The organism is Rhizobium sp. CNPSo 3670 (genome assembly GCF_057784555.1).
In genome coordinates this window covers 1-112,088 of record NZ_JBXSOL010000010.1, presented here as the reverse complement: position 1 = coordinate 112,088, position 112,088 = coordinate 1, and the positions used below count along the sequence as shown (strand labels likewise).

Genomic DNA, 112,088 nt, shown 5'->3' with positions numbered 1-112,088 from the left:
GCGCCCGACTGGCCACCCCTTCGAGCGGTACGTACGCGTCACACCGGCTCTTTCCGAGCGGATTCTCGCCGACCATCGCACCGATTTTGCCATCGTCGATGAGGGGCCGGGGCTATCGGGGAGCTCGTTCGGCTGCGTTGCGGACTGGTTGCAGGCCAACGGCGTGGCGTCTGATCGGCTTCATTATTTCCCGAGCCACACGGGTGAACTAGGCCCGCATGCAAGCAAGCCGCATCGGACCCGTTGGCGGGATCGGCCACGCCATGTCGTCAGCTTCGACGAGCTGACCCTCAAGACCCAAGATCCAAAACATCGTCTGCAGACATGGGCGTCCGATGTTGTCGGCGTTGCACGTTCGTCCTGGCGGGACCTCTCCGGTGGCGCATGGCGCGCGGTTCGGTATCGTGATCCTTCACATTGGCCGCCGAGCTATATGCAGATGGAAAAACGCAAATTCCTGATGGAAGCCGAAGGAGGGGCGTGGCTTGTCAAGTTTGCCGGGCTTGGCGGGAGCGACTCGGACAAGGCCAGAAGAGGCTCCTTGCTAAGCGAAGCCGGTTTTATTCCGAAGATTGCCGGTACCTGTTACGGATTTGTCATCGACGAATGGCTGGATGGAACGCCCCTCGACCATAGTGGTGCAAGCAGGCGCGACATCGCGGATCACCTCGGACGTTATCTCGGTTTTCGTGCCCGTCACCTCCCGGCGCAAAACGGCGGCGCGTCGATCCAGAAATTGTGTGAGATGGCGATTTTCAATATTGCGGAAGCGGCAGGATCGGATACGGCAGAAACATTGAGGTGCGTGATAAGCACGCCCGAGCGGCTAGCCGGACGATTGCGACGGGTCGATACGGACAACCGGCTTCACCCATGGGAATGGCTGACGACCACCAGCGGGCGCATCGTGAAGACGGATGCGCTCGATCACAACGCGGCCCACGATCTGATCGGGTGCCAGGACATTGCCTGGGATGTCGTGGGCGCCTGCGTGGAATTCGAACTCTCGAGTAAGGAGCGTTATCGTCTTGCCGATCTCGTCGCTCAGGAGGCGGACTGCGATTTGCGCGATGATGTGCTCAAGCTTTTCGAGGCATGTTATCTCGGTTTCCAGATAGGTTTGTGGTCGCAGGCGAGGGCGAGCGTCGATGACGCCGAGAGGGAGCGGATTGAAAGCACCATCAAACGCTACCTGGACCGCCTGCCGCAGTTGATCGGAGCCTGACTGCGGAAGCGGTCTGGATCCGAAGTTTTTCAGCAAAGTGACGGAGGCGGTTCCGCCATCGGGTGGCGGCTTCCATGTTCCACCAGATAAACTTCCCGTTCCGGATTGGCACGAATGACAAACCCGGCGCTTCTCAGCATCGCTTCGACCGCCGCCTTGTTCGGAATGAACCAATTTGTGGGGTCGCCAGCGTAACGTTCTTCCAAGAAATACACTTTGGGAAAGCCGCGCTGCTCAAATATTGTCGTGTTGAAGAAGTCGTAATTTTCGCTGAGTGCCGCGACTTCCTCTCCCCCCCGCTGCATGCATTGAAACAGCATCTGGCCGCCGACGACATGCTCATGCAGAAGGTCGAGTGCCAGCAGCGGATGCCGCAGGTGATAAAGGACACCCATGAAAAGGACCAGGTCAAATCTCTCCTTCAGTTTTTCCACCTCGTACACCGACATCAGCTTGAACTCGATATCCTCACCTGTCTGTCTGGCTACGAACTCGGCTTGCCTGAGATAATGCGGGTCGGAGTCGATTCCGACGACCCGTCCGGCATTTCTTCTTTTCATTTCAAGTGCATAGAATCCGGCGTTGCAGCCGATGTCGAGCACGCTGCACCCCCGGAGATCTTCAGGCACAACCTGGTGAAAGTGGGCCCATTTGAAGGACGGGTAGTCACCAAGAAAATGATCAGGCGCGGTCTGTACGCCGCTAATTCGCAGGTTGTGAAACCATGGCCTCAGGGCTGCGATGTCCCTTTCCAGTCGAGCCTGCTCGTTCATTCCGTACTCCGATCCGCAGCGTCGATCATTGCTTCGACTGCGCCGCCGAGACGTGTGTCCGGTTACGTTTGAATTTTCTGATCGCCGACCGTATCTGCTCGACGGACCGGGGGCCGATCCCCGCGAGCTTGAGGAGTTCGGCATTCTTCATATCTGCCAATTGGCTCATTCGGTGAATTCCGCTTCTGGCGAGCGAACGGGCGATCCATCCAGGGAGACAGGTGGTCAATAAGGGATCTTCGGTATCTCCCCCTCCAGTCTTCGTCCGCTTTTGAGATACCTGCGGCATGTTCAGCTTGAGCCGGCTTCGTCAGATGTGGTCGAACCCTCTTGATGGTTTTCGGTTCCCGCTGAAGAAGAAAAACCCGCCAATTGTGTGCGAGATGGTCCTTCTCGGCCGACAAACAGATCTCTGGACGGTGAATTTAGTCATCAGAATTGTGCGACGGATTGGTGTTGGGCGGCATATCTCCCGGACGGATGATGCGCGAATTACCGGTGTCGGGCGCCGGTTCCACCATTTCGGTGTCGCCGATGGGAGGAGGCCTGAGTTCGCCGTTGCAGTCATCCAGTTTCTTGGAGAGATCTTGATGGTCATCCGCTGAATCGCGATCCTGGTTTGACTGTGACGGGGCGACGCATTTGTCAGGCGGCGCCTGTGCGTTCGCCTGGAGCGATAGGGGGAGGATCGCCACGGTGAGCGATAGCGCGCTTAGGAGTCGTTTGAACTTCCGGGATGTGGTCGGCATGCCAAACCTCCGTTGGCGTTTATCCGGATGTCATTTCAGTCCTTCTTCCGAATTGGGCCTCCACCAAGTCCTTAGGGGCCGGCCGCAGGGGCAATCTGCATCTGCACAGGCTGAAACTTGTCCGGCGGTCCGGAAAGTGGTTTCTGGCCCGTCAAGCGCTCGTCGGCCGAGGCTCGATGTCCCTCGGTTTGGGTGGTGGAATTCGTCGTTTCCGTTCCGATGCCGGGGTTCGAATCGAAAGTCCGCGCCGTGTTCGAATTCGTCGAGCTTTGCGGATTCCCGGAAAGCTGGTCGGTGCCAATTGGCTGCGGCGTAACTTTGCCGTCGGATGAAGCGACGCGCCAAACGGTATTGCCGGCATCATCGGCAACAAGCAACGCTCCCGTCCCATCGATCCCCACTCCGACCGGTCGCCCTTTTGCCTGATCGCCCTGGATAAAGCCTGTGACGACGTCCTGCGCCTTGCCAGATGGCTTGCCATTCTGGAACGGTACGAAGACAACTTTGTAACCATTGAAGCTATTCCGGTTCCAGCTGCCGTGCTCGCCGATGAAGGCGCCGTTGGCGTATGCGGCTGGAAGCGCGGAATTCATCGAGAAGGTCAATCCGAGCGCGGCAACATGGCTGGACAGGGCGTAGTCCGGTCGGATTGCCTTTTCGACCATGTCGGTTCGTGGCGGATGAACGCGAGCGTCGACGTGGTTGCCGTAGTAGCTCCAAGGCCAGCCGTAGAAGCCGCCGTCCTCCACAGAGGTCATATAGTCGGGAACGAGGTTTGGGCCGAGCTCGTCACGCTCATTGACGACAACCCAGAGCGCACCCGTTTCGGGGTTGAAGGCAAGGCCGTTCGGGTTGCGCAGACCGGAGGCGAAAACGCGGGCCGCGCCGGTCTGCCGGTCGACCTGCCAGACCGCTGCACGACCTTTTTCTGCTTCGAGCCCGTTCTCAACGATATTGGAATTCGATCCGACCGAGACATAGAGCGTCAGGCCGTCGGGGCTGAGGGCCAGATCCTTTGTCCAATGATGATTAATCGGGCCGCCGGGAAGCGGCGTCAGGATTTTCGGCTGCGCGGCGACCTCGTTCCGTCCGAGTTCGTAAGGGTAGGCCAGGATGGCGCTCGTCGTGGCGACGTAAAGCGTATTGTCTATCCAGGCAAGGCCGAAGGGAGAATCGAGCTTCTTCAGCAGGTCATGGCGTTCATCGACGGTGCCGTCGCGATTGGTGTCACGCAGCAGCGTAATGATATTGCTCTCTTTCTGTTCACCGCTGCCACCGTGGGCGATCGACATGATCCAGCCGCGGATGAGATCCTTCGGCCGCGAGGTCGGTTCGCCGGTCGGGCCGCGGGACTGGACGACGAGCACGTCGCCGTTTGGCAGGGTATGGACCGTGCGTGGATTGGCAAGGCCCTTCGCATAGGCACTGATCTTCAAGCCGTCGGGAACGGCAGGAGTCTCTCCTTCCTTCCAGCCGACCACTTCCGCGACCTTCACATCAAATATCAGGGAGGAAGATGGCTCAGGCAGAACCGGATCCGGGCCGATCTGCTGCGACAAATCGAATTCGGCCTCCCGCGCCGACGTACCGAATCCGAGGAAAAGCGATAGAACCGAGGTGGCGAGAATGAGGGATCTCATCATCATACCCTCCAGGCCAATCTGGCATATTTGCGGGCGGAAACAGCGGCTGCCACCAGGCAAAGCGCTGAAGTAACGGCCGAGAGCGCCAGTCCATAAGGCACGACGGCAGTCCATCCGTCGCCGGCATGGACAAGGCTGTTCAGGAAGGCAAGGGCGAGGATGATCAGGTAGAGAAGCACAGACGGGAAAGCCGACCGCAACGGACGGGTCCGGGGCCGCGCGAGGTCAATCAAACCAGCCAGGATCGCAATCACACCGAACACGAGGCCGGCGCACAACAGCCAGGCGGAGAAGTTTTGCCACATGAGGTTGTTGCTCTGCCAGAAGGCGATATCGGTCGCGAGCGCAAGCGTGAAGCAGACGAAAGGGAACGGGACGAAGAGCGACTGTATCGGATAGGCGGCCGCGTCTCTATCGTCGGGTGAAAGTACAGCCATGGCATGCTCCGAGAGGCAAGTGCGCAGATATACGATTCAACCGTGGAGGCAGCGGATGGTTCCGTTGCAGCGGGACTGGCTTACGAACCGCCTCCTCGACCAATAGCGGCTGCTGCCTTTCGCGCGTACCGCCGGAGTGACAATGTAGGGAGGCAGTTAAATTCCGTCCATCATTCCCGTGACATGCGCGGGAGGAGTACGATGTTGTCGCCTGAACGCGCGGCGGGCGCCAAGACTGCCGCCAAACACGGGGCGAAGCTCCGACCTTTATCGTTGCGCACTCACGATGAGCCAGCGGGTCGGCCTGCCGTCATATCCGCCGCCATCGCTTTCCTCGACGGCGAGGTTGCGCCAGCCGCCTGCCGTCAGAAGCGCCGAAAGCCAATGGGCGGATGGATAGTTGTAATAGCGCCCGAAGCCATCATGCCCTTCGGCTTCTCCCGACTTGAAGCTTGCGTGGAGGATGCCGCCGGTTCTGAGCGCGCGGTGAATGCGGGCGAAGACGTCGTCCAGGGTCGTTCTCGGGACATGAAGGAGGCTCGCTTCGGCCCAGACGCCGTCGAACGCGGCCTCGGCGTTGAGATCCTCAAACAGCATGACCCTGACCTCCCTGCCGATTCGCGCCTCGGCTTGTGCCGCGAGTTCGGGTGAACCGTCGGTTGGCGTCACGTCGAAGCCTTGAGAGAGCATGTAGGCACTGTCCTGTCCGCCGCCGCAGCCAAGTTCGAGGATTGCGGCCCCCGGCGCAAGTCGGGCAAGAAAAGTGTCGAGCTTCTGTTTCGGCAGGCTGCGCGCGCGATTGGCGTATATCGCTGCGTTATTGTCGTAGAAGGCGGAGGTGCTGTCATGGGGCATGGGGAGCGGCCGGTCCGGATCGTCGGTTGGATTGGAGATGCCTTTCGGCAAGCCGGTCGGCGCCGATGATGTCGATGACGAGGATGCCGTCGGGTATTTGCCGGTAGAAGGCGACATGACGCATGTGGAGGAGGCGGCGCAGGCCGGCGCCAAGTGCGTCGCACTCATCGCCCATGGAGGGCACGCGCGACAGAAGTATTAAAATCCGATCCCAGTCAAGAAGATAGGCATCCGCCTGCGCCTCGCCGAAATGTAGATTGGCATATTCGTCGATGCCTGACAGTACGGCGTCGGCCGTTCGGGTCAGCCTATAGGTTGATGTCACGCAGCTTCACCTTCGTTTCCAACAAAATGTCGGGAATGCGCCGGTCGCTGATACCAGTCTCCTCGGCCTGCCTCAGGATCTCGCGCAGTTCGTCGTCCTCGAGCTTACGATGGTCCTGGTCCTTCGCGATCAGCTCCGCCAGGAATGCGTCGGCGCTGTCGTATCTGCCGCTTGCGACACGGCGCGAGATGTAATCCGCCAGATTATCCGGAAGCGAGATCGTCATTTTCGCCATTGAATTTCCTGCCGTCCGTGCGTGCCGGTTCAGCTGTCCCTGATGCCTGTTACGATTCCCCACCCCGTGATAGAAGCGTTGCCGCCCGCCGTCGAGCGCTTGGGTCACATGAGGGTCAGTCTTCTTTAATGATTGCATCGGCGTCGGCGAGTTCGAGAACTGTCGTCAGCCCGGCCGCTTTGAAGGCGAGGCCGAGAGCGGCGCCCACCATGTCAGTGCTGGCGCCGCCGTTCGCGTGAAAGGTCTGAAGGTCAGGCCGGGATCAGGCGCGTCCAGCCGTGCTCATCGTTCGTTACGCCCTTCTGCAGACTGACGAGCTGCTGTCGCAGTTCGCTGGTCAGCTTGCCAGTCTGTCCGTCTCCGACCAGAAACTCGCCGCCGGCATGTCGAACCAGGCCGATGCCCGCCAGGACTGCGGCAGTGCCGCAAGCGAACGCTTCGACAAGCCTGCCGCTGGCGGCATCCTCCTGCCATTCCGCGAAGGAATAGGGACGCTGCTCCACGCGCAAGCCCCTTTCTTCTGCGAGCACGATGACGGAAGCCCGAGTGATGCCCGGCAGGATCGTGCCGCCAAGGGGCGGGGTCACCATCGATCCATCATTCATCACGAAGAAGACGTTCATGCCGCCGAGTTCTTCGACCCAGCGATGCTCCGCGGCATCCAGGAAGACGACCTGATCGCAACCCCTCTTCGCGGCTTCCGCTTGCGCCACGAGGCTGGCTGCGTAGTTTCCGCCGCATTTTGCAGCGCCGGTGCCGCCGCTGGCTGCACGGGTGTATTCCGTTTCGACCCAAAGAGAGACGGCCTTCGCGCCGCCCTTGAAGTAGGCGCCGACCGGTGAGGCGATGATGCAGAAGATATATTCCTGAGCCGGACGAACGCCGAGAAACGCCTCGTTGGCGAACATGAAGGGGCGAAGGTAGAGGCTGGCGTCGCCAGCCGGAATCCAGGCCTTGTCGACGCGGACCAGTGCTTCGACCGCCTTCAAAAAGAGTTCTTCGGGCACGGGAGGCATCGCCATGCGGGTTGCCGATTGCGCGAAGCGGCGTGCGTTCTCTTCAGGCCGAAAGAGCAGAATCCGGCCATCGTCAGCCTTGTAGGCTTTCATGCCTTCGAAGATTTCCTGAGCGTAATGCAGCACGGCGCTCGCAGGATCGAGCTCCAAGGGTCGCCTGGGCGTAACCTTCGTATCATGCCAGCCCTTGTCGGCCGTCCATCGCGCCAGGACCATGTGATCCGTGAAGATCTTGCCGAAGCCGGGCGTCTCAAGTGCCTGGATGCGGTCGGCGTCCGAGACGGGGGTCTTGTGGAGTTCGATTTTGATTTCGGGAGAGGCCGACATCACGGTCATTGCTGGCACCTTGATAGTAAATTGAATAGTGGCGGCGACACTACCGCCGCCGAGCCGGTTTTGGAAAGGTCTGAAGCAGCCGGTTTCGGCTTGATCAGCGTAATAATCGCTTGAGGTGGCTGACGTCGAGCAACAAATTCGGAATCGAGCGCCTGCGATCGAGGATGGCGTCACCATCGGTCGATTCGGGAACTTCATTCTTATCGGGAATGACGTTCGCGAATTTCATACCCAGGCTTTGGAATATGTGATCTCCAACTTATCGTTATGACAAAGAAAATAGGTCAGCATTATTGACATAATTTCCGCCGCATGATTTGTCGGCGGTACAGAAAATACGAGGAAACCTCCATGCTGAACTGGGACACCATGTTTGCGTCGCGCTCATCGCGCATGCGCGCATCCGAAATCCGCGAGCTCCTGAAGCTTCTCGACCAGCCCGACATTATTTCCTTTGCCGGCGGCATTCCGGATCCGGCGCTGTTTCCGGCCGAGGAATTCCAGCGGGCCTATGCCGATATCTTCGCAGGTGCCGCCGTCAATTCGGCGCTGCAATATTCGGTCAGCGAAGGCTACAAGCCGCTGCGCGAATGGCTGGTCAAGCAGATGGCCGCCCTCGGCATTCCCTGCGAGCTCGACAATGTCTTCATTGTCTCCGGCTCACAGCAGGGGCTCGATTATCTCGGAAAGCTCTTTCTTTCGCCCAATGATACCGCGCTCGTGACCTGGCCGACCTATCTTGGCGCGCTGCAGGCCTTCAATGCCTATGAGCCGGCCTATGACCAACTGACGCCGAGCGGCAACCGGACGCCCGAGTCCTACCGCGTGGCGGCTGCGGCTGCCGGCGGCAAGGTGAAATTCGCCTATCTCTCCGCAGATTTCTCCAATCCGACCGGCGAAACCGTCGATCTCGCCGGCCGCAAGCGGGTGCTGGCGCTCGCCGAAGAGCTCGACATTGCCGTCATCGAGGATGCCGCCTACCAGTCGCTGCGTTACGACGGCGAGCCGATCCCGCCGATCCTGGCGTTGGAGATCGCCGAGAAGGGCCATATCAACGACACGCGCACGATCTATTGCGGCAGCTTTTCCAAGACGCTGGCGCCCGGCCTTCGCGTCGGCTTCATCGTCGCCAATGCGCCTGTCATCCGCAAGCTGGTGCTGATGAAGCAGGCGGCTGACCTGCATTCCTCAACGATCAATCAAATGGCGATATCCGATGTCGCCGTGCGCGGTCTCGACAAGCAGGTTGCCAAGATTAAAGCGGCCTACAGCCATCGCCGCGACTGCATGCTGGCGGCGCTCGAGAAGTACATGCCCAAGGGCACGAGCTGGACGAAGCCGGAAGGCGGCATGTTCATCTGGATCACGCTGCCGGAAGGCATGGACGGCGCCAAGCTGCTGGCGAAATCGCTCGAGACCGCCAAGGTCGCCTTCGTGCCCGGCAAAGCCTTCTTCGCCGACGGCTCCGGCGCCAACACCTTCCGCGTCAGCTTCTCCTGCGCGAATGAGCAGATGATCGAGGATGGCATTGGTCGGTTAGGTAAGTTGATCACTGAGATTGGTGGGTGAGTGTTGGGAGTGGGGTGCAACAAAACTGTTGTGCCGTATGGCCCTATCCGACCCCTCGGGCCATCGACTGGGGTTGAGCCACGGGTCTCAACCCGTCCTTCGGACCCCCGCTGGGGAGAAGATGGAGCAAGCCGCTCGCTTCAATTTCCACTGCAGACGTTTCTAGGAAACGAGACCATTCCGCTTCTCCCCATCGGGGAGAAGATGCCTGAAGGCAGATGAGGGGCTGCATGGCACGCCCTCTCATCCCTCATTCCTGTGCTCGTCACAGGAATCCAGCCACGGCGCGTCCGCGCCGTGATTGAACTCCTATTCGTGAAAGACTCTCTCGTGCCCAAGGACTTGGGCACGCTGGATTCCTGTGACGAGCACAGGAATGAGGGAGGGGAGGGAACTGCTTCCGCCTTCTTCTCTGAGGAAAGGACGCTGTCTTTCACCGTGTCATGCCTGATCTTCTCTCGCTATTGCTGGAGATGCGGGCCGAAAAGCTCGAGGTCGGCTTCGCCGAGCCGGTCGCTCGCCGTATTCAGCTGGTGCCAATAGGGATAGATCACCGGCGGCAGGCTGACGGCGTCGAGACGCTTGCGCTCCTCATCCATGAGTTTCAGCTCGGCAGCGGCGATGTTGTCACGGAACTGGGCTTCGGTGCGCCCGCCGATGATGACCGAGGTGACCGCCTTGCGGCCGATCAACCAGGCAAGCGCCACCTGGGCCGCCGAGACGCCGCGCTCTTCGCCGATTGCCACCAGCGTCTCGACGATGTTCCAGAGGCGGTTTTCGTCGCGGATCGGCGGCTCGGTCCAGCCGGCGAACTGGCGCGTTCCCTCGGGAGCGGCCTGGTTGCGGCGGTGTTTGCCGGAAAGCAGCCCGCCGGCAAGCGGGCTCCAGACCAGCACGCCCAGGCCCTGGTCGATCGAAATCGGCAGCAGCTCGTATTCGGCATCGCGCGCTTCGAGCGTGTAATGGATCTGCTGGCTGACGAAGCGCTGGTAGCGATGCTCATTGGCGATGCCGAGCGCCTTCATAATGTGCCAGCCGGAGTAGTTCGAGCAGCCGACATAGCGCACCTTTCCCTGCTTGATCAGCGTGTCGAGCGCTTCAATCGTCTCTTCGAGCGGCGTCTGGCCGTCCCATTCATGCACCTGGTAGAGGTCGATGACGTCGGTCTTCAGGCGCTTGAGGCTCGCCTCGCATTCGCGGATCAGGTGGTAGCGCGACAGGCCGCGGTCGTTCGGACCGTCGCCCATGCCGAAGCGCGCCTTGGTAGCGAGCAGTACGCCCTGCGGCCGCTTGCCGGCGAGCGCATCGCCGATGATGTTTTCGCATTCGCCTGACGAATAGACGTTGGCGGTATCGATCAGATTGATGCCGGCATCGATGCACATATCTATCATCTTTTTCGCCTCGGAGACGCCGAGATCGCCGACCATCTTCGCCCAGCCGACCCCGCCGAAGGTCATGGTGCCCATAGTCAAAGTCGAAACCTTCAGGCCGGAGCGGCCGAGCAGACGATATTCCATCGAAACTCCTCCTTCATCAAACGCGATTGACGTACCTCAACGCGGTAGAATGGCAATGGCGGCAGGTTCACGCCTGCGTGAGGGCCGGCGAGATTGCCGCCCAGAGACTGCGATCGATCGTGGGGGGCGTGAGCCGCGCGGCAGATCGTACAATATGTGATTGGCTTGTCGACGGGAATCATCCTGAACGGAGCGATCAGGCGGCGGGTCCAGGCCGCGTCAGGTCTCGTCCTTGTTTTTCCTCTGAATGTTGTCGCGAAGCGAAGCGATCGTATCGCGAATCCTGCCGACGGTTTCGACGTCGAGACCGACGGCTTTGGCGATGCAGTCGAACACATGGGTGGCGCGGCTCTTGAGGGCCTGTCCCTTCTGTGTCAGGCGGAGAAGCACCTGGCGCTCGTCGGCGGGGTTGCGATTGCGGGTGACGAGGCCGACATTTTCCAGCCGCTTCAAGAGCGGGGTGAGGGTGCTGGAGTCAAGGAAAAGTGTCTCGCCGAGATCCTTCACCGTGCGGTCATCACGCGCCCACAGGGCCGTCATCACTAGGAATTGTGGATAGGTCAGGTCCAGCTCATCGAGCAGCGGGCGGTAAAGCTGGTTGAAGGCATGGCCTGCCGAATAGATTGAAAAGCAAAGCATTTCATCGATTTTCGGCACGTCGGCGAGATCATTCGTTCGGGTGTTTTTCATCACGCTCTCCTCTGATTTCAATGTAATTTGTGCACGATCTATTTGCAAGCTATTGACGTCCGGCATGCCGTCCCTTATTTAGATTGTGTACAAGTAAATCGCTTACAAATAACAAGCCGAAGGGAATGCAGCTGGTGGCTCCCGGTTCGGCTCCCATTGAATCTCAACGACGAAAGGATATGACCCATGTTCAAGTTCGCTGCTGTCGCCGCCCTGGCGGCCGCTCTTCTGCCCGGTGCTGCCGTCGCTCAGCCGGCCAAGCCGACCGTCGTCCTCGTTCACGGCGCCTTTGCCGATTCCTCCAGCTGGAACGGCGTTGTCGAGATCCTGCGCAAGGACGGCTTCCCGGTCGTCGCTGCCGCCAATCCGCTGCGTAGCGTTTCGGGCGACGCCGCCTATGTTTCCGACGTCCTCGGCAGCATTGCCGGCCCCGTCGTCCTCGTCGGCCATTCCTATGGCGGGCAGGTGATCTCGACCGCCGCGAATGGCCACGACAACGTCAAGTCGCTGGTCTATGTCGCGGCCTTCGCGCCGGAGGCCGGGGAATCGGTTGCCGACCTCGCTGGCAAATTTCCCGGCGGCACCCTGGGCGCAGCGCTTGCAGCCCCGGTGAAGCTCAGCGCAGGCGGCGTCGACCTCTCTATCGACCAGGCCAAATTCCGTGATCAGTTCGCCAGCGACGTGCCGGCTGAACAGGCGGCCCTGATGGCGGCGGCCCAGCGGCCAATCACCGAAGCGGCCCTGACCGAAAAATCCGGTGAGCCTGCCTGGAAGAAGCTGCCGTCGTGGTTCGTCTACGGCACCGGCGACAAGAATATCCCGGCCGCAGCCCTTGCCTTCATGGCCGAGCGGGCAGGCTCCAAGCGGACCGTCGTGGTCGAGGGCGCGTCCCACGTCGTTATGGTTTCGCAGCCGCAGAAGGTGGCGGAAGTCGTCGAAGAGGCCGCGAAGTAGCGTCTATCGGAGAGGCGACGGCAACGCAGTGGTTTCAGGGCGCAGCGCAGCTGCTGCCTCCTGTCACATCTCTGTCAACGACCACTAATAAGGGAGGGGTGACGCAATTCCCGAGGACCCCTCCCATGAAGACGATCGTTTCCGCCGCTGCTCTTCTCGCCGCGAGCCTCCTTGCCGTTCCGGCTTCGGCCGCAAGCCTCGTTCTCTACACCAGCCAGCCTAACGAAGACGCGCAGGCGACGGTCGACGGCTTCATGGCCGCCAATCCTGACATCAAGGTCGACTGGGTGCGCGACGGCACGCCGAAGATCATCGCCAAGCTTCAGGCCGAGATCCAGGCCGGCAATCCGGTCGCCGACGTCCTCCTCATCGCCGACATGGTGACGCTGGAGCGCCTCAAGGAAGACGGCAAGCTGCTCGCTTACAAGTCGCCGGAAGCCGCAGGATACGACGCCAGCCTCTATGACGCCGACGGCTATTATTACTCGACCAAGCTGATCACGACAGGCATCATGTACAACACCTCGGCCGCGATGAAGCCGACGAGCTGGAAGGACCTGACGAAGCCTGAGACCAAGGGCTTCGTTACCATGCCGAGCCCGCTCGCTTCGGGTGCTGCGCTGATCCACGCCCAGACGCTGGCCGCAGTTCCCGGCCTCGGCTGGGATTATTACAAGGCGCTTGCCGAAAACGGCGCGATCGCTGCCGGCGGCAATGGCGCCGTCCTGAAGTCGGTCGCCTCCGGCGAGAAGGCCTACGGCATGGTCGTCGACTATCTGCCGATCCGCGAGAAGGCCAAGGGCGCACCCGTCGAATTTGTCTTCCCGAGCGAAGGCGTTTCGGCCGTCACCGAGCCGGTCGGCATCCTTGCCAGCACCAAGAATGCAGAGGCTGCCAAGAAGTTCGTCGATTACGTGCTCTCGGAAAAGGGCCAGGAAGGCTTCCTGAAGCTCGGCTATATCCCGGCCCGCAACGGCATGAAGCTGCCGGAAGGTTTCCCGGCGCGCGATACCATTAAGGTCCTGCCGATCAAGGCAGCGGAAGCGTTGAAAAATACCGATCAGGATCTGAAGACCTTCTCCGGTATTTACGGCTCGAACTGATCCAGCCATGCAAGGATATGTGAGACCGGGAAACAGCCAGCCCGCCTGGCTGTTTCCTTTTATCGTCATATCAGTCCTGATCTTCAGCGTGCTGCCGCTCGCCCGCCTCGCCATGGTCGGGATCGTGGCCTTCGCCAGCGGCGGCGTCATCGATGTGCTGAGCGAACCGTCACTCTGGCAGGCCACCTATTACACCATCGTCACCGCGGTCCTGGGCACGATCATTTCCCTTGCCATCGGCTGCCTCTTCGCCTTCGTGCTGACGCTGACCGATATCAGCGGCAAGGGGTTGCTCAGCTTCTTCTTCGTGCTGCCGATGATGATCCCGCCGCAGGTGACGGCACTTGCCTGGGTGCAGATGTCGGGGCCGTCGAGCCCGCTGTTGAAGGCGCTCTCGCTTGCGCCGCCGCTGGGTTCGCCGCAGCCGCTCTATTCGGTGGGCGGCATTGCGCTGCTCTATGGCGTGCAGCATGCGCCGCTGGTCTATCTGGCGCTGCGCGCCGGGCTGATGACGCTGCCGCGCGACGGCGTCGAGGCCGCGCGGCTTTCCGGCGCCTTGAGCCTCAGGGTGTTCCGCGACATCATCCTGCCGCTGTCTCTGCCCGGCATCATCGCCGGCGCGGCGATCTCCTTCGTCTCCTGCACCGGCAATTTCGGCATTCCCGCCATTCTCGGCATCCCGGCCTCGATCTACACGCTGCCGACGCTCATCTTCACCAAATTCTCTGCCTTCACCAGCCGCACCTTCGGTGATGTCGCCGTGCTCTCCGGCATCATCGCCATGATCTCGGTCGCAGGCTTGATGATCCAGGACCGGGCGCTCAGAGGCCGCGACTATCGCGTCATCGGCCTGTCGGGGGCAAGTGCCGTCTTCGAGTTCGGCCCCTGGCGCTTCGCCTTCCCGCCGCTCCTCTGGGCGATCCTGTTCTTCATGCTGGCCGCCCCCTTCTTCGCGCTTGTTGCCGGTGCGCTGGTGCCGGCTTATGGCGTACCACTCACCTTCAAGACTATGTCGCTGCATGCCTTTCAGGAGATCCTATTCCGGCAGGCGGTGACACGCACGGCCTTCGTTAATTCGCTGTCGCTTGCCGGCGCGACCGCACTTGGTCTGCTTGTGGTGACAGTGCTTGCGGCCTATGCACTGACGCGACGCAGAGACATGGCGTCGCGGATCGTTTCCAGCCTGATCGAGATACCCTATTCGCTGCCGGGCATCGTCATGGCGGTCTCCTTCATTCTCGTCTTCGCGGCACCGATCCCCGTCCTGCACGTCTCGCTCTACGGGACGATCTGGATCACCCTTATTGCCTATTTTTCCTCCTTCTTCGCCGCCAGCCTGAAGCCTGTCGTCAGCGCCTTCCACCAGCTCGATCCGGCGCTGGAAGAGGCCGCGCGGCTTTCCGGCGCCGGCTTCTTCCGCAGGCTTTCCGATATCATCGTGCCGCTGATCGCGCCGGCCGCCGGCGCTTCCGTCATCCTCGTCTTTCTCATCGCCTGCAACGAGCTGACGATCTCGGCGCTGCTCTGGTCGGCCGGCACCCAGACGCTCGGCGTCGCGATCTACAATCTCGACGACAGCGGCAGTTCCGACCTTGCCTCGGCACTGTCAGTACTCGTCGTGCTGATGGTCGTCGTCCTAATGCTGCTCTTGGAACTCCTGTCCAAACGCCTGCCGAAAGGGGTGGTCCCGTGGCGCAACTGATCCTCAACCAGGTGGCCAAGGATTTCGGCACCGGGCGGGCGGCCGTCAGCGGCTTTTCGCTCGATGTGCGCGACGGCGGCTTTCTGGCGCTGCTCGGGCCTTCCGGCTGCGGCAAGACGACGGTGCTGCGAATGATCGCTGGTTTCGAGACGCCCTCCGACGGCTCGATTCATCTCGGTGAGCGGCTGCTGGCAGATGCCGCCCAGTCGCTGCCGCCCGAGAAGCGCAACATGGCGATGGTCTTCCAGTCCTATGCGCTCTGGCCGCATATGAGCGTCGCCGACAATGTCGGCTATCCCCTGAAGGTGCGCGGTGTCTTGGGCGAGGCATACCGGGCGAAGGTCGGCGAGGCGCTTTCCGCGGTGCGGCTTGCCGATCATGCCGGGCGGCGGCCGGCCGATCTCTCCGGCGGCCAGCGCCAGCGCGTGGCGCTCGCCCGCTGCCTGGTGACGTCGCCCGATGTCGTGCTGCTTGACGAACCGCTCGCCAATCTCGACCGGCACCTGAAGCAGGAGATGGAGGAGACTTTTCGCGACTTCCACCAGCGCTCGGGCGCAACGATGATCTACGTCACCCACGATCAGAGCGAGGCAATGGCGCTGGCGACCGACGTCGCCGTCATGTCCGAAGGACGCTTGCTACAGGTGGCGCCGCCGGCCGAAATCTATGCCCGCCCGGAAGGACGAATCGTCGGCGGGCTGATCGGGCGCGGCGCAATCCTGACGCTGCCTATCATGGGCGGCGAGCGCCATCTGGAGTGGGACGAGCTGCAGGATGCGCTGCAGGCGGCCAATACCGATGGCGCCGATATTCTGGTGCGGCCGGAGGATGTGATCATCGGCGGCGAGGGCGCTCCCGCGACCGTCGAATCCGTGCTGTTCGAGGGCGAGCGCTACGCCGTCAAACTGACGCTCGGAAACGGCCAGACGTTGCGCGCCTTCAGCCGCGCCGTTGTCGGGGCCGGCGAGAAGATACGCGTCGTCATCCGTGCCGGATGGCGGCTTTGACGAAGGCGGGTGACCCTTACGGTCGTTGAAGCTTGGCGATAATGTTGAAAGTCGCCGATGCCTCGTTCCGAATCGAAAGAAGTTGAATATTTCTAAGCGCCGTGGAAAAACGCGTTGAGGCGATCGGTTCGCCGGGCATGCATTATTCTAGTTCTGATATTTGCGGACTATCGGGGCTTGTAGCCTACCAGACACGCAGCCGTGCGGAACCGGATGCCGACGCGGCTTGTTTCGGTCCTGGAAGCCAAGCTTATCCGCAATTTTCTTGGCCCTGCCATCTTTTCCTGCGGCGATTGCCGGATAAGGTACTGCGCGCAACCGGACCTTTCTCATGTCGCTCCGCCTCGCCACCTTCAACGTCGAAAACCTGCTGACCCGTTTCGATCTCACGGGTTTTCGCAACCAGCTGCGCCAGGATCGCGTCATCAAGCTTTTCGAGGTGAACAGCGAGGGCGTCTACCAGCAGCTCGAGCAAGCGCGCGTGATCGCCGCCACCGATGATACGAGGCAGATGACGGCGCTGGCGATCGCGGATGCCGACGCCGATATTCTCTGCCTGCAGGAAATCGACAATATGGCCGCCCTTCAGGCGTTCGAATACGGTTATCTCTTCCGCATGGTCGGAAACGGCTATCGGCAGAAATTCCTGGTCGAGGGCAATGACAGCCGCGGCATCGATGTCGCCGTGCTGATGCGCGAGGAAACGCGCGATGGCCAGAAGATCGAGCTTAGAGATATCAGAAGCCATGCGATGACGACCTATCGCGATTTCGATCTCTTCGACGAGGAACTGGCGCTTACCAATCGTATCGACGACAAGATATTCAAGCGGGACTGCCTGGAACTCGACCTCCTGATCGGCGGCAGGCCTTTCTCGCTCTATGTAGTGCATTTCAAGTCGATGGGCAGTGCGCGCGACGGCCTGGACGGCCGGCAATCGACACTGCCGCTCCGTCGCGCCGAGGCGCGCGCCGTGCGCCGCATCATCGAGGACCGCTTCGGCGCCGGCCACACAGCCTCGAAGAGCTTTGCCATCTGCGGCGACATGAATGACTATCAGGAGCGCGTCGACGTCGTTGGGCGGCGTGGCGCCGGCTATCGTTTCGAGCATCAGGTGGAGACCGAGAGCGCGCTCGACGTCTTCAGCCATGACAGCTTTGCTGAAAATGTCGTCCGCCGTCGTCAGCCCCTCGACCGCTGGACGCTTTATCATGCGCGCGGGCCGCAGGAGCAGCACCTCTGCCAGCTCGATTATATCTGGCTTTCGCCCGCACTTGCCGCCCTTAATGCCGGACGCCTGCCCGAGATCATCCGCAGCGGCCAACCCTACCGCACCATCTTCCCGCCGGGCCAGGAGGTGGAGCGTTATCCTCGTACCGGCTGGGACCGGCCGAAGGCCTCCGACCATTGCCCCGTCGTCATCACACTGGATCTCCCATGAAAACGAATTTGAAGATAAATTTTCCGAACACTGATTTTTCCGATGATTTCGCCGGCTGGCCGCCGGAAGCTACGGTCTTCCCCATCGCCGGCGTCGATCTCCGCGTCCTGCCCGGCACTCATCCTTTCGTCGCCGCCGAGGAATCGGCGATCCGCGAGAATTGGCTGAGGGAGATCGCCGCCAACCCGGCACTCTTCGACGGGCGCCTGATCTTCCAGCAGCGGCTGTCGCTCGGCGAGGAGGGAATTTCGGGTGAGGGCTACGTCACGCCTTTTTCCGCCTTCATGTACTGGCGCCGCCAGCCGCAGCGCCAAGGCGGGCTGCACATCTTCGCCTATCCCGTGCTCGAAAGCTCCGACGGCGCGCTGGTTGCGATCCGCATGGGTGCGCACACCGCCAATCCCGGCCAGGTCTATTTCGCCGCCGGCTCGTTGGAACCCGAGGATATCTTCGACGGGCGCTGCGACATCGAGGCCAACATGCGCCGCGAGGTGCTCGAGGAAACCGGCCTTAATCTTTCCGATTCGGTGGCGGGGCAGGGGCTCTTTGCCAGCCACGCCAGGCGTACGGTTACGTTGCTGAGGCTCTTCCGTTTCGACCTGACGGCCGACGAGATGGTCGAGCGGATCGAGGCCCACATGCTGGTTGCCGAAGACAAGGAGATCGCGGGTGCGGTGGCGATCCGTTCGGCTGATCGGAACGCTTATCCGTATAACATCGCGATGCTGCCGGTGATTGACTGGTATTTCGGGAAGAGGGGCGCATAGCGCGCGGCAATCAGAGGCCGACCTCGTCCTTCGAGACCCCTTGGGGGGTACCACGCTCGCCAAGCGCTTCCGAGAAAGATCGATTTTCATTAACGATCCCGCGCAAATTGCCGAGTGCAGACGTCTCCGGCCGGCGACGGGTTGTTCTTACCCGAGTTAGCGCCTTGCACTCGGTCGCACGGTCGGGCAGGTTGACGGCCCGACGATCGATTCAAGGAGGCCGATGTGGCGCGAAGCTACAGCGTCTATGACGTGTTCACCGATCGAAAGCTTGCGGGCAACCCACTCGCAGTGGTTTTCGACGGCGACGATCTCAGCGACGAGGCGATGCAGGCGATCACCCGAGAGATCAATCTCTCCGAAACGGTTTTCGTGCAGCCTTCGACCAATCCCGCCTACGCGGCGAAGCTCAGAATCTTCACGCCGGGCCGCGAGCTGCCCTTTGCCGGCCATCCCACGGTCGGCACTGCGGTGGCGCTGGCCGAGCGGGCTCATGGCGCAGCGGCCCTCGATCTCGTCATGGTGCTCGAGGAAAACGTCGGGCCGGTGCGTTGCGCCGTGCGGCTGAGGCAGGGTGAGGCGAGCTTTGCCGAATTTGACCTGCCGCGCAAATCGCAGCAAGCCGTCATGCCGCTCGACAAGCTCGGCATCGCCGATGCGCTGTCGCTGAAGGTCACCGAAATCGGCTTTGAAAATCACGTCCCCTCGGTCTGGAGCGCCGGCGTTCCGTTTCTGCTCATTCCGGTGCACGATGTCGGCACGGCTCAGCGGGTGGAATTCGATCCGCAGCTTTGGGAAAAGATCGTGCCCTTCGCCGATGGCGCGCTTGCCTCGGCCTATGTCTATTGCCGCGGCGGCGTCAACCACGTTGCGAAGTTCCATGCGCGCATGTTCGCCAGCGGCATGGGCATCGTCGAAGATCCGGCCACCGGCGCGGCGGCGGCGGCGCTCTCCGGAGCAATCCGCCATTTTGACCGGCTTACGGACGGGCACCACCCGATCATGATTGAGCAGGGCGTCGAGATGGGTCGTCCGTCCTTCATCCACCTGCATATCGATGTCGAAGGCGGGACGATTTCCAACGCGCGGATCGGCGGCCAGGCGGTGCGGCTGGCGAGCGGCACACTTGAGCTTTGAGTTTGCGAGAGCGCCGCGCTCCGTCAGCCGGGACGCTCTATCACCTTGAATTGGCGCATCATCCCTCTCGAAGATCGATTCCGAGTTCTAGGAGTGTGTGCCGCATTTCGGCGCTGCGGAAAAATCTTTGAGATTAACCAAAGAATTTTCGCTGATGCGCTGGACAAGCCTGCCGATCCTGTTTATACGCCCCGTCACACCGCGCAGCCAAGCGCGAACGGGTGATTAGCTCAGTTGGTAGAGCAGCTGACTCTTAATCAGCGGGTCGTAGGTTCGAGCCCTACATCACCCACCAAATCTCTTGATAAGATTGATTGAATAGCGTCAGCGCATGGTCTTGTTTCTAGGCCGACCGCATGTCTCGGCATGACTGGCCGTGTCGACCTGCGCACCCTATCTCTCCCCTATTAACGGGAGGGGTCATGAGAACCGTCATATTCATCGTGGCTTTATCCTTGCCGCTGCCGGCCTTTGCAGCGAGCGCAGTGGAGGTCAAAGCGGGGGACCACAGCTGCAGCGAGCTTGCGCAGATCATCCGGCAGAACAAGAAGGTCTTTGTCCGTGTCGGCCTCGGCGGCCGCAGCTTCCGCTACCCGCCGGCGCAGTGCGACATGGGCGACAAGCGCAGCACGACAAGCGTTGGCGATGCCGAAGGGAGGACTTGCGTTCTGGACTATGCCTGCGTGTTCGACCCGGCGTCGCCCTATAATTTCCCCTGAAGAATTCGTTCTCAGTTGCGTGGGATATCATCCAAAACCGCTCACGTTTTTTGTCGTTCATCACGCTCTCGCGTCCAGGAGTTCCCATGAAAAGCCTCTTTTTGGCCTTCGCCCTGTTGTTTCCGTCCGCAGCCCTTGCCGCCGAGGCGGTAGAGGTCAATGCCAGGGATCACAGCTGCAAGGAGCTTGCGCAAATCATCCGTAAGGACAAAGCCGTTTTCGTGCGCATGGGCATCGGCGGTCGCAGCTTCCGTTATCCGCCGGCCCGATGCAATCTGGGTGACAAGTACGACACTGCAACGGTGAGGGATAGAGACGGGAAGATGTGCGTTCTCGACTACGAGTGCGTGTACGATCCGCAATCCTTCTACAACAGGATTCCCAACTAACATCGGGCTGCAGGGGCGCTTCACGCGGCGAGCGTGAAATCGCCCGGTCTTGCCCGACAGGCCAAGAAAAAAGGCCGGGCGAAACTCGCACCGACCTTCCTCGATCTGTCTCAATGACGGCTGCCAGTACATCCGTGGTCAGCCGTCAGAGACAAATTTAATAATCTCTAAATAAGTGCCGATTGCGGTTATTCAAGGGCCGGCCGTAGAAAAGAAGCCGTGCCGGCGCGTCACCAGTTCCCCGGGATCATTGCATAGATCCTCCTTGGCGTGTCCTGCCGGATACGCCAAGGAGGCATCTAGCGCGGCTCCTTATGACCGGGCAGCGATTACTGCTGGGCAGGAGCGGCCGGCGGGGTGGCCGGTGCAGGTGCCGGAGCAGGCGTTGCGCTGTTATCGGTCGGAGCGATCGGCTTAGCCGGGGCCGGCTCGGACTGGGTCGTGGAGGCTGTCGTATCCGGCGAAGTGCCGGGAGATGTGCTGCTCCACTGCGAATAGGCGAATGCAGCAACAGCGATCACGGCCAATGCAGCAACCCAAACAACCCACGTATTGCTGCTGCGCGCCGGCGGCGTCGTGCGCAGGTCCAGGTTCGGGTTCAGCGGGCGGTTCGGATCGTTGGCATTATTGGGGTCGTACGTCATGGTACTTTCTCCTCTTTCGGTGTGTGAGAAATGGACGAGCGGGACTTTTGTTCCATTCTGGCGGCGAAGCGTTTGTATTGCCGGGGTTTTTGGGGTTGGAGCGGCTTCTCGAGCGGTAGCGAAAGGCAATTGCGGGGGATGACACCTGAGGAGATCGCTGGCTGTCATATGTACGGCACAGCCGCCGTATAGACGGACCTAACCGCAGCGGAAGCGTCGTCCTTGACAGGACGGGGTGTCTTTGCCAATGCTTTGGTTCTGGGGTTGCGATCACCCCACGAGGCGACATGCTGAAGAATCGCGTCCGGTACAACCGATCAACGGAGGGACGCGTGATGCCGTCATTTCTCGAAATATCTCCCGACAAGCTCAGCCGCCTCATCGGAACACCCGGTGCGCCCTGCATCATCGACGTCCGCACGGACGAGGATTTCGCGCTCGATCCGCGCCTGGTGCCGGGCTCGATCCGGCGCGACCACGCCGAGGTTGCGTCGTGGGCTGATGGCATCGATGCCGATGCCGTCGTCGTGGTCTGCCACAGGGGAGCCAAGCTCAGCCACGGCGTCGCCGCTTATCTCAGGCATGCGGGGATCGAGGCGGAAAGCCTCGAAGGCGGTTTTGAAGCCTGGGCCGCGGCCGGACCAACGGTGCCCGAGGCGAAACTGCCGCGCCGCGACGGGCTGGGGCGCACCGTCTGGGTGACCAGGGCGCGGCCGAAGATCGACCGCATCGCCTGTCCCTGGCTGATCCGGCGCTTCGTCGATCCGAACGCCGTGTTCCTGTTCGTGCCGGCCCCTGAGGTTGTCGCCGTCGGCGAGCGCTTCGGAGCTGCGCCCTTCGATATCGAGGACGTGTTCTGGAGCCATCGCGGCGAGCTCTGCACCTTCGACGTGATGGTCGAGGAATTCGGGTTGGCGTCCGAACCGCTCTTGCGCCTGGCGCGGATCGTCAGGGCGGCGGATACGGGCAGGCTCGATCTGGCACCCGAGGCGTCCGGTCTGCTTGCCGCCTCGCTCGGCCTCTCCAGAATGTATTCCGACGATCTGGAGCAACTCGAGGCCGGAATGCTTCTCTACGATGCCTTCTTCCGCTGGTGCCGTGATGCGACCGACGAGACCCACAACTGGCCCGCGCCGAAAAAGAGGGCATGAGATGGTCGATATGACGGAGAATGCGCCGGCTGGACAGGCGGGCAAGAAAGACGCGGGCGAGGGGCATCACCACGGCGTTTCGTTCGGGGAGGCCTTCCGGGTGTGGCTGCGCGTCGCCGCCTTGAGCTTCGGCGGCCCGGCCGGCCAGATCGCCGTCATGCACCGGATCATCGTCGACGAAAAGCGATGGATCGGCGAGCACCGCTTCCTGCATGCCCTGAATTATTGCATGCTGCTTCCTGGGCCGGAGGCCCAGCAGCTCGCCGTCTATATCGGCTGGCTGATGCACCGCACATTGGGCGGTCTCGTCGCCGGCGTGCTCTTCGTGCTGCCGGGCTTCCTGTCGATCCTCGGCCTCAGCTATATCTACGCGGCTTACGGCAGCATCGGCATCGTCGCCGGCCTGTTCTTCGGCCTGAAGGCGGCCGTCCTTGCCGTCGTCGTGCAGGCAGTCATCCGCATCGGCAGCCGCGCGCTGAGGAACCGCGTCATGCTTGCCATCGCGGCCGTGGCCTTCGTCGCCATCTTCTTCTTCCACGTGCCGTTCCCGCTGATCGTGCTGGCCGCCGGCATCGGGGGGTTCCTCGGCGGCCAGTCCGGGCTTGCTGCCTTTAGTCCGGGCGGCGGCCACAAGGCCGCAAGCGGCGCGGTGCTGTCGGATGCCGAATCGGCGCTGGGCGAGGGTATTCCCGCGCATGCGCGCGCCAACCTCGCCTGGTCGCTGCGCATATCGGCTATACTGCTCGCCCTCTGGCTGGCGCCGGTCGCCGCCCTTTACGCGTTCTTCGGACAAGGTGACGTCTTCAGCCAGATCGGCCTGTTCTTCAGCAAGATGGCGGTCGTCACCTTCGGCGGCGCCTATGCCGCGCTCGCCTATGTCGCGCAGGCCGTGCAGCATTTCGGCTGGCTGAAACCCGGCGAGATGCTGGACGGTCTCGGAATGGCCGAGACCACGCCGGGGCCGCTGATCATGGTGCTCCAGTTTGTCGGCTTCATGGCCGCCTTTCGCAATCCCGGCTCGCTCGATCCGATGCTTGCCGCCACCCTTGCCGCGATCCTGACGACATGGGTGACCTTCGTGCCCTGTTTCCTCTGGATATTCCTCGGCGCGCCCTTCATCGAAAAGCTGCGCGGCAATGTGGCGCTTGCCGGGGCAATGTCGGCGATCACGGCAGCGGTGGTCGGAGTCATTCTCAACCTCGCCATCTGGTTCGGGCTGCATACGCTGTTTGCCGAAGTCGCGCAGGTCAGTTTCGGCAACCTGCGGCTCGATATTCCAGAGCTGCAATCTGCCGTACCGGCGGCAATCGCGCTTTCCGCCGCCGCCGCCATCGCGCTCTTCCGCTTCAAGACCTCGGTTATCACGACGCTCTTCGGCTGTGCGATCGCCGGCATGCTCTGGACACTGGCGATGAATTGATCAGACCTCTGCTCCCTCGACGGGAATGCGGGTCGCGAGCATCTTGTCAATGCGCATGCCGTCCATGTCGAGCACCTCGAAGCGCCAGTCTTCGAAGAGGAAGGTTTCGCCGGCTTCCGGGATATGTTGAAGCTGATGCAGCGCGAAGCCCGCCAGCGTATGGAAATCGGCGTCGGGGCGATCCCTGAGGCCGAGCCGTTCGAAGGCATCGAAGGCCGGCATCATTGCGTCGATCAGCAGCGAACCGTCTTCCCGCACGACGATGTCGGGCTCCTCGTCGGCGCCCGGCAGATCGCCGGCGATGGCCTCGAGCAGGTCGGTCTGGGTGACGATACCCTCGAGACTGCCATATTCGTCGACGACGATGGCGAGGCGTACGGGCGACGCCTTGAAGCTGTCGATGACGCGTACGACCTTGGTACCCTCATGCAGCACCAGTGGCTGCTTGATCACCTCCAACGGCCTGACCTTGCCGCCGTCGAGGACCTGATCGAGAAGATCCTTCTTCAATACCATGCCGATGGGTTCGTCGATCGAGCCGCGGGCGACCAGCAACTGCTCATGGCTGCACTCTCGGATCGTCTTCAGAATCTCCGCCTCGCTGTCGTCGGCATCGAACCATTCGATGTCGAGACGCGGTGTCATGATATCGGAGATCGGCCGGTCGCCGATGTTGAATACCCGCTCGACGAGTTGCTGCTGCACCTGGTTCAGAAGACCCGCCTCCTGGCTCTCGGCGACCAGCAGCTTCAACTCCTGCGGTGAGTGGAACGAGGATTCTCCGGTTCCGGCGCGAAGGCCGACGGCTCGCAGCACAAGGTTGCCCATGCCGTTCAAGGTGAAGATCGCCGGCTTGAACAATAGCAGGAAGAGGCCGAGGGGCCGCACGACCGCAAGCGAGGTGGCCTCGCTGCGCTGCAGCGCCAGACTTTTGGGCGCGAGCTCGCCGAGCACGATATGCAGCGCCGTGATGATGACGAAAGCGATGACGATCGCAACGGTATGGGCGCCGGTCGTTACCCATGGCTCAGGCAGCCAGGAGAGCAGCGGTTCGATCAGGTGGGCGAGTGCCGGCTCGCCGACCCAGCCCAGAGCCAGCGACGAGATGGTGATGCCGAGCTGGGTGGCGGCGAGATTGGCGTCGAGATTGTCGATGGCGCGCTGGAGAGCGGAGGCATTCATGCGACCGGCCGCGACGAGCTCGGCAACACGGCTGCGCCTCATCGAAACCAGTGCGAATTCGGCGGCGACGAAGAAGCCATTGGCAGCGACGAGAAAGAACACGGCTAGTATCCCGACAAAGTCGAAGAGCCCGCCCGCGGATTCGGACATATTTTGCTTACCCCTGAATTGATGCGAGTCCGAAACTACACGCTCGCACAGAGCTGGCAAGGCGCGGCCGCCATTCTTGCGATGCCACACGCTTATCGCTTCGGCGCTTCGAAGAGCTCGACAGGGTTTCCGGCCGGGTCTTCCAGCAGGATCTGCTTGCCGCCGATGCCCTGGACCATGTCGTTGCGAAAATGCGCGCCCGCCTGGCGCAGCTTGGTGACTTCGGCTTCGAGGTCGGCGACTTCGATCTGGATGCGGTTCCATCCGCCGGGCTCCGGTTTTCGTCCGTCGGGCATTGCCTGGGAGGCGCCACCCGGCCCGGTCGTGCCGCTGACGAGCAGGCGAAAACCGTCCCTCGTCAGAATGGCGAAGCCGGGGGCCGGGTGAAGCGCGACCGAGAAGCCGAGATGCCGCGTGTAGAATTCCAACGCGGCGTCGACGTCGTCAACGATATAACGCATGCTGATGCCAGGCATGATTTCCTCCATCATCTCTTAAGTCGAGCGATCCCATACGGCGGGTTCAACGGCGCCCGCGCTCGATCAAGGCGCGGAGCAACGCTCCGTTATTTGAATCTGCGCCCAATTCCGCAGAAAATCGAATCCGATCTTCGGGGCTAATGCGTGGATTGCGTCGTGTCGGGAAAAGGGCTGTTCGCTGGAACGTATAAGATTGAACTAAGATATGAGACCAACTACGCAGGCGTCTGATTCCATACCATGACTTAATTTGAGTTTCAGTTTCGGTTCATCTTTTCGGGCCTAATTTGCTCCTGCGCGCCCGACATGAGGAACCCCACATGAAAAAGCTCTTCTTTCCGCTTCCTTCCTTCTCTCGCCGATCATCGCCTCCCAAGCCAGCGCGGATGATTTTCGCCGCCCGCCTGTCGTCGTCCAGAAGAAGGTGATCGTCAAAGAGACCTTCGTGCGGCCGCATTGGAACAAGGGATATCGCGTCAATGCCCGCAAACGTCGCCAGTTTCGCGACGTCAACGACTACCGCCGCTACCGCTTGGCGCCTCCGCCCCGCGGCTATCGCTGGGTGCGCGCCGACAACGATTTCCTGCTGACCGGCGTTACCAGCGGGGTGATCTCCAGCATTATCGTCGGACGCTGATTGGGAATGGATGAGGGCGGCGGAGGCCGTCCTTTCCGGTTTTGGGGAGAGAGGAGAGGACGTGCCGTGTGGCCCCCCTCTGGCCTGCCGGCCATCTCCCCCACAGGTGGGGAGATCGGCTGGGCGCGGCGGCTTCCCCAAGCAACTCAAGTATGGTGATTGTCGATGCCGTTGGAGTGGGAGCGATGGTCAAGCCTCCTGCCGATCTCCCCCCTTGTGGGGGAGATGGCCGGCAGGCCAGAGGGGGGCGCCAAGCACGCCGAGGCTGCCGGAAGGAAACACATGGTGTTTCGCGGTGATACACCTTTCCAATCCTCCAGCATCTCCTCATCACCCCCGCCTGCATGGCACCACCCGCTCCGCGATAATGCCGAGCAATCCCCTTGCTTTACGCCCCAGCTCATCGGCAGCCTCGTGCGTCAACGGATGCAGCCCCTCGATCGGCGGCAATGGATCGCATTCCTCGCAGACGCAGCGATAGGGTTTGATCGCTGTCGCCTTCATGCCGCCTGCCGGCTCCAGCTGGCGAAGGGGTCGGGCAGGTTGCGCCAGCGTTCAGGTGTGAAGGCATTGCTTTTCACCAGACAGGCGTCGAGTTCGCTCCTGATCCACGCCTCGTCCATCGGGTCAGCGCCGATGAAGACGATTTCCTGGCGGCGGTCGCCCCAGACGGGGTCGAGATAGGGGCCGATGGCGCTGATGAAGCCGGGTTCCTCGGGCCATTGTTCGCGCGGCACAGAAGCCCACCACAGGCCCATCTTGGAGGTGCGGACGATCGCGCCCGCCTGGCTGACCTCGCCGACATGGTGCGGCCGCGTCGCCAGCCAGAAGAAGCCCTTGGCGCGCACCACGCCCGGCCATGTCCTGTCGAGAAAGGCCTGCAATTTTGCCGGATGGAAGGGCCGCTTCTCGCGATAAACGAAGGAGCGAATGCCGTATTCCTCGGTCTCCGGCACGTGATCCCTGAAGCCGTGCAGTTCCTTGTACCAGAGCGGATGGGTCTCGGCCCTCCCGATTTCGAAACGGCCGGTGCCGAGCACCTCCTTCAGCGCAACCTTGCCGAAATCCGCCTCGATCAGTTTGACATTCGGATTGAGGCCGACGATGATCTTGCGCGCGGCGTCGCGCTGTTCATCGCTTGCGGTTCCGATCTTGTTCAGCACCACCACATCGGCGAATTCGATCTGCTCGACCAGCAGGTCGACGATCGTCCTGTTGTCCCCGTCGCCCGCGGTTTCGCCGCGGTCGGCGAGAAAATCGGCCGAGGCGTAATCGGCGAGCAGATTGGCGGCATCGACGACGGTCACCATCGTGTCCAGCCTTGCAACGTCGGACAGGCTTTCGCCATTCTCGTCGCGAAATTCGAAGGTGGTGGCGACGGGCAGGGGCTCGGCGATGCCTGTGGATTCGATCAGCAGGTAATCGAAGCGGCCCTGATCGGCGAGAGCGCGCACCTCCTTCAACAGGTCGTCACGCAGCGTGCAGCAGATGCAGCCATTGGTCATCTCGACCAGCTGTTCCTCGGTGCGCGAGAGATTGGCGCCACCATCGCGCACGAGTCTGGCGTCGATGTTCACCTCGCTCATATCGTTGACGATGACGGCGACGCGCAGGCCCTCACGATTGGTGAGCACATGGTTGAGCAGCGTCGTCTTGCCGGCGCCGAGAAAGCCGGAGAGCACCGTGACCGGAAGTCTGTTGTCCATGGGAACCTCATTTACGTTAAATGTTATATCATTACATAAATGGCTACGAAAAAAGGCGGAACGGGGTCATCCGCCTCTTTCCGCTTCAGCATTCTCCAGAGCGTCGCATAAGAGTCATGCGCTGGAGAGGCAAGCCTTCATGCTGTCGGCGATGCCGCGCATGAGGGTGAAGTAGAGATCGGGGCCGGCCTTGAGCGTCGCTGCTTCCGGGTCGAGCACACCCGATTTGGCGCTCGTGCCCTCGATGACGACCTTGACCAGGCGTGGCTCGAATTGCGGTTCGGCAAAGACGCAGGTTGCGCCGAGTTCGCCGACCTTACGGTGGATTTCCGACACGCGCTCGGCGCCGGGAATGGTTTCCGGGCTGACTGTGATCGAGCCGGCGACGCGGATGCCGTAACGGTACTCGAAATACTGGTAGGCGTCGTGGAAGACGACGAAGGGCTTGTCCTTGACGGGGGCGACGGTGGCGGCGATCTCCGTGTCCAGTGCCGTCAGCTTGTCATCAAGCGCCTTGGCATTGGCCTGATAGGTCAGCGCATTGGCGGGATCGGCGGCGACCAGCGTGGTGGTGATGACAGTGGCCATCGCCTTCGCATTCATCGGATCGAGCCAGAGATGCGTATCGAAGGCGCCGTGCCCGTGCCCGTGCTCATGCTCTTCATGATCATCATGATGCGCTTGGCCATTGTCATGTCCGAGCTCAGCCGCATGGTCGTGACCATGGTCATTTCCGGCGGCATCCGCATGCTCGGGAACGCTTTCATGGTTCCCGTCGTCATGCGCCTCGAAGGCGCCGCCTTCGCGGAAGGGCAGCTTGGTCAAACCAGGCGCATTGTCGAGTTCGACGACACTGGCGTTCGAGCCCAGCGCCTCGAGCGGCTTTTCCAGGAAAGCCTCCAGGTTCGGGCCGACCCAGAAGATGACCTTGGCCTCCTGTAGCGAGCGCGCGTTAGAAGGCTTCATGCTGTAGGTGTGCGGGGAGGAGGCGCCATCGACGATCAGCTCCGGCTCACCCACGCCCTCCATGATCGCCGCAACGAGCGAATGAATCGGCTTGATCGAAGTGACGACGACGGGAGCATCGGCGGCCCGCATCGTGCCGGCAAAGAGCAGGGCGGGTATCGCAAGGGCCGGGATGGCGAGGGCAGCCGGTATTCTGAGGGCCAGGCTGTCCAGGGCAGGCCCCAGGGCGCGTTTCATCATATGCTCCGCTTGAATTGCAAATGTTATGTTATTACATCAATTGCGTTATGCTATAACGTGTGCAATAGCAGGATGCAACAGCGCTGTCGGAAAATTTGATGCTCTCTCCCGCAAATACCAAGGGCGAACGGCTGGTTTCGCTCGAAAATGTCGGCGTTCTGCGCGGCGGCCGCTGGCTGGTGCGCGGCGTCGAATTTTCCGTTTCGCGCGGCGAGATCGTCACGCTGATCGGGCCGAACGGCTCGGGCAAGTCGACGAGCGCCAAGGCCGCCATCGGTGTTCTGAAGCCGGATGAGGGCAGGGTGGAGCGACGCCCGGGCCTCAAGGTCGGCTATGTTCCGCAGAAGCTTTCGATCGACTGGACGCTGCCGCTGACGGTGCGCCGGCTGATGACGCTGACGGGGCCACTGCCGGAGCGCGACATCCAGGCAGCGCTCGAAGCCGCCGGCGTCGCCCATATGATAGGCGCCGAGGTTCAGCATCTCTCCGGCGGCGAGTTCCAGCGGGCGCTGATGGCCCGGGCGATTGCCCGCAAGCCCGACCTGCTGGTGCTCGACGAGCCGGTGCAGGGGGTGGATTTCTCCGGTGAGATAGCGCTTTACGACCTCATCAAATCGATCCGCAACGCCAGCGGCTGCGGCATCCTGCTGATTTCCCACGATCTCCACGTCGTTATGGCCGAGACCGATACGGTGATCTGCCTCAACGGCCATGTCTGCTGCCGCGGAACGCCCGAGACCGTCAGCCGCAGCCCGGAATATGTGCGCCTGTTCGGCAGCCGGGCAGCCCAGACGCTTGCGGTCTACAGCCATCACCACGATCATACCCACCTGCCGGATGGCCGAGTGCGTCATGCCGACGGCACTGTGACGGATCATTGCTATCCCGAGGATGGGCATCATGCTCATGGGGGCCATGAACACGCGCATGACCACGGGCATGAGCACGCACATGGCTCCCATGAGCACGGGCATGACCACGCTCACGACGATCATCATGGGCACGATCATGCGCATGAACACGCCCATTCCCGCAGCGGAGAGGGCCGCCATGCTTGACGATTTCTTCGTGCGCGCCATCCTTGCCGGTGTCGGGCTGGCGCTGACGACGGGGCCGCTCGGCTGCTTCATCATCTGGCGGCGCATGGCCTATTTCGGCGATACGATCGCCCATTCGGCACTTCTCGGCGTCGCGCTGTCGCTGTTGTTCGAACTCAACCTGACGATGGCCGTCTTCGCCGTCGCCGCGCTCGTATCGGTGTTGCTGCTCTTCCTGCAGAAGCGCCAGGCGCTCTCGGCCGATGCGCTTCTCGGCATCCTCTCTCATGCCACGCTGGCGATCGGCCTCGTCATGGTCGCCTTCATGAGCTGGGTCCGGATCGATCTCATCGCCTTCCTGTTCGGCGATATCCTTGCCGTGTCCACATCGGACATCGCGCTGATCTGGGGTGGCGGGCTCTTCGTGCTGGCGGCGATCGCCTGGCTCTGGCGGCCGCTGCTCGCGGCCACCGTCAATGCCGAGCTTGCCGAGGCCGAGGGGCTGCGGCCCGAGCGGGCGCGGCTCTTCTTCATGCTGCTGATGGCCGTCGTCATCGCAATAGCCATGAAGATCGTCGGCATCATGCTGATCACCTCACTGCTGATCATTCCGGCGGCTGCAGCGCGCCGCTTCTCGGTCACGCCGGAGATCATGGCAGTGCTCGCCGCGCTGATCGGGGCGGCCGCCGTCGTCGGCGGGCTGTGCGGCTCACTGACCTACGACACGCCGTCCGGCCCCTCGATCGTGGTCGCGGCGCTGATCCTCTTCATTCTCAGCCTGCTTCCCGTCAGGCGCCGCGCGCTCGCGCAAGGACAAGGCTCATGACAACACCGCAACTCACCAAGAACCAGGCGCTGGTTTTCGAAGCGCTCGAGAAGGCCGAGGGGCCGCTCAGCGCCTATACCATCCTCGACAAGTTGCGCGACCATGGTTTTCGCGCGCCGCTACAGGTCTACCGGGCGCTGGAAAAGCTGCTCGAATACGGCGTCGTGCACCGGCTCGAAAGCATCAATTCCTTCGTCGCCTGCGCCCATCCCGGCGACAATTGCCATAGCCACGGTATCGTCGCTTTCGCCATCTGCGAAAGCTGCGGCCAGGTGATCGAATTCCACGACCACGAAGTCGACCACCGGCTGATGGGCTGGGTGCGGGGGCAGAAGTTCAAGCCGGAGAAGACCACGATCGAGATTCGCGGATTTTGCGAGGCCTGCGCGGCATGAAGTGAGTAACCGTTCCGTTTACAAACGGTGCGGCGATGAAGGAAGGCCGGCAAACCGGCACTCCGTTTGTTGACAACTTTTTTCCGTCCGAGTCATCCTCGTCCTGGCTTTCGAGGATCTGCTTCGTGTCCCCGATACGGAGATGCCCGCGACGAGCGCGAGCATCAGGAAATAGGGTCGCTCACTCTGCCGGCTGTCGGGCAACCCCGGCCAACCGCATCAACCGTTCCGATTAGTTTTTTCCCGAACCGCCCTTGCCGGGCCCGCCATTACCGCCCTTTCCAGCCCCGTCGCTGCCCGGGCTCTCATTGCCACCATTGCCAGCGCCGTCGTTGCCACCCTTGCCAGCGCTATCTTTGCCGCCCTTGCCAGCATCGCCGTTGCTGCCGCTGCCGGCACCGTTGTTGCCTCCGCTGTCCGCGCCGTCCTGACCGCCTTTGCCAGCACCGTCATTGCCTCCGCTGCCTGCGCTGCCTGCGCTGTCGTTGCCGCTCTTGCCGGCACCGTCATTGCCTCCGCTGCCCGCGCCATCGTTGCCGCCCTTGCCGGCACCGCCGTTACCGCCGCTGCCCGCGCCGTCGTTGCCGCTCTTGCCGGCATCGCTATTGCCGCCGCTGCCCGCGCCGTCATTGCCGCCCTTGCCGGCATCACCGTTGCCTCCGCTGCCCGCGCCGTCGTTGCCGCCTTTGTCGGAACCGCCGTTGCCGGCCTTGCCATGGCCGTGATCTTCCCCGTCCTTGCTGCCGCTGTGATGGTCTTTTCCACCCTTACCGGGTTCATCCTTGGCGTGGTCGTGATCCTTTCCGCCTTTGTCGCGGCCGTGATGATCGTGGTCCTTGCCGCCCTTGCCGCCCTTGTCGCCCTTGCCGCCCTTGCCGCCCTTGCCGCCCTTGTCGCCCTTGTCGCCCTTGCCGCCCTTGTCGCCCTTGTCGCCCTTGCCGCCCTTATCGCCCTGGTCACCGCTGCCGCCCTGGTCGCCACTGCCGCCCTGGTCGCCACTGCCGCCCTGGTCGCCACTGCCGCCCTGGTCGCCACTGCCGCCCTGGTCGCCGCTGCCGCCCTGGTCGCCGCTGCTGCCCTGGTCGCCGCTGCTGCCCTGGTCGCCGCTGCCGCCCTGATCGCCGCTGCCGCCCTGATCACCGCTACCGCCTTGGTCGCCGCTGCCGCCACTTTGGCCGACGTCTTTGCTGTCACCGTCATCGCCACCGTTGCCATTGCTGACGTGCGAGTTGGTGTTGGATGTCTTCTTGCCACCGACGTCACGGCTGCTGCGATCCTTATCATTCAGACCGAACTTGTTATCAGCCTTTATTGCGCGGGTGGGCATGCACAGCCTGTATTCGAGGCTACCGCGGACTGCGGCCTTGCAATTAACAACTGTGGGGGCTGCCGTCGCCAAGCTGCTGCTTGCCAGAAGGGACGCCACAGCAAGGCTGAACTTCGCTGCTCTGCTGATCATTTCACTGGTCTCCCAAGGTTAACTAACCGTTAATTGGGAGAATATTTATACTAACAAGGAATTAATATGAAGAACAAACCAGGATTAACCTGTTCATTTCTTATAATACGGTTAAATTCACAAGTATAAAATTTTAATAAATTTTTATCCTGGCTGTGCTATCCTCTGAAGACGAACTGAGGGAATCGGCTATGAAGCGTCTCCTTTCTCTTGCCTTTTTTTTGGTGATTTTATCGCATTTTCATGCAGTTGCCGGATCGTCGCTGCCTGTGACGCGAAGCATCGGCGCGCCGGTGGGATTCGCTGCCGCCTGTGCCAAGTACAGGTGGCTTTGCGGCAGGATGGCGTCACAACAGTTCGACGAGCAGGCTGGGATTGGGCTTCTTCAAAAGATCAATCGTGCCGTAAATCGGCGTATCGTTTCGGCAGAAGATCGCTCTCCCTCCGGAAACGGGGATGTTTGGTCTCTGCCGGTGGCCGGCCGTGGCGACTGTGAGGACTACGCCCTTCAGAAAATGAAGGACCTGGTCGACGCCGGTTTTCCATCGAACAGGCTGGCACTTTCCGTGGTGATTGGACCACACGATCAAAACCATGTCGTTCTGATTGCCCGCACGGCTCAGGGCGATTATGTGCTCGACAATCTCACCAGCGCCGTTAAGCCTTGGCGCACGACGGGTTATACGTTTCTGGCCACCCAGGATTTCCAGTCGCGCACCGGTTGGCGCGTGACGCTTGCCGGTCCGCGCGCCGGCGAGTTCTCGTGATCTGCAAGCCGCAAGGCGGCGCGCGCGCTATCTTTGCCGAAAGCTCAGCCGAGCCAGGAGCGGGCCCGTGACCAAAACCGAACTTGCCGATCTCTATCGCGGCTACATCGCCTGCCTGAATCGGCAGGACTGGCTCAATCTCGGCCAGTTTGTCGATGACGGTGCGGTTCATAACGGCCGGCGGCTTGGACTTGCGGGCTACATCGCCATGCTGGAGCGGGATTTCGATGAGATTCCCGATCTTTGTTTCAGCGTGCGGATGCTTCTTAGCGATCCGCCTTACGTTGCTTGCCGGCTGGGCTTCGACTGTTCGCCGAAAGGAAAGTTTCTCGGGCTTGATGTGAACGGGAGGCGCGTTTCCTTCGCCGAGAACGTGATCTACGAGTTTCGCGGTGGGAAGATCATCGAGGTTTGGTCGGTCATCGACAAGCCCACGATCGAGGCCCAACTTGGGGACGCGCTTTGACCCAGCGGAGCGGGACTTCGTCAGATGATGGCGACGCGCTCGCCGAAGGGCGTGTCCGCGTCGAAATTGCAGGTGCCGATCCGATCGCTTTCACCCGACAATAGCCGCTGTTCCGTCGCGTCTTCGCCGCTTTCTTCCCCTTCGCCGGATAGGGCGTGCCCATGCCGCTTTCCTGGATGTTCGTCTTGGTCGACGAGCAGATCCGCATGCGGAACAAGATTGCCCGCACCATTCGTGTCCGCAACTCCCTTCGATGCCTGCTGGTCGGCGGTGATACGCGACTGGCGGGCGGCAACCCAGGCATTGTCGGGTTCCGAGCCGATCGAGGTGCTGATGCCGACCTTGGTGGGCTGGGACTCGGCGGTGGAGGAGATGCGGTTGACGGCTTCGACCATGGGGCACTCCTGCTGGTGTGAACCGGCGGACCAGTTGAGCCGTCATCCGACCGCTGATTGGCCGATCCGGGATTCAATATTGGGCCTCAGCGGGAAAACGCAAGACGGCATGGCTACTCCCGGAAAAGGCGGAATCAGGTGCAAAGGCGGGAAATTCGACGATGGATTGCATGGCCGGCAAGCTGCCTGGTGCGTGCAAGATGTAAGAATCAGAAACACTTTGTGACTAAGCTACTACAAAAGCTGCGCTTTTCGACTTGCGAGGCAAGTAGAGATGACAGATATTGCTCACATGTTGAGGACGCTCTCATGATCCGAATGATAGAAGACCCTGCCGAACTGGCTGGCGAAGACATCACTGGCAAATATATTCTCCGGAAGCTGAATTATCATTGGTTCGCTTACGGCAAGGCGGCCGTCGTGACCGCCTGTAAAGGCACGATCCTCCATCTCGATCGGGAGGAAACGGTTTATTCCGAGCGCTGGAGTCGTCGTGCCTATACCGGGAGCGGTAAGCGTTATCCCGGCGGTATCTGCCCCATTTCGGCGGTCGCCTGTGTTTGCGATACCCCCGATGACGTCAATGCCGTCATTCAGCTGGATGTCGAAGCACAGGACGAATTCTATCAGCTGATCGCCAAGACGGAAGCCAAAGTTCGGGCGCTTGCCGCTTCGTCGGGAGAGAACCAGTTTCTGGAAGCGGCCGAATAGGTACTGCCGCAACGACAGTCTCCGGCCACGCAACTTCGGAAACAATGACGTCTGTTATCGGGGGGCGGGTCCATTTGCGCCTTGCCACGGGGCGCGGGCGTTTCACCTCCTGAGTCAGGTATAAGACTGTCAGGCTTTTGCGGCCGCTGCCGACATCAGAAGGCGCTCGCCCCGGTGGAACGGAAAACCCTCATGACGCAGGACCACAGCCAGCCGCGTCGCTCGTTTGCGGCGGCGCCATCGCTCGCTCGCGATAACCGTCGCAGTGATGATTCTCGCACTGTTCTGGCCCGCCGGCACGTTCGCCTGGCCACGCGGCTGGATCTTTCTCGGCCTTTTCCTGGCGCTGACTGCAATCGCGCTCGTCTGGATCTGGCGGACGAATCCGGGATTGTTTGCGGCGCGTAGCCGATATCAGAAGGGAACCAAGCGCTGGGACGCCGTGGTCGCGACGCTGACGATCATTCTCTTTGCTGCCATTCTTCCGGTCGGCGCGTTCGACGACGGCCGTTTCCACTGGTCGCCGAAACCCTGGTGGGTCGTTGTCCTCGGCTATCTCCTGATGAGCGCGGGCTATCTCGGCCTCACCTGGGCGCAATCGGTCAACCGGCATTTCGAGCCGACGGTGCGCATCCAAACCGATCGCGACCACAAGGTGATCGACAGCGGGCCCTACGCCGTGATCCGCCACCCCGGCTATGCAACCGCCATTTTGCTCGCCGCCGGAGCGGCGCTGTCACTCGCGTCGCTCTATGCGTTGATTCCCGTGGGGCTGCTCGTCGTGGTGCTCTTTGGCCGGACGCTCGGAGAGGAGGCGGAGTTGCGCAAGGGACTTGAAGGATATGCGGAGTATATGGATCGGGTGCGCTGGCGCTGGATCCCGGGTGTTTGGTGAGGGCTGCAATATCCGATTATTTGTCCTTCACATGCGCTCCGTGCACTCGCTCCTGTCGTCGCTCACCCCCCTCATCTGCCTGCCGGCATCTTCTCCCCGTTGGGGAGAAGGGACTCGTGGCAGCGCCTGGAGCCATTCCGCTAGGAAATGATGGTCGGCGGCTCGCTCCCTCTTCGCTGCGGCGGGAGAAGATGCCCGTCAGGGCAGATGAGGGGGTGAGGAGCGGAAGCGGCGAGCGAAAGGCAAATTAAGCATATTTTCCTGGAAGAGGCCCCTCTCAATCACCCAATCACCCTGAGATCCCGCGCAAACCGCTGCCAATTCGCCACATAATTTTCCGCCGAGCGGCGAATACCCTCGACAGCCGCCTCGTCAAGCACCCGCACCACACGGGCGGGTGCGCCGACGATTAACGAGTTGTCAGGGAATTCCTTGCCCTCCGTCACTAGCGCATTGGCGCCGACGAGGCAGTTGTTGCTGATCTTTGCGCCGTTCAGAATGGTCGCTCCCATGCCGATCAGCACGTTGTCGCCGAGCGTGCAGCCATGGAGAATGGCGTGGTGGCCGATGGTACAGCCCTTTCCCGTCGTCAGCGGAAAGCCCATGTCGGTATGGGCCATGACGCCTTCCTGGATGTTGGTGCCGGCGCCGATGGTGATCCTCTCATTGTCGCCGCGCAGCACCGAGCCGAACCAGATGCCGACATTTTCGCCGAGTTCGATATCGCCGATCACATGCGCATCCGGCGCGATCCAGTGGAGGCCGGCGGGCGGCAGTTTGGGGGTCAATCCGCCAAGCGCATAGACGGGCATCGGTCTCTCCTTAGATAATGTCGACCGAGAGCGTCGCAACACCGTCGATGCCGCAGGTGATGCGGTCGCCCCTCGCAACCGCGCCGACGCCGGCCGGCGTGCCGGTCATGATCACGTCGCCGGGCGCCAGCACGAAGAGCTTCGAGAGTTCGGCGATGATTTCCGGCACCTTCCAGATCATCTGGTTGAGGTTGCCGTCCTGGACACGTCGGCCGTTCTGCTCCAGCCAGATCCGGCCTTCAGTGGGATGGCCGAAGCGGCTTGCCGGGACGATTGCGGAGACCGGGGCGGATTGCTCGAAGGCCTTGGCAAGCTCCCAGGGACGGCCGAGCTTCTTGGCCTCGCCCTGCAGGTCGCGGCGGGTGAAATCAATGCCGACGGCATAGCCATAGATGCAGCCGAGCGCATCGGCGGCCTGAATGTTCGCCCCGCCCAATTTCAGCGCCAGCACACATTCGACCTCGTAATGCACGTCGTTCGAAAGCGGCGGGTAAGGGAAAGCATTGCCAGCCGGCAGCAGGTTGTCGGGGTTCTTTTGGAAGAAGAAGGGCGGCTCGCGAGAGGGATCGTGACCCATCTCGATCGCATGGTCGGCATAATTGCGCCCGACGCAATAGACGCGGCGCACCGGAAAGCGCTCGTCGCTGCCTTCAACCGGCAGTAGAACCGGTGCGGGACGCGGGATGACGGTGGCGGGATGGGGCATAGCGGGCCTTTCCTGTGCTTATCGAGTCTTTGGCTCATCTTAGACGGAAAACCGCGCGGCGGGGAAGCGTGCCCGGCAGATTGACGCTGCCGCCGCAGGGCGATATCGTTTCTGCCATGAGCCGGATTTTCGCAGTCTCCACGACGTCTCCGACCACCGTTTGGCGGTGGGTGGCAGACGCGTGAACTGATCCGTTCATTGCAGAAGACACCAACCCGCCGGAAACGAGCGGGTTTTTTGTTGCCGCTCGTCTTCCGCATTCGAGGACGAGATCGTGGACGAACTTCAGAAACAGAATCTTGCCGAGCGGGCGCTTGCCGCTGCCGGCTGTTGTCTCGCCAGCCGCTATGCAGGGGCTGCCTTTGCATATGTCACCGGCTCCATCATGCGCGGTGAGGGGACCACGTTTTCGGACATCGATCTCGTCGTGGTGTTTCCGTCGCTCCAGACAGCCTGGCGGGAATCGTTCACCGAAGACGGTTTTCCGGTCGAGGCCTTTGTCCACGATCCGCAGACGCTGGCGCATTATCTCCATGCAGATGCGGAGAGCCGCTGTCCGATCATGGTCAATATGGTTGCGACGGGCAGCATCGTAGGGCCGAATATCGAGCGCGCCCGCGCTATCCAGGCAAAGGCGGCGAAAGTGCTGGCGGCAGGGCCGAAACCTCTCGACGGCCCAAGCTACGATATGCTGCGCTATCAGGTCACGGATCTCGCCGACGATCTGCGCGGCGCCCGCCCGCCCGAAGAGATCGCCGCTATCTCAGCACTTCTCTACCAGCAGCTAGCCGACCTCATCCTGCTCGGGCGCGGCGCATGGACCGGCCGCGGCAAGTGGGCGCCGCGCCTCATCAGGAAGCTCGAGCCCCGATTGGCGGCGGAATTCGATACGGCGTTCAGGCTTGCGGTGCAGGGTAACAGCACCCGGTTCCTGGCCTTGGCCGACAGGGAGCTCGACTTACACGGCGGGCGCTGTTTCAATGGCTTCAAGCAGGAGGCTCCGGTGGCGGCGCGGCGGTCGGAAGAGTATCTGTAACATTGGCGAGTGTTCGAGATTGGATGGAAGATGTTTGCGACCGAATTCAAGAATGCCTCTCAGCCGCGAGTGAGGCGTACCGCCAGATTGCTGCTCAGAATTCCCATGCAACGGGATCTCGATTTCCTCACTCGACTTTTTTCGCGGCCGGAAGTGGTCGCGCATCGGCCCGTGCCCCGGCCCGATACGCCGGAGGAAAGTGCAGCACGGCTTGCGCGTGACATCGGCCATTGGAAAGATCATGGGTTCGGGCGTTGGGCGGTCGAGTCAGACAATGCCCTGATAGGATTTGGCGGCGTAACCGTTTCCAAGGAATTCGAAGGCGTCAATCTTTCCTATCATCTGCAACCTGATAGCTGGGGGCGCGGATATGCCACGGAATTGGTCAGGGAAACGCTGACCTTTGCCTTCGACGATCTGCAGGCGGAGAAGGTGATCGGATTGGTTCGAACCGCCAATGCCGCTTCGAGACGCATTCTTGAGAAATGCGGCTTCTGTTTCGAGCGCGAGGTGATCCTGCACGGCGCGCCCACCAACATGTACATGTTCGCGAGGTCATCCAGACGCCCACGGTAACAGTGCGCAGGCCCAGGACGATCTCTGCTTGGCACCAGAAGCGGCCACTATGAAAGCCATTTCGCTCGTGCTCAGCTCTTGGTCGCCTCGACTCTGGTCGTTGGCTTCAGCAGGAAAAGGCGAGGATCGATCCGATCACCTGCCAGCGTCCCATCGGCTCAGCCAGAATGAACCGTGCAAGAATCATGGTGATGATGCCGGCGGTGGTGGCATCGGCATATTCGAGGCCGACAAAGATCAGCCCCTGGCAGATGGCGAGCCCCATTCCGCCGATGACGAGCAGTTCGAGGCCGCGGGCCCGCACGAGTGTCACCATGTCGCCGAAATGCCGGTGCAAGATCGGCATCAGGATCGCCCAGGCGATCAGCACCCGCCAGAAGCAAAGCGCCCAGGGCGGCATCTCCGAAGAAACCCATTTCGCGGCGATATAGACGCCGGCCAACAGCAGCCAGCAGAAAACCCCCACGGAATAGGCGCCTGCAGGCGAACCGCTCGCCGCCTGTTCCGTCTCGACCGTGTCGCGATGGACCGCCAAGACATGTATCACCATGGCCCAGTTATGCCACAATTCCCCGGGGGCTGCACAGATGAAGGCGTCGGCACTTCTCCTGTTGCGCGCGAGGACGACGTTCATTGTCGGCGGGCCGGCTACGATGAAAACGCAGCATTTCCCGATCACTAGGCGCTTGGGGCCGACAGCCGACGAGCCTCGGCCGCTTCGCGCCATAACCCGCCATTCCGCCTCATGCGGGTGATTAGATCACGAATTCCTCTTGGTACGCCTGTGGCTCAGGGACGACCGTAACCTCCACCGGAATGATCCAATTTGCCACGTAGCTTTCGCAGTCGGAACGCTGGAGGTCGGGCTGCACGCACCCCGCCGCATCGACCGCGCGACATCGTAGCGTATATCGCCCCACGTCTTCAGGGGTCCACATGTACTCCCACAAGCGCCATGCAAAGGGGCGTTCTGTTTCGAGGAGCCTTGCCTCGCGCCAGCCCCTGCCATCTCCGGTGCAGACCTGAACCTGCCGGACAGCAGCCTCTCCGCTCCAGGCGGCTCCGAAAATCCGGTACGGTTGGCCGACGATGAGATGCGCCCCCTGTACGGGGCGCGCGATCTGCGCTTTGACCTCCATCTCCGCAAGGGGGACCAGCGTGGGTTCCCCGAGGCTGCGCTCCCAACGGAAATAGTCGCGCGCTTGCCAATAGCCAAGGAAGGGTTGCTCCACGACCGTGATATGCGTGATCCACTTGACCCAAGCCATGCCGAACCAGCCACCCACGACCGCGCGTAGCGGGTGGCCGTGATCGCGCGTCAACGGCTCCTCGTTCATCGAATAGGCAAGGATCGTGCTGTCAGCGATGGCCTTCTCAAGCGGTAAACTGCGTGCAAAAGCGATGGGGCCGGGAGAAGCCGTTTTCTTGTTCGTGTCGACGACGCCGCTGTCGGCGCCAATGAGCAGAACCTCACGTGCGGTTCGCTTAATACCGGCCAGTTCCAGAATCTCGCGCAGAAGAACACCTGTCCACGCGGCATTGCCGACGGCGCCGTTCTGCCACTGCAGCCCCTCCCTCGGCGGCACATAGTAGACGCGCCCGTTCCCCGCGCATTCGACGACTGCAGTGAATGTCGTGCTCCGCATCGCCTTGATGCTGTCGAGGTCAAGTTCGATCGGCCGCTCCACCGCCCCGTCAATACGCAATCTCCAGTCTCGCGCATCGAGCTCCGGTGACGGAAAATGGTTTCGCACGAAGAACAGCTCGGTTGGGATTAGCCCATCGGAGAGCGACGCAAACGGAAACTCGGTGTTTGGTGGGGACTTCTGTCGAACTATCAGACTGGGTTGCTGTGGTGTCGGCATCGTCCTCGTCTCCCCTTCCAAGAGCACAACGTCGGCTCTCCATTGCGCGAATTCCCTCGGTCACATCGCTCCTCGCAGTGCGTCTGTCGCATTCCGCCTAAGGGCAGCATTCTAGCACATACCGCGCCTTGCTCGGACCGACCTCGACCGGCAGCAAAGAGCCGTTAGTGGTCAACGCGTCACGGCAATTTTGTACCAGCCGCGGACACCGCGCCCCCGCAAAGGACCAAACTAACCAAGAGCCCCTTGCTCCGCGCAAATCCTGTCGATCAGTGCATCGAGTTCACCTCTCGGCGGGCGGCTTTTGGCCAGCCGCTGCTTGAGGTGCATGATCGGTTCGGCGAGGATTTCATCGAGGCTCTCGGCACAGGTGAAGTCGCCCGCCACACGCTTGACCTTCGAATTGTCGAAAATTGCCGTCCATGCCTTGTCGCCGAGGAGGGAGCCGATCCATTCCGGATTGTACTTGATCAACGTGTCCGTTGGCACATGGACGATCTTCGCCTCCACGCCGAGCAATCTTGCGATCGTCTTTTGAATATCGTCCCAGATGTGGGCTCTGTCCGAGGTGATGTGGAAAATCTCATTCAGCGCGGCCTTTTTACCGAAAAGCCCGACGAAGGGCACGGCGAAGTCGACTGAGCGGGTGAGCGTCCAGGGCGTGTGGCCGTCCCCGGCCACGATGATGGGGTCGCCGTCGAGCATGCGCCTCGCCATGATATCGCTGTCGCCCATCATGATCGGCAGGCCGGTGCGGACGGTGTGGCTGGGGCGGACGATCGTCCATGCAAGATCGCCGGATTTCCTGAGCAGTTCCTCGCAGGCGATCTTGGCCTTGCTGTAGGGCCAGTAAGGATTGATCGCCGGGGTCTCCTCGGAGATCACGTAATGACGCGGCGGCTTTTCGTAGACCGAGGCCGATGAGATGAAGATGTATTGGCCGCAATTGCCCGAAAAGACCCCGATGTCACGCGACACTTGATCCGGCGTGAAGGCGATGAACTGGCAGACGACGTCGTAATTCGCCCTGGCGAGATCGACATAGGCGGCCGATCCAAGTTCGCCGACGATCGAGGTTACCCCCTCAGGCAAGGCGGCGCTTCTCAGGCCGCGATTGAAGACGCTGACATGATGGCCTTCGGCAACGGAGCGTTCGACGCATGGATGGGAGATCTGGCCGGTGCCGCCAATGAAGAGGACTTTCAAAGCCATGGAGTGACCTCAGGGTCTGTGGGCGGGATATGCGGTCACTCTTCATAGCGCGAAAGAGCTTGATCGTCTTCCGCAAATCGCAGGCCACACTGGCGGTCGGCCTTTCAACGGCGGCAAGCGGCTTCGAACTTGCCGCCGCAGGACCGACAGCGTCTATGCTTGCGCCTTGCGATAGGATGCGACGACGAGCCAGATTGCCGAAAGCAGGAAGTAGAATGCTCCGAATGCCGCATAGGGGACGATATCCAGGATCGTCGGCGCCGTGGTGCCGAGGGACTGGCTGATCATGAAGCCGCCGGCAAGGGCCGATTGGGCGCCGCTCAGGATCATCACCCATTGGGCGCCGTAGAGGCGCCAGCGCCTGACGCCGGTATAGAGTTGCAACAGGCCGGAGAAGATCGCCCAAACGCCGAACGCGGCAAGAACCGCATAGGTGCTGCTGCTGACGGCGATGATGACGGTGAGCGTCATGATCGTGCTGACCACGACATTCAGCGCTTGGGACGGGTTGGCCTTCAGGCCGCCGTTGGCCCGGGCGTCGACCAGATTGGCCAGCGCATCCCATAGAGGGTAGATCACCAGCAGAAAGGCGGCGGGGCCAGACTGACGCCCCAACAGAATGGCGGTGGCAATCCAGGTGACGGAGAATGCGGCACGTGTGAAATAATAGGATGGCAGCCAGTTGGACTGGCTTGAGGAAAAGCTTTGCATCGGAGGGTTCCCTGTTTTTTGGCTACCTACTAGTAGGAAGTCTATTGGATCGAGTCAACGCCATGGCCGGACACCTTCTTGTGAGGGGATGAGGACAGCAATAGGCTTGACAATATGCCTACCAAAAGATAGGCGACGCTATGAAAGCAATGGCTTCGACTTCCGATAAAATCCTCGACATCGCACAGTCTCTCATTGTTGCGGGAGGCTATAACGGCTTCAGCTATGCCGATATCTCGGCTGCCATCGGCATCAGGAAAGCGAGCATCCACCATCATTTTCCCACGAAGGCCGATCTCGTCTCGGCGCTGGTGGATCGCTACATCAAGCAGGCGCAGGCGGGTCTGCAGTCTCTGCGCGAGCAGGCCGCAAACCCGGCCGATCAGCTGCAGTTCTATATCGACTATTGGCACACATGCATTCGGGATGCCTCGCAGCCGTTCTGCGTCTGCGCAATGCTGGCGAGTGAAATGCAAATGCTGCCGGACGAGGTCGCATCCCGCGTCCGCGCGCATTTCCAGAATCTCGCGGGCTGGCTAACCTCGGTGCTGGAGGCTGGGGTCGAGCAAGGTCTGTTTCAGCTGGAAAAGCGGCCGGAGGAGCAGGCGCAAATGCTGATGGCATCGGTCCATGGGGCGATGCTGTCGGCGAGGGCTTTGGGCAATACCGGGGTGTTCATCGCAGTCGTTGCCCCTGAGTTTGCGAGGCTGCGGTCAGCGGGTCGCTAGGATTAACCCCTAGTCCGAAGCCGCCTGCTGGTGAAATCTAGTCCCTCAGGTCATTCCTCGCCATCGGCGGCCAGCCCATCCCGCACGATCGCGTAATAGCCGGCAAGCTCGGGAATATCGGCGGCCAGCTTGTCGAAGACCGGGTCCGACGGGGCGAGCGTGGCGGCATATTTGGCGTCGATGAATGCCTGGTGGGCGGCCAGCGCTTTGGCGTCGGCCTTGTGCACGACGGTGAAGACGGGTGAGGGGGCGGTGCGGCCCTTGACGATGATGCGGTCGAGTTCGACGACGATATAGGTGTCAGCGACCAGCCTTGCGGTTTCCTCGCCGAGCAGCAGCGCCACGCCGTAATTCTTCGAGGCGCCTTCGAGGCGGGAGGCGAGGTTGACGCTGTCGCCAAGGCAGGAATAATCGAAGCGGCGGGTCGAGCCCATGTTGCCGACGATGCACTCGCCGGTGTTGATGCCGACGCCCATCTTCAAGACATGCGGCTTGCGGCCGAGTGCGGCCGCCTCCCGCTCCAGCTGACCGTTCAGACGCGAAATCGCCGCCTGCATGGCGAGCGAGGCGCGCACGGCGTGAAGCGCATGGTCGGGGTCGTCGAGCGGCGCATTCCAGAAGGCCATGATGCAGTCGCCCATATATTTGTCGATCGTGCCGCCGTGATCCATTACCACGTCTGAAAGCGGCGTCAGCAACCGGTTGATCAGGCCGGTCAGCTGCTCCGGATCATCTTTCAGCGTCTCGGCGATCGTGGTGAAGCCGCGCACGTCTGAGAACAGAACCGAAAGCGTGCGTCGCTCGCCGCCGAGCTTCAGCTGCGACGGGTCACTCGACAGGCGCTTGACGAGATCGGGCGAGATGTATTGGGCGAAGGCGCGGGTGATCTGACGCTTGTTGCGGCGCTCCTCGGCGAAATCGAAGGCGGCCTGGCCGAAGACAACCGAGATATAGGCGACCGTCGGGCCGAGCGGTGAAACGAAGACATGGGTGAGCCGGATGCCGGCGGCACTGACGGCCGCGAAGGCGAGGAGGGCCGCCACGCTGTTCACGACCGTCAGCCAGCCCGTTGAGCGCCAGACGGTGGCGGCGGCAAGCAGCACCGATATCAGGATGCAGGCGGCTACCGTCGGCAGCCGGGCCTCGGCGATCGACAGGCCGCCGCGGATATTGTCGTAGATCGTAGCCTGGATTTCGACGCCGGAGACTAGCTTGCCGGTATGAACTGTATAGGGTGTGGCGAAGGCGTCGACGCCACCCTTGTCGATGGCGGGCGCATTCTGCAGGCTGAGGCCGACGAGCACGACGCGGTCCTTGAAGTAGCCCGGCGGCAGCAGGTTCTTCGGGTCAAGCGCCTGGTAATAGGAGACCGTGGGATAGCTGCGGGCCGGGCCGAAGGATTGGATAAGCCGGCCGGCAGGCAGCGCTTCGGGCGCCACGCCCGAGGCCTTTGCCAGCATCGCCGCGAAGCCATCCTCATAGCCCGGGATGCGTCGGAAGATGCCGTCACCGCTCAGATCGATCGAGGCGATGCCGGTGACGGCGCCCGCTTCGGTCAATTGCGGCAGGGGTGTCGCCCGGATCAGTTGCGATGCCTGCGGCGTCTCGATCAGCGTCTCGTCGCCGGCCAGCACGACATCGGGGCCGACGGCCCTGGTGATCGCCGCGTCATTATCCGATGATGAGGGTTCGGCCATGATGATATCAAGGCCGATGACGCGGGCGCCGGCGGCGCGCAACTGGCTGATGAGCTCGGCATGCAGGCTGCGCGGCCAGGGCCATTGCGCGTTTATATCGGCAAGCGAGGGTTCGTCGATGGCGACGATGACCGGCCCGCCGGGTGGCGGACGGGGATCGTCGACGGTCGACAGATAGTCGAAGCTTCTGAGCTCCAGCAGCGACCAGGCGGGGAGGCGCGACAGGAGCGAGATGGCGATCAGCGTGGTCAGCGACAGTATCAGGAGCCTGAGATGACGGCTCCTGATCTGCCTAGCCTGCCGGGGCTTGTCCCGCATCCGCATCAGAAGCGGACTTTGAGCGTGCCCTTGAAGGCGCGGCCCCAGCCGGGCACGCCGGGCGTGATCTCGAAGTCCTCATCGAGCAGGTTATAGGCGGCTGCCTCCAGCTCGACCCGCTTGTCGAACGGCTCCCAGACCAGGTGAGCGTCGAGGGTCCAGTAATCGTCGAGCTTGGTGCCGAACCGATCGCCGTCGCGCTCGCCGATATAGTTGGCGGCAACTGTGGCCTTGACCTTGGCTTCGTTCACCCAGGTCAGCGCAATCTGTCCGGAGTTCTGCGGTATGAAGGGAAGGGGGCCACCGTAGATCGGCTCGAGCGGGTCCCTGTTCTCCGAATCCATATAGGCATAGGTGGCGGAAAGACCGAAACCGTTGCCGAGCGCGACGTTGGCAGTGACGGAAGCGCGATCGATGCTGCCGCGCGAAATCGGCAAGCTGGTATCCGAGGGAAGCGAGATCAGCGGAAAATCGATCGAGAAATCGTGGAGTTCCTGATGCTGGTACTCCACCGAAGTGAAGAAGCGGTCAGTCCATTCGGCATCCCATTGTAGGGCAAGCGTATCTGTATAGCCTTGCGGATTGGTGGAGAACTGGTTGGCCTGCAGCCCGAGTATGCCGATTGGGGCAAGGGTCGGCACTGTGGTGTCAACACTTTGCCGCATGAAGGCGGCACGCAGCCAGTGGTTTTGAACCGGCGCCCAGGCGAGGCCGAAGCGCGGCTCCAGCCGGCTGATGTCGATGCCATCGCCTTCCAGGCGCGTGGCAAACAAGGCGTATTCGCCCTTGAGATCGGGCGTGATCTCATGCAGCACATCGACATAGGCGCGACCGATACTGACGGTGTTGTTGGCTGTGCTGGGACCGCTGATGACTTCCGGGATGACCGGGAAGAGAGGAATGATTTCATAAGACCGGGATGAGACGGTCTTGCTGGTGTCTATCCACCCACCCTCGATCCCGTATCGCCAGGTTAGCGGCCCGCTGCCGATGGAATGGCTGAGCGCCCCGATGTAAGTTTTGGATGAGATGTCCTCGACCCCATCAAGGACGGGAATGATGTCTGGATCGGGTAGGGGGAAAAGAGGCGCATCGTCGGCTTGAAGAGAGCTTGCTGTCCGCGATCTGGTTTCCGAATAGAGGAATGCACCGTTCAATATATTTTCATAGGCGAAGGTGTGGCTCCAGCCGATGCCGGCATTGGTTAGCTCGTTCTCCACATCGCGGCGGAAATATTCCGACGTTACTATCGTTCTGATCGGAATGCCCGCCAAATTGAACAGGTCCGTCAGGACCGTGCCCTGCGTTTGCGCGTCCAGCGTTCCATCATTCTTGCCATGGTTGACGAAGGCTACCACGCGATCATCAGGCGTGACCGTTGCCGTCAGATAACCGTTGGCGCCCAGCAGCTTGTTGTCCGTCTGGACATCGCCGAAATTCCGGTAGTCGCGGTCGAGCGCCAGCTCTTCCCAGGTCAAGTTGCCGTAGAAGCTGATCGGGATGGTCTCATTGGAATACCCCTGGATATCGGCTTCACCGATACGTCTTGTATGCCCGTCGACGCTGTTGATGCCGCCGCCGAGCGAGCCTTCGATGAAGGGGACATCGAAGAGCGACGCGGAGCGCGAACGGCCGGAGAGCATGTGCGGAGAAATCAGCAAGCCCTGGATGAAGGATGAGTAGCTCGACGCATTGCCGCGGTTCTGGATGATATTGTCGTCGCTGAAGTTGGCGGCGTTTACGAAAGGAAAGATGCTGCCCTTGATCGACTGGTCGATATAGCCGCTGCCTTCGAAAGGATCGAAAACGGCATCGCCATAATAGCGGCCCCAGGCATCCAGGCCCTGCAGTCGGAAGGCGTTGTTCAGCGTCGAGCCGGCGCTTGCATTGGCGCCAAGACCGCTGTAATCGCCGCCGCGGGCACGCGAGCGACGCAGAAATTCCTGGGCATTGCGGATCGCACCATCAGCGTCATAGTCGTCGATGTCGACGGCCGTGCGGAAGGCTGGAATCGCCGGATCGTTGTTGTCCAGTCGGTCGGCATTGTCGAGCGCCTGCTCGGAGGGGATGCGGTCGCCCTTTTCATAATGGGCGGCGGCGAGCATCAGCTGCGATTGCGAGTGGGTGGGGTTGGCGGTGCTGGCGGCGAGCAGGTCTTCCAGCGCCTTGTCGCGCTCTCCTATCTGCAGGTAGTAGCGGCCGCGGGCGAGAATGGCGATGTCGAAGCCCGGCTCGGCGGCGAGCGCCGTGTCGATCTCGCGCTTGGCTTCCTTCATGCGCCCCTGATCGAGATAGAGGATCGCGAGATTGGCATGCGCCACTGGATCTTGCGGATCGAGCGCGATCGCCTTGAGAAAGGCCTCCTCCGCTTCGCCATTGGCGTCACGCGAACTCTGCAGCAGGCCGAGCGAGTTCAGCGTGCCCGACGAGCCGGGCGCAAGCTCGATTGCGCGGTTCAGGTCCGCGAGAGCGCCGTCTGTATCGCTTTCATAGGCTGCCTTGTATTCGGCGCGGGCGGAGAGCGCCATCGGATGGTCGGGGTCGAGCGCCAGCGAGCGTTCTATCGCCTCCTTCATCTGCTCACGGTCATCGGTGAGCTGCGCCAACTCGGCGCGGACCGCCGGCAGGGTCGGGTCATCGGGATAGCGCCGTTCCGCTTTCTTTATTATCTCGAGCGCTGCGCGCGGGTTTTCCAGGAAGCCTGCGGTATAGGCCTGCATGATTGCGCCATAAGGGCCGGCGCTATTGGCCGGCGGCGGTTCGGCATGGGAGGGGTCAGCGAGGGAGCGGGCGAAATAGCCACCATATTGCGCCATGTTGCGACGCGTCGGGTCGAGCTGCGGCAGGGCCTTCTGGAAGAGCTTTGCGGCATCGCCATAGCGCTTTTCGGAGCCGGCAATGGTGGCGTCAATCAGGTCGACGCGCGCCTGCTGGGCTGCCGTCAGCTTGCGGCCGCGGATATTCTGCAGTGTTGCGGTGGTTGCCTGGCGTCCGTCGTAGGCGCTCTGCGCTTCGGCCAGTTCCAACCAGTCCTCGGTGGTGCGGCGCTCGGGAGCCAGCGCCAGCAGGCGGCGACGCTCGGTCGCCATGCGATCGGCTCGCAGCGGCGACGTCGGCAGCAAGTCGAAGCCGCCGCGCAGGTCCAGATAAAAGAGCATCTGTTCACGGTCGTCAGGATTGACGCTGAGGATCTTGTGCGGCGCCTGGCCAATGGACGCCACGGCGCCTTCGCCCTCACTTACATCGACGCTGCCCTGCGGGTTGCTGAGCGCCACGCGGCCTTCGAGCACGATCATCGAGGTCTTGGCGTCTTCGACGGTCATCGTCCAGTCGGTGCCGCGGATAGCTGCTGCGGCAGCCGGTGTTTCCACAGTCAGGCCCTGGCCGCCGCGCTCGGCGCGTGCCCAGATGGTGCCGGATTGGAGATTGAGCACCGTATCGCCGCTGGCGGCCATCTTCTTGACCTGCAGCGACGAATTGCGACCGAGGCGGACCTGCGTGTGATCGGAAAAGACAATGGCGAGCTGGCCGTTGGCATTGGTGCGCAGCACGTCGCCGGTGAGGAGATCCTGATTGATGTCAACGACGCGCCAGTCCGACACGTCGATGAATCGCACTTCCTCACCGGTCTTGCGGGCAATGACTGAGCCGGCGACCGGCGTGGCGCGCGGCACGGGATCGGCCATTGCCGGCAGTCCGAAACCAGGCACGGCAAATGCAAGCGCCACCCCGATGCGACAGATGTTACTGGAATAACCCCGCATGTCCTCGACCCCATACCCCGCTTCCCCTTTGTCCGCGTAGAGTGGAAAAGTCAAGCATGTTGCACACGTGTTCTTGCTTTCGCCAACAAGTGTAATATCAGGGAAACACTTTGAGGTATGGAGTATTCAGGTGAGCGAATTTGAAAGTGTCACTGAGGTAATGCTGAGCAATCCCTCGAGCGGGGACGTCAGTACCGAGTATTTCGATCATATCAAGAAAATCAATGACATATTTTATGATCAGATCAAAATATCCGATCAGAAGGCGGCTTATATCTTTACTTTCATGCTCGCCTTTCTGGTAAGCTCCAGCGAGGTGAGGGCCGTCTTCAGCCTGGGGCGCTACACCGGCGGTACGCCGGGCAGCATACTGTTCTCCGGCCTGCTTGCCGCAGCTTCGGTCTTCTCAATGCTGTCGGCGATTCTCGTCGTGCTGCCGCGGCGTCTCGGCACCTCCACGTCGCTGTTCTGGGGCGCCTGGCCCAAGCATCGCGACATGTTCTTCGAGGCGGCTGTCCGCCGTGACGAGCGCTACCTCTTCGACCAGTATTTCGAAAACGCCAACATCCTCTCCGCCATCGCCTGCAACAAGTATCGCTGCGTCATCTTTGCCTTTCGCGGGCTGATGGTGAGCGTGATCGCCTATGTGCTGCTCTTGGCGGCGGGGTGAGAGTGAGGCGGCGACCTCAGGGAGGCAGGGCGCGCCGAGGCACGCCCTGACCATTCAATCCTCGACTTCGAGGACGAGCTCGATCTCGATCGGCACACCTAAGGGCAGGCTTGCGACGCCGAGGACGACGCGGCCGGAGAGTCTTTCCTCGCCGAAGACCTGGAGCAGCATTTCGGATGCTCCATCAGCGACCTTCGGGTGGTCGCGGAAATCGCCTTCGGTCGCGATATAGACGCCGAGCTTGACGACGCTGACGACCCTGTCCAGCGAGCCGAGGTACTCTCTGGCGGCGGCGAGGGCGCTGAGCGTCGCCGTTTCGGCGGCCTTCCTGCCGTCCTCTAATGTCAACGCGCCGCCGATGCGGCCGATATACCGCGGCTTGCGGTCGACGACCGGCAGCATGCCGCTGAAGAAGACGAGATTGCCTGTCCGGATCGCCTCGACATAGGCCCCGAAGGGCGTCGGCGGCGGGGGAAGCGTGATGCCGAGGTCCCGCAGCCGCTGTTCCGCGCCGGCTGCCTGCGCTTTTTGATGGTTTACCATTTGCCCAGATGTGCGCCGCCGTCGACGTGCAGCACCTCCCCGGTGATGCGTGGGGCTTCCGTCAGGAAGAGGACCGCTTCGACGATCTCGTCGACATTGGAAATGCCTGCTATCGGAGAGAGCGTGCTCAGGAAATCCTTCGGATTGTCCTTGTGCAGTGGCGTGTCCACGACACCGGGAGCGACGATATTGAAGCGAATTTTCTCGTTCGCATATTCCATCGCCAAGTTTTTGGAGATGGCGTTGATGCCGCCTTTCGTCATCATCGACACCGAAGCGGAGAAGCCGGCGATCGGATGATCGGTCAATGGCGTCGTGATGCTGACGACGCTGCCGCCTGACTTCTGCGCGCGCATCTGGCTGACGGCCAGCTGGGTCAGATGGATGAAACCTTCGAGATTGGTCGAAGACAACGTCCGGAAATCCGTCATCGTGAAATCGACAAACGGCTTGGCCAAGAAGATGCCGGCATTGTTGACGAGCGCGTCGATAGAGCCGAAGCGATCGATCGCGGTCTTTGCAACCCGCGCTGCGGTTTCGGCATCGCCGATGTCGCCATCGACGAGAGCCAGCCGGTCGGAGGCCTCGAAGGCGTCCGAGGCGCTGACCCGGCGCGAGGTGGCGACGACATTGTAGCCGCGCGCGATAAAGGCGTTGACGAGGCCTGCGCCGATACCCTGGGAGGCGCCCGTGACGATGACAGTCTTATTCGTAGTCATGTTGAACTCCGTGATCTGGTTCGGGCAACGTCGCGCCTGATCGGCCGGGTCGCTCGAGATGGGGCCGCCGCGATCGCGCCGCCATCGGCTTGTTGTTCGTTTTCGCAAGAGGAAGATGGCGAAAACTCCATTCCCCGATTAGATGGAAATATCTGGATTCTCTTTTGCATCAGTGCAAAAGTGGGCGCATGGCCGATCTCAACGACATCGCCGTTTTCGTGAAGGTGGCGCAGTATGGCGGCTTCAGCCGTGCGGCCCATTCCCTCGGCATGCCGGTTTCAACCGTCAGCCGGAAGGTGACGTCCCTCGAAGAGCAGCTCGGCGTAACGCTGCTGCAGCGCACGACCCGCAAGCTCAGCCTCACCGCACAGGGTCGGGCCTATTACGACAGGTGCAGCGAGCCGCTCGCCCATCTCATGGACGCCGAGCAGGCGCTGACGGAGACGCAGAGGCAGCCGGAAGGCCCGCTGAAGATCTCCGTGCCCGTCATCTTCGGGCAGGACGTCTTCTACGAATTCATCTCGTCCTTCCTGAGGACATATCCCGATATCCAGATCGATCTCTTCGTCACCAACCTTTTCCTCGATCTGGTCGCCGAGAATGTCGATGTCGCCATTCGTTTCGGCGAACTCAAGGATTCTTCCATCGTCGCGCAGCGGCTCGGCCGGAGTGTGCGCTATCTGGTTGCGACGCCCGACTATCTTGAGGGCAGGGCCCTTCCATCAAAGCCCGAGGACCTGAAGGATCATCGATGCGTGCTCCTGAACGGCCGCAACGGCGAGGCGGATTGGCATCTCGTCAGCGGCCGCAAGTCGGCCCACGTGCGCGTGTCCGGGCCGGTCTCCAGTCGGGACTTCGAGGCGGTCAGCGCCTTTACCTATCGCGGCCACGGTATCGGGCTGCTGCCTTCGACCTATTGCGACGAAGAGATCAACCGAGGCGAGCTCATTCGCCTGCTGCCGGACTGGTCCTCGCCGGAAATCTTCGTGCACGCCGTCTATCCCACCCGCCGCTTCCTGCCGCTGCGCCTGCAGGTTTTTCTGGAAGCGCTGAAGGCGTGGAAGAACCCTTTATGGTCGCCTTTGCGTTGAGGTCCTGGAAAGCTGCATGGCAGGAGAGTCTCTCTATGAGTTCCCCGCAGCGGCCTCGAGGGGCAAGGCAGGCGCTCCTGATATCACTGAAAATTGAAACCCCGCACGAGGCCGGGCGTCCTTCGCCGGCCAAGCTGTGTTACATTTCCCTGCTCGATGCGCGGGGATTTGCCGATGCTGGCCACACTTGCGGTGCTCATGGGTCTTACCGGAGTCGTGCCGACAGCTGGGGCGGGCGCAAACGAGGTTGATGTGACGCTGGTGCTTGCCGTCGACACCTCGCGGTCAATGGATTTCGAAGAGATCGGCATTCAGCGCGACGGTTATGTCGAGGCGCTCAAGCACAAGGAATTCATCGATGCGGTCAAGGGCGGGCTCACCGGCCGCATCGCCATCAGCTATTTCGAATGGGCGGGCTATGTCGTCCAGGATTCGATGATCGACTGGCAGGTGATTGAGACGGAAGCGGATGCGATCGCCTTCGCCGATAAGCTTGGCGCCCGGCCGATAGCCACGCAACGGCGCACCTCGATCTCAACAGCCATCGATCAGGGCGCCAGCATGATCACCACCGGACCCTTTCGCGGCAGGCGTGAGGTGATCGACGTCTCCGGCGACGGTCCGAACAATTCCGGCAGCCCGGTGACGGGCACCAGGGACAAGGCGGTGGCGTCGGGCATGATCATCAACGGGCTGGCGATAATGCTGCGTCCTTCCGATGCTCCCGGAGGGCTCGACAAATATTACGCCGATTGCGTGATCGGCGGCCCCGGCAGCTTCGTGCTGCCGGTCCACAGGATTGAGGATTTCGCCATCGCCGTGCGCCGCAAGCTGGTGCTCGAGATCAGCGGCATTTCACCCTCGCCGACGGTGGAGAGGATAGCCGCCGACGCGCCGACGGCGGACTGTCTAATAGGCGAGAAGCAGTGGCGGGATATATTCGATCGGTGAGTCGCGACCTGATGAGCCCGGAGAGGGTATGCCGTGTGGTTGTCACATGGCATACCGACAAAGCAAAGAAGAAAGCATCTGCCACTCGAAGAGCCTCACCTTGAGGTGCCGACGGGCAAGGCGGCTGCTCCGTGCCGCCACCTATAACGGCAGCTGCCTGCCGGCCTGTTCGCTGACCATGTATTCGGCGTACCAGTCCGGCCAGTTCTCGTCGTGTTTGCCGCCATTGCGCTTCTCGTGTTCGCCGTGGGCCTCGGCGGCGCGGCGGAGGGCGGCCGCGAGGTCGCTCGATGTCGAGAAGGCCGTCTCATCGGCGTCGATGCGTCCTGGCAGGCGTGTGGTGACTTCCTGGAACAGCCAGCCGTTGCCATCGGGATCCTTGAACGAGGCGAAGGAACGATAGCTGCGGTGGTCGGGGTCGCGGCCGGCGATGCGCAGGCGCCCGAAGAGATAGGGCTCGTCCTTGCCGGCGTAGACGCCTGAAGCATCGTGGAAGACCTCGCTCACCTCGACGCCGCGGGCGATGAGATCGCGCCTTGCGGCCTCGACGTCGGAGACGATGAGATAGAGGCCTTGGGCGGAGCCGGGAGCGGCGGCGGTGACATTCTTGCCGAAGATGATCGCGCAACCGGAGCCCGGTGGGGTGAACTGGATCACGCGGAAATCGGCGTCATTGGCGAAATCGGCGTCGAGCCTCCAGCCAAGGCTCTCGTAAAAACGTTTGGCACGGTCGACGTCGGAAACGGGAATGACGACCACTTCGAGCTTGGTGTCGACCGGTCGTGTTTTCATGGATTCGGTTGGGGGTTCACTGCGCATTGCATTGCTCATCTTCAGCTCCCTTGAGGTTTGGACGCATTAAGAATGGCGATACATGTCGGGATCGAGTGGACCACAGCCCGGGTGGAGCGTCGAATCAATTCTTCTGTCGACATGAAGAAGACGGCGGGCCATCCCGCCGTCTGTTGCGCTAGCTTTTAAGCAGCAAGGGCGGCGCGCGTTTTGCCGATCATCAGAGCGGCGCGCGCAGCCTCGCGGCCCTTTTCGACGAAATGAGCGCGGTAGATCTGCGTGTGATGCTCCGTTTCCTGATAGTGATGCGGTGTCAGTGAGACCGACAGCACCGGAACGCCGGTATCCATGCCGGCGCGCATCAGGCCATCGACCACGGCCTGGGCGACGAATTCGTGGCGGTAGATCCCGCCATCGACGACGAAGGCGGCGGCAATGACGGCGGCATAGCGCCCGCTCGCGGCAAGATCGCGCGACAGCAGCGGCATTTCGAAGGCGCCGGGGACGTCGAATACGTCGATCTGTTCGGCGGGAACAAGCTGTTGGAAACCTTCGAGCGCACGGTCGACGATATCGGCGTGCCAGCCGGCTTTGACGAAGGCATAACGGGTGGGTGTCATGGTAATCTCCTTTGGCGTACAGACACATCACCCAAGGCGATCACGAGCATCCGCAGCCAGCCCGGAGGGCAGCAGCAGCGCACGTTCTCTTTCATCCGGACTATGACCGTCGGCTCAGGCATCTCACCTGATCTGCTGACCCTTCCGAGGAAGGCGCTCGCGGGCTCGCAATCGAAACTGCATACCGCCGGTAGGGACTTTCACCCCGCCCTGAGAACGGCGCGGACAATAGGGCCAAGGCGGCGGGCTGGCAATAGGGAAGACGTTTTCGTCCGAAGGGCACGTGCCCCATCACCCTTGCGCAGCGCGCGCATCCACCTACATGCTTCCGCTGAGGACATCCATGTCGAAAAAGCATGCTGCTCGGCCTCATTGAGGGGTAGAGCAGCAATCATGGGAGAGAGCGATGCCAGAATCTTTCGTCGTGCGCCGCGAGGCGCATCTTGCGGCGCCGCCGGCGGCGGTGTTTGCACTGATGACCGATCCCGAGAAGATCCTGCGCTGGATGGGGACGGAGGCCGAGGTCGAGCCGGAGCCGGGTGGGCTCTATCTCGTCAACGTCACCGGCGCCCGTTTTGCGCGTGGCTCGTTTCGCGAGGTGGTGCCGGTGCATCGGCTTGCCTACAGCTTCGGCTGGGATGGCAGCGAGGTGGTGCCGCCGGGATCGAGCCTGGTCGAGATCGACCTGATCGAGCAAGGAGGAGGAACGCTTTTGCGGCTCACCCACAGCGGTCTGCCGAGTGCGGAGCAATGCGCCGGTCATGAGGAGGGCTGGGCGCATTATCTCGGCCGGCTCACGGAAGTCGCGGTCGGGCGGGACCCGGGTCCAGATCCTTTTTACGGAAGGACATGAACGGTTTTCGGCAGGCGACGGGATGCTCCCCAAGCGCTTGACGCTACGGGAAGAACGGTCCGCTGCGGTCAAAAAAAGTGCTGCTTTATCGTCCGCAACATGAACGCGCAGTTCATCTCCAGTTCAATTTGGCGGTCCTAAGGTGATTGCGGCTGGATGAAATGGAGTTTTCGATGAAGGCACTTTCTATCGCGGCTGCCTTGCTCGCTGGCAGCTTCTCGATTGGCACAGCTCAGGCGATGCCGATCGGGGCAATCAAGGTTGAGAGCACTGTCACAAAGGTCGACTACGCCTGTGGTCGCGGCTGGCATCTGACCCGCTGGGGCGAATGCCGGCGCAACTGGCGCCGCCCGCCGCCTGTAGCTTTCTATGGCGGTCCGCCCCGCTGGGGCTGGGAGCGGCGTCATCGCGATTGGGATGGCCCGCGCTGGCGCTATGAGGGGCGCTGGGACCGCGAACGTCGCTGGCGCGATGACTACTAAAACTCTTTGACAGAGGCAAACGAACGAGGGCCGGTGCGATGTTTCGCCCGGCCTTTATCAGCTGAAATAACGCTGCGCTCAGATGCGGCTGACGAGCCAGTGCTTTCCGTCGATCAGCTCTTCGAGCTCGGCCGGATGCTTGACACCGAACTCGAACCATTCGACGAGTTCCTTCGCCTTCCGTTTGCTTTCTTCGGCTGTAAACTCGATCCCATAACGCGCGCACCAGCGCCGAAGGATCGACGTCAGCAACGTCATGTCATTCCCGTCCAGCGGGTCTTTCGGCCAGTATGTCGTGCCCATAGCAACCCCTCAATCGCTAATGACAAGTTCGCACATAATCGAATCAATGTCGCGCAATTTAAAGGTGTTTATTGGGTTGTTTTCCACCGTGATGAATGGTTTTCCACAGACTTGTTTGGAGGTGGGGTTGACAGGGTTGCGGAGGGACTCGGCGGGGGCAAGTGCCGATAGGAAATCCACCACAGGTGTCAGGCTGATGTCCCGGGGTTGCCCGCGTCCTGTTGCAAATGCCAATGTTAACCCATGGATCTGCCTTCCTCCATTGCCTGGCTGATTGACGAGGCTGCGGCTTCGCCCGGCCCCGAACGGTTTCTGGCCGAGCTCGGGCGCCGGCTGCTGGCCGACGGCCTGGAGCTTTCCGGCGGCGCGCTGACACTTTCGGTGCCGCATCCGATCATAGCGCGGCGTAGCTGGCTGTGGCGGGCGGAAACCGGAGCCGTCATCGAGGCGCTGGGGTTTGCCGCCGCACCGCAAAGCGATGCCGGGCGCGAATGGCTAGCCGGGCTCGGGCCGGTTTGGGAGGAGAGGATTGGAGCTTCGCGGGACGGCGCCGTGCTCGGCTGGGCGGGCATCGGCAAGGGGGCAGGGGCGGACGAATTTTCTCCTGATGAAGCCGCGCGGCTGCAGGACGTCGCGCGTTTTGCTGCGGCGCCGCTCGCAGCCCTTGCGGCGCGGGAAGCGCAGGCGGCGCTGCTGGAAGCCTACCTCGGCCGGCGCAGTGCGGCTCGCGTTCAGTCGGGTGCGCTTGCCCGGGGGACCGGCGAAACCATTCGCGCCGCTCTTCTCTGCGCCGATTTGCGGGATTTCACCGCGATTTCCCAAGTGACGGAGCCGCAGGCGATGATATCCGCGCTCGACGCTTATTTCGACCGCGTCGCCGGCGCCGTGCATGCCTTCGGCGGCGAGGTGCTGAAATTCATCGGCGACGGCGTGCTGGCGATCTTTCCCGTCACTGCTGCTTCCGGCAACGGGGCCGGAGCTGATCGAGAGGCCTGTGAGGCGGCGCTTCGGGCTGTCGCCGCCTGCCGCGCCGGCATGGTTCATCTCGATCGGATGCGTGAGGCTGAGGGGCTGGCGCCGCTGCCCTTCGGGGCCGCCCTGCATTTCGGCGAAATCCTCTGGGGCAATATCGGCGCCGCCGACAGGCTTGACTTCACCGCCATCGGCCCGGCGGTCAATCTGGTCAGCCGGCTGGAAGGGCTCTGCAAGCCGCTCGGCCACAGCGTGCTGATCTCAGGCGCCGTGGCGGCGAATACCCAGGCCGCGCTGACGCCGCTCGGCGAGCACGCCCTGCGCGGCATCGCCGAGCCGTGCGCCGTCTTCACTTTGGCTGAGGATTGAGCCTGAGATGAGAACTGTCCGCTTGTGCAAGCAGTGCCGTCCCTTCCCAGAAACAGCGCAAAAGAATCATGATTGTTAAACTCCGCTTTTTTGGCTAAAGCCTCTGCCGGTCAGAGGGGAGTTTTCAGATATGACTCGATACGTACATAAATTTTTCTCGGCCCTCGGCCTGTCCGCAATGCTCGTGGCAGGGGCCGCGCAGGCCGATGACGGCAAGAAAGTCTCGGTCGTCGACGATCGCGGCGTCACCGTCGAGGTTCCGGCACAGCCGAAGCGCCTTGCCTCGATTTCCTATTTCGCAGATGACGTCGCGCTGGCACTCGGCATCAAGCCGGTCGCCAGCACCTATATGACGAAAGGCCGCGAGCCCGAATTCCTGCTGGGCCGGACTTCCGGAATGAAGCAGATCGGCCAGCGCGCTAAGCCCAATCTGGAACTTCTCTCCGAAGCCAAGCCGGATCTGATCGTCGCGATCCGCCGCTATACGGTCGGCAATGCGGCGCAGCTTCAAAACATCGCGCCCTACGTCGCCTATAATATGGAACTGCTCGAAGAGAGCTACAGCGAGACCGCCGCCCTTTCCAAGCTGCTCGGCCAGCCCGAACGCGGCGAGCAGCTGAACGCCGAATTCCGCAAGCATCTTGCGGAATTTGCCGCCAAGGCGCCGAAGGGCGTTCACCCGCGCTTCCTGATCATGTGGGGCGGCGCGACACCCTTCGCCTTCCACACGGAAAATACCTCGGCCTCGATCGTCGCCGCGATCGGCGGCGACAATGTTCCGGGGCCGAAAACTCCGGGCGGCGAGTTCGGCATCGACCTCAGCCTCGAAACCATGCTCGAGAAGGATCCGGAGGTCATCTTCGTCTATGATTCCGGCCCGGATCGCCCGCATGAGAGCAACCCGATCTGGTCGCAGCTGTCGGCAGTCAAGAACAACCGCGTCTTCTACGTCGGCGACCAGTGGGTCGAGACCAACGGCCCGATCGCCCGCGAAATCGTGCTGCGCGAGGCTGCGCACTACCTTTACCCCGACACGTTCCCGGCTGTCGATGTCAAGGCCGAGGCTGCCAAGCTGATCCCGGCCGAACTGCAGAACTAAGTCCAAGGAAAAGGCCTGCGATGAGCCCCCGGCAATCATTCCTGGCCATAGGGCTCATTGTCGCGGCCGCGATGCTGGCGGCGATGCTCGGCTTGCTGGTTGGCGCTAAGACGCTTTCGGCCGAGACAGCGCTGCGCGTGCTCCTGGCGCCCGACGGCAAGCTCGAATCTGTCCTCGTCTGGACGCTGCGGCTGCCGCGCAGCCTGGCGGCGGCCGCCGGCGGGGCGGGCCTTGCCGTTTCCGGCTACTTGCTGCAGACGCTGACGCGCAATCCGCTGGCCGATCCCGGCATTACCGGCGTGACATCCGGGGCGGTCGCGCCGATCGTCTGCTGCTTCGTCTATCTGCCCTGGCTTTCGCCTGCCTATTATCCCTTCATCGGCCTTGCCGGCGGGGTCTTGGCTGCCTCGGTGACATTCTGCGTTTCGCGCGGCGGGCAGGGGCGGCCGCTGCAGCTCGCGCTCGGCGGCGTCAGCGTCTCGCTGTTCTTAAGCGCGATCACCACCTATGTGCTGCTCTTGACCGGGCCGCAATCGGCATCGCTGCTCTTCTGGCTCGCCGGCGGCTTCCAGGGGCGCAGCTGGTCACATGTCCTCTATATGCTGCCCTGGACGATCGCCGGGGTTGCCGGGGCGCTCCTTTTGCGGCGCGTCATCGGCATGTTCATGCTGAGCGATCATGCGGCGGCCGGCATGGGCCTGCAGCTCGGCCTGTGGAAGCCCCTCGTTCTCATCCTTGCCGTCATTCCGGTCGCGGGCGTTGCGCCCGTCGCCGGGCCGGTCGCCTTCGTCGGTCTTGCCGCTCCCCACATCGCCCGGCTGCTGAAACCCCGCGGCACGGGTTGGGAGATCGGGTTGAGCGCCTCGCTCGGCGCGCTGATCGTGACGGTCGCCGATGTTTTCGCGCGCAGCATCGCCATCCCGCGTGAACTGCCCGTCGGCATCATCACCGCAATGCTTGGCGGCCCGATCTTCATCTATCTCGTCCAGCGCGGGCGGCTGAGCCTCGCGGGTGAGACGCGATGAGCGCGCCGGCATCGACATCGGCCGGTTCGGCAAGTCTCGGCATGGCCGTCGCGCTTGGCGTCTTCGCCATCCTGTCGCTTGCGGCGGCTGTCTTCCTCGGCGTCGCCGATATTCCCGTGGCCGACGTCGCGGCCGTGTTGACCGGCGGCGGCTCGGCGGAAGCGCGGCTGATCATTTTCGATATCCGGCTGCCGCGCATCGCCACCGGCATTCTCGCCGGCATCCATTTTTCGCTGGCGGGATATCTGCTGCAGACGATCACCCGCAATCCGCTTGCCGATCCGTCGCTGATGGGCGTGTCGCAGGGGGCGACGCTGTCGGTGACGATCTTCCTGCTCCTTACCGTCTATATTTTCAAACCAGGCTCGAACACGCTGGCTGAACTGCCGGTCGCATGGCTGCCGGCGGCAGGTCTAGCCGGCGGTCTGCTTGCCGGCGGCGTCATCTATCTGCTTGCCTTCCGTCTCGGCCTCAGCGCGCTACGCATCACGCTCTGCGGCGTGGCGGTCGGCGCGGTGCTACATGCGGTGGCGATCGGCCTCATCGCCGGATGGGGATCGGCCCGCATCGAGATCATTCTCGAATGGCTGTCCGGCAGCCTTTACGCCCGCAGCTGGGATCACGCGCTCTTCCTGCTGCCGTTCACCATCGCCGGCCTCACCATGCTGCCGGTGATCTACCGGCCGTTGATGCTGCTGCAGTTCGATGCGGCCGTCGCCCGGTCCTTCGGGCTCGGCTATCGCAGGCAGTTCTCGATCGTGCTGATCGTCTCCTGCGCGCTTGCGGCAAGTGCCGTCGGCGCGGTCGGGCCGATCGTCTTCGTCGGGCTCATCGTGCCGCATCTCGCTCGCTTCCTGGCCGGGCGGAATTTTAGGCTGTCGCTGGCGCTGACGATCGTGCTCGGCGCCGTCGTCGTCGCGCTCGGTGATCTCATCGGCCGGCTACTCGGCCATGCCGAGGAAATCCCGATCGGCGTGGTCACGGCCGTTTTCGGCGTGCCGCTTCTGCTCGCGCTGCTGCGCAAAACCATGTGAGGCCGAAATGCCATTGTCCTGTTCCGACCTCTCGGTCGTCTACAACAAGCGAAAGGCCCTCAGCGGCTTCAGCCTTTCGCTCGAAAAGGGCGAGATCCGGGCGCTGATCGGCCCGAACGGCTCTGGCAAGAGCACGGCGCTGCATGCGCTGGCGGGCCTCATCCAACCGGCTGCGGGCAGGGCGTCGTTCGACGGCGTCGCCGTCGCCTCCATGTCGCGCCGGATGCTGGCAAAAAGGCTCGCCTTCCTGCCGCAGCAGCCGGCCGCACCGGATGAAATGACCGTCGCCCAGCTCGTGCGCCAGGGCCGCTATCCGCATGTCGGCCTGTTCCGCTCTTATGACAGCCGCGACGAAGAGGCGATCGAATGGGCGCTCGAAAACACCGGCCTGTCCGATTTGGCCGACCGCAGCCTGCGTGAATTGTCCGGCGGTGAACGGCAGAGAGCGTGGATTTCAGCTGCACTGGCCCAGGAAGCGGAGATCCTGCTGCTCGATGAGCCCACTTCCTTCCTTGATATCGGCTATCAGGTCGAGGTGCTCGATCTCCTGCATCGGCTGAGCCGGAAGAAGGGCGTGACCATCGTCATGGCGATCCACGACATCAACCAGGCGATTGCCGTCAGCGACCGCATTTCGCTGCTCGAAAAGGGGCAGCTCAGGTTCGATGGCCCGCCGCGTGAGCTTGCCGAATGCAACCTCGTCCAGGACATCTTCCGCGTCAGGGGCCGCTTCGTCCAGGTCACGCCCGACAGCCCGCCGCATTTCGATGTCGAGCTGATGCGGCTGCAGCCGGCAGTATCTAGCGCTTTACCAACCTGAAGACGATTTTCGTCTGGGTGTAATAGTCCAGCGCATCGGCGAAGTCAGGCGTCCAGCCGTCCGCAACGAAGGGGATGAAGCCGTCATATTCGAGCTTGCGTGCGGAGACGTCGAAGCCCGCTTTTTCGAAGGCGCGGCCGTAATCGGTGATCGACCGATCCTGAACGACGGTGTTGGTGCGGTTGGCGACGAGCTCGCGCCATTTCGGCCAGAGCGGATTGTCCGTGTGGCAGCCGGTCACCGCATAATAGACGCCGCCTGATTTCAGTGCCTGGCGGATATCGGCGGCGTGCGCGTCGATATCGGGGACGAGATAGATGACCTCATGGCTGACGGCGAGGTCGAATTCCTCGCTCCAGCCCTCCAGTCTGCCGCCGACCTGATGCTGGATCGGCAGATTGCCTTTCAGCGTCTCGGCCTTGGCGATCGAGGTTTCGGCTATGTCGATGCCGAGCGCCTTGCGGAAGGGGCGGATCGCATAAAGGTGCCGCAGCAGGCCGCCCTGATTGCAGCCGAAATCGAGCACGCTCTTATCGGAGAGGTCTCGCTCGAGCATCAGATCGATCAGGTGGCGCCAGATGGGCGCATGTCCATCGGCCATCCTGTCCTCGGCATCGGGGTCGATGTACCAGGTACCAATGTTTTTCTGCGCATCCTCAGCCATCCCTCACCCTCACATCATGCGGATCGTGGCGCCGGTCTTAGGGTGCGTGATTGTGCTTGGCTAGGGCCGAAGCTGGTTTTCAAGCACCTTTCGCGGCTCCAAGTAACATTGCAAAGAAATGTTTGCAAAGATGTGTTTGCAATAGTACGCTTCAGCCATGAAAGATCCACGCTCCAAGCCTGCGGCAGATGCCGCCGCCTCCCGCACCGTCAGCCGGGTCGTGCCCGAACCCACCGCGCTGAAGGCGTTGGCGCATCCCGTTCGGCTGCGCATGCTCGGCATGCTGAGGATCGACGGCCCCGCCACTGCGACGCAGCTCGCCGTTCGGTTAGGCCTGAACAGCGGCGCGACCAGCTATCACCTGCGCCAGCTCGCCCAATACGGTTTCATCGAGGAAGCGCCGCATGTCTCGCGGCGCGACCGCTGGTGGCAGGCCCGCCACGAGCTGACCTCGGTTCCCCCGAGCGAATCCGAAGGCGAGGCGCTCGATCTCGACATGGCCTTCAACCAGGCGGCTCTCTCGCTGCAGGTCGGCCAGATGCAGCAGGCGCTGGAGGAATATGCCGAGCTGCCGGCGGAATGGCGCAGGGCGACAACGACCGACGACATCATCATCCCAATGACGGCGGAACAGGCCGAGGCTCTGACGAAGCGGCTGACAGGCATCATCCTTGAAGCGATGCGGGCCGCCCCGCCGCTGGGGGAGGCGACTTCCCGGAATCCTGGCATGGTTCCCTTCTATGTCATGCTGCACGCCTTCCCCTATCCGGGCCGGCTGCCGCACTGCGAGCGGGAGGACGAGCGGTGAGAGAAGGCAGGCCATTCCTGGCGCTTGCCGCCGCAGAGACACTTTCACTTTCTGGCACCCGGCTATCGACCATCGCCATCCCCTGGCTGGTGCTGAGCGCCACAGGCAGCCCGGTGCTGACCGGGCTGACGGCGATGATGGAGATGCTGCCTTATGTGCTCGCCAAGGCGCTCGGCGGGCCGCTGATCGACCGCATCGGCGCCAAGCGCATCGCGATCATCTGCGACACGGCTTCCGTGATCGCGGTCGGGCTGGTGCCGCTTCTCGATCTCTTCGCTGTACTGACCGTGCCGGTGCTGCTGCCCCTCGTCTTTGCCATGGGTGTGCTGCGCGGGCCCTCCGATGCCGCCAAGCAGGCGATGGTTCCCGATATTGCTGCGCTGGCAGCCGTGCCGCTCGAGCGGGTGACCGGCACCTCCAGCGCCATCGAACGGCTGGCCTCAACGGTGGGCGCTGCCGGCGCCGGCGCATTGATCGGGTTGATAGGCCCGGGTCAGGCGCTCCTCGTCAACGCCGCCACCTTCGCCGCCGCAGCGCTGGTCGTCGCGACCGGCATACCCGGCATGCGGCGCGCTCCCGATCGGTCCGTCGCGCCGTCGGGCAAGCTGCCTTCCTATCTCGACGATCTCCGGGAAGCCTGGCGCTTTCTCCGCGGCGACGCCGTGCTCGTCAGCATTGTCGCCATGGTGGCGATCACCAATCTGCTCGATCAGGCTTATCACGCCGTGCTGCTGCCGGTCTGGATCCGGGACGCCGGTCACGGGCCGGAGCTGCTCGGCGCGATGTTTGCCGTCTTCTCCGGCGCTTCCATCGCGGGCGCGGCGATTGCCGCTGTTATCGGCGAACGCATGCCGCGTCTGATCGTCTATACCGTGGCCTTCCTCCTGACCGGATTTCCGCGCTTCCTGATGCTCGTGGTGGATGCGCCGCTCGGCTCCGTGTTTGCAACACTCGCAATCGCAGGCTTTGCCTCCGGTTTCCTCAACCCGATCCTGTCGGCGGTGATCTTCGAGCGGATCCCCAAACCGCTGACCGGGCGCGTCACCGCGATGAACACCGCCCTGTGCTTTGCTCTCATTCCCTTCGGCGGCCTCGTCGGTGGCGCGCTGATCAGCACAATCGGGCTTGGCGCGGCGCTGCTCCTCTGCGGCCTCGCTTACCTCGCCGCGACCCTCTCTCCGCTGGCGCTCAAGAGCTTTCGCGGTTTTGACAAGGCGGTGGCATCAGCGCCGCGCGGGCCTAGCCTTGACCTCCGATTTCCTCGATCAACAGATCGATGAAGCAGCGGACGCGCGGCTCCAACACGCCTTTGTCGGAATAATGCGCCACGATTTTCGTGTCGTCGGTTTCTAGATCAGGGAGGACTTGCCGGAGACGGCCGGCGGTCAAATCGGCGGCAATGAGGAAGTTCGGCAGGAGCGCGATCCCGAAGCCGGCCAGGGCAGCGTCGTGGAGGGCTTCACCGCTGTCGAGTCTCAGGCGGCTGCGCCCCTGCGCCTTGATCCAGCCGCCACCGCTGCGAAAGCGCCAGCCCTGCCTTTGGTCGCGGTTGGTGAAGAACAGGCAGTCATGGGCGGCCAGATCCGCCATATCATTGGGGACGCCGCGTTCGGTGAGATAGGAGGGCGAGGCGCAGAGCAGCACCTTGTCACTGGCGATCACGCGCGTGATCAATCGGCTGTCGGCGGCCGACGACTTCGCGCCAATCCCGATCGCCAGATCGAAGCCATCCTCGACGATGTCGGTGGCGTGATCGGTGAAGCTCACTTCGACCTGCACGTTGGGCCACGTGCGAAGATATTTTTCGAGTAAAGGGAGCATGACCAGCCGCCCGAAGACATCGGGAACGGCGAGCCTGAGAACGCCTCGCGGCAAACCACTTCGCCCCGCAATGCTCGCCTCCGCCTCGTCGACCGATGCCAGGATCTGCAGCCCCTGGTCATAGAACACTCGTCCTTCATCAGTCAGGCTGAGTGTCCTCGTCGTACGGTTGAGCAGGCGCGCGCCGAGCCGCTCCTCGAGGCGGGTGACGGCCTTTCCCGCCGCGGAACGGGAGAGGCCCATGGCCTGCCCCCCGGCGATAAAGGTTCCGGCATCGACGACGGCCATGAAGATCAGGATGTCGTTCAGGTTAGTGCGCGGCATGAGGCAACTCGAGCGATTCGACTGCAGCCTTAAGTCGGTCGCGACGTGACCGATTCAAGGCTCGCATCATCAACGCCGACCGCGCCAGTTAGGTCCCGGACGCATCGAAATGATGCCGGCCAACGACAGCTGCCGTTTCGCATTACTACAGCGCATATCGAAGGCTCGCGCCAAGCCTCGCCGTCAGCGCCAGCCGAGCGCCGGAGCGACGTGAGCGAGGATCGCCTCGATGACGTGGGCGTTGTAGTCGACGCCGAGCTGGTTGGGTACGGTGAGCAGCAGTGTGTCTGCCTCAGCAATCGCCTCGTCTTCCGCAAGCTGCTTGACGAGCACGTCAGGTTCGGCAGCGTAGCTGCGGCCGAAGATCGCCCGCGTCTTCTCGTCGATGAAGCCGATCTTGTCGCCTTCGTCGTTGCCGTAGCCGAAATAGGCGCGGTCTCGGTCGTCGACCAGCGCGAAAATGCTGCGGCTGACAGAGACGCGCGGCTGGCGCGTATGGCCGGCCGCCTTCCAGGCCTCGCGATAGGCGCGGATCTGGGCCGCCTGCTGGACGTGGAAGGGCTCGCCCGTCTCGTCGTCCTTCAGCGTCGAGCTCTGCAGGTTCATGCCGAGCTTGGCCGCCCAGACGGCGGTGGCATTGGAGCTTGCGCCCCACCAGATCCGCTCGCGCAGGCCTTCCGAATGCGGCTCGAGACGCAGGAGGCCGGGCGGGTTCGGAAACATCGGCCGCGGGTTCGGTTTGGCGAAGCCTTCGCCGCGCAGCACTTCGAGGAAGACTTCGGCATGATGCCTGGCCATGTCGGCCTCGCTCTGGCCTTCCGGCGGCGCATAGCCGAAATGGCGCCAGCCATCGATCACCTGCTCCGGCGAGCCGCGGCTGATGCCGAGTTGCAGCCGCCCGCCGGCGATGAGATCGGCCGCACCGGCATCCTCGGCCATATAAAGCGGGTTCTCATAGCGCATGTCGATAACCGCCGTGCCGATCTCGATCCGGCTGGTCTTGGCGCCGACGGCGGCAAGCAGCGGAAAGGGCGCGGCGAGCTGCCGGGCGAAATGGTGCACGCGGAAATAAGCGCCATCGGCGCCGAGCTCCTCGGCCGCAACGGCAAGGTCGATCGACTGCAGCAGCGCATCACCTGCCGAGCGCGTCTGCGATTGGGGCGAGGGCGTCCAGTGCCCGAACGAGAGAAAACCGATCTTCTTCATGGCGCGCCTTTTATCCGTTGCATCTCTTGGTGGATTGGTCATCGCATAGTTTCGGTGCGCAAGACAATCGTAACCGGATGGAACCTGCGCTTGGCCGGCGACTCTTGCAGAAGCGGGATGCGAGACAATGCCCGCAAATATCGGGAAATGAGTCGCTTTTCCCGGGCCGAGTATGCAGGCAGCGGTCGTCATTCGGGAACTCCGCTTTCACGGAGGTGTTTGATGGATGCGCCTGTGGCGCCGGCGCTTTCCCCAGGACAGAGAGGCGGAACGATGTCTATCAATCTCGAAAATGCAGTGGTCGTCATTACGGGAGCATCGAGCGGCATCGGTCAGGCCACTGCCGAGGCCTTCGCTCGGCGCGGAAGCAGGCTGGTGCTCGCGGCCCGCAACGGCGAGGCCTTGGAAGAGGTTGCCGAGACGTGCCGGGGTCTGGGTGCGGAGGCGATTTCCGTTGTTACTGACGTCACCGAGCCTGCTGCCGTGCGGTCGCTGGCCGACAGGGCAAAGGCTCTCGGCGATATCGACGTCTGGGTGAGCAATGTCGGCGTCGGCGCGGTCGGTCGGTTCGAGGAGACGCCGATCGAGGCGCATGAGCAGATCATCCGCACCAATCTGATCGGCCACATGAACGATGCCCATGCGGTGCTGCCGATCTTCTTGAAGCAGGACCGGGGCGTCTTTATCAACATGATTTCGCTCGGCGGCTTTGCGGCGGCACCGTTCGCGGCCGCCTATAGCGCCAGCAAATTCGGCCTGCGCGGCTTCTCCGAGGCGCTGCGGGCGGAGGTTGCCGACAAGCCGCGCATTCATGTCTGCGACGTCTATCCCGCCTTCGTCGATACGCCTGGCCTCAGGCACGGCGCCAATTATGTCGGCCGCCAGGTTTCCGCGCCGCCGCCGGTTCTCGATGCGCGCCGGGTCGCCGAGGCGATCGTCGGCGTCGCCAGATCGCCACGCGCAACCACCACCGTCGGCGTGGTCACAACTGCGACGCGGCTCGCCCATCTGCTGGCACCCAATCTCGCCGCCAGAGCGCTCGGCCGGCTGATGGGCGCCTATTTCAAGCGGGCGCCGCGCGCCGTCGAAAGCGACGGCAATCTCTACCGGCCCTCCACCGACGCCGCCCAGATCGATGGTGGGCTGCGATCGCCGCACCGGTATTCGGCGCCGCTCCTTTTCGGTCTGGTCGCGGTTGTTGTGCTCGCGCTTGCGGCTGCCGGGGCAAGGAGGTACCCACGCCGGCGGCTGGCTTCGGGCAACCGGCCTCGGTTTTGGTAGGGGTCGGGTGGTGCAGATGCTGGATGTTTATACGCGTTCCGTGCGGCATAAACCGACGGGAGGCGTCGAACCATCATCTGCGCCCCAAGCCCTCCCTGCTGGCGAGCCGCAGCCACGGACCCAGATGAAAGGCGCTCATCAGCAGGTACATCGGCATCATTCCGCCGACAGGGAAGGCACTGGGCGTGGTCATGCAGATCATGTCGGGGGTGCCGGTTGCCGCCGTCAGCACCGCCATAATGGCGAATGTCGGAGCGGAGGCAAGCGACAGGTAATCGGCGGCGGAGGAGGACATGACAGTCACTCCTTGCCGTAGCGGTCGTGATGGCGCCACCAGATGCCGGTTTCGTTGCGGCCCTTCGGGGCACGGTCGAGCCATTGGTACATGCCCCAGAGCCCGTCCAGCCCGCGCGCATAGCTCGAATAGCTGTGGTAGACGACGCCGTCGATGAGTTCGAAGGCGCTGACGCCGGGGCGGTCGCGGGTGTAGGTAGGGACGTCGGTGCCGGTCATCGAAGCGATCTGGACGATGGGTTCGTCGCTGCCGCGCGACTGCCATTCCGGCACGGGCTTGCCAGTTGGCGGTTCGGGGGCGGGCGGTTCGCGACGGTAGTTGTATTCGATCTCCCCGCGACGCTGTTGCTCCGGGCTGAACCAGACGCTGAAATCGGCGTTAAAATCGCTGCCGGCGGAGGAGGCCCAGGGGAAACTCCAGTCCATGCGCCGCTTGAAGGCCTCAAGCTTTGCGAGCGGCGCGCGCGAGACGGCCCAGAAGGCGACGTCGTGGTTTTCCAGGTGGACGAAGAAGCCGTTGAAGCCGTCGGCGATCGAGGAGCAGGAGGGGCATGCGGCGCTGTAATCCGGTCCGAACATGAAGTGATAGATCAGGAGCTGCGAACGCCCGCCGAACAGATCCTTCAGCGAAGCTTCGCCGCCTTCGGTATCGAAGCGGTAGTCCTTGTCGATCCTCACACGGGGCAATTGCTGGCGTTTGGCCGCCAGCGCATCGCTTTGCCGCGTCAGTTCCTTTTCCTCCTCGAGCAGATCAAGTCTCGCCGCCAGCCATTGCTCGCGGGTTGCGTTCAGCATTGCCGTCATGGTCTTCTCCTTTGCCTGTCTCTCGTCGTAACATCCGGCGCGGTTGCCTGCCGTTGAGCGAAGATTACGGCGGGAGGACAAATGCCGGGAGTGACAAGTGTGACGGGATTTGAATGGACTCGCTGATTACGGCCGCTGCACAGGCGCTGGCATCCGGCGATACGCTTGGAGCGCTGAAACGGGTGGCGCTGCGCGACGACGCGCCGGCGTTGGCGCTGCGCGGCATCGCCATGGCGCAGCTCGGAGATCTCATCCGCGCCAAGGCGCTGTTGAAGAGTGCCGCGCGCGCCTTCGGGCCGCGGGAGGCCGTGGCCCGCGCCCGCTGCGTCGTCGCCGAGGCCGAGATCGCACTCGTCTCGCGCGATCTCACCTGGCCGCCGAAGGCGCTGGAGGCGGCGCGCAAGGTTCTGGAAGCGCATGGCGACCGGATCAACGCCGCCCATGCCGGTAATATCGCCATTCGCCGGCTGATGCTGATCGGCCGCCTCGACGAAGCCGAGCAGGCGCTGGCTGCGCTCGACCCGACGCCGCTGCCGCCGCCATTGCGGACCGCCCATGAACTTGTCGCGGCCGGCATCGCCGTTCGGCGCCTGCGCACGCAGGTGGCGCGCGCAGCACTCGAACGGGCACAGCTTGCGGCCGAGCGGGCGAATATGCCCGTGCTGGCGGCGGAGGTCGAAGCCGCTGGACATGTGCTCGATCTGCCTGCGGCGCGGCTGGTTTCGCGTGGGCATGACCGGCCGCTGCTGCTTGCCGAGGTGGAGGCGCTCTTTTCAAATGGCACGCTCGTCGTCGACGCCTGCCGCCATGTCGTGCGCGCGGGCGGTGCGGTGGTGCCGCTGGCGAGCCGGCCAGTGCTTTTCGCGCTTGCCCGTGCGCTTGTCGAAGCCTGGCCGGCAGATGTGTCGCGGGGAGCGTTGATCGCACGCGCCTTCCGCGGCAAGCATGCCGATGAATCGCATCGCGCCCGGCTGCGCGTCGAGATCGGCCGGCTGCGCGCGGAACTAGCCGGCCTGGCGGAAGTCTCGGCTACCAAGCGCGGTTTTGCCCTTTCCCCTGCCGGCGCTTCTGAGGTTGCCGTGCTTGCGCCGCTCGTCGAAGGGCCGCATGCGGCGGTGCTCGCTTTCCTCGCCGATGGCGAAGCGTGGTCGAGTTCGGCGCTGGCAATCGCGCTCGGCACCAGTCCGCGCACCGTGCAGCGGGCGCTGGATGCGCTCGCTGGCGAGGAGAAGGTGCAAGCGATCGGACGCGGGCGGGCACGCCGCTGGATGAGCCCGCCGCTCTCCTCTTTCCCGACGATCTTGTTACTCCCGGGACCACTGCCGAGCGACTAGTATGGGTCAACCGACATGGAGGAAGACATGAAGACATCGGCTGCGACCATTCTGCGTGAATATGGACCCTTTCCGGGTGCTGAGCGCGTTCACGGCGTCACCTTTGACGGCCGGCATGTCTGGTTCGCCTCAGGCGACAGGCTGAACGCGCTCGATCCCGAAAGCGGTGAGGTGGTGCGGTCAATCGAGGTCGCCTCCCATGCCGGCACGGCCTTCGACGGCGAGTTCCTCTATCAGATCGCCGAGGATGTCATTCACAAGATCAACCCCAAGACCGGCCAGATCCTTTCCACCATCCCGGCCCCCGGCAATGGCGGCGATTCCGGCCTTGCCTGGGCCGAGGGTACGCTCTGGGTCGGCCAGCATCGCGGCCGCAGGATCCATCAAATCGATCCCGAAACCGGCAAGATCCTGCGCACCATCGAATCCAACCGCGTCGTCACAGGCGTCACCTGGGTCGACGGCCAGCTCTGGCACGGGACCTGGGAGGGCGACGACAGCGACGTCAGGCGCATCGATCCGCAGACGGGCGAGGTGCTGGAGCGGCTCGACATGCCCGAAGGCGCCGGCGTCTCGGGGCTGGAATCCGACGGCGCAGGCTGCTTCTTCTGTGGCGGAGGCAATAGCGGCAAGATCCGCGCCGTGCGCCGGCCATGAGCGCTGCGCCGCCGGGCGCGGGTGCTGCTCCTTAAAAGAAGGAGCTTTGGCGCGATATCCGTCTGCTTTAGCTTCAGGCGCGGCATTCCCCCGAGCCCCTCATGCTGAGGTGCGCAGCCCTTAGGGCGGAGCCTCGAAGCACGCGCCCAAACGCTGCTCCTTGCCGCCCCCGTCGCCAGCACGTCCACATTCGCCGTTGCGGCCCCGGGGGATGAGGCTCTCTTGAGTGCCGGCACCAACCAATTGATTATGCGGAAACAAAATCGCTGAGAATACGCCGGTTTATGCAGACCCATCATCTTTGAATAAAAGCGCCATTCCGATCGCATCGATGAACCGACCATCGATGCGCGCGGCGCGACGGATTATGCCTTCGCGCACGAAGCCCAGTTTTTCATAGAGTGCGATGGCACGGCTATTGTCCTCGTACACATCGAGTTCGATCCTGATAAAACCAGCTTTCCGCGCGGCTCTCAAAGTCATTTCGATGAGCTTCCGTCCAAGACCCTGGCCGCGATAGGCGGGAAGAATCCCCATGCCGAGCTTTCCGCGATGAGCGTGGGACGGGAAGAAATGCCGGCTGATGTCGCACCAGCCGACGACCTCTTCGCCAATCACGGCAACGAATTGCGGATTGCCCTTTGCGATCATGCCCATTACGAACTCACGCGTCTGAGGCAGGGGCGTGGCTTCCAGCATAGATAGGTACTTTTTCTCCCGCGCAACCACGTCGAGGGCGCGATGAAAACTGTCGATATGCGCAGCAGTGATCGGTTCGACGCTGATGCCTGACGTTTTGGGTGTCGTTGCGGCCACAAGCTCTCCTTCGCAGACAGCGAGATATCCAAGACAGACATGTCGCGGACACGCACCGAAGCGCATAATTCACCGTCCGTCAACTTTTGCGTGTCAACCGCTTGGCCAGCTGGCCAGGGTACGCACGGTCATGATCGGCAACAGACCGGCGATAACAAGCGCGCGCCCCATTCTGCCGAGTTCGATAAGGATGCAAATCGAGGCGGGTAAGGAATTCATCGCCGTCTCTGTCAAGTTCATCGACGGAAAGGCTGCTGAAAGCGTCGCCCATTATGCGCGGCTGGAAGGATTGCATTTTTCTCCTTCGAAGGGTGACGGCGAGCGGGCGCAAGTGCCTGTCTTGTCTCATGACGGTGGGGTGGTCGGCTATCTCGTGTGGCAGCCGATCCGCCCGGGCTTCATGCTGCTTCAGCAGGTGGCGCCGGCGGGGCTCGGCTGTCTGGCCCTGCTGATCGCTGCGGTGTTCTGGCTCGGACGGGGATTGCATCGCACTTCGCTGACCCTGCTGGACAGTCAGGCCGAGCTCACCCGCCACCGCAACCATCTGGAAGAGATGGTGGCGGACCGAACGGCCGAAATCGAAAGGCAAAGGCAGGAGCTGGACCGCCTGCTGGTGCACGAACGCCAGGTGAATGCGCTGCAGCGCCAGTTCGTCGCCATGGCTTCGCACGAATTTCGAACGCCGCTTGCCATCATCGACGCGGCCGCCCAGCGGCTCTGCCGCTCGACGACCAACGTCAGCGGTGAGTATGTTCACGAAAAAGCCGGAGTGATCCGCAGCGCGGTGGTGCGCATGGTCGATCTCATGGAGAGCATCCTTGCCAGCGGCCGGCTCGAAACCGGAAAGATCATACTGAAGCGGAGCGAGGGTGATCTGAAAGTCTTGCTCATCACCTGCTGCGATCGACAGCGCGAGCTTAGCCTTTCGCATGTCTTTCATCTCGATCTCGAGCTCATACCTGGCATATTGACCTTCGACCGAAGCGCGATGGAGCAGGTCTTCACCAATCTGATTTCGAACGCCATCAAATATTCGCCCGATCAGCCTGATATTTATGTGCGCGCGCGGGTTGACGAGAAAATGGTGGAAATCACCATTACCGATAGCGGCATCGGCATGGACGCGGATGATCTGCCGAAACTGTTTCAACCTTATTATCGCGCCCGCAGCGCGACGGGCATTGCCGGAACCGGCCTTGGCCTCAACGTCGTCAAGCAGGTCGTCGAGCTCCACGGCGGCACCGTCGAGGTGACGAGCGAGCTTGGCAAGGGCACTACATTTGCCATTTCTCTGCCAATAGAATCTCTATTGTCGGATCAACAAGTCGCAGCTTAAGGAAGAGCTTATGGTTACAGTCCTGTGCATAGAAGACGAAGTCGAGATCCGGAATCTCCTCGTCGAAGAGTTGAACGAAGCGGGCTACAGGACGCTCGAGGCCTCGAACGGCGCAGAAGGCCTGGAAATGATCCTATCGAAATGGCCGGATATCGTCATCAGCGACATTTCCATGCCTGTTATGGATGGGCATCAGCTTCTGGCGGAAATCCAGATCAATCATCCGGAGCTCTCCAACATTCCCTTCATCATGCTGACGGCGCTGACAGACCGGGAAAACACGCTCGCCGGCCTGCGGGCCGGGGCGGCGGATTATCTGACGAAGCCGCTCGACTTCGACCTGCTGCTTGCCAAGCTGGAGGGCTGCGTGACGCGGCTGGAGAACGATAAGGCGCTCAATCGGTCGTTTTGATGGGTGGGCGAGACCAGCGCGTCCGAAATCGTTGGCTGATTCGATCGGCGTGCTGTGTGGCACCCCCTCTGGCCTGCCGGCTATCTCCCCCACAAGGGTGGAGATCGGCAGGAGGCCTGACCTTCGCGGATCACCAATGTTGCGCAGTTTGCGGCGTTATTGTTTGGGGAAACCGGCGCTTCCAGCCGATCTCCCTCATTGTGGGGGAGATGGCCGGCACTGCATGACCTTTCGGTCGCTCTGATGTCCTACCGTTTTTCCGAGGGATGTGTTGTAAGCTTTATCGTGCGGCCTTTCCCAACACGTCCCCCAACGCCGCAAACACTCTCTCATCCAGCGTCTGCGACACATTGAACCGCATGAAATTCGTCGCCGATTGCGACAGGCTGAACGCATTGCCCGGCGCCAGCACGATCCGCTTTTCCAACGCCGCCCGCGCGACATCAGCTGCGTCGAGGCCGTCCGGCAGTCGGCACCAGAGGAACATGCCGGCCTGGGGCTCAAGCCAGGGTTTTATCCCCGAACTTTTTAGGCGCGCGGAGACTTCGCTCATGACGCGCGCCAGCCGCTGCCTGAGCATTTCCATGTGTTTGCGGTAGCCGCCGTCGCTCAAGACGTTGAGCACCAGCTCGGCCGTCATCCGGCCGCCGCCGAAGGAAGTGGCGATCTTGAGGTCGGTGAGGCCCTCGATCCATTCGGGCCTGGTGGCGATGAAGCCGCAGCGGGCGGAGGCCGAAAGCGTTTTGGAAAAGCTGCCGATATGGATGACCCGCTCGAGCCCGTCGAAAGCGGCGAGGCGGGGCGCTGCCACATATTCGAAATCGGCGAAGATATCGTCCTCGACGATGGTGAGGTCGAACTGCTCGGCGCACTTCAGCACCCGGTGGGCCGTGACGGGAGAGAGTGTCGCGCCGGTGGGATTGTGGATGGCCGAGTTGGTGATGTAGAGCCGGGGTCGATGTTCGGCGAGCGTCTGTGCGAAGAGTTCGAGATCGGGGCCTGACGGTGTGTAGGGCACGCCGACGATCTTCGCCCGGTGGGCGCGCAGCAATGCGTGAAAGTTGAAGTAGCAGGGGTCGTCGACCAGCACCGTGTCGCCGGGTTCGAGCAGGAAACGGCAGAGAAGGTCGATGGCCTGCGTGCCAGACTCGGCGAGCAGGATCTGATCCGGCGAGGCCTCGATGCCACGCTCGCCCATGCGCCGCGAAATCAGCTGGCGCAGCGGCGGCAGACCGAGCGGCGAGCCGTAATCGGCAAGGGCCTTCCCCTCGGCGCGCGCAAGCGTTCTGAGTGCCCGGCGCACGCCCTCGCCGGGCAGCCAGGAGGGCGGCAGCCAGCCGCAGCCGGGCTTCAGATCGGCTTCATCCGCCTCCAGCGATTGCCGCGAAATCCAGAAGGGGTCGACGGCGCGGTCGAGCTTCGGTCCGGCCTCGGTCAGCGCGAAGGGGGCCGCTTGGTTGGCGACATAGAAGCCGGAGCCCGGCCGGGACATGATCGCGCCTTCGGCGACCAGGCGCTCATAGGCGTCGACAACGGTCGAAGTCGAGAGCTTCATGCTGGCTGCGAGGCCGCGCACCGAGGGCAGCCTTGCCCCTGGCGTCAGGCTGCGACCGGCAATGCGCTGCCGGATCGTCGTCATCACCATCTCGACGCGCGTGCGTCCCGCTATCTCTTCGTTCATCCGTACTGCCTTTTGAACCATAACAGTTTTGCAAAATCGTATCAGACCGTCACTGTCGTGGCTATCGGTTTTGGCGGATAAGACTGGACGGCCCGTTCTTGCGAATTCGATTCAACTAACGCGCCTCAGGTTATTGTTTATGCATGCCGTTCTCTCAAGGCCGCAGGGTTTCGACGGCATGTGTCTCGGAAGGAATGCATGATGGAGCGAATGACGGCAGGGTGGGTCAATGGTTTGATCGGTGTGGTGATCTTCAGCGGTTCGCTGCCGGCGACGCGCTTGGCGGTGGCGCAATTCGATCCCGTCTTCCTGACCGTTGCGCGCGCGGCGATCGCCGGGCTGCTGGCGCTCTGCCTGCTGATCGTCTTTCGTGAGAAGCGGCCGGCCGGGCGCGATATCCTCTCGCTCGCCGTTGTCGCGCTCGGCGTCGTGATGGGCTTTCCGCTGCTGACCGCGCTGGCGCTGCAGCATGTCACGTCAGCCCATTCGATCGTCTTCGTCGGTCTGCTGCCTCTTGCAACGGCCATCTTCGGCGTCATCCGCGGCGGTGAGCGGCCGAAGCCGGCCTTCTGGTTGTTCTCGGTTCTCGGCAGTACGCTCGTGGGGGGCTTTGCCCTGACGCAAGGCCTGACGGCCTCGCCGGTCGGCGACCTGCTGATGCTTGCGGCAATCCTTGCCTGCGGTCTCGGTTATGCCGAGGGCGGCAGGCTGTCGCGCACGCTCGGCGGCTGGCAGGTGATTTCCTGGGCGCTGGTCCTGTCGCTGCCGATCATGATCACCGTCGCGTTCATCTACCGGCCGGCAAGTTTCGCCGGAATAGAAACGCCGGCGCTCGTCGGACTTGCCTATGTCTCGCTGTTCTCGATGCTGATCGGCTTCATCTTCTGGTATCGCGGCCTCTCTCAGGGCGGCATCGCCGCCGTCGGCCAGTTGCAGTTGCTCCAGCCCTTCTTCGGTCTGGCGCTTGCCGCCACCCTGCTGCACGAGCCGGTGACGTGGGCCATGCTCGGCGTGACGGTCGCGGTCATTCTCTGCGTGATGGGCGCGCGGAAGTTCGCGAGGTAGTGGCTGCCTCAGGCCACAAAGCTGCCGCTCAATCGTCAGCAAATAGCCCTGTTGTCGCCGCACCGAGCCCTTTTCAGCCTTCATCGTTGCGACCTCGCCAGCCTTTTCTAGCGGCTGAGCGATCGACCGAGGCGGTCTTTGCTGCCGTCCAAATCACCGGAAAAGGAATGAAAATGATCACTCGTTACACATCCCTCGCAACGATGACAGCCGCGGTGTTCAGTCTGCTTGCTCTCAGCCCGGCATCCGCGACCGAGCTTGCCCAGGCACAACAGCAGCCGCCGGCACAGGGCCAGGCGCCCATGCAAGGACAGGGTGGTACCGGTGCGGCTTCCCCTGTCAGTGATCAGAAACTCGAGGCCTTTGCCGTTGCCTACGTGCAGGTCGATAAAGTCAGGCAGGAATATTCCGCCAAGATTGACGCGACGAAGGATCAGGCTTCGAAGCAGAAGCTGCAGGATGAAGCCAAGAAGCAGATGGTCGAAACCGTCCAGGCCTCTCCCGACATCTCCGTCGAGGAATATTCCTCGATCCTGACGGCCGCGCAAAGCGACCCGGCTCTCGCCAAGAAGGTTCTGGACAAGATCGGCACCCCGCCGCCGGCGCAGCCGCAGCAGCGATAGGCTTGTGCCTAAGGCCGCAGCGCCCGCCGTTTGTTCCGGGCGCTGCCTGGAAGCCGATTGCGGTTGCGGTTGGCGGAACTCCGGCATTTTCCTTAGAACGACACGAGGGACGGACGGAAACTTCAATCGCCCGTCCCAATCCTGACGTCATCTCACTTGGCGGGTACGACGAGCGCCTCATCCTTGCGTACAATATAAGTCGCCAATTCCGAGCCCATGCCGCTGCCGACGTTCTTTGCCGAATGCACCACGCCGGAGGGAATGAACAGCGACTGACCGGCCTTGAGCGTCACCGGCTCCCTGCCTTCGAGCTTGTATTCCAGCGTGCCCTCGAGAACGAAGGCGATCTCTTCGCCCGGATGCGAGTGGTTCGGCGCGAGAACGCCCGGGGCGATATCGACGCGCACCTGGACGACTTCGTGGCCCGGCACGTCTATATCGTTCTTGATGAGGTCGGTGCGCTCTATCGGCTGCTCCGCATGCGCTGCCGCAGCGCCGCCGAGAACGAAGGCGAGCGCCATGGCCTGGATCATTTTCATCGTGTCATCCTTCCTGAATTGACCGTTCCGGCTCGTTGGCCGCATCGCCATTTCAGTCGATGATTGAACCAGGCATGTGTCTGGAAACCTGCCTTTTTGTAAGCAAGTGTATCCGCGGACCCGACCGGGAGTCTGCAAGAGCGGGGTTTCCTACGCGAACCGCATCGCGGATCTCGCGCGCGCCTTCGCCGCTTCTTCCTCGCGATCGCGAGGCGGCTGAGACGTCTCCAATGAATCGAGCAGTTCGCGGGCGCAGGCAGCGATCGAACCCACCGCGCGTTCGAACGCGGCCTCATTGCGCTTCGACGGCTTGGTCGTGCCGCTGAGCTTGCGTACGAATTGGAGCGCGGCATCGTGAATCTCTTCGTTCGTCGCCGGCGGATCGAAATTGAACAGGGGTTTTATGTTTCGGCACATGGTTTGCTCACGTGATATCTCTTCGCCGCCGGAGGGCAGCGGCCTTGCATGAAAAGTAATCGCGTGAGCGCGAAATGCAACGGGGCCTGGAAGATGGGCGGGAGAGAGGCGGTCACGGGGGGCCGGCCTTTTTCGCCGTGCCGTGTGGCACCCCCTATGCCCTGCCGGGCATCTCCCCCACAGGTGGGGAGATCGGATGGGCGCGATGGCTTCCCCAAGCAAAGACCGTATAGCTGCTGCGCTGCGGCGGTGAGGGAACGATGGTCCAACCTCTTGCCGATCTCCACCCTTGTGGGGGAGATGCCCGGCAGGGCAGAGGGGGTATGCCGTACCGCTCCCCGGCAAGGGAGATCCCGTCGCTCTCACCCTCAAGCCGCCGACGTCGAACCTCTCACGCCGAGTGTCGCAATATCCGTCACCCCGCCCGATGACTCGAAATCGAAGATCTTCTGCGTCACCAGCGCAGCCGCGCCCCTAGCCCAGGAGTTATCCTCCCAGTCGGGCAGCAGCGGCGGGGCGGTGCGGAAGGTGCGGGCGGCAAGCGCTTCGCGCAAGGGCGTGAGGAAGGGGTCTCCGAGCGAGACGGCTTCGCCGCCGGCGACGATGACTTCGGGGTCGGTGATGTTGACGAGGTTGGCGAGTGCGGTGCCGATCCCGCGGCCGGAATGGGCGACGAGGGCGGTGGCGGTGGCGTCGCCTGAGGCGAGCGCTTCGCGGAGTTCGGGGAGGCTGAGTTCCTCGCCGCGGCCGGTCGCCTCGCGCCAGCGGCGCAGCATCGAGAGTTCGGAGTGGTAGGCCATCAGGCAGCCGCGCTTGCCGCATTCGCAGAGGCGGCCGTTCTCCTCGAACAGCGTGTGGCCGAACTTGCCGGCAGCGCCATTGGCACCGCGATAGAGCTTGCCGTCGATGACGAGCGCACAGCTGATACCGACGCCGACGGCGAGCACGGCCATGTTGCGGTGCTGGCGGCCGAGGCCGAAGAGCTGCTGGGCGATGGCGTAAGCGTTGGTATCGTCTTCAAGCCAGACCGGCACGTGGACGCGGCTTGCGACGAGCGCGGCGAGGGGGACGTCGTCCCATTTGAAGCGGTGGCTGCGCACGCAGGCTGCTTGTTCGTGGTTGATGACGCCGGGCATGGAGATGCCGATGCCGGCGAGCTTGGCTTTCGGCCGGCCGGCGAGCTTCACCAGTTCGGGCACGGTGCCGGCGAGCAGGTCGGCGACATAATCCGGATCATGGCCCTCAAGGCCGACGCGCATGGCGGCGACGGGATTGGTGGCGAGATCGGTCGCCACGCATTCCACCGAATCCACCATCAGCTTGAAGCCGAGGGCGAGCGAATGCTCGTAATTGATCTCGACTGGGATCGGCCGGCGGCCGGCGAGGCCGGGCACGGCCTTGCCCTCGGTGACGATGCCTTCCTCCAGCAGGTCTGAAACGACGAAGGTGACGGCGGCCGGGCTCAAGCCGATCACCGTCGCGATATCGGCGCGGCTCCTCGGCCCTTCGCGGCGGAGAAGGTTGAGGATGAGGCGTCGGTTCATGGCTCTCGCCGTGGTCTGGTCGCCTTTCAGCTTCACGATGCATTCCTTAATTTTGTAAATTAATTATTGCGGGCTGAAAAGATCTATGCATAAGTTCCGCTGCGGATCAACTCAGCCAAGCGTTTTATCGCTGGAATTGGCGGGTGATCTCCGCGTTGCAAAACCTGGTCAGTCGTTCCACGGGGAAGGCGATGGCTGGGAGTTGTCGATCGATCAACTGGGAGGAATTCAATGGCATTTTTGAAGCAATTTCCGTCGACTACCCGCAGGCGCTTCCTAAAGGGTGCGGGCCTGGTTTCTGCCGCTGCCGTCACCGGCAGCTTCCCGATCCCGGCGATCGCGCAGGTCCAGGAGGTCACCATGATCTCCGACGAAAACAATGCAGCTGCGCTGGACGCGCTGAAGGCAATTGCTGCTGGCTTCAGCAAGGAAGCCGGCGTCAACGTCGTCATCAACAACATGGACCATGAGGCCCATAAAACGGCGATCCGCAACTATCTGGTCGCCGGCGCGCCCGATGTTTGCTCCTGGTTTTCGGGCAACCGCATGCGCGCCTTCGTCAAGCGCGGCCTGTTCGACGATATTTCCGATCTCGTCGAGAAGGAGAAATATAAGGACGTGCTCGGCGCGACCATCGGCGCCGTCACTGAAGACGGCAAACAATACGGGCTGCCCACCGGCGGCACGCTCTGGGGCATGTTCTACCGCAAGGATGTGTTCGAGCAGCATGGCCTGACGGTGCCGAAGACGGCCGAAGAATTCATGGCCTATGGCGACAAGTGCAAGACGGCGGGGATCACGCCGGTTGCGATGGGCACCAAGGAATTGTGGCCGGCGGCCGGCTGGTTCGACCAGATGAACCTGCGCATCAACGGCCTCGACAAGCATATGGCGCTGATGAACGGCGAGATGAGCTATCTCGATCCGGCGCTGACGGCGGTGTTCGACCAGTGGGAAGCGATGATCGGCAAAGGCTTCTTCACGCCGAACCACACCTCCTTCGGTTGGCAGGAGGCCGCCGCACTACTGGCACAGAAGAAGGCCGGCATGATGAACCTCGGCGCCTTCCTGCGTTCGGCCTTCACCGAAGCTGATCTGCCGCAGCTCGCTTACGCGACCTTCCCGGTGCTCGATGCCAAGATCGGCCATTTCGAGGAGTTCTCAGTCAATTCGATCCACATTCCCGCAAAGGCCAAGAACAAGCAGGGCGCACGCGAATTCCTCGCCTATTTCTATCGTCCGGAAAACCTGGCCACCTATCTGGAGCCGGGCGGCAACGTGCCGCCGCGCAACGACCTGCCGCCCAGCAACGATCCGCTCGTCAATATCGCTGTCGAGACGATGAAGACGGTGCAGGGCACCTCGCAATATTACGACCGCGACAGCGACCCGGACATGGCCCAGGCCGGCCTCGTCGGCTTCCAGGAATTCATGGCCAAGCCGGAACGGCGCAAGGCGATCCTGACGCGGCTCGAGGGGACCCGGAAGCGGATTTATAAGATCTGAGCTTGCTGCCGGACCGCGCTTTTTACTCGACGTCATCCTCGGCCTTGTGCTGCCTTGTGCCGAGGATCTGCTGCCCTATCGGTTCGGGGTTAGATGCTCGGGACAAGCCCGAGCATGACGAAGGAGGGGTGGCAGGCTTTGCCAGCATACCGAGGGCGTCGCTTTACTCCCGGCGGCGCCCTCCCTCCACTCGACGTCATCCTCGGCCTTGTGCCGAGGATCTGCAGCGCATCGACGTGGTCAGATGCTCGGGACAAGCCCGAGCATGACGAAAGGAGGGGTTGGCGGGCTTTGACAGCGACCTGAGCGCAGAAAAGCTCATACGAATAACATGAGGGCTCCTGACATGCAGACATTATGGCGCCGCCAGCGGTGGTGGCTGACTCCGACTCTGCTCATCGCGCCTGCGATCGCGCTGTTCTTCACCGTCATCCTGCTGTCGGCGGTGCGCAGCGTCTGGATCAGCTTTCACGAGTGGGACGGTTTCGGGCCAATGGTCTGGATCGGGCTCGGCAATTACGTCGAGCTCTACAACGATCCGCAATTCTACGTGTCGCTGAAGAACAATCTGATCTGGCTGATCATGTTCATGGCAGCGCCGCCGATCGGGCTGTCGATCGCGCTCTTGGTCAACCAGAAAATCGCGGGCATGCGCTTTCTGAAGTCGCTGTTCTTCATTCCGCTGGTGCTGGCTTCGGTGACGGTGGGCGTCGTCTTCACCTGGGTCTATACGCCGGAGTTCGGGCTGCTGGCGCTGATCTTCCGCGCCTTCGGGGCGGTGGCGCCGGCGGTGCTTTCCGATGAGCATTTCGTCACTTTCGCGATCGTCATCGCCGCGCTCTGGCCGCAGATCACCTTCTGCATGGTGCTCTATCTCGCCGGCCTCAACAATCTGAGCGAAGAGCTGATCGGCGCCGGCCGGGTCGATGGGGCGAGGGGCTGGAACATGCTGCGCCATATCGTGCTGCCGCAACTCACCCAGGTCACTTTCATCGCCATTGCCGTCACGGTCGTCGGGGCGCTGCGCTCCTTCGACATGATCTCGGTGATGACCGCGGGCGGGCCGTTCGGCTCCTCCTCGGTGCTCGCATACCAGATGTACGAGCAGTCGATCTTTTCCTACCGCTTCGGCTACGGCGCAGCGATCGCCTCGGTGCTCTTCGTGATCATGGCCGTGTTCATCGCCTGGTATCTCACCCACATCATCCGCAGCGAAGAGAGGGGAGGCTGATGTATCCTCGTCCTATTCCGGAAACCGCGATCTGGCAGCGCCGCTTCTATGTGTTGGCCGTCGTCGTCGTGCTCATCCTCTGGCTCTGCCCGCTCTTTGCGATCGTCCTCACCTCCTTCCGCTCGACGGCCGATGTGATGGGCGGCAATCTCTGGGGCTGGCCGACCGAGATCGGCGTCATCGACAATTACAAGGCCGTCTTCACCGACACGCCGATGGCGCGCTATTTCCTCAACAGCCTGACGATCACCATTCCTTCGGTGATCGGCGTACTCGTCATGTCGACGCTCGCGGGCTTCGTGCTGTCACGCTACCGCTTTCGCGGTAACATGCTGATCTTCGCGCTCTTCGTCGGCGGCAATTTCCTGCCGCACCAGATCATGATGATCCCGGTGCGCGACCTGATGGTGCGCCTCGACCTGATCGATACGACGGTGGCGCTGATCATCTTCCACGTCGCCTTCCAGACCGGCTTTGCGACGCTCTTCATGCGCAATTTCATCGCGGCCCTTCCAGACGAGCTGTTCCAGGCGGCGCGCGCGGAAGGGGCGTCGCCCTTCCAGACGCTCATCCATGTGGTGATCCCGCTGGTGCGGCCGGCGCTGGCGGCGCTTGCCATCCTGATCTTCACCTTCGTCTGGAACGATTATTTTTGGGCCGTGGTGCTGACCGTCAGCGACAGCGTCAAGCCGGTGACGGCGGGCCTTGCCAATCTGCGCGGCGAGTGGGTCTCGGCCTGGAACCTCGTTTCGGCAGGCACAATCGTCGTCGCCGTGCCGCCCGTCGTGATGTTCTTCCTGATGCAGCGGCATTTCATCGCCGGCCTCACCATGGGCGCGGTGAAGGGATGAGTCGGCGTCTTCCGTTTCAACAAGAGAGGGCCAGGATATGACCAGTCTCGAACTTCGTGCGATCAACAAGAATTATGCCGCCTATCATGCGCTGCGCGGCATCGATCTTTCCGTGGCGCAGGGCGAATTCATCGTCATGGTCGGGCCATCCGGCTGCGGCAAGTCCACGCTCTTGAAGAGCATTGCCGGGCTGGAGGCGATCTCTTCTGGCCAGATCCTGATCAACGGCCGCGATGTCAGCAAGCAGGAGCCGGGCGATCGCGGCATCGCCATGGTGTTCCAGTCCTATGCGCTCTATCCGCATATGACGGTGGCGGAGAATATGGGCTTCGGCCTGAGGATGGCGAAGCGCCCCAAGGCCGAGATCGATGCGGCGGTCGCCCGCGCCGCCAAGATCCTGCGCATCGACGACCAGCTGGAGAAGCGGCCGAAGCAGCTTTCCGGCGGCCAGCGCCAGCGCGTGGCGATCGGCCGGGCGATAACCCGTTCGCCCGAGGTCTTCCTGTTCGACGAGCCGCTGTCTAATCTCGATGCGGCGCTGCGCACCCAGATGCGCGTCGAACTCAGCAGTCTGCATGCCGAGCTTGGCGCCACCATGGTCTATGTCACCCACGACCAGGTGGAGGCGATGACCATGGCAAGCCGCATCGTCGTGTTGAACAAGGGGATCATCGAGCAGGTCGGCTCGCCGCTGGAGCTTTACCGCAACCCCGACAATCTTTTCGTCGCCGGCTTCCTCGGCGCCCCAAGGATGAATTTCCTCGGCGTTACCATCGACGCCGTCGCCGGCCGCAGCGTCACGGTTTCGGCGCCCGGCCTTTCGCCGCTGACGGTGGAGCTTGCCCAGCCGACCGCGCTTTCGAAGGGCACCGGGCTGACGCTCGGCGTGCGGCCGGAGGCGATCTCGGTGGTCGTCGAGGGCAGTGGGGACGGGGCCATGCATGGCGAGGTCCGCCTCGTCGAGCATCTCGGCCGCGAGACCATTCTCTATGTCGATGCCGGCAATCTCCGCACCATCGCGTCGGAAAGCGGCACCGGCAACATCACCGCGCAGCTCTCCTACGTCGCGCCCTTTGCCGCCGGGCAGAAGGTGGCGCTGAAGCTCGATGCGAACGAGCTCTATCTCTTCTCCCCCGATGGCGGCCGCACGATCAGCGCCCGCAAGACGATCCTCGACAAGTAATTAGGAAAGAACCGCCCGTGTCCGACAAGACCCTCTCCGCATGGAACACCGTCAAGACCGACCGCTTCCTCGTCGGTGTGCCGCATTATCCCGAGCATGTCGACGAAAGCTATTGGGAGCGCGATGCCGAGCGCATGGCGAAAGCCGGCTTCAACGTCGTGCGCATGGCCGAATTCGCCTGGCACATTCTGGAGCCGAAGCTCGGCACCTATGATTTCGATCTCTTCGACCGCGCCATATCAATCCTCGGGCGTCACGGCATCGACACGATCATGTGCACGCCGACCGCCACGCCGCCGCGCTGGCTGACGGCGGCCCACCCCGAAATTCTAAGGGTCGACGGCAAGGGCCGGCCGATGAGCCACGGCTCGCGCCAGCATTGCGACACGGCAAGCCCGGTCTTCCGCGAACATAGCAAGCGCATCACCTGGGCGATGGCCGAGCACTACCGCGACAATCCTTTCGTCGTCGGCTGGCAGACGGATAACGAGCTGAACACCAGCATGCCGGAGAGCTTTTCCCAGGCGACGCTCAGCGAATTCCAGGCCTTCCTCGCCGATAAATACCGCGAAATATCAAAGCTCAACGCCGCCTGGGGCGGCGATTTCTGGGCGACGGCCTATGACAGTTTCGAACAGGTGGTGCTGCCGATCGAATTCGGCCCGACCTTTCCGAGCCCCGGCCATCTGCAGGATTACCACCGCTTCCTCGCCTTCTCCACCGCGCGCTTCCAGCACGACCAGGTGGAGATCCTCAGGGATGTGAAACCTTCCTGGTTCGTCTTCCACAATCTCGGCGGCTTGAGGGATATCGATTTCCGCGGCCAGTTCAGCAAGGATCTCGATTTCGTCGGCTACGACATCTATCCCATGCTCTATGACGAGTTCATGCGGCTCGGCAACCACGCCAAGGTGCAGGCGCTGCACCTCGATATCTGCCGCGGCTTTTCCGGCAATTACATCGTGCCCGAGCAGCAATCGGGCTTCGGCAGCCAGCCGGGCTTCTGCACGCTGACGCCGGAGCCGGGCGAACTGCGCCGCATGGCGCTCTCCTCGGTCGCGCACGGCGCTGACGGCCTGATGTTCTTCCGCTGGCGGCCCGCCCATTTTGGCGCCGAGATCTATTGGATGGGCATCATCGACCATGATGATATCGGCCGCCATCGCTATGAGGAGGCTACGCGCTTCGCGACCGAGATGACGGCGCTGAAGGACAAGATCCTCGGCACCTATGTCCGCATGGATGTCGGCATCGCCGGCTCCGATTTCGACAATCAGGAAGCCCACAAGACCTATCCGATCGGCCTGCCGAGCCCGCAGGACGACGCGATCCTGCTGCATCAATATTGCTACGACCGCGGCATCGCCTGCGGCTTCATCCATCCGGAGGACGATCTTTCCAAGCTGAAGCTCTTCTATGTGCCCCATTGGGTGATGTGGAAGGACGAATGGACGGCGAGGCTCGAAGCTTTCGCCGCGTCCGGCGGCACCGTCGTCATCGGCGCGCGCACGGGCACCCGCACGCAAGACAATCACGTCATCCGCGAAACCGCGCCCGGCACCGCGCTTTCTAGGCTGACCGGTGTCCGCGTCGAAGATTTCGGACGTCTCGCCGCCCCCGGCGCCAACGGCCTCTTCGACGTGATGGAGCGCTCCGGCGGTCTCGTCATCCCGCCGAACAAGCCGGCCGAAAGCCATCGCCGCCAACGCCGCTTCAAGATCGGCAATCGCGAAATGACCGCCGGTCATTTCTACGAAAACCTCACCATCGATCCCGACGTCGAAGTTATCGCAGCCTGGTCCAACCGCTACGCCGAAGGCCAGCCGATGGCGACCTCCCGCAAGGTCGGCAAGGGACAGGTGGTCTATCTCGGGACGTATCTCACGCCCGAGTTGACCGAGGCGCTGACGGAGCGGCTGTTCGCGCCGGCGGGTGTGGAGCCGCTGGTTGGTGGGCTGCCGGAGGGCGTGGAGGTGACGATGCGAATGAACGACGAACGGCGGCTGCTGTTTGTGCAGAATTATATGGATCAGGCGGTGACGGTGGATGGCGTGCCTGCCGGGCGGGATCTACTGGATGGGGAGAAGATGGTGGTGGGGAGGCTGGAGCTTGAGGGGTATGGGTGTGCGATTGTGGAGGTGGAGGGGTGAGGGGCGGCGCCAACCATGAAGAAAGGTGTAGCGCGCGCTCTTTGCGCGCGGACGTCTGTGCAGAGTTGTAGCTCCGGTGGTAGTTCAAATTGAAGGAGCATTGGGATCGGATGCAATTCGCCGATTTCAACGGGCAGCGACTGTTGGGTCCGAGCTATCTCATTATTGAGAGACAAGGCTCCTTTGCGCCCCATAATGATCATCGAGTTACCGCTCGCTGTTGCTGCAAACCTGACATTGTGAAGTGACAACATGGGGTCGCAGTTTCGCCGACAGCAGTCCTTCGTCCTCGTCCGAATTCGGACGAATGACCGCGCCATTTCGTCGCCAAGCCAGCGTTGCAGGAGGTCGAGTTGCGAGCCCGAAGGCCGGTCAACGAGGGTGGTGCCTATGGGAGGCGACAGCGCGCGCGAACGGGAGCCTACGACCCGGGCTTGTGACAAAGTCGATCGAGCGTGTCTCGAAGTGCGGCGGCGGCCTGATCGCGCTCATCGGTAGACATAAGCTCGGGATCAGCTTCCAATCTCAGGTGCGGCAGTTCGGTCCGGACTGTAAGATGGCTGCGGATCAGGTTTTCCTTCAGATCGACCACGCGATAGGTGGCGACTGGATAGGCTATTCCCTTTACGTGGACATGCCCCAGTTCCTCACAGTCGATCATGTCCTTCACCTGTGCAAACGTCTCATAAGAAATGAGCACGGTGCCCGGCGCCGCTTCCTGCTCAAGGCGCGAGGCGAGATTCACGGCGCCGCCGATTATCGTGTAATCCATCCGGTCCTCGCTGCCGAAGTTGCCCACAGTGCAGTAGTCTGTGTGAATGCCAATGCGGCAGCGCAGCGGTGTTTCAATCCCGATATCGCGCCAGATTTCCCCAAGCTCGCTCATTCGCTTTTGCATGGCGAGAGCCATCTGCACGCAGGCGAGCGCGTCATTCTTGACGCCGCGGGTTTCCGGATCGCCGAAAAACATCAGGATGGCGTCTCCGACATACTTGTCGATCGTCGCGCCGTGATCTGAAGCAATCTTCGACATTTCAGTCAGGTAGTGATTGAGGAGTTGTGTGAGATCCTCGGATTCCATTTTGTCTGTGGTTTCGGTAAAGCCAGCGATATCGGAGAAGCATATCGTCAGCTTCTTCCGCTGGCTGGCGATCCTGACGTCCTGGCGGCCGGTGAATATGGAGTTGTACACTTGTGGCGCCAGGTATTTCGCCAGCTTGCTGGAAAGCGCCTCGAGAGCTGCGGATTTCTCGGCAAGATTTTCCTCCCGTTGCTTCAGCTCGGTGATATCAGAGTAGACGGCCACCGTGCCGCCAGCCGTGATCCGCCGCTCGCTAATCATGATCCATCGCCCGTCGCGACGCCGCTGCACCCACGTTTCACCAGGGTTGCGATGCCGCCAAAGCCGTTCGGCAACCCACTCCTCGACTCGCCCCTCAGCATCCTTGATGTAGCCGCCCTCAGCGGACCGGCGAATAATCTGCTCGAATGTCGTGCCGGGAATCAATTCCTCCAGGCCGGCGTACAACAGCTCGCGGTAGCGGCTATTGCTCAACACGAGCCTGTCCTCGCCATCGTACAGAGCGAATCCCTCGGAAATGCTCTCGATGGCATCCACAAGCCGCTGGCGCGCTTCCGCAACCTCGCGTAGGCTGTTTTCCTCCACCTCGACCGCAGTATCCCGGAACAGCCTGAGCGCCCCGGCCATGCGGCCGATTTCGTCGCGGCCTCCTACGGGCATCTGCGCATGCAAATTGCCGCCCGCGATTGCCAGCATGCTTTGGCTCACCTCTCCTAAGCGGGCGAGAAGGCTGCGGTCGACATAGAGCCAGACAACCAGAACCGAACTCAGCAGGCTTAGAAGGGCGGAGCCAAGGACAATGCCGGTGCCGTAGCGCCGGACGACCGAGGCTTCGAGGGCGGACGCGGCGATCTCATCGTTTGCCTTTGCAACCAGGCGATCGACGGCCGCGGTAAGGTCGCGCGATAGATGACTGTTTTCAGCCAAAAGCTGCTCCCCCTTTGCCAGGACAGCAAACTCGTCCTGTCGTACCTTCGGGATCCCGTTCTCACCCTCGGTCAGCGACTTCAACTCGTCCAACCGTTGTTGGAAGCGGGTCCGCAACTTTTCGTCGATCTCCGTGGAGACCGTTTCGAGTACGGCGAGCGACCGGCGCAGCGGAAACAGGATCAGCTTCAGATCTCCCGGCGTATGCACGTTGGCAGTCTTGACCAGCGCATCATTGACTGCTGAGATTTCCTGCTGCGCCCTCTGCTGGGGGATGTAGGCCGCGATTGCCTTGACCAGGTCGCTCGGCGCCGCAGCACGCGCGTTGGGTGGTGCAGCGGAATCAGCCGCCGCTGCGCGCCACTGGGGAACCTTCGAGTTCATCACGGCGATACCGGGCGCGATGAGACGCTGACTTGCAGTTGTCGTGTCCGATAAGCGGCGCAGCAACTCCGCCTTGCGCTGAACTATGGTAAGGCGAGCGGCGACAAGATCGTCGAGAGCGTCGAGGTTTCGTCGTAGACCAATCACCGCATGTTCGATTTCAGTCACCGCCGTCGCGTTGGCCGCGGTGCCTTTGAGTGCGGCGAGCAACTCTTCGAGACGCCCCATCTCGACTCCGATCGCAGCCGAGACCTCGTTGTGCTGAATCGTGCTGGTCGCCGCCAGCACGGACGGCGCGGTTGAGGCGACCCTCTCAGCCTGGCGCGACAGTTGGAGAGAGGCGAGCGCCGTCGGCACCCGTTCCTTGGTGATGCGATCGAGCACGTCGCCGACCTGAAGGAAGGCATAGAGAGCTGCGGCGGTCGCGAGCACTGCGAAGGTGCTGATGCCGAAGAAAGCGAGCAATAAGCGCCCTCGTATACCGACGCTTTCAAACATAGCGACAACTGCAAGGTCTTGCTTGCGCAGCCATTAAAGTCTGCACAGATTGGCCTAAAACGATCCATCCGGCCGGCGGTTGATTATTCCAGCGGCACGTATTCGCCACCCTTCCAGACATACCAAATCCAGCTTTGAACGGTGAGGTCGCCCTTGTCGTCGAAATCGATCCGGCCCATTACCGTTTCAAATTGATTGCCTTGCATTGAGCCGATCACCTCTTGCGGCCTTAGAGAACCGGCCTTCTTCACCGCCTGCGACCAGACCTGGACGGCGGAGTAACTGAGCAGTGTGTAGCCTGCCGGCTCGAAATTCTCGGCACGGAAACGCTCGACGACTTGAGCCGCCTGAGGAACGCGCCGTGGGTCCGCACTAAACGTGAAGAGGGTACCCTCCGCGGCAGATCCGGCGATCAGTGCAAAGTCCTCGCTCGCCATGCCATCGCCTGAGACGAGTTGAAGTGCGTAGGCACTGTCTCGCGAAGCGCGAGCCATAAGTGCGACCTCGGGCAAATACCCACCAACATACAACACGGCGATGCCGGCGCCCTGTAACGCAGAGATCTCGGCCGTATAGTCATTCTTCCCAGGGGTGAAGGCCTCGTAGATCGCTTCGGTGACACCCCGCGTATTCAACTGCTTCCTGGTCTCGTCAGCGAGCCCCTTCCCATAGGTGGTGTTGTCGTGAAGGATCGCTATTTTCTTGTCACCCCAACGATCGGCCAAATAGTTGCCGGCTACCACCCCCTGCGCGTCGTCGCGGCCAATGACGCGGAAAACATTGGCGCGACCTTGTTCGGTCAAGAGCGGATTGGTCGAACCGGGTGAAATCTGTAGAACTCCCGCGGCCTCGTACACCTTGGACGCCGGGATTGAGGCTTGGGAACAATAATGCCCGATGACGAGCACTACGCGATCAGCCACCAGTTTCTGGGCGGCCGCCACAGCCTGCTCGGGATCGCAAAAGTCGTCGACCGTGATGAGTTGCACCTTCTGCCCGAGCACGCCGCCAGTCGCGTTGATGTCGGCCACTGCCATCTCTGTGCCGCGCTGCATCTGCTCCCCAATCCAGGCGAGCGGTCCTGTGACCGGGCCTGCCGCTCCGATCAGGATCTCCGCCCGCGCCATACTGCCGAGCGAAACGACGAGCGCGACGATAGCTGCAGTGATGCTGCTGCGCATAGTGAACCTCCTTCACAGCTTACGCCAATTTTGTCGCCGCCGACAGCCCCTGCGCAGGCGCAGATATCTCGGCCATTTCTGCAGCGCACTTGCCTCTTATCCGCAAGGGCTGGTCAGCAGTTGACGTTCCTGCGGGTACCTCATTGTCTGCTTTGGGCAAATCCCAGCCTTTGGCGGCAAGAACTTTGACGTCCGCTTTTGGTGCTGGGTTTAGTAGCAGCGGACGGGTGGCTTCCGGCCCCGAGTAAGACATGAGCTGGGGGCGGACCGACGTGCGGTTACGTCGCATACCGCCGGGTGTTCGTCGGCCGCGCCTATTGCGGACATTCTACAAAGGCGAGGTAGTCTGCGAGTGGTATCCGGGGGCTTGGCCTGTGAATTACAGCCTTAAGACCGGATATGTAGACGTCTACATTCAGAGGCAGGACAGTCTGTCAGTGAGGTGATTAATTGGAGCGGGCTGGCGGTCGCTAACTAGGCTCCGGCTGATAGAGGGACACAATATCCCTAGTTGCCCCAGCCGATTTGGAATCGATCGAATCGAATTTCGCTCAACGGCCGGTTGGCAGTGCTCAGCCTTACCGAACGAAGAATGAGATGAAGCTCGGGGGAATAATATTGTTCGAAAATAATCGGAGGCAATTCCGTCAGTTCCAGACGGCTGTTGATGGCCCAAACCTTGTAGGAACAGGATTCAATAGTTTCCTCTCCCAAGCCGTCGAACCTAAGAAAAGTCGTGCCCGAAACGGATTTTTTGCCATTGATGAAAAGCGTGGTGCCGGATTGCCAGTTCTTCTTTTGTGGTAGATCGTCCAACGCAATCGCATTCGCGTATTTCAACTCATGCGTCCCGCTGGCACTCACTCTCTTTTCGACGAGCAAGGGGTGCAAATATACAGCCGACACCGGCTGCAGTGAGCCATCGCGCTCCATCAGCCGTTGTTCGGTGAGACCCAGGCCCTCCGGCTTGTAGAAAACGGAATAGAAAGGCGCTTCTCTGGTCAGGAGCACGCCCTGTTCGGCTTCTTTAGCGGTTAAGCAATCGCCGAAGGCTGGTACCGACAATGTTATTCCAACCAGTAGTGACAAACTTCTTAGCAAGATCGACATCCCGGATTCCCTTGATCAGAGCCCGCTACCACCGTGCTTGGGTGAAATTGGGGAGATCGAAGTCGCCGGCGCGGAGCTCGCCCACAGCCCAACCGAACTTGACCCGTGGTGGGGCAGGGCAAGCCCTATTTCGCGGGGCCTCGCGCCAGTCGAAAATCCATTCACCATACCAAGACACCCGCTATAAACCCTAATCTCACAACCCCACGCCCAACCCTCCCAAACACCGGTATTTCCGCACTCGCCGCCCGCTTCATTTCAACCTTCCTTAAGCGCCCGCCCCATACCGTCACCCTCAAAATCGAGGGGGTCCACTCCATGTTCACCGTTCTGACATGCATGACCGAGCAACACGATCTTTCGCTGGTCGGGCTTGCGGGTTTGATCTGCTTTCTTGCTAGCCATTGCGCGATGGTTCTGCTCGATCGGGCGATGTCGTCGAGTGGCGCTGCGCGGTGGATATGGATGCTGACGGCGGGGGCGGCGGGCGGTTTCGGGATCTGGGCCACGCATTTCGTCGCCATGCTGGCTTATGACCCCGGTGTCGTCGTCGGGTATCATGCCGGCCTGACGCTGGTTTCGCTGCTGGTCGCGATCGTGGCGACGATGGGCGCCGTTGCGGCGAAGATCGCCCATGACAAGTGGGTGGCGAATGCGCTTGCGGGCGTGCTCTTCGGCGTCGGCATTGCGTCGATGCACTTTACCGGCATGCTCGCCATCGAATCTCCGGGAGAGATCGCCTGGGACGAGCAATTCGTGGCGGCGTCGGTTGTTCTCGGCATCGCCTTTTCGGTTGCCGCCTTTCGGTTTGCGGGCAGGGGCGGGCGGTCGCTTCTGGCCAGGTTCGCGCCAACGCTTCTGTTGACATCAGGCGTCGTCGCCTTGCATTTCACCGCGATGGCAGGTGTCACCGTAACGCCAGGCGTTGCGGCGCTGGATCCCGCAACGCTGCTTTCGCCTGATGTCATGGTGGCGACGATCGCCGCCGTCACCTTTTCGCTGCTGACCGCGGGTTTTGCGGCAGCCATATTCGCCGTGCGATCGGAGGCCAAGGCCGCCAGGGCGGAGCGCAACTTCAAGCTCTTCGTCCAGGGCGTGACCGACTACGCCATCTGCACGCTCGACCCTAACGGCAAGGTCAGCAACTGGAATGCCGGCGCCGAGCGCGCCAAAGGCTATAGCGCCGACGAGATCATCGGCGCGGATTTCTCGCTGTTCTATTCCGAGGAAGACCGCCGGAAGGGCCTTCCGCAGCGGGCGCTGGAGACCGCCCGCCGGGAAGGCAGGTTCGAAGCCCAGGGCTGGCGCTATCGCAAGGACGGATCCTCCTTCTGGGCTCATGTCGTCATCGATGCGATCAACGACGAGAGCGGCGCGTTGATCGGCTTTGCGAATATCACCAAGGATAACACCAAGCAGAAGGCGGATGCCGACCGGATCGAGGAGGTAACCCGCAATCTCGACGTCGCGCTGCAGAATATGGGGCAGGGCATCTGCCTGTTCGACGGGGATGAGCGCCTGGTGCTCTGCAACAAGCGCTATCTCGAAATCTTCCGCTTTCCCGAGGGGTCGGTGCACCCCGGAATGGCCTACCGGCAGATCGTCGGAATCGGCTATGCTGCCAATACCGAGGACGCGGCGGAAGCGGCCGCGCGGGCCGAGGCGCACTATACCAGGAACATGGCGCTGATCAGGGGCGGGGCCGGCAGCGCGGTTCACAAATATCCGAGCGGCAAATCGCTCCAGCAGAATGTCAACATGCTGCCCAATGGCGGCTGGGTCGTGACCTTCGAGGACATCACCGATCGGCTGAAGTCCGAGGAGCAGGTCGCCTTCTGGCCAAGCATGATGCGCTGACGGGCCTGCCGAACCGGCTGCAGTTCGGCGAGCGCGTCTCGGAGGAACTGATGGTCGCGGAGCGGGTGAGGGGCAAGGTGGCGGTCGTCGGCATCGACCTCGACAAGTTCAAGGAGGTCAACGACCAACACGGGCACGGCACCGGCGACATGGTGCTCGTCGAGTTGACGCGCCGTCTCGGCGAGGTGCAGCAGGGGGGCGAGTTCATCGCCCGCTTCGGCGGCGACGAGTTCGCGGCGATCAAGCGCTTCGACGATTTGAGCGCCCTCCACGATTTCATCACCCGCCTGGAAGGCGCGCTCGGTGGAATCGTCTCCGTCGACGGCTTCGAGATCAAGACAGGCGCCAGCCTCGGCGTTGCGATCTATCCCGGTGACGCCGAGAGCGTCGACGGGCTTCTCGCCAATGCCGATCTTGCCATGTACCGCGCCAAGCAATCCCTGCTGCAGAAAGTCTGCTTCTACGAGGCCGCGATGGACGAGACAGCGCGCCACCGCCGCGCGCTTGCCAACGACCTCTGGGCCTCAATCGATCGCAACGAGCTTCATCTGCACTATCAGGTGCAGAAATCGGTGCGGACGGGCGAGATTACCGGTTACGAGGTCCTGCTTCGCTGGCACCACCACGAGCGCGGCAACATTCCACCGATAGATTTCATCGGCCTTGCCGAGGAATGCGGCGCGATCCTGCCGATCGGTGAATGGGTGCTGCGCGAAGCCTGCCGGGAGGCAGCAAGGTGGAACAACAACCACAAGATCGCCGTCAACCTCTCGCCGGTCCAGCTTGGCCATGCCGACATGGCGGCCGTCATCTCTGCCATCCTCTCCGAAACCGGTCTCGACCCACGCCGCCTCGAAATCGAGATCACCGAAAGCTCGATCATCATCGATAAGGACAAGGCGCTGGGGACCATGCGAGAGATAAAGGCGCTCGGCGTCTCTATCGCCATCGACGACTTCGGCACCGGCTATTCCTCACTGGAAACGCTGCGCTCCTTCCCCTTTGACAAAATCAAACTGGACAAGAGCTTCATGGCCGAAGTCGAGAGCAACGCCCAGTCCAAGGCCATCGTCCGCGCGATTCTCGCGCTGGGTCGCAGTCTTGAGGTGCCGGTATTGGCGGAAGGCGTTGAAACGCAGGCACAGCTCGACACGCTTCTAGAAGAGCAGTGCGACGAGGCGCAGGGGCATCTGCTGGGCAGACCGCAGGCGATGAGTGATGTGGCGGTGGAGAAGGCGGCTTGAGGATTCGCGAGGGTGTGCCTTGCGGCCCCTCATCCGCCCTAGGGCACCGTCTCCCCGCTGGGGAGAAAAGGGAAACGAGACCTCGCGGCATAATCCCTTCTCCCCAGCGTGAATGGCAAAAAAATAGAGCATTTCCGGACTCAGACAGAACGGAAATGCTCTCCTAGTTTGGTGCGCAGTAATATCAATGTCGGCTTCGCACCTCTCGCATCTCGCCAGGTGGCTATTCGTCTGGCGCCGCCGACGCGGCGTTTTCCAGCGAGGTGCGGATCTGATCAATCTTGCCGTCGGCATCGCCAACCCCGAGAATGGTCTTGGCTTTATCCAGGACCGTCGGGCTGACCTGACCGGTTTTCGTTGCGGAAGCCAAGGCGTCCTCCAGCGCCTGATCGCCCAGCAGGGGATCGTCGGCCGCAGGCTCGATACCGTTGTCGATTTCATACTGGGCATAAGCCACGGCATAGGCCGATATGGCAGCCATGCGCGGGTCCGATGTATGCATCAACGCCCTGTAATTTCGTTTCAAGGAATTCAGGCCCGCAAGTTGCGCCGACAGGTTCTTCTCCTTGGTGCTGGTCGTTGCGGTGTCTGACTTGCCTGATTTGGACTTGCCCGGTGCCTCGGACGATTTGCCTCTCACGGCTGACGAGTTGGAATTGCCGTGGTTTGAACCGCTGTTGCGGCCGCCACCGTTTCCGTGGCCACCGCCGTTACCGCCGCCGTTGCCACCACCATGGCCGCCGCCGTTTCCGCCGTCCTTTGCCAGTGCGCTCATGTCGAGCCCCGCAATCGTTGCCGGGCTTGCTGCAAGCGTCAGCGAAAGCACGGCCAGGGACGCTAAGGTTGTTATCCGCATCGTTTCCTCCAATGAGACCAGATGCCGTGCAACTGCACGACGAGATCTGACTTGGAGGATAGATTGCTATCGCGCTCTGCACATCGGACGGAGGTCTGGCGAAAGGCCCGGCTATGGTCCCAGAAGAAGCATCTGAGACTCGGCCTGCGGGCGGCCATGGTCGAAGCTCGCGAAGGCGCGAGAACCGGTTCAGGGAAGACTATCGCGAGCTTTCCAGGTGGCTCTCGCCACGCAGAAGGTTCAGCCAGGCCTGCGACACTTTCTCTCCGGCTGTGCCCCCGAAGTGGCAATCGTCGTAGCGGTCGTCTCCATCGAGTAACGCGTCAGAATTGACGCCCTCTCGGATACCGTGGCCACTTCTTGATAGAGCCAGTTGCGCCCGTACGATCGGATTGTCCGAAATGTGCTCCTTGAAGCCGCCGTTGCTCGGTTCCAGGCATTTCGATGCGATCGAAATGTAAACGGGTGCTTCGACGCCGTGCTGACGCAATGTGTCGACGATCGACATGAAATGTTTTTGATAGGCCTCCCCGGTGGTGCCGTGAACGAGGTCTGCCTCTCCTTGCACCCAGAGGACGCTCGTTATCCGATAACCGGAATCGTGAAGCTGTTTCATTGTATCGACAAGCATAGGATTGAGGTCACCGCCTGTCGCCCATCGTGCGACCTCTGATCCGCCGTATGCGAGAGGTGCGAGCACGACACTGTCGTTTTGTCCCGACGCGATCAATTTGTTCCCAAGAAGCGTCCAGTACTCTCCCTTGGTATTGGTCGAGCCAAGAAGCGGCGACGCCGCGATGAAGCACCGTTTGTCAAAGGCGTTTACAACGCGAGCGCCATAATCCGACCGGTGCCGTTGCCCACCGTAGTTGGCCGCGTTCGATTGGCCAAGAATGAGTAGGACAGCAGTTCGATCAGTTTGGGTCGGGCAGGTCACAGCGGTTTTTGATTCATCGGCAATGAGTCGTTCCTTATCGTCGAAAGTATAACGGCTTGGAGCTGCCGCCTGCTCTCCGGTTACTATTTTCTTCGCCGCGGAAAGTTGCGGCCAAGGAAAGATCTCATGTCTCGCGCTCGTGCCGCCGAGAAGGTACATGGCAATCAGGGCTGCCAGGCCGACTGCTACTGTTTTACGCATGTTGTTACCTTTAAAACATCATTCGGACTATTCGAAGCTAGTCCAGCCACGAAAGTTCCTTTACACCTGCCACATCTGCTTGCTCGTGCATGCTCTTTGCAAAAAGAGTTCTTCGCGAAATCCGAGCCCGATCGTCGACTAGTCGCGTGGCGTCGCCAAAAACCTGCTCTAAACTATAGATCGGACCAGTGATTACAATCATCCGGATGGGTGAGAAATCGTGCTCCGCAGCATCAGCTTCATGGAGAAAACTCCCGTTGCTCGTCCACTGAAAGACGATCATAGATTGTGGCCCGAGGACAATGTGGGAGCAGAGCACCGGCGCTATTCGTCGCGGCCAACTGGTGGGGTCGGCGTTGGAAGGTCGATCTGGTGGGGGCAACACCGCGGTCGTTCGCAGTATTGCGCGCGACTGCATCTCCCGCGGGTCAGCCCGCGACAGGAATGAAGAAGGAGAGTTGTTTGCCGCAAATCACGCCAGGCGTAAATCGAGCAGCGGGTGCAGCTTCTTCAGATTCGGCAGGGATTTTGCCTGCCACGGATGCTGATTGGTGCCTTTGACGATGAGCAGCAGGTCGTCCATCTTTCTGGCTTCGATGGTCAGCTTCGCCAGGAGGTTGATGCCCGAGGAGTTCAGGAATTCGAGGCCCGTCAGGTTGAACGTTACCTGTTTGTGCCCCTCACGGAGAAGGCCTGTTATCAATGAATAGATCGGCGCATAGGCGTCCGGTCCTGCCAGGCGGAAGACGCCATCGAAATACACCTCGTTTTTTTCCGCCCATACGCGGAAGCTTTCGTCGCTGATTTCCATTCTTCGCTCACCGATTGGAGGAGGGTGGCATCGCCACAGCTGCAGTCGTCGTCAGTATGATATGCTCGTCATTATTCTCTTCGAATGTCCATGCCATTCTCGCATCGTAATCGCTCAAAAGGGTTAGCAGGCCCAAACCGGAACCACTTTCCGGCGATATGGCGTTGGTTTCGATTTGCTCAAGAAGAAGTGCGCCGGGTTCCTTCGATTGAAGGCGCTGCAGGAGCTGCTGGAAGCGAGACGATGTCGCGCCGTCAATGGCATTCTTGACCCTGAACAGAAAGCTTCCATCGATAATGTCGGCTTCGATAAGGATCTCGCCAGGCTGTCGAAATTTGACGGCATTTTCGATCAGCTCGTTGCTGAGGTATCCGATATCATGATGCGCCTGCAGGTAATCTTTCCTTGACCGGGAATAGGGCAGCGCCATGATCTCCGCTATGAAGTCCGAAGTCATTCCTGAATGCTTCCATCCAAGCTGAAGCGGCCCATCACTCAATGTCAGGCGAGCGCCAGAATCCAAGCTTATCTCCGCCAAAGATTCGATGCCGTATATTTTAGGCGCCATGTCTCACCTATGCCGTACTGCGAGAAGCGTGATGTCGTCGTAGATCTTCTGCGATCCGATGAAGTGCATCAGTGTCGTGACAATGCCGGAAACGACCTTCTCGGCGCTTTGCCCCTTCAAGCGAAGCGCTTCGCTGCAGAGACGTTCGATGCCAAACATCTCCCCCGCGCCGTTCGCTGCTTCCGTTACGCCGTCGGTATGCAGGAGGATCAGGTCGCCTTTCTCGAACGTTATTTCACGAGTTTTGATGAATGCAGAAATATCGGCGTCCAAGCCGATCGGTATGCCGAGATCCATGGTGTCGACGCGTTGGATCTCACCGTTCGCCCGCACGATGACGACTTCCTCGTGCTGCCCGGACAAGATCATCTCCTTGCCGTCATAGTCGAGAAAGGCCAGGGTGAGATGCTTGTCTATTCTCGTCCTTACTAAGTTCTTGAACAGGGCGCTGTTTAGATCCGCCAGAAATTTGACGGCGTCGGTGTTCCCCGCCTCCTGAAGGGCGCGGGCGACAGACTGGACCATCAGCATCAACACGCCGCTTTCGAGCCCGTGACCGGTGACGTCGCCGATCCCGATCTTCAACCGCTTTCCGTTCTTCAAGACGTCGTAATAGTCGCCGCCGACTTCTTCCGCAGGTCTCATATAGGCTGCGATCTCGATGTCCTGAAATTCCTCCAGCTCCTGTTGCAACGGAAGAACCATGAGCTGGATTCTTTCAGCGACGGCCACCTCTGTTCCGAGACGGCGATTTTCTCGCTGGAGCTGTGCATTCAACGCCGAGATCTCTTCCTTCTGATCTGCGATCTGGGCCGTTCGTTCTTCGACGAGTTGCTCGAGATTTTCGGTGTGATAGCTGATCTGTTCGGCCATCCGATTGAATGCTTCACCGGCAGCACCGACCTCATCCTTGCTTGTTATCGCCACTCTGACCGAATAGTCCTGGGCCTGAATGCGCTTAGCGGCCCCCGCAAGTGCGCTGATCCCGCTCGTTATGCGTTTCGAAGCCGCAAACACAGCGATCGTCACAATCAGCAGCGACATCAAGATCGCCAGGATCTGATAGATCACGATCCGGTTGGTGGCTTCGGAAATTTTCGCCTGGGCGGCATAGAGCGAGGCGTCGATTTCCCGTTCCGGCACAACCACTCCCAGCAACATCGCCTCCTGCCGAACCGGGCCGCTGGACCAGAGATTCGTCGCAGGCAGTTTTTTGACGATAACGATATAGGGAACCTCGTTACCGTCCCGCTGCAGCAGCAGATGTTGAATGCCCTGTTCCCGGTCGAGAGCCAGTTTCGCTATCGCAGGCTGGGCGCTTCCTTTCAAGGAACGCTCCAGCCCGGTCACGCCGGTTCCGCTCGCACCGCTCGCAGAACGCAGCCCGAGCGTCTGTTCGCCTGTTCCGTTGATCGCAACCACGTTTCCGTCGGACATGGCCAGGAAGCCGAAGCCGGACTGGGCCACTTTCACATTTTCAACCGTCTGGGCGAGTTGGTCGAGCGTGATATCGGCGCCGGCTGTCCCGGCGACGTCCTTGCGGTCGGCGGTCCAGAGCGGATGAAAGAAACTGACGATCAGCTTGCCGGTAATGGCATCCGTATAGGGAGCCGTCTGCGTGATATCGTCCGCGACGGGTCGCGTTTTCATGTCCCTGGCCCATCCCTGCCAGGACTCATACAGGCCGGGAAAAAAGAAGTTCCAGAAATCAGCCTCGTTATGCCCGGGATAAAGGCGGTCGAAGGTCTGAGCCTGATCGGTATAGGGCGCCGTCCTGAAGATCGGTCGTTCCCTCGGTCCGATGTAATACATCTGCAGCTTTGAAGCGCCGTGCTGTAGCAGGCTCGGCGCAACGAGATCGAGAACCGCGCTTGTCTCTATATCGCGTCTGATTTCGGGTTTCGGCTGATGGTCCTCACCGAGCAGGTAACCCCAGACGCTGACGACCGAAGCGGAGCCGGGGGCATTTTGCGACCATTTCCCCTTCCCATCGTAAGACAGACTGACACTGTCCGGCGATGTGCGGGCGATTGCCGCGCCGACATCGGAATTGCGCACGGGATTGTCGATCTGCGCCTGCAGCACGCCTGCCAAGGTGTCGACGTCGTTGTGAACCTGCCGCAGGAGCAGGTTCACCTGGGCTGCGGTCGAATCGGCATAGGTGCGGATATATTCCTGGCTTGCGGCTTCCAGGCCCTGGCCGACTTCCAGCGTTGCGTCACGCGACAGCCTCTGAACATTCCAAAGCGCCAGCCCGCCGCTGACCAATAAGTCGAAGAGAACGGCTCCACCGACGACCAGGATGAATTTCGCCCGAAACGAGCTCAGTCCAACCGGTCTTTTCGATGATCCCATATCCATTATAGCGGCTTTCGACCAGAGGCTGCCCAGATCGGCCAGCCTGCATAACCTTTAGGGTGAAGAGCGGCAAAGACGTGATCCTTGAATCCTTGCCGGAATCTGCGAATGAAATCCGGCGGGTCGCCGCGGCGCACCGCCATCTCGCCTGCATAGACATTTTCCCACGCTTCGATGATATCTGCGAAATCCTGGGGGTCGCCGTCAAGGTTCGTCACCATGAAGCAGTCGACCTTGATGTCCTCGAAGCCGGCATTGAGGAGGAGATGGCGGCTTTTCGGGCCCATCTCGACATCCATGTCGAAGTGCCTGAACAATTTTGCCACTTCCTCGTAGGTCCATCTTATCGAGTCGGCATGCGGCTCGCCCAAACAATGCGAATTCTTTTCATTTGTGATGTAGACACGGCCGCCGGGCTTGCAGATGCGATAAAGCTCCCGCAGCAGCATCTCGGGGCGGTCGAAAATCTGTAGCGAGTGCCGGCAGGTTACAAAATCGAATTGATTGTCTCGAAGCAGCATCTGTGATGCATCGCCATAGGTGTACTCGATGCCTTCCATGCCGAACTCGGCGGCGACCTTGCGGGCATAGTCGAGACTGCGCACGGAGTGGTCCAGTGCGACAAGGCGCGTCGGGTTGAATTCCCGTTGAACCAGAGCCGCAAAATCACCAATGCCGCAACAGATATCGGCCATGACCTGACCGTTGCGCAGACCGTGGCGTGGTAAGAGTTCGCGTTCGTGCCTCCATGTCATTTTCGTCTGCGTGCGCAGAATGGGAATGAAGCTCTCGTCCTCGACAAAGCTTTGCCCGGGATAAAAGGCTGAATCATAGACTTCAACCGACAGGTTTGGTTGCGATGTCGTCAATGTCTCGAACAGCGAGGCAGACCACGCCATCACGCTCGACGTAATGATCTTAATCTGCCGTTCCGGCCTGGTTCGGCAGCCTGCCGCTACGACCTCGGAGAGGGCGGCGAAGGCCGTCATATTGATGTGCGTCAGGCGTTTCACATTGAGGTAAACGATGCCGCTGTATCTTTCCAAACTTTGCCGCAACAGTTCGAGGGCATCGGCAATCTCGGCGGTGCTTTCGGGCCGCATCTTGCCGGACAACACGAGCTCCTGGTTTGTCGGATCAAACCGCACGGTGTAGGGCAGGGGAGGCAGGCTCATTGGAAATCCTCGGCCGAGGGGAAATCGGTAGTGATTTCGATCCCGTCCTCGCCGTCTCTCTCGATGCGGATAGAGGCGCCTAATATTGTCGCCAGATTACCGAGCAAAGCCTCATTGGGCTTGGTAAGAAGGTGACCGGAGCCGTTGTCGAGGCCAGGCTCTATTTCGCTTGATCCTACCTTGATGTGTTTGCGGCGGAATTCCTCATCACAAGGAAAGGCAATTCTCAGCCGATTGAACGTCGCGTTGCGTGAGAGGCTGAAACGTATCTTTCCCCGTTCGTTTGTCGCGCGGAAGGCAAGTTCTATGAGCTCGTTGGCAGCGACCGAAAGAAAGTTGGAATAGCGAGCCGGATCGCTATGACCCTGGCCGAGGATATCGGAGAGATATTCGGTAATCTCGTCGCAAAACCGCCATTGAGATTTGAACATCGCAATGTTCATTTCCAGTGATACCATCGGCTCAAATGCGTGGTCGTCGAAGCGGGATGCTTCCTCTTCCAATATGTCCTCCGTTCGTCTGTCAGGAGCGTTGGATCTGCACGCAATGTAGAAGCACGGCGAAAAGTTTCGAGCACTATCGTCGGGCGTGGTTTTTGAATGCTTCTGCCCCTTTGATGAATTCGTCAATGGCCTCGACGGGAAGCGGCCTGCTCAGCAGATAGCCCTGAAGCCGGTCGCAGCCCACGCTGTGCAGCCATTCTGCCTGACCCGGCATTTCAACTCCCTCGGCTGTCACCTGCATGTCGAGGTCATGTGCAAGGTTCACGATGCAACGGACGATTGCCTGGCTTTTCAGATCGGTTTCGAGATCAGTGATAAAGTATTTGTCGATCTTGATCGTGTCGAAGGGAAATGTCTTGAGATAGCTCAGGGAGGAATATTCCGTACCGAAGTCGTCAAGCGAAATTCGTATGCCCAGCACATTGAGCGTGTTGAGCGTATCAATGTTGTTGACGGTCCGCTCGAGCAGCACGCTCTCGGTTATTTCGAGCTCCAGACGCTCGGGCGGCAGTCCGACCAGGTCCAGCGTCTGGGAAATCCGGTCGGTCAGGCCGCTTGTCAAGAATTCAGCCGCTGACACATTGACGGCGACGAGGTAGTTGTCCGGCCATTTCATCGCCTCGCGACATGACTGCTCCAACACCCACGCCCCGATATCCGGCATCATTCCGTCTGCCTCGGCCATCGGAATGAATACCGACGGTGGAATTTTTCCAAGCAGGGGGTGGTGCCATCTCAGCAACGCCTCGAAGCCGACAATGCAGCCGCCCTCGGCAATCGGCTGGTATTCGACATAGAATTGCTGTTGGTCGAGTGCCATGCGCAGACTGCGGCGCAGCAGTTCTCGCTGCTCCAGCAATTCTAGCATTGTTGGGTCATAGGCTTTTGCCCGACCACGCCCCTCTTTCTTGGCGGCGTAGAGTGCGAGGTCGGAAGCCTTCATCAGCTGTTCCGGACTCGTGCCGTCTGACGGAGCGGTGGATATGCCGATGCTGGTGCCGACAAAGAGCGCAATGCCGTCTATCGTGAAGGGTTTTTTGAACGCGGCAACCAGATCTTCGGCCAGGAGGTGCGCTTTGGCCGGATGTCCTCCGCCAAGGGAGATCACCGTGAATTCGTCGCCAGCCAATCGATAGGCCCTGTCATCGCTGGAGAGGCAGGCTTGGATACGCCTTGCGGCCGATTGAAGAAGCTGGTCGCCCGCCGCATGCCCGAGCGTATCGTTTACGGGCTTGAAATCGTCGAGGTCGAGTTGCATCAATGAAAGAGTCTCGTTCGAGCTTGCAGTCTCCTGCAACAGCGCGCTCAGGTCCTCGCTGAACTGGCGCCGGTTCGGCAGTCCAGTCAGCGGATCATGTGTGGCGAGATGCAAAAGAGTTGCGCGCTCGTCGTCAACCTGCTCCTCGGATTGGACCACGGCAAACAGATCACCGATCCGATAGATCGTCAGGTCATGTGATCCGCCGAGCGCGTCTGTTATTCGCAACGGCTGGGCGCTGTCACCCAGTGAACGGAAAGCCAGCATGACTGCTGATTTGTCCAGCTCCGGAAAATGCTCCCAGAAGGAGGCGGCTGGTTTTAAGGAGGTGGGCAGCGCATTGCCAAGCAAATTTTCAACGGGATTGAAATCGCGATCAAAGAACATAAGCCGGTCGACCGGGCCCCCCGAATCGATTGTCTCCGTTTTTTCGAGGGCCAAGCTGGCAGCAGGAATTTTCCGCATGTCGGAGGCTCTCCCTGATTGAATGTCCTACCAGATATTATAGCAACTTAACTGCCGCACAACTTGTGCACGTTAAGAAATACATTAGGCATTTCTGATTAACAATCCCCAACCTTTGCCAACGCACTCACGGCTGTGGACGCGCCTGCACTGATCTGACGGAGTCATTGGCCGCCACCTCAGAGTGGCGGCGTGGGTGACGAGAGAAAGATTTGCCGCACGATTGTTCGTGCGCTGCGGATCAGGCAATGGCAGCCCACAGTTCGCGCACCATCTGGCGCAGCGCCAGCGCCTCGGCCCATCTGTCCGTCGAGTCGTTGCCGTCTCTGGCGGTGATCGCATAGGGTTTGGGGCCCAATTCGCATGTAAAGACCAGTTCGGCGTCATCGGCTGCGCGTGATCGCCAATGGCGAAAGCCGTAGTCCCACCACTGCAGGAAGAGATCGACCCAGGGCCGGTGATGCGCAAAGGAGATTTCGATCTGCACCTGTTCGCGTGAAGCGACGCGGCCGTGAAACGCATGGGCATTCTGCAGGATGCGCCTGATATGCGCGTGATTTTCCTCATCGACCGGAAAGGCGAATTCGCGCCCGACCAGGAAATGCGACAGATCGGCCAGCAACGGCAGATCGGGACGTCGATCGAGCAGATCGAGCGTGAAGAACAGGTCCGTCGTCATCCTGTCGCGATGGGTTTCGATGAATACCGGAATACCGGCATTTTCGGCGAGCCGCATCCAGCCATCGAGAATCGGCAGGCACTCCTCGATCCGGCGGGGGCGGATATCGGGCTGAAGGTTGATGTGGCTGACCGGAAAGGCCGCGGCAAGTTCCAGCGGCAGACGCAAATCCTCGTGCTGCGGGGAAAGCAGACCGCCTCGATCTTCAAGCCGGTGCCCCGAATGGCCTTGTTGAGGCGGATGACATCGTCGCGGTTGGTATAGTGCGCACTGATGCCGTCGAAGCCCGCCGCGCAGATCGCAGCGATATTGTCGTCGAGGCTCGGCTCGAACCCGTCGGTGTGCCGGCGCTCCATGGCCCAGAGCGACTGGAAGATCAGGAGCTTCTGCATCATGCGGCCCGCGCGCTTTTCAGAAGGGTCTTGAGGTTCACGCCCGGATCGGCCAAGGCTGCAGGCTCGGGACAGATACAAGCGGCGATCAGCATTTCGGCAAGCTTGATATGCTTGGCCAGGCCATTGCCGATGCCAAGACCCGCGGCAGCCACCAATCGCCCGTCATCGAGATAGAATTCGAGCTCTCCCTCTGGCGCCGATCGCCGGACGCTCTGATGCGCGGGCAGCGGCTGCCCCGCCACCTGGAGGCCGAGATCGTACTGGTCGGACCAGAACCAGGGAATGGCGGCGAAAGTCTCGGCGGCGCCGGCCATGTTCCGTGCTGCGGTCTCGGCCTGCGTTCTGGCATTGCGCCAGCTTTCATAGCGGATATGTCCTCCGCCGGGTTGAGCCACCGCGGCGCAATCGCCTGCGGCAAATATGTTGGGCGCGCTGGTGCGAAGACATGCGTCCGTCAGAATGCCGTTGCCCGTGGCCAGCCCCGATGCTTCCGCCAAGGTTATTTCAGGCTGGACCCCGATGGCACTGACGACGAGATCAGTGGGCAGGATGGTGCCATCGCTCAAGACGACCGCGTCGTCGCCGATTTCCGCAACGCTGCGGTCAAAGTGGAAGCGCACACCTTCGGCGACATGTCGGGCATGCAGCTTGTCGGCAAAACGGGCAGGGACGGCGCGACCCAAGGGTTTCGGCGCGGCCTCGATCACATCGACCGTAACGTCCTTTGCGCGAAGGACGGATGCGAGTTCCATCCCGATCAGACCCGCGCCGATGATCGCGACGCATCGGCCGGGCGCGACATTGGAGAAGATCGCTTCGGCGTCGGCGTGGGTGCGAAAATCGAGCGCACGTTCCGCGCCCGCGCATGCAAGCCGCCTCGGCCGTGCGCCGGTGGTCAGCAGCAGCTTTTCGTAACCCAATAGCTGACCGTCGCTCAAGCTTACGGTCGCGGCGGCGGGATCCAGCTTGGAGACCGAGCAGCCCTTGAGATAGGTGATACCGGCCACCTCCAGCGCTTCTTTCGGGCAGATCAGTTTCATCCGCACCATGCCATCGGGAGTTTTCGACAGAGGTGGCCGTTCATAAGGCATATGAGGCTCGGCTCCGACCAGCGTGACGGCTCCGGAATAGCCCGCTTCGCGCAGGGCGAAAGCTGCCCGGGTTCCGGACTCGCCTGCACCGATGATGACGATACCGTCCATTGCATTCTCCAGTAGAAAGAGCAGCCGGCGCTGGTGAGGAGGAGACGCCGGCCGGGGAGGATCAGTTCTTGTTGGCGGATTCCGCCAGGTTCTTTGGCCACTTAACCGAGGGCCACGCGCACCTCTCCGTCGACGACCTCCGCCGGATAGGTCTTCAGGTTCTCGCACGCCGGCAGCCTCAGCGCTTCACCTGTTCGGTAATCGAAAGCGCCGGAATGCTTCGGACATTCCACCTCGAAATCCATGACCAGTCCGTCGGCGAGGTGGATCGCCTCGTGTGTGCAGAGCCCGGCCGTGCAGTAGACGCTGTCATCCGGGCCCCGGTAAATCGCGTAGGTGCGTGCGCCATGATCGAAACGGATGGCGCCTTCCTGTTCGATGTCCTCAAGTCTGCCCGCTGAAACCCAGGTCATTCGGCGGCTCCTTCCGTTTCGAGGCGAGCCTTGCGGGCTTGAAGCTTTTCCTTTCGTCTGCGGTAGCGTTCCTGCATCTGCGCTTCGCCTTCGGGCGAGCCGTCGTGCCAGGTGCCGAACCACTTATCGAGCGGGATCAGGGCGTCGCCGTAATTCACCTCGAAATATTTGTGGTGGAGGTAATGCGCATAGGCGTGACTATCGACTAGCGTCTCCCTGCCGATCTCGACCTTGTCGAAGCCGACATGGCCGGGAATTGCCCCAAAGCCGGCATAGTGCAACTGATAGAGCATGATGACCGGATTGGAGGGCAGGATCAGGTGGTAAAACGCCGTTCCCAGATAGAGCAGATGCTCGACCGGATGCATCGACAGTGATGACCAGGGCGAAGGGTTGACCGAATTGTGGTGGACCGAATGCACCCATTTATAGAGAAAGGGTGTGTGGATGAGCCTGTGAATGCAGAAGAAGTGGAACTCGTGAATGATCGGAACCACGAGCGCGACGAGCGCCAGCATCCAGGGGTTTTCGGCAAAGCCGAGCCACGGCGCATAGCCGTTGGCATAGGCCCAGAGCATACCAGCCTCGATGGTGGTCCAGATCACGAAGCCAGACAGGAAGGTGCGCAGAATATTGTCGAGGTTCTGGCTTTGGAACCAGAAGGCGTTGTTTTTCTGGTCGGCTGGAAACTTGCCATTGTACTTGAAGCGGTTTTCCTGCCGCTTCAGAACATAGAGATGCAGTTCGAAGGCGCCATAGAACAGGAACACGCAGATCGCATTCACGGCGTACAGCCAGGCGATCCAGCCGAGGCTCAGCATCTGCATCGTCGCGGCCGGGGGAATGATCCAGGCCCAATAGGCGATTGCAGACACCGCAAAAATGAGATTCCAGGGAAGGAAGTAGTGCGGCAGCCATTTCAGGATAGCCGTCAGTTGCGGGGGGAAGACGAAAAGCGGCGCGGTTTCGACCGGCTGGTTCGGCGCCCAATCGCCGCGCTTGTTACGCTTGCCGAAGTTCAGATCATCCATTGGCGTCTCCTCCGGGCGCCTGATGTCTCGGTGCCCGCACACATTTTTAGTAAAGGTGAGGGCGGCCCACGCGCCTTGATCCGATGCGGCTCCTTGCGCGCCGGATCTTCTCCTGACGCAAAAGTTAGCAGGGTGCGTTTCGAACGGCGAAGGCTTCTTTGATCTAATTAGATCAAAGCCCTTCCTTGGTGATGGTGATGAAGTGGATCGGGCTCCGGTCCGGCTCGATCTCGGTCAAGCCGATGCGGCGCAGGATGTGGTCGAGCGCCCTCCGCGCCTGAGCTTCCGGCGCCTGATCAAGTACCACATCCATGATGCCGTCCTTCAGGGCCGCGCGGGTATAGTCCGTCAATTCATGTCCAACGAAGAAGACGTTGCCGCCGCGCGGATGGCGGCGAAGCACTTCGATCAGGGCGGAATTGGCGCCGCCGGCATTGTAGAGGCCGGCAAGGCCGGGATACATCTCCAGGGCCGACCACAGGAGATCGGCGCTGGCCCGCTCGTCATCGCCACCGAATCCTAGCCATTCGAAATTGGAGGCTCCGGGATGATCGCGAAAATAGTCGGAGAAGCCGCGGATCCGATCGCGATGCACCTGATAGATGGGATGGCAGATCGCAACCACAGGCCCGGCTCGAAGGGCCATTCGACTGATATAGAGCGCAGCCGTCCGGCCAGCGGCATTGTTGTCGATGCCGACGAATTCTCCGACGCGGTCGGAAGCGCGGGTGACGACATGGACCACGGGCAGGCCTTGCGCATCCACCTTTTCCACCGCGGCGCTGATCACCTGGCTGCTCGGCACGGCAAGGATCAAGCCGGCGCGTGAAAGGTCGGTGGACAGGATGCGTCGGGCAATTGCCTCCGGATTCAGCTCGTCGGTGAAACTGCGGTGCACAACGACCAAGGGATCGAGAGTTGCCGCAATCCTTTCGAAGGCGTGGGAAAGGCGACGATAGAAGCTCGTTTCCGGGCGAACCATCAGCACTTCGATCCGGAGCAGGCCGCGATGGGCGTCGGGAAGCTTGCGCGGGTAGTCCAGGTGACGCGCGGCGGATACGACCTTTTCGACCAGTTCCGGCCGAACGCCCCCGCGTCCGTTCAGGACCCGCTCGACCGTGGCCGTTCCAACGCCGGCATGGCGGGCGATATCCCGGTAATTCGGCTTGCTCACTTTCAGTCCTTCGGATGCTAACGCGATGTGCTCGATCCTATGGGCAATCTGTCGTTCTTCATACACCTGAGCCCCAAGACTCACAGAGCTTGTATCGCGGGTGCAGCCGATCTATGGTTTCTCTCATTCAGCATGAGATTGCAGACAGTCATTCACTGTTAAACCGGAAGCGGAGATTTTGTCCGACGGCCGGGTCGAAGGAGCTGAGCAATGAAAATTCTCATGGTTCTCACATCGCATGATCAGCTGGGAAATACCGGCAAGAAAACGGGCTTCTGGCTTGAGGAGCTTGCCGCCCCATACTTCGTCTTCCGTGACGCTGGGGCCGAGGTCGTGCTCGCGTCGCCGAAAGGAGGCCAGCCTCCGCTCGATCCGAAGAGCAATGAGCCGGCATTTCAGACGGACGACACGAGGCGATTTGAAAAGGACCCGGCCGCGACGGCTGCGCTTGCCAACACATTGAGGCTGTCCGACATCGACCAGGCCGATTATGACACCGTGTTCTTCCCCGGTGGCCATGGCCCGCTTTGGGACCTGACGAACGACCGCAATGCGCACGCGCTGATCGAGAAGACGCTTGCGGCGGGAAAGCCGCTGGCGCTCGTCTGCCATGCGCCGGGAATCCTGACCAATGTCAAGGCGCCGGATGGTGGGCCGCTCGCGAAGGGGCGGACGGTGACCGGCTTTACCAATTCCGAGGAGGCCGCCGTGCACCTCGTCGAGGTCGTGCCCTATCTGCTCGAAGACGTGCTGAGGGAGCAGGGGGCGAAGTTTTCCGCGACCGAGGACTGGGCCGTGCATGTCGTCCAAGACGATTTGCTGATCACCGGGCAGAATCCGGCCTCTTCCAAGCAGGCTGCACGCCTGCTGCTCAACGCCGTGGGCGAGCAGGCGGCAGCCTGAGATGCGGTGGCGGGGCAGTGGCCGCGGACTTTGCAACACCAGATGAAGGGGTCTGGCATGAGCAGGAAATATACGGGCAAATGTGCATGCGGTGCAATACAGTTCAGCTTCGATACTGATCCAACCTTCGTCGCGGAGTGCCATTGTCTTGATTGCAAGAAGGCCTCAGGCGGCGAGGCCGCCACTTTCTTCGCCGTGCCGCAGGACGATTTTGCCCTGACCTCGGGCAGGCCAAAAGCGTTCCACTATGTCGCCGATTCCGGCAGGGGGCTCGATCGCAACTTCTGCCCCGAATGCGGCGCGCGGTTGTTCAGCAGCAACCTCGAAAGCTTTCCCGGTCTCGTCTTCGTCACCCTTGGCAGTCTGGACCGGCCAGAGGTGATACAGCCTGGCGTCGAGATGTTCATCAAGCGCAGGCTGGCTTGGGCAACGCCACTCCACCTTCCGCAGTTCGAAGGCATCCCGAGCTGACGGCCGCGCGGCTGCTCGCGATTTTTCTTGAAGAAAAGATCCAACCCGTGTCGGATCGGCGATGGTCTATCCGTCCTTAGCTCGTTCATTCCGTCCACCCAAAGGATCACGGTCATGCCAAGCACCATACGCCTGCACCGCGTTTTCGCCACGAGCCCGGAGAAGGTCTATCGCGCCTTCATCGAGGCAGATGCGCTCGCCAAATGGCTTCCGCCGAACGGCTTTCTCTGCACCGTGCATTACCTGGAGCCGGCCGTCGGCGGCACCTTCAGAATGTCTTTCCGTAACTTCACCACTGGCAATAGCCACGCCTTCGGCGGCGAATTTCGTGAGCTCGTCCCGGGCGAACGCGTGGGTTATACGGACAAGTTCGACGACCCGAACCTGCCGGGCGAGATGGAAGTCACCGTAACGCTGAAGAAAGTCTCGGTCGGCACTGAGGTGGATATCACCCAGGCCGGCGTGCCCGATCTCATCCCGCCGGAAGCCTGCTACCTCGGCTGGCAGGAGTCGCTGCGCAACCTTGCCCGGGTCGTCGAGCCTGACATCAACGAATGATGCATTTGCGCGAGACTTGAAGAGCGGCGCCGCGCAGCCGCTTGCCACTTCTCCGCCCATCATTCAGCAGATATTCTGTGGAACGGGGGCGGAGAGGCGGAGCTTGCAGGGGCCGGGGGCGTGGTCGGCCGCAGTCAGCCGAAGTTGCTAAGCGTAATCCGCGCTTTGCTTGATCGAGCCGATCGTCTCGCGTGCGGGAAGCAGCGAAGACAGCCAGAGGGAATAGGTCAGGGATATACCCGTCGACCACAGGATCATCGGCAGTGTCATCACTTCGGAGATCAGGTTGGCCAGTTCCGGCGGACCGATCTCCCAGGAGAACAACGCGGCGGCCGGCTCCGGCTGACGGGTCTCCGTGCTTGCTTTCTGCATGTCTTCGAGCACGGACGCAGTGGCGGCTTGTTCGGCTGCTGACGGGTTCTGAACTGGAACGATGGCGGTTTTAACATTATTTTCGGCTTCGCCGGACATTTGGAGCTCCTTGTTTGGCTTCGTTGTAGAAAGCCGATCCGGAACAATAAGTTTCACGACATCTCGACGAAATGATCGGCGTGGACGCAAAGTGTCCTTTGTGCGTCCGAAATGACGTACGGCGTTCTAAAAGCCTGATCCGGCCCGTTGCCAGCGCTAGGCGCCTCCATTGCTCGCCAGGGTTGCGGCCTTCGATCTCAGCCTCGGCAATCGCCGTCGCGCGTGCCGCGCTGACAAGAGGCCTTCTCTCGTAGCGAATTCCAGGAGAAATTAACCGTCGCAAGAAATTCGCCTTTTATTTCGCAGTATATATGTTAACACTTTATTAGGAGTGGGGAGTATTCCGGTTCTGAATTAAGAAAAATGGTGTTTGCCTCGACAATACCGGGGCGACAGCGCGTTCCTACGTGTCGCGTTAGCCTGAATAATCTTAAATCAGTTCCAGATTACTTGTTTTGATTCATGGGGGTATTTAATGGCTACGCAAAGCACAGGCGGAGGCAGCACAACTTCTTTCACCAATGCGCCACAGGCGAAAGATGACTCTTACATCTGGACGGAAGATCAGCTGCTCAGTCTTCAGCTCTACAATGCGGCCACCAAAACCATAACCCTTGACGTGATGTCGAATGATCTTGGCGGGAATGCCAAATCGCTCTTCTCGGTCGATGACGGAGATGGCAATCCAATTACGACTGATTATGAGCTTATTGCGAAAGACGTCGGAGCGAATGGGGCATCTGCCTGGGAGACGACCCTGCTCGGCAATTGGGTCAGGATCAACAATGGAAAGATTGAATACCGTATTAGCGATGGAAGCGGCATCGCGGGCTCGGGCGCGGATATCAATACGCTGTCTGCCGGTGAAATCCTCAAAGATAGTTTTGTCTATGCGATACGGCTCGGCAATGGCACGCTGAGCGAGGCCAATGTCTCGATCTCAC

Annotated in this window: 104 protein-coding genes, 1 tRNA gene, 7 pseudogenes and 1 riboswitch (1 of these 113 running past the window's edge); of the genes and pseudogenes, 54 read left to right on the top strand and 58 right to left on the bottom strand. The window is 61.6% G+C overall.

Annotated features, from left to right (window positions below; translation table 11 throughout):
• Positions 1-1,225: the 3' portion of a hypothetical protein gene (locus tag AC13QO_RS12850; RefSeq protein ID WP_488540818.1), read on the top strand. It extends 524 nt beyond the left edge of the window; the window shows 1,225 of its 1,749 coding nt (coding positions 525-1,749); the start codon falls outside the window, past its left edge; the stop codon is at positions 1,223-1,225.
• Positions 1,226-1,254: 29 nt separating this feature from the next.
• Here AC13QO_RS12850 and AC13QO_RS12845 read toward each other — a convergent pair whose 3' ends face one another.
• The 9 genes from AC13QO_RS12845 to AC13QO_RS12805 all read right to left on the bottom strand — a co-directional run bounded on the left by AC13QO_RS12845 (position 1,255) and on the right by AC13QO_RS12805 (position 7,594).
• Entirely contained in the window at positions 1,255-1,998 is a 744-nt protein-coding gene (locus tag AC13QO_RS12845) for a TIGR04290 family methyltransferase (RefSeq protein ID WP_085778684.1), read from the bottom strand.
• Between the two features lie 25 nt (positions 1,999-2,023).
• Positions 2,024-2,287: a DNA-directed RNA polymerase subunit alpha C-terminal domain-containing protein gene (locus AC13QO_RS12840; protein ID WP_141504804.1), complete on the bottom strand. Its 264-nt coding sequence runs from the start codon at positions 2,285-2,287 to the stop codon at positions 2,024-2,026.
• A 136-nt stretch (positions 2,288-2,423) separates the two neighbouring features.
• Positions 2,424-2,747: a hypothetical protein gene (locus AC13QO_RS12835; protein ID WP_085778683.1), complete on the bottom strand. Its 324-nt coding sequence runs from the start codon at positions 2,745-2,747 to the stop codon at positions 2,424-2,426.
• A gap of 71 nt (positions 2,748-2,818) precedes the next feature.
• On the bottom strand, positions 2,819-4,390 hold the full coding sequence (locus AC13QO_RS12830) for a PQQ-dependent sugar dehydrogenase (RefSeq protein ID WP_085778682.1): 1,572 nt from the start codon (positions 4,388-4,390) through the stop codon (positions 2,819-2,821).
• Positions 4,390-4,827: a DUF2231 domain-containing protein gene (locus AC13QO_RS12825; protein WP_085778681.1), complete on the bottom strand. Its 438-nt coding sequence runs from the start codon at positions 4,825-4,827 to the stop codon at positions 4,390-4,392. The genes AC13QO_RS12830 and AC13QO_RS12825 overlap by 1 nt, the downstream gene beginning before the upstream one ends.
• Positions 4,828-5,094: 267 nt before the next feature.
• Positions 5,095-5,682 carry a class I SAM-dependent methyltransferase gene (locus AC13QO_RS12820; RefSeq protein ID WP_085778680.1) on the bottom strand — a complete coding sequence of 196 codons (588 nt, stop codon included), beginning with the start codon at positions 5,680-5,682 and terminating at the stop codon, positions 5,095-5,097.
• Complete coding sequence (locus AC13QO_RS12815; protein ID WP_085778679.1) at positions 5,672-6,007, bottom strand: type II toxin-antitoxin system RelE/ParE family toxin; 336 nt, start codon at positions 6,005-6,007, stop codon at positions 5,672-5,674. The genes AC13QO_RS12820 and AC13QO_RS12815 overlap by 11 nt, the downstream gene beginning before the upstream one ends.
• Positions 5,991-6,242: a ribbon-helix-helix domain-containing protein gene (locus tag AC13QO_RS12810; RefSeq protein ID WP_085778678.1), complete on the bottom strand. Its 252-nt coding sequence runs from the start codon at positions 6,240-6,242 to the stop codon at positions 5,991-5,993. Before AC13QO_RS12810 ends, AC13QO_RS12815 begins: the two co-directional genes overlap by 17 nt.
• Before the next feature lie 251 nt (positions 6,243-6,493).
• Entirely contained in the window at positions 6,494-7,594 is a 1,101-nt protein-coding gene (locus AC13QO_RS12805; RefSeq protein WP_085778677.1) for a branched-chain amino acid aminotransferase, read from the bottom strand.
• A gap of 351 nt (positions 7,595-7,945) precedes the next feature.
• Between AC13QO_RS12805 and AC13QO_RS12800 the strand changes: the two genes are divergently transcribed.
• Positions 7,946-9,163 (top strand): aminotransferase-like domain-containing protein, encoded by a 1,218-nt coding sequence (locus tag AC13QO_RS12800; RefSeq protein WP_085778676.1) that lies wholly within the window; start codon positions 7,946-7,948, stop codon positions 9,161-9,163.
• A gap of 461 nt (positions 9,164-9,624) precedes the next feature.
• Here AC13QO_RS12800 and AC13QO_RS12795 read toward each other — a convergent pair whose 3' ends face one another.
• Together AC13QO_RS12795 and AC13QO_RS12790 are read right to left on the bottom strand one after the other, a co-directional pair.
• On the bottom strand, positions 9,625-10,683 hold the full coding sequence (locus AC13QO_RS12795) for an aldo/keto reductase (RefSeq protein WP_085778674.1): 1,059 nt from the start codon (positions 10,681-10,683) through the stop codon (positions 9,625-9,627).
• A 219-nt stretch (positions 10,684-10,902) separates the two neighbouring features.
• Positions 10,903-11,373, bottom strand: coding sequence for a MarR family winged helix-turn-helix transcriptional regulator (locus AC13QO_RS12790; protein ID WP_085778673.1), 471 nt, complete (start codon positions 11,371-11,373; stop codon positions 10,903-10,905).
• A 186-nt stretch (positions 11,374-11,559) separates the two neighbouring features.
• Here AC13QO_RS12790 and AC13QO_RS12785 point away from each other — a divergent pair, with 186 nt between their 5' ends.
• From AC13QO_RS12785 to AC13QO_RS12740, 10 genes are all read left to right on the top strand, one after another.
• Complete coding sequence (locus AC13QO_RS12785) at positions 11,560-12,327, top strand: alpha/beta fold hydrolase (protein ID WP_085778672.1); 768 nt, start codon at positions 11,560-11,562, stop codon at positions 12,325-12,327.
• Between the two features lie 125 nt (positions 12,328-12,452).
• Positions 12,453-13,430: an ABC transporter substrate-binding protein gene (locus AC13QO_RS12780; protein WP_085778671.1), complete on the top strand. Its 978-nt coding sequence runs from the start codon at positions 12,453-12,455 to the stop codon at positions 13,428-13,430.
• Between the two features lie 7 nt (positions 13,431-13,437).
• A complete protein-coding gene (locus AC13QO_RS12775) occupies positions 13,438-15,132 on the top strand; it encodes an ABC transporter permease (RefSeq protein ID WP_085778670.1) in 1,695 nt (564 codons plus the stop codon).
• Complete coding sequence (locus tag AC13QO_RS12770) at positions 15,120-16,139, top strand: ABC transporter ATP-binding protein (RefSeq protein ID WP_085778669.1); 1,020 nt, start codon at positions 15,120-15,122, stop codon at positions 16,137-16,139. Before AC13QO_RS12775 ends, AC13QO_RS12770 begins: the two co-directional genes overlap by 13 nt.
• A gap of 331 nt (positions 16,140-16,470) precedes the next feature.
• Complete coding sequence (locus AC13QO_RS12765; RefSeq protein ID WP_085778668.1) at positions 16,471-17,580, top strand: endonuclease/exonuclease/phosphatase family protein; 1,110 nt, start codon at positions 16,471-16,473, stop codon at positions 17,578-17,580.
• Positions 17,577-18,347: an NUDIX hydrolase gene (locus tag AC13QO_RS12760; protein ID WP_085778667.1), complete on the top strand. Its 771-nt coding sequence runs from the start codon at positions 17,577-17,579 to the stop codon at positions 18,345-18,347. Before AC13QO_RS12765 ends, AC13QO_RS12760 begins: the two co-directional genes overlap by 4 nt.
• A gap of 225 nt (positions 18,348-18,572) precedes the next feature.
• Positions 18,573-19,484, top strand: coding sequence for a PhzF family phenazine biosynthesis protein (locus AC13QO_RS12755; RefSeq protein WP_085778666.1), 912 nt, complete (start codon positions 18,573-18,575; stop codon positions 19,482-19,484).
• 219 nt (positions 19,485-19,703) lie between these two features.
• Positions 19,704-19,779: transfer RNA gene (locus AC13QO_RS12750), tRNA-Lys, on the top strand.
• A gap of 127 nt (positions 19,780-19,906) precedes the next feature.
• On the top strand, positions 19,907-20,203 hold the full coding sequence (locus AC13QO_RS12745) for a hypothetical protein (protein WP_085778665.1): 297 nt from the start codon (positions 19,907-19,909) through the stop codon (positions 20,201-20,203).
• Positions 20,204-20,289: 86 nt separating this feature from the next.
• Positions 20,290-20,592: a hypothetical protein gene (locus AC13QO_RS12740; protein WP_085778664.1), complete on the top strand. Its 303-nt coding sequence runs from the start codon at positions 20,290-20,292 to the stop codon at positions 20,590-20,592.
• 329 nt (positions 20,593-20,921) lie between these two features.
• On the opposite strand, the gene AC13QO_RS12735 is transcribed toward AC13QO_RS12740, so the two are convergent.
• Positions 20,922-21,236, bottom strand: a complete 315-nt coding sequence (locus tag AC13QO_RS12735) for a hypothetical protein (RefSeq protein ID WP_085778663.1) — start codon at positions 21,234-21,236, stop codon at positions 20,922-20,924.
• Positions 21,237-21,571: 335 nt separating this feature from the next.
• Between AC13QO_RS12735 and AC13QO_RS12730 the strand changes: the two genes are divergently transcribed.
• Together AC13QO_RS12730 and chrA are read left to right on the top strand one after the other, a co-directional pair.
• Positions 21,572-22,387, top strand: a complete 816-nt coding sequence (locus AC13QO_RS12730) for a chromate resistance protein ChrB domain-containing protein (protein WP_085778662.1) — start codon at positions 21,572-21,574, stop codon at positions 22,385-22,387.
• A 1-nt stretch (position 22,388) separates the two neighbouring features.
• On the top strand, positions 22,389-23,807 hold the full coding sequence (gene chrA, locus AC13QO_RS12725) for a chromate efflux transporter (RefSeq protein WP_085778661.1): 1,419 nt from the start codon (positions 22,389-22,391) through the stop codon (positions 23,805-23,807).
• Here chrA and AC13QO_RS12720 read toward each other — a convergent pair whose 3' ends face one another.
• Together AC13QO_RS12720 and AC13QO_RS12715 are read right to left on the bottom strand one after the other, a co-directional pair.
• Entirely contained in the window at positions 23,808-25,139 is a 1,332-nt protein-coding gene (locus tag AC13QO_RS12720) for a hemolysin family protein (protein WP_085778660.1), read from the bottom strand. It lies immediately after the preceding gene.
• 92 nt (positions 25,140-25,231) lie between these two features.
• Positions 25,232-25,615 (bottom strand): VOC family protein, encoded by a 384-nt coding sequence (locus tag AC13QO_RS12715; protein ID WP_085778659.1) that lies wholly within the window; start codon positions 25,613-25,615, stop codon positions 25,232-25,234.
• A 364-nt stretch (positions 25,616-25,979) separates the two neighbouring features.
• On the opposite strand from AC13QO_RS12715, the gene AC13QO_RS12710 reads away from it, so the two are divergent.
• Complete coding sequence (locus AC13QO_RS12710) at positions 25,980-26,255, top strand: RcnB family protein (protein WP_085778658.1); 276 nt, start codon at positions 25,980-25,982, stop codon at positions 26,253-26,255.
• A gap of 500 nt (positions 26,256-26,755) precedes the next feature.
• Here AC13QO_RS12710 and zigA read toward each other — a convergent pair whose 3' ends face one another.
• Together zigA and AC13QO_RS12700 are read right to left on the bottom strand one after the other, a co-directional pair.
• On the bottom strand, positions 26,756-27,961 hold the full coding sequence (gene zigA, locus AC13QO_RS12705; RefSeq protein ID WP_085778657.1) for a zinc metallochaperone GTPase ZigA: 1,206 nt from the start codon (positions 27,959-27,961) through the stop codon (positions 26,756-26,758).
• A 114-nt stretch (positions 27,962-28,075) separates the two neighbouring features.
• A complete protein-coding gene (locus AC13QO_RS12700) occupies positions 28,076-29,164 on the bottom strand; it encodes a zinc ABC transporter substrate-binding protein (RefSeq protein ID WP_085778656.1) in 1,089 nt (362 codons plus the stop codon).
• Positions 29,165-29,265: 101 nt separating this feature from the next.
• Here AC13QO_RS12700 and AC13QO_RS12695 point away from each other — a divergent pair, with 101 nt between their 5' ends.
• Genes AC13QO_RS12695 through AC13QO_RS12685 form a run of 3 tightly spaced genes read left to right on the top strand, consistent with a single transcriptional unit; the run spans position 29,266 to position 31,425 of the window.
• Positions 29,266-30,225 (top strand): ATP-binding cassette domain-containing protein, encoded by a 960-nt coding sequence (locus tag AC13QO_RS12695; protein ID WP_085778655.1) that lies wholly within the window; start codon positions 29,266-29,268, stop codon positions 30,223-30,225.
• On the top strand, positions 30,218-31,030 hold the full coding sequence (gene znuB, locus AC13QO_RS12690) for a zinc ABC transporter permease subunit ZnuB (RefSeq protein ID WP_085778654.1): 813 nt from the start codon (positions 30,218-30,220) through the stop codon (positions 31,028-31,030). Before AC13QO_RS12695 ends, znuB begins: the two co-directional genes overlap by 8 nt.
• On the top strand, positions 31,027-31,425 hold the full coding sequence (locus AC13QO_RS12685; protein WP_085778653.1) for a Fur family transcriptional regulator: 399 nt from the start codon (positions 31,027-31,029) through the stop codon (positions 31,423-31,425). The genes znuB and AC13QO_RS12685 overlap by 4 nt, the downstream gene beginning before the upstream one ends.
• 232 nt (positions 31,426-31,657) lie before the next feature.
• Here AC13QO_RS12685 and AC13QO_RS12680 read toward each other — a convergent pair whose 3' ends face one another.
• On the bottom strand, positions 31,658-32,884 hold the full coding sequence (locus AC13QO_RS12680) for a hypothetical protein (RefSeq protein ID WP_488540817.1): 1,227 nt from the start codon (positions 32,882-32,884) through the stop codon (positions 31,658-31,660).
• A gap of 191 nt (positions 32,885-33,075) precedes the next feature.
• On the opposite strand from AC13QO_RS12680, the gene AC13QO_RS12675 reads away from it, so the two are divergent.
• Both AC13QO_RS12675 and AC13QO_RS12670 read left to right on the top strand, forming a co-directional pair.
• Positions 33,076-33,651, top strand: coding sequence for a transglutaminase-like cysteine peptidase (locus AC13QO_RS12675; protein ID WP_085778651.1), 576 nt, complete (start codon positions 33,076-33,078; stop codon positions 33,649-33,651).
• Positions 33,652-33,718: 67 nt separating this feature from the next.
• Positions 33,719-34,117 (top strand): ester cyclase, encoded by a 399-nt coding sequence (locus tag AC13QO_RS12670; RefSeq protein WP_085778650.1) that lies wholly within the window; start codon positions 33,719-33,721, stop codon positions 34,115-34,117.
• Positions 34,118-34,137: 20 nt separating this feature from the next.
• Here AC13QO_RS12670 and AC13QO_RS12665 read toward each other — a convergent pair whose 3' ends face one another.
• A complete protein-coding gene (locus tag AC13QO_RS12665) occupies positions 34,138-34,512 on the bottom strand; it encodes a hypothetical protein (protein ID WP_085778649.1) in 375 nt (124 codons plus the stop codon).
• Positions 34,513-34,821: 309 nt separating this feature from the next.
• On the opposite strand from AC13QO_RS12665, the gene AC13QO_RS12660 reads away from it, so the two are divergent.
• Both AC13QO_RS12660 and AC13QO_RS12655 read left to right on the top strand, forming a co-directional pair.
• The gene (locus AC13QO_RS12660) at positions 34,822-35,223 is read left to right on the top strand and encodes a hypothetical protein (protein ID WP_488540816.1); all 402 of its coding nucleotides are present in this window, start codon (positions 34,822-34,824) and stop codon (positions 35,221-35,223) included.
• A gap of 192 nt (positions 35,224-35,415) precedes the next feature.
• Positions 35,416-36,118 (top strand): annotated as a pseudogene (locus AC13QO_RS12655) (isoprenylcysteine carboxylmethyltransferase family protein).
• 281 nt (positions 36,119-36,399) lie between these two features.
• Here AC13QO_RS12655 and AC13QO_RS12650 read toward each other — a convergent pair.
• Both AC13QO_RS12650 and AC13QO_RS12645 read right to left on the bottom strand, forming a co-directional pair.
• A complete protein-coding gene (locus AC13QO_RS12650) occupies positions 36,400-36,930 on the bottom strand; it encodes a gamma carbonic anhydrase family protein (protein ID WP_085778647.1) in 531 nt (176 codons plus the stop codon).
• A gap of 10 nt (positions 36,931-36,940) precedes the next feature.
• Positions 36,941-37,636, bottom strand: coding sequence for a fumarylacetoacetate hydrolase family protein (locus tag AC13QO_RS12645; RefSeq protein WP_488540815.1), 696 nt, complete (start codon positions 37,634-37,636; stop codon positions 36,941-36,943).
• 274 nt (positions 37,637-37,910) lie between these two features.
• On the opposite strand from AC13QO_RS12645, the gene AC13QO_RS12640 reads away from it, so the two are divergent.
• Together AC13QO_RS12640 and AC13QO_RS12635 are read left to right on the top strand one after the other, a co-directional pair.
• Positions 37,911-38,672: a nucleotidyltransferase domain-containing protein gene (locus tag AC13QO_RS12640; RefSeq protein ID WP_488540814.1), complete on the top strand. Its 762-nt coding sequence runs from the start codon at positions 37,911-37,913 to the stop codon at positions 38,670-38,672.
• A gap of 30 nt (positions 38,673-38,702) precedes the next feature.
• On the top strand, positions 38,703-39,248 hold the full coding sequence (locus tag AC13QO_RS12635) for a GNAT family N-acetyltransferase (protein WP_488540813.1): 546 nt from the start codon (positions 38,703-38,705) through the stop codon (positions 39,246-39,248).
• A gap of 115 nt (positions 39,249-39,363) precedes the next feature.
• Here the strand turns inward: AC13QO_RS12635 and AC13QO_RS12630 are convergent.
• The 4 genes and pseudogenes from AC13QO_RS12630 to AC13QO_RS12615 form a co-directional block, all read right to left on the bottom strand.
• Positions 39,364-39,798: pseudogene (locus AC13QO_RS12630) on the bottom strand (EamA family transporter); the annotation flags it as partial.
• Positions 39,799-40,003: 205 nt separating this feature from the next.
• Entirely contained in the window at positions 40,004-41,113 is a 1,110-nt protein-coding gene (locus AC13QO_RS12625; RefSeq protein WP_085780118.1) for a sulfite oxidase, read from the bottom strand.
• 231 nt (positions 41,114-41,344) lie between these two features.
• Positions 41,345-42,325 carry an SDR family oxidoreductase gene (locus AC13QO_RS12620; protein ID WP_085778645.1) on the bottom strand — a complete coding sequence of 327 codons (981 nt, stop codon included), beginning with the start codon at positions 42,323-42,325 and terminating at the stop codon, positions 41,345-41,347.
• 153 nt (positions 42,326-42,478) lie between these two features.
• Complete coding sequence (locus AC13QO_RS12615; RefSeq protein ID WP_085778644.1) at positions 42,479-43,036, bottom strand: DUF308 domain-containing protein; 558 nt, start codon at positions 43,034-43,036, stop codon at positions 42,479-42,481.
• Between the two features lie 140 nt (positions 43,037-43,176).
• On the opposite strand from AC13QO_RS12615, the gene AC13QO_RS12610 reads away from it, so the two are divergent.
• A complete protein-coding gene (locus tag AC13QO_RS12610) occupies positions 43,177-43,764 on the top strand; it encodes a TetR/AcrR family transcriptional regulator (RefSeq protein WP_085778643.1) in 588 nt (195 codons plus the stop codon).
• 50 nt (positions 43,765-43,814) lie between these two features.
• Here the strand turns inward: AC13QO_RS12610 and AC13QO_RS12605 are convergent, their stop codons facing one another.
• Both AC13QO_RS12605 and AC13QO_RS12600 read right to left on the bottom strand, forming a co-directional pair.
• Positions 43,815-45,785: an adenylate/guanylate cyclase domain-containing protein gene (locus tag AC13QO_RS12605; RefSeq protein ID WP_085778642.1), complete on the bottom strand. Its 1,971-nt coding sequence runs from the start codon at positions 45,783-45,785 to the stop codon at positions 43,815-43,817.
• Positions 45,785-49,543 carry a FecR domain-containing protein gene (locus tag AC13QO_RS12600; protein WP_085778641.1) on the bottom strand — a complete coding sequence of 1,253 codons (3,759 nt, stop codon included), beginning with the start codon at positions 49,541-49,543 and terminating at the stop codon, positions 45,785-45,787. The genes AC13QO_RS12605 and AC13QO_RS12600 overlap by 1 nt, the downstream gene beginning before the upstream one ends.
• 130 nt (positions 49,544-49,673) lie before the next feature.
• Here AC13QO_RS12600 and AC13QO_RS12595 point away from each other — a divergent pair, with 130 nt between their 5' ends.
• Positions 49,674-50,213 carry a Pycsar system effector family protein gene (locus tag AC13QO_RS12595; protein ID WP_085778640.1) on the top strand — a complete coding sequence of 180 codons (540 nt, stop codon included), beginning with the start codon at positions 49,674-49,676 and terminating at the stop codon, positions 50,211-50,213.
• A gap of 54 nt (positions 50,214-50,267) precedes the next feature.
• On the opposite strand, the gene AC13QO_RS12590 is transcribed toward AC13QO_RS12595, so the two are convergent.
• Both AC13QO_RS12590 and AC13QO_RS12585 read right to left on the bottom strand, forming a co-directional pair.
• On the bottom strand, positions 50,268-50,756 hold the full coding sequence (locus tag AC13QO_RS12590; protein ID WP_085778639.1) for a RidA family protein: 489 nt from the start codon (positions 50,754-50,756) through the stop codon (positions 50,268-50,270).
• Positions 50,750-51,475: an SDR family NAD(P)-dependent oxidoreductase gene (locus tag AC13QO_RS12585; RefSeq protein WP_488540812.1), complete on the bottom strand. Its 726-nt coding sequence runs from the start codon at positions 51,473-51,475 to the stop codon at positions 50,750-50,752. Before AC13QO_RS12585 ends, AC13QO_RS12590 begins: the two co-directional genes overlap by 7 nt.
• A gap of 188 nt (positions 51,476-51,663) precedes the next feature.
• Here AC13QO_RS12585 and AC13QO_RS12580 point away from each other — a divergent pair, with 188 nt between their 5' ends.
• Both AC13QO_RS12580 and AC13QO_RS12575 read left to right on the top strand, forming a co-directional pair.
• The gene (locus tag AC13QO_RS12580) at positions 51,664-52,566 is read left to right on the top strand and encodes a LysR family transcriptional regulator (protein ID WP_488540811.1); all 903 of its coding nucleotides are present in this window, start codon (positions 51,664-51,666) and stop codon (positions 52,564-52,566) included.
• Between the two features lie 174 nt (positions 52,567-52,740).
• A complete protein-coding gene (locus tag AC13QO_RS12575; RefSeq protein WP_085780117.1) occupies positions 52,741-53,517 on the top strand; it encodes a DUF1194 domain-containing protein in 777 nt (258 codons plus the stop codon).
• A 141-nt stretch (positions 53,518-53,658) separates the two neighbouring features.
• Here the strand turns inward: AC13QO_RS12575 and AC13QO_RS12570 are convergent, their stop codons facing one another.
• Complete coding sequence (locus AC13QO_RS12570) at positions 53,659-54,348, bottom strand: VOC family protein (RefSeq protein WP_085778637.1); 690 nt, start codon at positions 54,346-54,348, stop codon at positions 53,659-53,661.
• A gap of 146 nt (positions 54,349-54,494) precedes the next feature.
• Positions 54,495-54,929 carry a 6,7-dimethyl-8-ribityllumazine synthase gene (locus AC13QO_RS12565; protein WP_064694549.1) on the bottom strand — a complete coding sequence of 145 codons (435 nt, stop codon included), beginning with the start codon at positions 54,927-54,929 and terminating at the stop codon, positions 54,495-54,497.
• 79 nt (positions 54,930-55,008) lie between these two features.
• Positions 55,009-55,151: riboswitch (FMN riboswitch) on the bottom strand.
• 184 nt (positions 55,152-55,335) lie between these two features.
• Here AC13QO_RS12565 and AC13QO_RS12560 point away from each other — a divergent pair.
• The gene (locus tag AC13QO_RS12560) at positions 55,336-55,782 is read left to right on the top strand and encodes an SRPBCC family protein (protein WP_085778636.1); all 447 of its coding nucleotides are present in this window, start codon (positions 55,336-55,338) and stop codon (positions 55,780-55,782) included.
• Between the two features lie 173 nt (positions 55,783-55,955).
• Positions 55,956-56,264, top strand: a complete 309-nt coding sequence (locus AC13QO_RS12555) for a GCG_CRPN prefix-to-repeats domain-containing protein (protein ID WP_085778635.1) — start codon at positions 55,956-55,958, stop codon at positions 56,262-56,264.
• Positions 56,265-56,342: 78 nt separating this feature from the next.
• Here AC13QO_RS12555 and AC13QO_RS12550 read toward each other — a convergent pair whose 3' ends face one another.
• The gene (locus AC13QO_RS12550) at positions 56,343-56,567 is read right to left on the bottom strand and encodes a hypothetical protein (RefSeq protein WP_488540810.1); all 225 of its coding nucleotides are present in this window, start codon (positions 56,565-56,567) and stop codon (positions 56,343-56,345) included.
• Positions 56,568-56,810: 243 nt separating this feature from the next.
• Between AC13QO_RS12550 and AC13QO_RS12545 the strand changes: the two genes are divergently transcribed.
• The 5 genes from AC13QO_RS12545 to AC13QO_RS12525 all read left to right on the top strand — a co-directional run bounded on the left by AC13QO_RS12545 (position 56,811) and on the right by AC13QO_RS12525 (position 61,886).
• A complete protein-coding gene (locus AC13QO_RS12545) occupies positions 56,811-57,908 on the top strand; it encodes an adenylate/guanylate cyclase domain-containing protein (RefSeq protein ID WP_085778634.1) in 1,098 nt (365 codons plus the stop codon).
• 130 nt (positions 57,909-58,038) lie between these two features.
• On the top strand, positions 58,039-59,007 hold the full coding sequence (locus AC13QO_RS12540) for an ABC transporter substrate-binding protein (protein WP_085778633.1): 969 nt from the start codon (positions 58,039-58,041) through the stop codon (positions 59,005-59,007).
• A 20-nt stretch (positions 59,008-59,027) separates the two neighbouring features.
• The gene (locus AC13QO_RS12535; protein WP_085778632.1) at positions 59,028-60,032 is read left to right on the top strand and encodes a FecCD family ABC transporter permease; all 1,005 of its coding nucleotides are present in this window, start codon (positions 59,028-59,030) and stop codon (positions 60,030-60,032) included.
• Positions 60,029-61,066, top strand: coding sequence for a FecCD family ABC transporter permease (locus AC13QO_RS12530; protein ID WP_085778631.1), 1,038 nt, complete (start codon positions 60,029-60,031; stop codon positions 61,064-61,066). Before AC13QO_RS12535 ends, AC13QO_RS12530 begins: the two co-directional genes overlap by 4 nt.
• A gap of 7 nt (positions 61,067-61,073) precedes the next feature.
• Positions 61,074-61,886 carry an ABC transporter ATP-binding protein gene (locus tag AC13QO_RS12525; protein ID WP_085778630.1) on the top strand — a complete coding sequence of 271 codons (813 nt, stop codon included), beginning with the start codon at positions 61,074-61,076 and terminating at the stop codon, positions 61,884-61,886.
• Here AC13QO_RS12525 and AC13QO_RS12520 read toward each other — a convergent pair.
• On the bottom strand, positions 61,867-62,550 hold the full coding sequence (locus tag AC13QO_RS12520) for a class I SAM-dependent methyltransferase (RefSeq protein WP_064694541.1): 684 nt from the start codon (positions 62,548-62,550) through the stop codon (positions 61,867-61,869). The two genes, AC13QO_RS12525 and AC13QO_RS12520, sit on opposite strands and share 20 nt — an antisense overlap.
• A 157-nt stretch (positions 62,551-62,707) precedes the next feature.
• Between AC13QO_RS12520 and AC13QO_RS12515 the strand changes: the two genes are divergently transcribed.
• Together AC13QO_RS12515 and AC13QO_RS12510 are read left to right on the top strand one after the other, a co-directional pair.
• On the top strand, positions 62,708-63,358 hold the full coding sequence (locus AC13QO_RS12515; protein WP_085778628.1) for an ArsR/SmtB family transcription factor: 651 nt from the start codon (positions 62,708-62,710) through the stop codon (positions 63,356-63,358).
• Entirely contained in the window at positions 63,355-64,638 is a 1,284-nt protein-coding gene (locus AC13QO_RS12510) for an MFS transporter (RefSeq protein ID WP_085778627.1), read from the top strand. Before AC13QO_RS12515 ends, AC13QO_RS12510 begins: the two co-directional genes overlap by 4 nt.
• On the opposite strand, the gene AC13QO_RS12505 is transcribed toward AC13QO_RS12510, so the two are convergent.
• Positions 64,598-65,503 (bottom strand): LysR family transcriptional regulator, encoded by a 906-nt coding sequence (locus AC13QO_RS12505; protein ID WP_085778626.1) that lies wholly within the window; start codon positions 65,501-65,503, stop codon positions 64,598-64,600. The two genes, AC13QO_RS12510 and AC13QO_RS12505, sit on opposite strands and share 41 nt — an antisense overlap.
• A 183-nt stretch (positions 65,504-65,686) precedes the next feature.
• Positions 65,687-66,709, bottom strand: coding sequence for an LLM class flavin-dependent oxidoreductase (locus AC13QO_RS12500; RefSeq protein ID WP_085778625.1), 1,023 nt, complete (start codon positions 66,707-66,709; stop codon positions 65,687-65,689).
• Positions 66,710-66,982: 273 nt separating this feature from the next.
• Here AC13QO_RS12500 and AC13QO_RS12495 point away from each other — a divergent pair, with 273 nt between their 5' ends.
• Positions 66,983-67,990 carry an SDR family oxidoreductase gene (locus tag AC13QO_RS12495; protein WP_488540809.1) on the top strand — a complete coding sequence of 336 codons (1,008 nt, stop codon included), beginning with the start codon at positions 66,983-66,985 and terminating at the stop codon, positions 67,988-67,990.
• 73 nt (positions 67,991-68,063) lie between these two features.
• Here the strand turns inward: AC13QO_RS12495 and AC13QO_RS12490 are convergent.
• Together AC13QO_RS12490 and AC13QO_RS12485 are read right to left on the bottom strand one after the other, a co-directional pair.
• Positions 68,064-68,276, bottom strand: a pseudogene (locus tag AC13QO_RS12490) (hypothetical protein); the annotation flags it as partial.
• Between the two features lie 14 nt (positions 68,277-68,290).
• Positions 68,291-69,088, bottom strand: a complete 798-nt coding sequence (locus tag AC13QO_RS12485; protein ID WP_085778624.1) for a DUF899 domain-containing protein — start codon at positions 69,086-69,088, stop codon at positions 68,291-68,293.
• A 113-nt stretch (positions 69,089-69,201) separates the two neighbouring features.
• On the opposite strand from AC13QO_RS12485, the gene AC13QO_RS12480 reads away from it, so the two are divergent.
• Entirely contained in the window at positions 69,202-70,422 is a 1,221-nt protein-coding gene (locus AC13QO_RS12480) for a helix-turn-helix domain-containing protein (RefSeq protein WP_085778623.1), read from the top strand.
• Positions 70,423-70,449: 27 nt separating this feature from the next.
• Positions 70,450-71,079 (top strand): Vgb family protein, encoded by a 630-nt coding sequence (locus AC13QO_RS12475; RefSeq protein WP_085778622.1) that lies wholly within the window; start codon positions 70,450-70,452, stop codon positions 71,077-71,079.
• A 282-nt stretch (positions 71,080-71,361) separates the two neighbouring features.
• Here AC13QO_RS12475 and AC13QO_RS12470 read toward each other — a convergent pair whose 3' ends face one another.
• Positions 71,362-71,895, bottom strand: a complete 534-nt coding sequence (locus tag AC13QO_RS12470; RefSeq protein ID WP_245362098.1) for a GNAT family N-acetyltransferase — start codon at positions 71,893-71,895, stop codon at positions 71,362-71,364.
• Positions 71,896-71,989: 94 nt separating this feature from the next.
• On the opposite strand from AC13QO_RS12470, the pseudogene AC13QO_RS12465 reads away from it, so the two are divergent.
• Together AC13QO_RS12465 and AC13QO_RS12460 are read left to right on the top strand one after the other, a co-directional pair.
• Positions 71,990-73,231: pseudogene (locus AC13QO_RS12465) on the top strand (ATP-binding protein); the annotation flags it as partial.
• Between the two features lie 10 nt (positions 73,232-73,241).
• Entirely contained in the window at positions 73,242-73,643 is a 402-nt protein-coding gene (locus AC13QO_RS12460) for a response regulator (RefSeq protein WP_085778621.1), read from the top strand.
• Positions 73,644-73,923: 280 nt separating this feature from the next.
• Here the strand turns inward: AC13QO_RS12460 and AC13QO_RS12455 are convergent, their stop codons facing one another.
• Positions 73,924-75,345, bottom strand: a complete 1,422-nt coding sequence (locus AC13QO_RS12455) for an aminotransferase-like domain-containing protein (RefSeq protein WP_085778620.1) — start codon at positions 75,343-75,345, stop codon at positions 73,924-73,926.
• Positions 75,346-75,525: 180 nt separating this feature from the next.
• Here AC13QO_RS12455 and AC13QO_RS12450 point away from each other — a divergent pair, with 180 nt between their 5' ends.
• Positions 75,526-76,389: a DMT family transporter gene (locus tag AC13QO_RS12450; protein ID WP_085780114.1), complete on the top strand. Its 864-nt coding sequence runs from the start codon at positions 75,526-75,528 to the stop codon at positions 76,387-76,389.
• 173 nt (positions 76,390-76,562) lie between these two features.
• Positions 76,563-77,012, top strand: a complete 450-nt coding sequence (locus tag AC13QO_RS12445) for a DUF4168 domain-containing protein (protein ID WP_085780113.1) — start codon at positions 76,563-76,565, stop codon at positions 77,010-77,012.
• A gap of 152 nt (positions 77,013-77,164) precedes the next feature.
• On the opposite strand, the gene AC13QO_RS12440 is transcribed toward AC13QO_RS12445, so the two are convergent.
• The 3 genes from AC13QO_RS12440 to AC13QO_RS12430 all read right to left on the bottom strand — a co-directional run bounded on the left by AC13QO_RS12440 (position 77,165) and on the right by AC13QO_RS12430 (position 79,548).
• Complete coding sequence (locus tag AC13QO_RS12440; RefSeq protein WP_085780112.1) at positions 77,165-77,551, bottom strand: cupin domain-containing protein; 387 nt, start codon at positions 77,549-77,551, stop codon at positions 77,165-77,167.
• 150 nt (positions 77,552-77,701) lie between these two features.
• A complete protein-coding gene (locus tag AC13QO_RS12435; RefSeq protein WP_085778619.1) occupies positions 77,702-77,968 on the bottom strand; it encodes a DUF2277 domain-containing protein in 267 nt (88 codons plus the stop codon).
• Positions 77,969-78,336: 368 nt separating this feature from the next.
• The gene (locus tag AC13QO_RS12430; RefSeq protein ID WP_085778618.1) at positions 78,337-79,548 is read right to left on the bottom strand and encodes an ROK family protein; all 1,212 of its coding nucleotides are present in this window, start codon (positions 79,546-79,548) and stop codon (positions 78,337-78,339) included.
• Between the two features lie 195 nt (positions 79,549-79,743).
• Here AC13QO_RS12430 and AC13QO_RS12425 point away from each other — a divergent pair, with 195 nt between their 5' ends.
• The 5 genes from AC13QO_RS12425 to AC13QO_RS12405 all read left to right on the top strand — a co-directional run bounded on the left by AC13QO_RS12425 (position 79,744) and on the right by AC13QO_RS12405 (position 86,433).
• Positions 79,744-81,018 carry an ABC transporter substrate-binding protein gene (locus AC13QO_RS12425; RefSeq protein WP_085778617.1) on the top strand — a complete coding sequence of 425 codons (1,275 nt, stop codon included), beginning with the start codon at positions 79,744-79,746 and terminating at the stop codon, positions 81,016-81,018.
• Positions 81,019-81,364: 346 nt separating this feature from the next.
• A complete protein-coding gene (locus AC13QO_RS12420) occupies positions 81,365-82,249 on the top strand; it encodes a carbohydrate ABC transporter permease (protein WP_085778616.1) in 885 nt (294 codons plus the stop codon).
• Positions 82,249-83,100, top strand: coding sequence for a carbohydrate ABC transporter permease (locus AC13QO_RS12415; RefSeq protein ID WP_085778615.1), 852 nt, complete (start codon positions 82,249-82,251; stop codon positions 83,098-83,100). The genes AC13QO_RS12420 and AC13QO_RS12415 overlap by 1 nt, the downstream gene beginning before the upstream one ends.
• Positions 83,101-83,137: 37 nt before the next feature.
• Entirely contained in the window at positions 83,138-84,283 is a 1,146-nt protein-coding gene (locus AC13QO_RS12410; protein ID WP_085778614.1) for an ABC transporter ATP-binding protein, read from the top strand.
• A 17-nt stretch (positions 84,284-84,300) separates the two neighbouring features.
• Positions 84,301-86,433 carry a beta-galactosidase gene (locus tag AC13QO_RS12405; RefSeq protein WP_085778613.1) on the top strand — a complete coding sequence of 711 codons (2,133 nt, stop codon included), beginning with the start codon at positions 84,301-84,303 and terminating at the stop codon, positions 86,431-86,433.
• Between the two features lie 421 nt (positions 86,434-86,854).
• Here the strand turns inward: AC13QO_RS12405 and AC13QO_RS12400 are convergent, their stop codons facing one another.
• From AC13QO_RS12400 to AC13QO_RS12390, 3 genes are all read right to left on the bottom strand, one after another.
• Positions 86,855-89,323 (bottom strand): adenylate/guanylate cyclase domain-containing protein, encoded by a 2,469-nt coding sequence (locus tag AC13QO_RS12400; protein ID WP_085778612.1) that lies wholly within the window; start codon positions 89,321-89,323, stop codon positions 86,855-86,857.
• An 83-nt stretch (positions 89,324-89,406) separates the two neighbouring features.
• On the bottom strand, positions 89,407-90,504 hold the full coding sequence (locus AC13QO_RS12395) for a branched-chain amino acid ABC transporter substrate-binding protein (RefSeq protein ID WP_085778611.1): 1,098 nt from the start codon (positions 90,502-90,504) through the stop codon (positions 89,407-89,409).
• 507 nt (positions 90,505-91,011) lie between these two features.
• Entirely contained in the window at positions 91,012-91,614 is a 603-nt protein-coding gene (locus AC13QO_RS12390) for a hypothetical protein (protein ID WP_085778610.1), read from the bottom strand.
• A 318-nt stretch (positions 91,615-91,932) separates the two neighbouring features.
• On the opposite strand from AC13QO_RS12390, the pseudogene AC13QO_RS12385 reads away from it, so the two are divergent.
• Positions 91,933-94,715 (top strand): annotated as a pseudogene (locus tag AC13QO_RS12385) (bifunctional diguanylate cyclase/phosphodiesterase).
• 223 nt (positions 94,716-94,938) lie between these two features.
• Here AC13QO_RS12385 and AC13QO_RS12380 read toward each other — a convergent pair.
• The 13 genes and pseudogenes from AC13QO_RS12380 to AC13QO_RS12320 form a co-directional block, all read right to left on the bottom strand.
• Complete coding sequence (locus AC13QO_RS12380) at positions 94,939-95,571, bottom strand: hypothetical protein (protein ID WP_085778609.1); 633 nt, start codon at positions 95,569-95,571, stop codon at positions 94,939-94,941.
• Between the two features lie 199 nt (positions 95,572-95,770).
• The gene (locus tag AC13QO_RS12375) at positions 95,771-96,709 is read right to left on the bottom strand and encodes a sialate O-acetylesterase (protein ID WP_085778608.1); all 939 of its coding nucleotides are present in this window, start codon (positions 96,707-96,709) and stop codon (positions 95,771-95,773) included.
• Positions 96,710-97,181: 472 nt separating this feature from the next.
• Entirely contained in the window at positions 97,182-97,520 is a 339-nt protein-coding gene (locus AC13QO_RS12370; protein WP_085778607.1) for a slr1659 superfamily regulator, read from the bottom strand.
• Positions 97,521-97,527: 7 nt separating this feature from the next.
• Complete coding sequence (locus AC13QO_RS12365; RefSeq protein ID WP_085778606.1) at positions 97,528-98,088, bottom strand: slr1658 superfamily regulator; 561 nt, start codon at positions 98,086-98,088, stop codon at positions 97,528-97,530.
• A 3-nt stretch (positions 98,089-98,091) separates the two neighbouring features.
• Positions 98,092-100,452 carry a SpoIIE family protein phosphatase gene (locus tag AC13QO_RS12360; protein WP_488540843.1) on the bottom strand — a complete coding sequence of 787 codons (2,361 nt, stop codon included), beginning with the start codon at positions 100,450-100,452 and terminating at the stop codon, positions 98,092-98,094.
• A complete protein-coding gene (locus tag AC13QO_RS12355; protein ID WP_085778604.1) occupies positions 100,449-101,621 on the bottom strand; it encodes a class I SAM-dependent methyltransferase in 1,173 nt (390 codons plus the stop codon). Before AC13QO_RS12355 ends, AC13QO_RS12360 begins: the two co-directional genes overlap by 4 nt.
• Entirely contained in the window at positions 101,618-102,124 is a 507-nt protein-coding gene (locus AC13QO_RS12350) for a hypothetical protein (RefSeq protein ID WP_085778603.1), read from the bottom strand. The genes AC13QO_RS12355 and AC13QO_RS12350 overlap by 4 nt, the downstream gene beginning before the upstream one ends.
• Positions 102,125-102,197: 73 nt before the next feature.
• Positions 102,198-103,847: a putative bifunctional diguanylate cyclase/phosphodiesterase gene (locus AC13QO_RS12345; RefSeq protein ID WP_488540808.1), complete on the bottom strand. Its 1,650-nt coding sequence runs from the start codon at positions 103,845-103,847 to the stop codon at positions 102,198-102,200.
• Positions 103,848-104,088: 241 nt separating this feature from the next.
• Positions 104,089-104,921: pseudogene (locus AC13QO_RS12340) on the bottom strand (sugar phosphate isomerase/epimerase family protein).
• Entirely contained in the window at positions 104,918-106,123 is a 1,206-nt protein-coding gene (locus AC13QO_RS12335; protein WP_488540807.1) for an NAD(P)/FAD-dependent oxidoreductase, read from the bottom strand. The pseudogene AC13QO_RS12340 and the gene AC13QO_RS12335 overlap by 4 nt, the downstream one beginning before the upstream one ends.
• 101 nt (positions 106,124-106,224) lie before the next feature.
• Positions 106,225-106,536, bottom strand: a complete 312-nt coding sequence (locus AC13QO_RS12330) for a MocE family 2Fe-2S type ferredoxin (RefSeq protein WP_488540806.1) — start codon at positions 106,534-106,536, stop codon at positions 106,225-106,227.
• Positions 106,533-107,567, bottom strand: a complete 1,035-nt coding sequence (locus tag AC13QO_RS12325) for a sterol desaturase family protein (protein ID WP_488540805.1) — start codon at positions 107,565-107,567, stop codon at positions 106,533-106,535. Before AC13QO_RS12325 ends, AC13QO_RS12330 begins: the two co-directional genes overlap by 4 nt.
• 172 nt (positions 107,568-107,739) lie before the next feature.
• Entirely contained in the window at positions 107,740-108,741 is a 1,002-nt protein-coding gene (locus tag AC13QO_RS12320) for a LacI family DNA-binding transcriptional regulator (protein WP_488540804.1), read from the bottom strand.
• A 210-nt stretch (positions 108,742-108,951) separates the two neighbouring features.
• On the opposite strand from AC13QO_RS12320, the gene AC13QO_RS12315 reads away from it, so the two are divergent.
• The 3 genes from AC13QO_RS12315 (at position 108,952) to AC13QO_RS12305 (ending at position 110,673) form a co-directional block, all read left to right on the top strand.
• Entirely contained in the window at positions 108,952-109,644 is a 693-nt protein-coding gene (locus tag AC13QO_RS12315; RefSeq protein ID WP_488540803.1) for a type 1 glutamine amidotransferase domain-containing protein, read from the top strand.
• 57 nt (positions 109,645-109,701) lie between these two features.
• Positions 109,702-110,115: a GFA family protein gene (locus tag AC13QO_RS12310; RefSeq protein ID WP_488540802.1), complete on the top strand. Its 414-nt coding sequence runs from the start codon at positions 109,702-109,704 to the stop codon at positions 110,113-110,115.
• Between the two features lie 114 nt (positions 110,116-110,229).
• A complete protein-coding gene (locus tag AC13QO_RS12305) occupies positions 110,230-110,673 on the top strand; it encodes an SRPBCC family protein (RefSeq protein ID WP_488540801.1) in 444 nt (147 codons plus the stop codon).
• Positions 110,674-110,820: 147 nt separating this feature from the next.
• Here AC13QO_RS12305 and AC13QO_RS12300 read toward each other — a convergent pair whose 3' ends face one another.
• Positions 110,821-111,144 carry a hypothetical protein gene (locus AC13QO_RS12300; protein WP_488540800.1) on the bottom strand — a complete coding sequence of 108 codons (324 nt, stop codon included), beginning with the start codon at positions 111,142-111,144 and terminating at the stop codon, positions 110,821-110,823.
• Between the two features lie 475 nt (positions 111,145-111,619).
• On the opposite strand from AC13QO_RS12300, the pseudogene AC13QO_RS12295 reads away from it, so the two are divergent.
• Positions 111,620-112,088, top strand: a pseudogene (locus AC13QO_RS12295) (VCBS domain-containing protein); the annotation flags it as partial.

Excerpts from the sequence above, each read along its gene's own strand:
- AC13QO_RS12845 (WP_085778684.1), bottom strand. The coding sequence starts at position 1,998 with ATGAACGAGCAGGCTCGACTGGAAAGGGACATCGCAGCCCTGAGGCCA.
- AC13QO_RS12840 (WP_141504804.1), bottom strand. The coding sequence starts at position 2,287 with ATGCCGCAGGTATCTCAAAAGCGGACGAAGACTGGAGGGGGAGATACC.
- AC13QO_RS12835 (WP_085778683.1), bottom strand. The coding sequence starts at position 2,747 with ATGCCGACCACATCCCGGAAGTTCAAACGACTCCTAAGCGCGCTATCG.
- AC13QO_RS12830 (WP_085778682.1), bottom strand. The coding sequence starts at position 4,390 with ATGATGAGATCCCTCATTCTCGCCACCTCGGTTCTATCGCTTTTCCTC.
- AC13QO_RS12825 (WP_085778681.1), bottom strand. The coding sequence starts at position 4,827 with ATGGCTGTACTTTCACCCGACGATAGAGACGCGGCCGCCTATCCGATA.
- AC13QO_RS12820 (WP_085778680.1), bottom strand. The coding sequence starts at position 5,682 with ATGCCCCATGACAGCACCTCCGCCTTCTACGACAATAACGCAGCGATA.
- AC13QO_RS12810 (WP_085778678.1), bottom strand. The coding sequence starts at position 6,242 with ATGGCGAAAATGACGATCTCGCTTCCGGATAATCTGGCGGATTACATC.
- AC13QO_RS12805 (WP_085778677.1), bottom strand. The coding sequence starts at position 7,594 with ATGACCGTGATGTCGGCCTCTCCCGAAATCAAAATCGAACTCCACAAG.
- AC13QO_RS12800 (WP_085778676.1), top strand. The coding sequence starts at position 7,946 with ATGCTGAACTGGGACACCATGTTTGCGTCGCGCTCATCGCGCATGCGC.
- AC13QO_RS12795 (WP_085778674.1), bottom strand. The coding sequence starts at position 10,683 with ATGGAATATCGTCTGCTCGGCCGCTCCGGCCTGAAGGTTTCGACTTTG.
- AC13QO_RS12790 (WP_085778673.1), bottom strand. The coding sequence starts at position 11,373 with ATGAAAAACACCCGAACGAATGATCTCGCCGACGTGCCGAAAATCGAT.
- AC13QO_RS12785 (WP_085778672.1), top strand. The coding sequence starts at position 11,560 with ATGTTCAAGTTCGCTGCTGTCGCCGCCCTGGCGGCCGCTCTTCTGCCC.
- AC13QO_RS12780 (WP_085778671.1), top strand. The coding sequence starts at position 12,453 with ATGAAGACGATCGTTTCCGCCGCTGCTCTTCTCGCCGCGAGCCTCCTT.
- AC13QO_RS12775 (WP_085778670.1), top strand. The coding sequence starts at position 13,438 with ATGCAAGGATATGTGAGACCGGGAAACAGCCAGCCCGCCTGGCTGTTT.
- AC13QO_RS12765 (WP_085778668.1), top strand. The coding sequence starts at position 16,471 with ATGTCGCTCCGCCTCGCCACCTTCAACGTCGAAAACCTGCTGACCCGT.
- AC13QO_RS12760 (WP_085778667.1), top strand. The coding sequence starts at position 17,577 with ATGAAAACGAATTTGAAGATAAATTTTCCGAACACTGATTTTTCCGAT.
- AC13QO_RS12745 (WP_085778665.1), top strand. The coding sequence starts at position 19,907 with ATGAGAACCGTCATATTCATCGTGGCTTTATCCTTGCCGCTGCCGGCC.
- AC13QO_RS12740 (WP_085778664.1), top strand. The coding sequence starts at position 20,290 with ATGAAAAGCCTCTTTTTGGCCTTCGCCCTGTTGTTTCCGTCCGCAGCC.
- AC13QO_RS12735 (WP_085778663.1), bottom strand. The coding sequence starts at position 21,236 with ATGACGTACGACCCCAATAATGCCAACGATCCGAACCGCCCGCTGAAC.
- AC13QO_RS12730 (WP_085778662.1), top strand. The coding sequence starts at position 21,572 with ATGCCGTCATTTCTCGAAATATCTCCCGACAAGCTCAGCCGCCTCATC.
- chrA (WP_085778661.1), top strand. The coding sequence starts at position 22,389 with ATGGTCGATATGACGGAGAATGCGCCGGCTGGACAGGCGGGCAAGAAA.
- AC13QO_RS12720 (WP_085778660.1), bottom strand. The coding sequence starts at position 25,139 with ATGTCCGAATCCGCGGGCGGGCTCTTCGACTTTGTCGGGATACTAGCC.
- AC13QO_RS12715 (WP_085778659.1), bottom strand. The coding sequence starts at position 25,615 with ATGCCTGGCATCAGCATGCGTTATATCGTTGACGACGTCGACGCCGCG.
- zigA (WP_085778657.1), bottom strand. The coding sequence starts at position 27,961 with ATGGACAACAGACTTCCGGTCACGGTGCTCTCCGGCTTTCTCGGCGCC.
- AC13QO_RS12700 (WP_085778656.1), bottom strand. The coding sequence starts at position 29,164 with ATGAAACGCGCCCTGGGGCCTGCCCTGGACAGCCTGGCCCTCAGAATA.
- AC13QO_RS12695 (WP_085778655.1), top strand. The coding sequence starts at position 29,266 with ATGCTCTCTCCCGCAAATACCAAGGGCGAACGGCTGGTTTCGCTCGAA.
- znuB (WP_085778654.1), top strand. The coding sequence starts at position 30,218 with ATGCTTGACGATTTCTTCGTGCGCGCCATCCTTGCCGGTGTCGGGCTG.
- AC13QO_RS12685 (WP_085778653.1), top strand. The coding sequence starts at position 31,027 with ATGACAACACCGCAACTCACCAAGAACCAGGCGCTGGTTTTCGAAGCG.
- AC13QO_RS12680 (WP_488540817.1), bottom strand. The coding sequence starts at position 32,884 with ATGATCAGCAGAGCAGCGAAGTTCAGCCTTGCTGTGGCGTCCCTTCTG.
- AC13QO_RS12675 (WP_085778651.1), top strand. The coding sequence starts at position 33,076 with ATGAAGCGTCTCCTTTCTCTTGCCTTTTTTTTGGTGATTTTATCGCAT.
- AC13QO_RS12665 (WP_085778649.1), bottom strand. The coding sequence starts at position 34,512 with ATGGTCGAAGCCGTCAACCGCATCTCCTCCACCGCCGAGTCCCAGCCC.
- AC13QO_RS12660 (WP_488540816.1), top strand. The coding sequence starts at position 34,822 with ATGATCCGAATGATAGAAGACCCTGCCGAACTGGCTGGCGAAGACATC.
- AC13QO_RS12650 (WP_085778647.1), bottom strand. The coding sequence starts at position 36,930 with ATGCCCGTCTATGCGCTTGGCGGATTGACCCCCAAACTGCCGCCCGCC.
- AC13QO_RS12645 (WP_488540815.1), bottom strand. The coding sequence starts at position 37,636 with ATGCCCCATCCCGCCACCGTCATCCCGCGTCCCGCACCGGTTCTACTG.
- AC13QO_RS12635 (WP_488540813.1), top strand. The coding sequence starts at position 38,703 with ATGTTTGCGACCGAATTCAAGAATGCCTCTCAGCCGCGAGTGAGGCGT.
- AC13QO_RS12625 (WP_085780118.1), bottom strand. The coding sequence starts at position 41,113 with ATGCCGACACCACAGCAACCCAGTCTGATAGTTCGACAGAAGTCCCCA.
- AC13QO_RS12620 (WP_085778645.1), bottom strand. The coding sequence starts at position 42,325 with ATGGCTTTGAAAGTCCTCTTCATTGGCGGCACCGGCCAGATCTCCCAT.
- AC13QO_RS12615 (WP_085778644.1), bottom strand. The coding sequence starts at position 43,036 with ATGCAAAGCTTTTCCTCAAGCCAGTCCAACTGGCTGCCATCCTATTAT.
- AC13QO_RS12610 (WP_085778643.1), top strand. The coding sequence starts at position 43,177 with ATGAAAGCAATGGCTTCGACTTCCGATAAAATCCTCGACATCGCACAG.
- AC13QO_RS12605 (WP_085778642.1), bottom strand. The coding sequence starts at position 45,785 with ATGCGGATGCGGGACAAGCCCCGGCAGGCTAGGCAGATCAGGAGCCGT.
- AC13QO_RS12600 (WP_085778641.1), bottom strand. The coding sequence starts at position 49,543 with ATGCGGGGTTATTCCAGTAACATCTGTCGCATCGGGGTGGCGCTTGCA.
- AC13QO_RS12590 (WP_085778639.1), bottom strand. The coding sequence starts at position 50,756 with ATGGTAAACCATCAAAAAGCGCAGGCAGCCGGCGCGGAACAGCGGCTG.
- AC13QO_RS12585 (WP_488540812.1), bottom strand. The coding sequence starts at position 51,475 with ATGACTACGAATAAGACTGTCATCGTCACGGGCGCCTCCCAGGGTATC.
- AC13QO_RS12580 (WP_488540811.1), top strand. The coding sequence starts at position 51,664 with ATGGCCGATCTCAACGACATCGCCGTTTTCGTGAAGGTGGCGCAGTAT.
- AC13QO_RS12575 (WP_085780117.1), top strand. The coding sequence starts at position 52,741 with ATGCTGGCCACACTTGCGGTGCTCATGGGTCTTACCGGAGTCGTGCCG.
- AC13QO_RS12570 (WP_085778637.1), bottom strand. The coding sequence starts at position 54,348 with ATGAGCAATGCAATGCGCAGTGAACCCCCAACCGAATCCATGAAAACA.
- AC13QO_RS12565 (WP_064694549.1), bottom strand. The coding sequence starts at position 54,929 with ATGACACCCACCCGTTATGCCTTCGTCAAAGCCGGCTGGCACGCCGAT.
- AC13QO_RS12560 (WP_085778636.1), top strand. The coding sequence starts at position 55,336 with ATGCCAGAATCTTTCGTCGTGCGCCGCGAGGCGCATCTTGCGGCGCCG.
- AC13QO_RS12555 (WP_085778635.1), top strand. The coding sequence starts at position 55,956 with ATGAAGGCACTTTCTATCGCGGCTGCCTTGCTCGCTGGCAGCTTCTCG.
- AC13QO_RS12550 (WP_488540810.1), bottom strand. The coding sequence starts at position 56,567 with ATGGGCACGACATACTGGCCGAAAGACCCGCTGGACGGGAATGACATG.
- AC13QO_RS12545 (WP_085778634.1), top strand. The coding sequence starts at position 56,811 with ATGGATCTGCCTTCCTCCATTGCCTGGCTGATTGACGAGGCTGCGGCT.
- AC13QO_RS12540 (WP_085778633.1), top strand. The coding sequence starts at position 58,039 with ATGACTCGATACGTACATAAATTTTTCTCGGCCCTCGGCCTGTCCGCA.
- AC13QO_RS12535 (WP_085778632.1), top strand. The coding sequence starts at position 59,028 with ATGAGCCCCCGGCAATCATTCCTGGCCATAGGGCTCATTGTCGCGGCC.
- AC13QO_RS12530 (WP_085778631.1), top strand. The coding sequence starts at position 60,029 with ATGAGCGCGCCGGCATCGACATCGGCCGGTTCGGCAAGTCTCGGCATG.
- AC13QO_RS12525 (WP_085778630.1), top strand. The coding sequence starts at position 61,074 with ATGCCATTGTCCTGTTCCGACCTCTCGGTCGTCTACAACAAGCGAAAG.
- AC13QO_RS12520 (WP_064694541.1), bottom strand. The coding sequence starts at position 62,550 with ATGGCTGAGGATGCGCAGAAAAACATTGGTACCTGGTACATCGACCCC.
- AC13QO_RS12515 (WP_085778628.1), top strand. The coding sequence starts at position 62,708 with ATGAAAGATCCACGCTCCAAGCCTGCGGCAGATGCCGCCGCCTCCCGC.
- AC13QO_RS12505 (WP_085778626.1), bottom strand. The coding sequence starts at position 65,503 with ATGCCGCGCACTAACCTGAACGACATCCTGATCTTCATGGCCGTCGTC.
- AC13QO_RS12500 (WP_085778625.1), bottom strand. The coding sequence starts at position 66,709 with ATGAAGAAGATCGGTTTTCTCTCGTTCGGGCACTGGACGCCCTCGCCC.
- AC13QO_RS12495 (WP_488540809.1), top strand. The coding sequence starts at position 66,983 with ATGTCTATCAATCTCGAAAATGCAGTGGTCGTCATTACGGGAGCATCG.
- AC13QO_RS12485 (WP_085778624.1), bottom strand. The coding sequence starts at position 69,088 with ATGACGGCAATGCTGAACGCAACCCGCGAGCAATGGCTGGCGGCGAGA.
- AC13QO_RS12480 (WP_085778623.1), top strand. The coding sequence starts at position 69,202 with ATGGACTCGCTGATTACGGCCGCTGCACAGGCGCTGGCATCCGGCGAT.
- AC13QO_RS12475 (WP_085778622.1), top strand. The coding sequence starts at position 70,450 with ATGAAGACATCGGCTGCGACCATTCTGCGTGAATATGGACCCTTTCCG.
- AC13QO_RS12460 (WP_085778621.1), top strand. The coding sequence starts at position 73,242 with ATGGTTACAGTCCTGTGCATAGAAGACGAAGTCGAGATCCGGAATCTC.
- AC13QO_RS12455 (WP_085778620.1), bottom strand. The coding sequence starts at position 75,345 with ATGGTTCAAAAGGCAGTACGGATGAACGAAGAGATAGCGGGACGCACG.
- AC13QO_RS12450 (WP_085780114.1), top strand. The coding sequence starts at position 75,526 with ATGGAGCGAATGACGGCAGGGTGGGTCAATGGTTTGATCGGTGTGGTG.
- AC13QO_RS12445 (WP_085780113.1), top strand. The coding sequence starts at position 76,563 with ATGATCACTCGTTACACATCCCTCGCAACGATGACAGCCGCGGTGTTC.
- AC13QO_RS12440 (WP_085780112.1), bottom strand. The coding sequence starts at position 77,551 with ATGAAAATGATCCAGGCCATGGCGCTCGCCTTCGTTCTCGGCGGCGCT.
- AC13QO_RS12435 (WP_085778619.1), bottom strand. The coding sequence starts at position 77,968 with ATGTGCCGAAACATAAAACCCCTGTTCAATTTCGATCCGCCGGCGACG.
- AC13QO_RS12425 (WP_085778617.1), top strand. The coding sequence starts at position 79,744 with ATGGCATTTTTGAAGCAATTTCCGTCGACTACCCGCAGGCGCTTCCTA.
- AC13QO_RS12420 (WP_085778616.1), top strand. The coding sequence starts at position 81,365 with ATGCAGACATTATGGCGCCGCCAGCGGTGGTGGCTGACTCCGACTCTG.
- AC13QO_RS12415 (WP_085778615.1), top strand. The coding sequence starts at position 82,249 with ATGTATCCTCGTCCTATTCCGGAAACCGCGATCTGGCAGCGCCGCTTC.
- AC13QO_RS12410 (WP_085778614.1), top strand. The coding sequence starts at position 83,138 with ATGACCAGTCTCGAACTTCGTGCGATCAACAAGAATTATGCCGCCTAT.
- AC13QO_RS12400 (WP_085778612.1), bottom strand. The coding sequence starts at position 89,323 with ATGTTTGAAAGCGTCGGTATACGAGGGCGCTTATTGCTCGCTTTCTTC.
- AC13QO_RS12395 (WP_085778611.1), bottom strand. The coding sequence starts at position 90,504 with ATGCGCAGCAGCATCACTGCAGCTATCGTCGCGCTCGTCGTTTCGCTC.
- AC13QO_RS12390 (WP_085778610.1), bottom strand. The coding sequence starts at position 91,614 with ATGTCGATCTTGCTAAGAAGTTTGTCACTACTGGTTGGAATAACATTG.
- AC13QO_RS12380 (WP_085778609.1), bottom strand. The coding sequence starts at position 95,571 with ATGCGGATAACAACCTTAGCGTCCCTGGCCGTGCTTTCGCTGACGCTT.
- AC13QO_RS12375 (WP_085778608.1), bottom strand. The coding sequence starts at position 96,709 with ATGCGTAAAACAGTAGCAGTCGGCCTGGCAGCCCTGATTGCCATGTAC.
- AC13QO_RS12370 (WP_085778607.1), bottom strand. The coding sequence starts at position 97,520 with ATGGAAATCAGCGACGAAAGCTTCCGCGTATGGGCGGAAAAAAACGAG.
- AC13QO_RS12365 (WP_085778606.1), bottom strand. The coding sequence starts at position 98,088 with ATGGCGCCTAAAATATACGGCATCGAATCTTTGGCGGAGATAAGCTTG.
- AC13QO_RS12355 (WP_085778604.1), bottom strand. The coding sequence starts at position 101,621 with ATGAGCCTGCCTCCCCTGCCCTACACCGTGCGGTTTGATCCGACAAAC.
- AC13QO_RS12345 (WP_488540808.1), bottom strand. The coding sequence starts at position 103,847 with ATGCGGAAAATTCCTGCTGCCAGCTTGGCCCTCGAAAAAACGGAGACA.
- AC13QO_RS12335 (WP_488540807.1), bottom strand. The coding sequence starts at position 106,123 with ATGGACGGTATCGTCATCATCGGTGCAGGCGAGTCCGGAACCCGGGCA.
- AC13QO_RS12330 (WP_488540806.1), bottom strand. The coding sequence starts at position 106,536 with ATGACCTGGGTTTCAGCGGGCAGACTTGAGGACATCGAACAGGAAGGC.
- AC13QO_RS12325 (WP_488540805.1), bottom strand. The coding sequence starts at position 107,567 with ATGGATGATCTGAACTTCGGCAAGCGTAACAAGCGCGGCGATTGGGCG.
- AC13QO_RS12315 (WP_488540803.1), top strand. The coding sequence starts at position 108,952 with ATGAAAATTCTCATGGTTCTCACATCGCATGATCAGCTGGGAAATACC.
- AC13QO_RS12310 (WP_488540802.1), top strand. The coding sequence starts at position 109,702 with ATGAGCAGGAAATATACGGGCAAATGTGCATGCGGTGCAATACAGTTC.
- AC13QO_RS12305 (WP_488540801.1), top strand. The coding sequence starts at position 110,230 with ATGCCAAGCACCATACGCCTGCACCGCGTTTTCGCCACGAGCCCGGAG.
- AC13QO_RS12300 (WP_488540800.1), bottom strand. The coding sequence starts at position 111,144 with ATGTCCGGCGAAGCCGAAAATAATGTTAAAACCGCCATCGTTCCAGTT.